Genomic DNA, 114824 nt, shown 5'->3' with positions numbered 1-114824 from the left:
TGGTAGAAGCGGCGATCTTCGATGCTCAGCACCGCCTTGACGAGCAGGTCCGGGAAGGCGTTGCGGGCAGCTGCGTCCGCGAGAGGTCCGGCGCGTCCGACGTCCGCCGCTTTCATCAGAAGGGAATGCCGGTCGAAGCGCGCCGGCGTGTCAGCGGACGGCGCACCGTACAGCGCCCACAGGATGCCACCGGTGATCACGGCCCGCTCGCCCTTTGAAGCTGCCTTCGTGGACTGCTTCGTCCTAAGGCGTGATCGCGCGCGTCTCAGTCAGCTTGATAATGCGCACTGGTGGCGCGAAGCGGCCTTGCCGGCATGAGCGGCATTTGAGAGACGCTTCTAGCTTCCAAATGAGCGTGTCCCGCGAGCGACGGATCGCGTCGAGTGAAAAGCTCGCCCGCGTCTTGCAACGGTTGCACTCCACCTCAAGCCAGCCGAGGCCGCCATCGAGACATTGGCCGATCGTCGGCGACGGCTGGACGGGTCCGCCATAGCCTTCCATCCGCAAGGACCATTGCGTGAGCCTCCGCCCGATCAGCCTCACGGGCGGCCTTCCTAGCTTCCTCTCGGGCTTGCCGAGCGCGTATCTCGGCGCCCATGATCTGGCCGCCCCAGATGACTTGCCGGTTCTTGGTGCTCATCGCGGGCTATTACAGCGCTGTCGCGCCGTACTCGCAATCCACGAGAGCTAGAGAGGCCATCAGGCGAAACCGCTTCTTCTTGGTCAAGCCAGCCCTCGCTATCGTCGGGAAAATGTTGCAATCGCTGGAACTACAAGCCCCATCGGGCGTCGGTTCACTGCTTCCGGCCGATGCCCCAAAGCCCCCTGGCCGGAAGAAAACCTGCCCGCAGGTTGGCGGCCCCAGCCCATCTGGGGCCGTTTTGGGGGCTCACTGGATCGTGGAATGGCCCTGCACTTCAGCCGCATCGCTCCCGCGACAGAGGAGTTAGAGATATGGAGCGCGACCGAACGCGGCTTCTCATTCGTAATCAGCAACGAAAGCAGCAGCGGTCCCGGCCTCCACGGGCGGCCGGGCTTTGTAGCTTCCTGGCGCCCCATCAATCTCAACCGGACTGCCATCAGGGTAGGCGGATCACCCTTTAGGACGTTTGCCGAAGCCGAGAAGGCCTGTGAGGCCATGCTGGTGAACCTGACCACGTAGCCCTTGCCCCGACTAGTCGCTTCGGGTTGGATGAGCCCCGGGGCGAGGGAGATGTCGGAACGTTCATCAGAATGGAGCCGCAAGTTTGACGCGCCGATCGCGCTGAGCGACGGGCGCAAGCTTGTCACCCTGCATGACGCCGCTACTTACATAACCGCCTTACCCGACGAAGAATCCTCCGCAGCCGAATGGCAGGCCGCCATCGAGGCGCTGATACTGGTGGTCGAGCTAGGCGGTCCAACCATGTTCGCGCGGATCGGCGTGATGCGAGCGTTGAACCGTAGCTATGTTCGGAAGTTCAATCCATCCCGCAAGCAACATCATTGGGGCCGACGCAAGCTGAAGAGAGACCAATGACCATTCGTTTACGTCAACACGAGCAGGTAGGTCGGCGACAAAGACCACATCAAGGTATTCGCAAATGTGGATGCCGCGGAAAAGTGGTTCGAGGAGAACGATCCTGAAGGCGTGGCTTTTGAGTATGAGGTGTTGGAGTAAACGGCGGCGCATGATTAATCTGCGCGCCTCTGCCATTCGCACCTGCTGGTACTCGACGGCGAGCGATTGATAGTAGCTCGGTGTTGCATTTTGGTAACCCATGCTTCTGCTCACAAGCGATAAGCTCAGGCGCTTTGGGAGAGACGCACATGGACGTGTATTTCAACACCAAACGTGATCTGCTCGTTGTGAAGAAGGGATTTCCGATGCCGCCTATTGCAGCGCAGGGAAAATGGCGCAAGAGCAAAAGAGAGTTGTCAAAGTCAGCGACGAGATCAGATCAGCGCTCCAGCGGCAGGGCTACTACATGCGCAAAGTAAGGGACCTGCATAGTAATAGAGACTAGTGCAGAAACCAGATCATCCAGTCGGCAGCTTGCGCAACGTCTGCATGCGCGTCCCAAAGGATGAAGAAGGCACCGCAGCGACCGTTTTGCGACGCGGTGCCGACAAGGAAGTTCAGTAGCGCGTAAAAGCAATGCGTTACGCCGTTTCTAGGCGTCTGATCTCCACGCTGCGACATCCACGTACCCCCTCCCGCGGTTTCCTCCCTTGGAGGTTTGCGTACGCCGGCCCCGGTGTGCGCCGAGACCGTCATGGGGCCGGCATCCGAAAACCTTCAGAGAAACAGACTCGTTGCACCGTAGCTCGTCGGTCATCTCGTCGGGCGCAGCAACACTTCCCGCCCAGCTCTGGCTGGGCGGGACCGTATGGACTGAGCAGTACGGCAGCGTCAGCCGCGCTTAGCGGCCGCGACGTAGCCGGCCGTAACCTCGTCCTTGTGGGCGGCGAAGGCTGCCAGTACTTCAGCCTTCTCGCGTTGGGGGACCTTCGCGAAGTCCAGCGTCCGTCCAAGTTCGGCTGCAACCTCATCGAATTCAGCCGGAGAGATCCTCAGCTTCCGGTGTGCCTCCTCTAGGCCAACAGGCGTCTTGCCGGGCTTGGTAGCAGTGAACTGAAAAGGCCCATCGGAAACGTTGCAGACCCACAGCGTGCGCATGAACTTGAGACCGGGCAACCTTTTTAGGTTCTTGGTGTGCCATTCCCGCAGTTGCGGGTTCTTGGACTTCTGGCCGACGATGGGGTTCTTCACGATGGCGTCGCTGAAGTGATCGATCACCGCCGCGATGGCGAATGCGCCCCCAAGCCGCTCATACAGACTTTTCTCAGACGTGGGTTCCTTCGTGGTTTCCTTTGCTTGCGCGTAGGCGTTATCAGCCCCCGCTAAAGCGATTGGAGCGGCGCTCAGCGCCAGACCAGCGACCAAGCAGCTTCGTCTTGTGACGGAATTCGAAAGGTCCCGTGTCATTGGTTGTCCTCCTTGGTTATGTTCGAAGGCATTCCCATCTCGCGCCGCGTGCGCGCCGCACGAACTCGGTATTGTCCGGTGCCAACGGGTTCATCCGCAGGTCCTTGAACCTGTCGCTTCGGCGCTTGGTGCCTCGCTGCCCACCTTGGATGGTATTGAAAGGAAAAGGTTCCCGTCAAAAACTGGAGGCGCGTCGCATCCACAAGGACTGCAGGACGTTCGAGAACGTCTACGTTGGCTCAGTTTCTGGCCTGGCCGTCGTCCAGACCAATGGCCGCTTTTTCCATCGAGAGCAGACATGAACGGCAGGCCGATCCAGGTCTGTTTGGATGCCACAAGCTGCTATTCGCCTACCCGCACTCGGCGCCAGCCTCGGCATCCGTCGGGTTGGCCGCGGCTGTTCGGTTCACGAGTCGCAAAGTGCGGTGTCGGATCGAATTATCCGCAACGCTCGGTCCGCCCGAAAATGCCGCGCTCGTTGAAACGCGACGCAGATCTGTACGTTGACCCATCTGTGCGGTGAAGACGGAGCGCGGACAATGGCATCCATCCGATACGTTGTGACGGACATAGATAGATCGGTCGAATTCTATCGCGATAGACTCGAGTTCTCGGTGGACATGCACAATCCTAGCAAGTTCGCGGCGCTTATTCGTGACGATCTGACGCTCTACTTGAGCGCCCCAGGGGCGGGCAGCGGAGGAACTGCTGGCGGCAATCCGGAGCCTGGTGGATGGAATCGGTTCATGATTATTACGAAAGATATAGATGGTCTCATCGGCCGGTTGAACGCTAGTGGGGTCAAATTTAGAGGAGAAATCAGCGAGGCGGGAGCCGGTCGCGCGAGGCTTCTGGAAGATCCATCGGGTAACCTGATTGAACTGTTTGAGTTCAAGGAAAAATAAGTAATGTGACCGCCTGTCTACTAGGAAGCCCGAGGACGACGGCGCGGTTTGTGTATAGGGACTAACGCGGCCAAACGTCGGCTTAGGGTTAAGTCCGGGGCGCGTAACTCAAAGGAGCGATCACCCTGATCGACGAGCGGAAGGCTACGCGAATCTGTAGTGATCGGTATCCGCGCCTGACCGTTGGAAATTCTCTTGATGTACTCACCCATTCCGCAGTGCTGGCCACGTTGGGTGACGACGCTACCGCCGATGCGGTCTTCAACGCACTCCGTTTTGCTCGGATGCGGGTCCCGCCCCCTTCGTTGAAATGGTGGTCGAACTGATCGGAGCAGAGCGCGCGGCGATGTGTGAATGCCTACCGCGCGCATATAGAACAAAAGACGGCACTCATCGATGAGAACTTAGACTCATTGATCCAGATCATTTTCCCGAATCCGCCGGTCGCTGCGCCGTCTCGGATACGACCAGATCGAATTGACCATTCATGGCCTGCGATCCACCGCGTCAACGCTCCTGAACGAAAGCGGCAAGTAGCAAGCGGATGCGATCGAACGTCAACTTGCGCATCCAGGAGACGAATGAAATCCGTGGCGCCTATACCCATGCCGCCGAATTCTGGCAGCAGCGCGTGCGGATGATGCGGTGGTGGGCGGACGAGCTCGACCGGCTAAGTGAGCACGATCGTGTCATCAAAATGAGTGCCTGAGGAAAAGCGCGTTCAAAGTGAGTTGCTCCCTTAAGTCGCACGTCCATTAGTTCGACATGTTGGTGTCAAGGAGCGCCAGAAGTGAGCGCACCACTACTAGTCGCCGACGGAGCGGACCCAGGACCTTCCAGGGCTCGCTCGATGCGCTCCGGATTTCCGGTACCTTCTGTTGTTATGGCCCCGTCCTGGGCGGTCCCGGCCCGATCGACGCTCCCGAAGAGCATCAAGATCGGCTACCCCACCTTCTTCGATCATATCCATACGCCCAAGCTGCTCCGCGCCCGTTCGGCCCGACTGTTCGACTGGATCCGCGAGGGCAAGCTCAAGATCCGGATCGGTGGCGAATATCCGCTAGCGGACGCAGCGAAGGCCCATGCCGACATGGAGAGCCGCGCGACCACGGGCAAACTGTTGCTGATCCCATGAACAACAGGGCGTTGCATTGATCTTTGGCTACGCACAGGCCGCGAACAAAGCGCAAAATATAGCGCACCATCCCCGATGCGCTTGCAGGTGCCCAATGCGGGCCATTGGCATGTTGCAGTGGATCTTGGCGGCTATCGAGGCTCTGTGCGGGCCGGCGTCCGCCTCTTATCCTGAGTAAAGGGCCCGCGAGGTGCCCTTCTTCTTCGTCGCCGTCTCTGGTGAATTTTGGGACCGTATGACCGCCGCCATAGACACTTGGAACGTCGACACCTTCGACGATGGTCTGCTGGGCCATCTACGCGGTTCGGCAGCACTCTTGGAGAATTACTTCCAGACCGAACGCCAGCAATTTCTTGAGTGTACAGTCAGGCCCACCGATGGAGGCCGCAGGCGGAGAACCCATTCGCGTCGGAGTACATGGCTTTTGTAAAAGAAGTGGCCGAGCAGATGACGGCACGTACGATTCGGGCGTGGCATTACAGATCCACGCTATCAGGCAAGGCGGCATCTATCCGAACACGCTGGATACCTTGCGCAGGCGCCTCGATGCAATGGTAGCAAGAGGCGTGCTTTCAGGCGCTGACGCGGATGCGCTCTTTGCTGCGAGCCCATGCCATCATCCAGAGCAGAGGCCAGGCCGATTGGGTAAGTTTTGGATATCGTCAGATCCAATTCCTGTCGAGGATGGCGGCGTGGAGCTTCTGCTCGGTAACTGGAGTGGTGAGTCGACCTACTTTTGGCTTCGCGACGAGAGGCTGCAGAAGCTCGTTGGCGACATAGGCAGATCGCGAATACTCGAACTCGCCGTGCCGATGTCGCAGACGCGCCATGATTATCGCGCCAGCAAGGCTGTGATTGGAACGTTTGCGCGTTCCCTGGGCTGCCGGACCGATCGCGGAGCCTTTGATCTCTACTGTATCGAACAGTTGGGCGCCGGCGGCGTCCTTGCGATACATGGCGATGGCGACGTAAGCTATGGAGCGATGGCCCGAGGATACCCCGAAGGCTTCGTTCTCGACCGCGAGTAAGCGATCGACAGTCGCATGGCTGGCATGGGCGTCGATGGAACAGATCTTCAAGCCTGATCTCACAAACCTGCCATGGGCAACCCTGCTCGCCCTCGCAAGCGGCTACGCCGGTTGTTAGGTCGCCAACGTACGCGTGCGATCACCACGATGTCATCTTTTCGGCGTTGCCCTTTGTTTTTTTTCAACATCGGCCGAGGACTATCCCTTTAATACGCCGCGGCATCTTCTTCTACGATTTGCCTGCTGTCGTCGTTCCAAGCTTTGCTCGTGATCTGCATCATGCATCGTCACCACGCGAGTGGAAGCAGTTCCGGCCGATCCTTCGGCAGCTCAGTTATAGACCCCTTCGCGATGCCGCGTTCTGCCATAATTCCAGCGGGTTCTTGGCCGCGCCGTATGCCAGCTGCGATCGCAGCGGGATATTGCGGAGAACCGACGGTCGAAGCATTTCTAAAACGAGTCGGCACGGAGTATCCTCAACCACGGATCAAAGAAGGGAGGCGTCAGCTGTGGTTGCGAGACGATCTGGACCGAGCCATCGCACCGGACCTCGTGCCGGGCGACCTCGCCGAGGATTTGTGATTCTAGAACGCCGGCTTCCGCGCTTCGTGGAGGTGCGCCGGCTCGCCCACGGCTCGGCTGCGTTCTACTTCCACATTCCGACCCATTATCGCAAGCTCGGCTGCGAGATGGCCAACGAGCCACTGGGCATCAGCTATGAAGCCGCCTGCGGCGATGACGGCAAAGGCGGCCGCGCCGCCACACTCAATGCGTTGTTCGACGAATGGAACGACCGGCGCAAGGGCGAGCCGGTCGAGCAGGGTAAGATTGCGCGCTACGGCACCATCGATTGGCTGTTTCGGCAATACAAGACGGAGAAGGCCTACACCGAGAAGGTCTCACCGCGGTCACGCCCCGATTACGAACGGATCATGCAGATGATATGCGATACCGTCGACAAGAGCGGGCGGCGCATCGGCGAGCGGCAGATCAGAGAGGTCACACCACGAGCCGCTGACAAGATCTACGACAAGATTATCAACGGCCCGAGCGGGCTCAGGCTGCGGCAGGGAGAGAAGGTGGTCGGGCTCTGCAGAAAGGTCTGGCGCATCATGCGCCGCCTGCACCCAGACCTGTTTGACAAAAAGCACCCGAACCCGTGGGACGACTTCACCCTCAAGAGCCGCACCAAAAGTAAAAAGCACGCGGTCACCCGCGAGGAAGTCTATAGATTCGCATGGGGCTGCATCAAGGAAAGCCGGCCCGAACCGGCAGCTGTCGCGGTTATCTGCTTTGAGTGGTTGCAACGGCCCGAGAACGTGGTGGCCGGATTTTTGACTTGGCCGGACTATCGCAGCAAGAACTGGCCACATGCTGTACGGATCGAGCATCACAAGAACAAAACGTTGGTCTGGCATCCGCTCGAAGAAATTGTCGATGGCGAGATCGTTAAGTTTTATACCGAAGCGGAGGACATCCTAAGCCATCTGCCCAAGCTCGGTGTTCCGATGATCATGCGCCGGATCGAGAAAGGTGAGCGCAAGGGTGATGCCAAAGTGTGGTCCTACCCTGGCATGGAAAAGGTCGTGCAGCAGATGCGCAAGAAAATCGACGGCGTGTCGGAGCTGTTCACGCTTGATGCCTGCCGGCATGGCGGAATGACCGAGCTTGAGGAAGCCGAACTGACGGACGGCCAAGGCCGAGCGCTCTCCGGACACAAGACCGCGCAGGCCTATCGCGGCTACGCTAAAGAAACGATGCAGCGGGCTTTGGCGGCGACGCGCAAGCGGCATGCGCATCTCTTGGCGCAGAAGCAGCTCGAACAGCAGAATACTGATACGGCAGCGGCGCGAGATGAAACAAACGACAACGGCATGATGCCGGGCCCCATCACGACGAAATCCCGCGTCTAGCATTACAGTTGCCTTCTTGATTTGAAGTGGGCGCGTTGAGCGGCAGCCTGGTGAGCTCTGCGCCAGAAAGACCATGCGATGATGTGTGCGGGTTGAATCCGCTTTCGAGCAAGTCTGATAGCAATGCGGCGGATTTCCTGGATTGACCAACGGATCAGTGGTGGGGTGGTTATGCTTTGGCTTTTGCCGGGGGGCGCCGTTTCGTTTTTTTGGGCGGTGGCGGATTAGCGCGATGTCGGATCGCGGCCATCATGGCGAAGGCGAGCATCACCAAGGACACATGACGGTGCCAGCCATGCCAGGATCTGCTCTCGTTGTGATCGAGCCCGAACTCGTTTTTCGCGGTCTCGAAGCTGTCCTCGATCGCCCATCGATGGCCTTCGACCGCGACCAGCGTTTCAATGGCTGTTCCCGCTGGGCACCAGGTGGTGAAGAAGGCGAGGTCATCATCGGCGATGCGACGACGGATCAGTAGACCGCGTGTCCACAAACCGTCATTTGCACCGTTGAACTGCTCGGCCTCGAGATCGGCCAATTCGAGATAACACCAATCGTGCAGCCGCGGTCCTTTGGTTCCGGCTCCCGCCGACAGGCGCTTCCAGTCGGATGAGCGCCGCGTCCGGGCGAGGTCCGCAGCCGTACCGGCGACCGGCGGTCGCTTGCCCCAGGATCGAAACACATGAGCGCTGCTGACCCCGAGCACGTAGCCTTTGCCTGCCCGACGTAGTTGCTGTTCGATGTTGCCAACACCGTAGACGGTATCACCGGCAACCCACTTGAATGGTACAGACGCGGCTATCGCGCGTGCGATCATTCGCGTCGCAAGCTTTGGTTTGGTCGCAAAGCCGACATCGGCAGGCACATATGCGGCTTCCAGCCGATCTGGATCGTCGGTCCATTCCTTCGGAAGATACAACGCGCGATCGATGAACGCGTGGCCATGACGCGAAACATAGGTGGCGAAGACGCCGATCTGGCAGTTCGTGATCTTTCCTGCCGAACCGGTGTATTGCCGTGCCACGCCGCATGACGCTTTGCCCTGTTTGAGAAAGCCGGTCTCGTCGATCACCAGCACCGCATCGTCATCCGCCAAATGCTCGATGACATAGTCGCGCACGATGTCGCGCAGGGCATCAGCGTCCCAATCCCCACGACCAAGAATTGCCTGCTGTCGCCATGGGCCAGGATCGCCAGCCGCCTCCGCACGCATCCAGCCGGTCTTGCGCTGCTCATCTCCGAGCAGACCTTCCAGGAACATGCCTGCATTCGTCGCAACACGCTCTTGCGTGAACAGCGGACGTATCCGTTTCTTGATCTCTCGAAGCGACGCCGCCCACAACGCAAGCGTCTCCTCAACCGACGCGGCCCGCGTCCACGACATCCGAATCATGGCTGCCCATGGATTCAGAAGCCCGCAAAAATAGCAACTGTAATGCTAGGGTCTGTTGAGATTCAGGATTCCACCTGAGGCTTGGTTGTGATTCAAGCTTTAAATGGAGCGATTCGTACTGAGAGATGCCCAATGGGCGAAGATGGAGCCGCATTGTCTGGGGAAGCCGACGGACCCCGGACGCAGCGGAAGCGACAATCGCCGCTTCGTTGAAGCGGTACTTTGGATTGTCCGGACGGGAAGCCCGTGGCGTGATCTTCCGCCGTCCTTCGGCAACTGGAACACGGTTTTCAAGCGTTACCGCGACTGGGTTAAAGCGGACGTCTTCACCAGGCTTTTCGAGGCCTGCTCGGATGCGCCAGACATGGAATACGCCATGGTCGACGCCACCATCGTCAAGGTCCATCGCCATGGACAGGGCGCAAAAGGGGGTCTCAGAGCCAGGCCATCGGCCGTTCCAAAGGCGGCGTGACAACAAAAATTCTGGCGCTGACCGACGCGCTGGGCAATCTCGTCCGCTTCGTTCTCCTGCCCGGCCATCGTTTCGATACGGTGGGTGTCGCTCCGCTCATCGACGGTCTCATCTTTGAGGGTTTCATCGCCGACAAGGCCTTCGACAGCAATTCCATCATTGCCGATCTCAACGAGCGCGGCGCCAAGGTCGTCATCTCACAGCACCCACGGCGCGCCTCGCCGCTGCCGATTGACGCGGAAATCTATAAGTGGCGCCACCTGATTGAAAACTTCTTCTGCAAGCTCAAGGAATTCAAACGCATCGCCATGCGCGCAGACAAAACCGATCAGAGCTTCGCGGCAAATATCCATCTCGCCGCAGCCGTCATAAACTCCCGATGAATCTCAACAGACCCTAGTCCAGGTGCGGCGAACGGCCGCCGCCATTTGCGTGTGCATGCGACGCGTCATCGCAAGCTGCTGACTTCACGTTCAAAGCTGACCGGGAAACGCGCTAACGTTCGCAATCCCGCAAACCTCCTCGAGGAATTGAACGTTGGGCAGATCGAGGCCAAGCAGCAACTCGCATCCAACGCTACTGTTCAACAGCGAAGAAACGAAAGCAGCACAGAATTTCCAAATGGCGGGTCGAATCTATTTCCAAATGCGTCCAAAAACTTGGCTGGGAACAGAGCTGTTTCCATAACGAACTCAGTGCCTTGAGTCCTGGCTGGGGCGGGAGGGATCGAACCTCCGAATGGCGGAATCAAAATCCGCTGCCTTACCGCTTGGCTACGCCCCAACAGGCTGAACCGGAATGCGCGCGGACGATGCGCCCTGTGCGAACCGGTTTGGACAACGCCGGTCTATAGAGGGTGTTGGGCCATTTCAACAGGCTGGAATCCCGAATTTCGTCCGAAATCAGCTCCCCGGAAGCGTGACCCTTTAATAATAGGACCGCATACGCGAAAGTGCCCGGCCGGTTTCACGCCCCTGGCGCGGCCCAATACCGCCCATCGGAGAGTTGAGACAACCCCGGTTTCGTGGGAATACGGCAGCCCAGTTCCCGTCAAAGCGAGATTATCGTCATGACCTACCGCGCGCCGATCTCCGACATCCTGCTCGCGCTCAACCACGGCGCAGGCCTGCAGGCGGCCGTGAAGGCCGGTCATTACGGCGATTTCGACGGCGACATCACCGCGGCCGTGCTGGAGGAAGCCGGCAAATTCGCCGGCGACGTGCTGGCGCCGCTGAACAAAGTGGGCGACGAACACGGCATCAAGCTCGCCGACAACAAGGTGACGACCGCGCCCGGCTGGCCCGACGCCTATCAGCGCTGGATCGCCGGCGGGTGGAACGCGGTGTCGGGCCCGGAAGCTTTTGGCGGCCAAGGCCTGCCGATGGCGATCAACGCCGCCTGCACCGAAATCTGGAGCGCGTCGAACATCGCGTTCGGCCTCTGCCCCCTCCTCACCCTCTCGGCGATCGAGGCGCTCGACGCCCATGGCAGCGAGGAGCTGAAGCAGATCTATCTGGAGAAACTCGTCTCCGGCGAATGGACCGGCACCATGCAGCTCACCGAGCCGCAGGCCGGCTCCGACGTCGGCGCGCTGCGCACCCGCGCCGAGCGGGCGGGCGACGGCAGCTATCGCATCAAGGGCACCAAAATCTTCATCACCTATGGCGACCACGACATGACCGATAACATCGTGCATTTCGTGCTGGCCCGCCTGCCCGATGCGCCTGCGGGCACCAAGGGCATTTCGCTGTTCCTGATTCCGAAATTCATGGTCAATGCCGACGGCTCGCTCGGCGCGCGCAACGACATCTATCCGTCCGGCGTCGAGCACAAGCTCGGCATGCACGCCTCCCCCACCTGCACCATGACGATGGGCGATCACGGCGGCGCCATCGGTTACCTGATCGGCGAGGAAAACAAGGGCATGCTCTGCATGTTCACGATGATGAACCAGGCCCGCCTCGGCGTCGGCCTCGAAGGCGTCGGCATCGCCGACCGCGCCTACCAGCAAGCGCTGGCCTTTGCCCAGGAACGCCGCCAAGGCCGCGCCGTCGGCAAGAAGGGCGACGGGCTCGATCCGATCATCGTGCATCCCGACGTCAAGCGCATGCTGCTGCAGATGCGCGCCATGACCGCCGCGGCCCGCTCGATCTGCTACGCGACAGCGGTCGCGCTCGATGTTTCCGTCCGCGCCAAGGATGCCAAGGTGCGGGCAGACGCCGCCGCGCGCGGCGCGCTGCTGACGCCGATCGCGAAGGCCTTCTCCACCGATATCGGCAACGAGGTGGCATATCTCGGCGTGCAGATCCATGGCGGTATGGGCTTCATCGAGGAGACCGGCGCCGCGCAGCATTATCGCGACGCGCGCATCACCACGATCTATGAGGGCACCAACGGCATCCAGTCGATCGACCTCGTGACGCGCAAGCTCGCGGCGAACGGCGGCGCATCGGTCTGGGCGCTGCTCGATGAACTGGGCGGCATCGTCAAGCAGGTCGAGGCCTCCAACGATCCCACGTTCGGCACCACGGGACCAAAACTGCGCGATGCGCTCGGCTCGCTGGAGCGCGCCAGCAAATGGCTGTTGGAGCGCGTGGCGTCTGCGCCGAACGACGCGCTCGCCGGCGCCACGCCCTATCTGCGCCTGTTCGGCTCGACGCTCGGCGGCTGCATGCTGGCCGGCGAAGCGCTGGCCGCCAAGGGCAACGGCGAGGCCGGCGATCCGCAGCGCTACGTGACAGTCGCGCGGTTCTTTGCGGAGAACATCACCGTGCAAGCGGGCTCGCTGGAGAGGACGGTCACCGACAGCGCGGAAGCCGTGAACGGCGCGGATGCGGTGTTGCTGGGGTAACGGTTCGTAGGGCGGGTAACCCGCCGCCGCTAGCACGACTCGACGAACCATGTGGCGGATTATGCTTCGCTAATCCGCCCTGCGAGCTTGCTCCGAATACGAGGCTCGCACGCCGACGTCGCAGAATGACACAGCAAGTTCCACGCCGCCGCGCGTTGTATTGAAGCAACACTTTTAAAAAATTCGATGATCCCGTAGCTTCCCGCAGTTGCGCATTCATTTCGCAGTGCGAACAATGCGCGTCGTCGCGTGCTTGGCTGTGTAATTGGGCTCATGCGGAGCCTGGGGAGGCCGGATCATGGACCCATGGCGATTGGCAACGAAGGCGCAGCGCCGAATCAATTTTGTCGCGGGCCTGGCTCTCGCGAGCTGTGTTCTCGCCTGGCTCGCAGGCTTCGGTTCAGCTTCCACCCAGCACATCGGCGCTTCCGTCGAGAACGCCGGCGCGAAGTCAATCGTGGAACGCCACGAACCAACGCTCGTCGCAAGCACCGGGCCCACGGCCATACCGCAGGCGACCGTAGTAGCGAACGCCGCCGTCGGCGATGTTGCGATGGCAACGGCCGCAGAAGCCACGCCACAGAAGGCCACCGACACGGCGCCAAGCCTGGATGAGCCGAAAACTTTTGTCGTGGCCTCGCTGCCGGATTCGTCGCAGGTGGTTCCGCCCGAAGCACCATCCGCCGAGCGCGCGCTGGCAAGCACGCCTGATCCCGCGCCAGAGAAGGCCGCCGACACGGCGCCAAGCCTGGATGAGCCAAAACCTTTTGTCGTCGCCTCAACCGATTCGTCGCAGGTGTTTTCGCCCGAGGAAGTTACAACGGCGCCCGACAATGCCCTGCCGGCCGTGAGCACCATCGAAATCAATGAGGAGTGCCTTGTCGCGGAGATCTGCATCGATCGGTACCTGTGGGCGCTCTACGAACGGGCGCCCAAGATCGATGCCATCAAGGTGCATGAGCGGAGGAAAGTGACGGTCAAGCGCAAGGGCAAAACGGTGACTGTCACCAGGACTTTTACCAGGCGTGTCGACGAGGAGTTCGGCTGGAAAGACCCGAAGGCGGCGGAAAAAGTCGGCATGACGATGATGGACTACGTGATCGGAGGTATGGATCGCAGTTTCAAGATAAAGCTCTTTCATACGCTCCACGCCGCGGAACAGGCCGGGCTGCAGCCCGGCATCACCAGCGCGTTCCGCGATGACTACCGTCAATCGATCGCAACCGGGCTGAAGGCTGCAACCGACAGGTCCTACCATGGCGGGAGTACCCGTGGCGGCTATGGCCGCGGGCTTGCGGCCGATATCGTGAGCGTCAAGGGCGCGACCCGGGGCCAGCGATGGGTCTCTACCGAAAAGCTCTGGAAATGGATCGACGAACGCGGCAAGGAATTTGGCATCGGACGGCCCTATCTCGATAGGGACCCGCCGCACGTGGCGCCGATCGACGGAAGGGAATATGCCTCTCGCCGCGGTGGAGCGAAAACACAGGCCGCGGAAGCGAAGCCGAAAACGCATGTGGCGGAAGCGAAGATCAAGAAGGGCAAGCGGCTGGCTGCTCGAGGCGACTACAGCGCGGCCAAACGCGCGCGAAACGTAAAATTGTCCAAAGGGGCGAGAACCGCGAAATTGTCCAAAGGCAGGACGATGTAAGCGGTTCAGGCACGCACTTGCCGCCCATGGCGGCAAGGCTGCTGGCGGCAAGGCTGCTGGCGGGAAGGCTGCAAACTCGCCTCGCCTCCGCTCCCGTCAGGAGCGGATTGATCATACCAATCCTCTCGCCTGCCAATGCTCCCCGCTAAAGCGCGATGAATTCGGGACGAATCGTCACCGCGCTTCAGGTTATTGTTTGAGCATGATCTCCGCGCAAGCGCGTTCCGCGTTTGTCGCGAGGGAAAACCGCTTCACACTTTTCCAGATCATGCTCCGGGGCAGCAAGCGTCAGCCCGTATTCCTGACCGCATTCGCCAGCATGGCGTAAAGCTCACGCTTGGTTAGCTCCTTGGTGAGTTCCTTGGTCTGCTTCGCGACCGGCTTCCGCGTCGACACCACCCGATCCACCGGCCGGGCACAGGCTGCGGCCAACGCTGGCTTACGCGTTGGCACGGCCACGATCCTGGGGTTGGCCGTCGGCGGCTTGTGACCCCGCTTGTGGCCCAGGCGCTTCAGCTTGGCACTCACGGCGTTGCGGCTGTAGCCGAGCCGACTTGCGATCTGACCGGCACTGTGGCCCGCGGCCCAGAGTTCTTTGAGCAGTGCTACGTCTTTCGCATCCCAACTCATGGGAGATACTTATACGCCGAATGTTAGCAATAGGCGAGTCGTTGCTGATCGTGCTGGGCCGATGGTTCATCTCGTCGTTAATGCAGCCATCACCAGCTTGGAGAAGTGGCTACTGCGGCTGGCTCTTGCCTCGGGTCGCGAGTTCGCGAAGCGGACGCAGCGACCGTCAAGGCGATCGCTGCGGGATCGCAGCACAGCACCATCAACAATATCAGCCATCGCACCGCGACTTCGGGCGCGACGCCGACCATCATCGCAAGATACTGGATCGGGCCTGCGGATGCTTCGATGCGGGAACGTTCGCCAGCCAGCGCTGCGCGCTGTGCCTGCAGACCGACCAGCGTTGCAGTTGCCGCCTGCCGCTGCGTATCCAACCCATCGCGCGTCAGGCGCTGCTGCGTGGCGATGTTGATGGCCCGGGTCACCCGGCCGCGCCGTGTCGATTCGTCGACGGCCCGGTCGATCTGCGCGATACGGCTATCCAGATCGGCTACGGCAGCCGTTTGCGCCGTGACGCGGGCGTCGAGCGCTTCAAGGCGCTCGGTAACGCCGGAACGCGACGTGGCCGCGACGCTGACATGCGCCTCGACCAGCTTGCCGAACACGCCGGCGGCGTTGATCAGCGCAAGGCCGGCAACCAGGCCCACCATAACGAAGCGCATTTTCCAGTTGGTCCGGCGCCAATGCGCGGCCAGCCATCCGGCGATCACGAGCTTGCCGCCTTCCATGGTGGCGGCGAGCACCATGACCGCAACCGGCGCGCCGGGAAATATCTCGGCCATGCCCGCGACTGAAAAATAGGCAGCAACCGTCGCCAGTGCGAGCGCTGCAACAAGGGCAAAGGCGCGACTGGCGCGCGCGCGTTCCGGGGTGGCGGGAACGGCCTCCGGCACGGCAGGCGCGACGAAAACTGTCGGCGGCTCAAGCGGCGCGTTGGACGCCTCCGGCTCGCCATCAGCCTCGGTCGTCTTGGCCTCGGTCGCCTTGGTCTTGGCTGTCTTGGCTGCCTTAGCCTTGGTGCCTTTGGCGGCCTTGGATGCCGGAGAGGCGCGGCCGCGCTTCGTCGCCGGCAACGGCACCTCGCCGGATGATTCAACGCTTACGTCTTCCGCAGGTGTTGCCACCAATCTAGGGGTGCGATTTGAGGCATTGGCCCAGGCGTCAAGCTGATGCCTGATGCGCACGGCATCGCTGTCGCCTTCCGTCAATTCGGTCGCAGCGATCGCTTGCGTGGTTGCGCGGCCTGTCATGTGGCACCCTGCCTCGTAACGGCGAAAGCCAGCTTCTCCTCGGCGAAGAACTGGAGTGTGCCGTAGCCTTCCGTGTCGACGGCATATCTGAAGCTTCCGTCAACGGTCGGAAACACGGCGACAACCGTGCCCGACTCGTGATCGTTGGCAACGTTTTCGACTTGCTCGCCAATCGCAAACTTCGACATCGAAAACTCCTTTTCGGATTCGTCGATGCGATTATATCTCGACGAGCAGGCAGTAGCTTCTTAACGATGCGCCTTCCGGAATTTCGGACGATGGTTGTTGCACGAATGTCTCATTCTGCTCGCGGGAGGGAACCGCTCTGCACGTGGAACGCGAAACCAACATGGCGCGATGTCCTGATTGAGTCTGAAATGCGCTTCGAGGACGAAATCAATCGGAAAATCTGAATCTTGCGGCTTCGCGAGCGAACTCAAATAGCGAGCGAGCCCGATTTGTAGGATGGGTGGAGCGCAGCGATACCCATCAATATTGCTGCCCGAACGGTGATGGGTTTCGCTACGCTCTACCCATCCTACGAAGTGTGCGATTCATCGCGAGCCCGGGCAGCGCAATCAAAACTGTTGCAGCGTTAAGACAGTCACGGCCATTCCGGCACGGTCCCGTAGTTCTACGCTTTGCGAATCGTCCACGCCCGCCCCTACTCTCAGCACAGTTCGCATTTCCCCGGCGTTGCCGGTATCCGTCCCGCGCAAAAAAGCACGGCTACGGAAGGGTTGCGTATTTACAGGTCAATTCGCGTAAGGGAGCGTCCAAAAAAACGGCGTGCACCAATGTTGGCATGAACCCTGCATTGGTTGAACGAAGCTGAACGAATTGGATTTTCCTTATCAACGAAGGTCGCCATGCTCGTCACTCTCGTCGCCGTTCTCTGCAACAGCCAGCTCTGTCTCGAAAAAGTCGTCACCACCAGCGACCAGTCCGGCATCACCATGAGCGCCTGCGCGGTCAACGCGCAGATCGGAATTGCCGACTGGCTCGCCAAGGGGCCGTATCGCGAATGGCGATTGCAGCGCTACAAGTGCGTGCTCGGGAAGTACATTCCGAAGAACGAAGCCTGAAGCGCCGCAAGCTACCTCACGCCGGCGCGGTTCATTGCCGGGCATAGTGAATTTGTTTGCGTCAACGTTCGTAAACATGACCTCGCCTTCTCGCGGCGCATTTGCGCCCGAGGTTTGCTGGAATTCCCTCCCTCTAAAATGAGGGAGCAGGGAATGCCGGGTGCTTGCTGCACCCGCGGTCTCGTGTGCAATGTGCACGAGGAAGTGCGCACACGAGCATACAGGTACAGCCGGAGCACTCCGGCATTCCCTGCGCAATGGTTTGACGGCTTATGCCGCGCTCTCCCTGGAGACGAATTCGTCTTGCCTCCATCGCTGCCGGCTTGATGGCACAATCGATCCGGTCGGACCGAATTCGCCACCGGCAGCTTGGCACCAGCCACGGGTGTCGGGACCACACGGTTTTGCCGTACGCTTCAGCGCCGTACGTCCTGCGCGCCGTGCTCGCTCACGGATAACCGCCCTGCGAACAACTTCTCGCGCCTGACGCTGCTGCGTCCACCGCATCCCACCCCGCGTCCGTGACGACTCGCGATCCGCCCCTCGTGAGGGATGAGACGGCGGAATTGATAGTGCTGATTTGGGGTGACCGAGAAGGAAATTGTTTTTGCGCGAGGGACTGGACGGGGCAAATCGCTTTGAATTCGCTTACGAAATTGGCGTTTTCGAGCAATGTCCAGGGATTGCGGATGCCTACGAACGAACACTGAGCACGCTCTGCTTGAAGTCCGCAATCACCCTGACCCAATCCACCGCCAAGAAAGCAGTCAGACCGGCCTCAAAGAGCCGGCCCAGCCACATGCATTCGCCTCAAGGCGATTAGATAATGAGGAAGTCCGCAGCATTCACCGTGCCGCTTACCCCTGTAGGATCGATCTTGGCAACCAGGACTTTGTTACCCGAGCCGTTGCCGTCGGCGTCGTAGTAGAGATTGCCGTTGCTGGTATCGTACAGAACGAAATCGTTCCCATCCGCAGCGTTGCCACCAGCGCTTGCGTTGAAGTTGGTTGCATTCAGGACGCCTGTGGCGGACAGCGCGGTGAAGATTGAGTTCTCTAGATGTATCTGGTCCGCTGAGTTGGCGTTGAAATCCTTGATCGTGTCCACATTAGTTGTTTGGTCGAGTGCAGTGTCAAAGAAAAATGAGTCATTGCCGTTTGCGCCGTATAACGTGTCATTGCCAGCGCCACCGTGGATTTGGTCATCGTTCGATTGACCAAACACAGTATCGTCTCCGGAACCTGCCAGGATGATGTCGCCAGCGCCTTGCGCAAAGATTACATCATCGCCGACAGCGGCACTGCCGGTAACGGTGTCGCTCGCGTTCGTGCCCGTGATAACGCTGAAGGTCTCGGTGAAAGTGCTCGTACCCTGGGTTACTTGCACGGACAGTTCATACACGCGATTGTCGTCCAGGTTGCTGGCGCTGATGACACCAGACGAACTCACTGTAAGGTCACCGGCAAAGTTAGTCGCCACTCCCCCCGCAAGAGTCGTTGCGCTAAGACCGGTGGCTGAGAACGAATATGGCTGGGCGCCGCCATCCGGGTCGACGACCGAAATCTGCCCAAAGGCGCCGCTCGGCAACGAATTTCCTGAGGCACCTGTGTAGGAGAAGATCAAGTCGTTCGCCGCATCGTTGACGCCGTTGATGGTCACCATCACGGTGGCGGTATTGGTGGCGCCTTGGGCGTCGGTTACTGTGTAGGTGAAGCTGTCGGTGGTGCTCTGACCTACCGCCAACGCATCCAACACGTTGCCATCGGCCGTGTAGGTCACGGTGTCGTCACTAAAGTCGAATGGCGTACCGTTGTTGTTGAGAACCACCGTGCCCTTGGCGCCCTGCGTCACGCCGGTGATCTTCAGGGTCGCGGTCTCGCCACTATCCGGATCCGTGTCGTTCGACAACAGGAGGGACCGCAGGTTAGCCGTGGTGGCATCTTCGTTCACCGAGGTGCTGTCATTGACCGCAACCGGGGTGTCGTTGGTGCCGGTGATGGTCACCGTCGCAGTGGCGGTATTGGTGGCGCCTTGGGCGTCGGTTATTGTGTAGGTGAAGGTGTCGGTCGTGCTTTGACCCACCGCCAGTGCATCCAACACGTTGCCGTCGGCTGAGTAGGTCAAGACGTCGTCGCTGAAGTTGAACGCCGTACCACTGTCGCTGAGAACCACCGTGCCCTTGGCGCCCTGCGTCACGCCGGTGATCTTCAGGGTCGCGGTCTCGCCACTATCCGGATCCGTGTCGTTCGACAACAGGAGGGACCGCAGGTTAGCCGTGGTGGCATCTTCGTTCACCGAGGTGCTGTCATTGACCGCAACCGGGATGTCGTTGGTGCCGGTGATGGTGACGGTGACGAGCTGGCTGGCGGAGCCGTCGGACGAGACGGCGGTAAAGGAATCGGTGATCGACTGGCCGGCGCCGAGCTGCTGGACCGCGGTCTGGCTGTCGTCGGCGCTGTAGCTCCAGTTGCCGGCGGCATCGAGCGTGAAGCTGCCGTAGCCGTTGCTGCCGGCGGTGCCGGCCTGGGCGGTGAAGTTGGCCTGGCCCTGGTCGGCGTCGGCGATGCTGAGCGCGCCGCTGGTTGAGATGTTGCCGGCGACGACGTCGACGTCTTCGGTGACGCCGCCGGTGGCGACGCCGCTGATCACGGCGATGTCGTTGGTGCCGGTGATGGTGACGGTGACGAGCTGGCTGGCGGAGCCGTCGGAGGAGACGGCGGTAAAGGAATCGGTGATCGACTGGCCGGCGCCGAGCTGCTGGATCGCGGTCTGGCTGTCGTCGGCGCTGTAGCTCCAGTTGCCGGCGGCATCGAGCGTGAAGCTGCCATAGCCGTTGCTGCCGGCGGTGCCGGCCTGGGCGGTGAAGTTGGCCTGGCCCTGGTCGGCGTCGGCGATGCTGAGCGCGCCGCTGGTGGCGAGGTTGCCGGCGACGACGCCGACGTCTTCGGTGACGCCGCCGGTGGCGACGCCGCTGATCACGGCGATGTCGTTGGTGCCGGTGATGGTGACGGTGACGAGCTGGCTGGCGGAGCCGTCGGAGGAGACGGCGGTAAAGGAATCGGTGATCGACTGGCCGGCGCCGAGCTGCTGGATCGCGGTCTGGCTGTCGTCGGCGCTGTAGCTCCAGTTGCCGGCGGCATCGAGCGTGAAGCTGCCGTAGCCGTTGCTGCCGGCGGTGCCGGCCTGGGCGGTGAAGTTGGCCTGGCCCTGGTCGGCGTCGGCGATGCTGAGCGCGCCGCTGGTGGCGAGGTTGCCGGCGACGACGCCGACGTCTTCGGTGACGCCGCCGGTGGCGACGCCGCTGATCACGGCGATGTCGTTGGTGCCGGTGATGGTGACGGTGACGAGCTGGCTGGCGGAGCCGTCGGACGAGACGGCGGTAAAGGAATCGGTGATCGACTGGCCGGCGCCGAGCTGCTGGATCGCGGTCTGGCTGTCGTCGGCGCTGTAGCTCCAGTTGCCGGCGGCATCGAGCGTGAAGCTGCCATAGCCGTTGCTGCCGGCGGTGCCGGCCTGGGCGGTGAAGTTGGCCTGGCCCTGGTCGGCGTCGGCGATGCTGAGCGCGCCGCTGGTGGCGAGGTTGCCGGCGACGACGCCGACGTCTTCGGTGACGCCGCCGGTGGCGACGCCGCTGATCACGGCGATGTCGTTGGTGCCGGTGATGGTGACGGTGACGAGCTGGCTGGCGGAGCCGTCGGAGGAGACGGCGGTGAAGCTATCGGTGATCGACTGGCCGGCGCCGAGCTGCTGGATCGCGGTCTGGCTGTCGTCGGCGCTGTAGCTCCAGTTGCCGGCGGCATCGAGCGTGAAGCTGCCATAGCCGTTGCTGCCGGCGGTGCCGGCCTGGGCGGTGAAGTTGGCCTGGCCCTGGTCGGCGTCGGCGATGCTGAGCGCGCCGCTGGTGGCGAGGTTGCCGGCGACGACGCCGACGTCTTCGGTGACGCCGCCGGTGGCGACGCCGCTGATCACGGCGATGTCGTTGGTGCCGGTGATGGTGACGGTGACGAGCTGGCTGGCGGAGCCGTCGGAGGAGACGGCGGTGAAGCTATCGGTGATCGACTGGCCGGCGCCGAGCTGCTGGATCGCGGTCTGGCTGTCGTCGGCGCTGTAGCTCCAGTTGCCGGCGGCATCGAGCGTGAAGCTGCCATAGCCGTTGCTGCCGGCGGTGCCGGCCTGGGCGGTGAAGTTGGCCTGGCCCTGGTCGGCGTCGGCGATGCTGAGCGCGCCGCTGGTGGCGAGGTTGCCGGCGACGACGCCGACGTCTTCGGTGACGCCGCCGGTGGCGACGCCGCTGATCACGGCGATGTCGTTGGTGCCGGTGATGGTGACGGTGACGAGCTGGCTGGCGGAGCCGTCGGACGAGACGGCGGTAAAGGAATCGGTGATCGACTGGCCGGCGCCGAGCTGCTGGATCGCGGTCTGGCTGTCGTCGGCGCTGTAGCTCCAGTTGCCGGCGGCATCGAGCGTGAAGCTGCCATAGCCGTTGCTGCCGGCGGTGCCGGCCTGGGCGGTGAAGTTGGCCTGGCCCTGGTCGGCGTCGGCAATGCTGAGCGCGCCGCTGGTGGCGAGGTTGCCGGCGACGACGCCGACGTCTTCGGTCACGCCGCCGGTGGCGACGCCGCTGATCACGGCGATGTCGTTGGTGCCGGTGATGGTGACGGTGACGAGCTGGCTGGCGGAGCCGTCGGAGGAGACGGCGGTAAAGGAATCGGTGATCGACTGGCCGGCGCCGAGCTGCTGGATCGCGGTCTGGCTGTCGTCGGCGCTGTAGCTCCAGTTGCCGGCGGCATCGAGCGTGAAGCTGCCATAGCCGTTGCTGCCGGCGGTGCCGGCCTGGGCGGTGAAGTTGGCCTGGCCCTGGTCGGCGTCGGCGATGCTGAGCGCGCCGCTGGTGGCGAGGTTGCCGGCGACGACGCCGACGTCTTCGGTGACGCCGCCGGTGGCGACGCCGCTGATCACGGCGATGTCGTTGGTGCCGGTGATGGTGACGGTGACGAGCTGGCTGGCGGAGCCGTCGGAGGAGACGGCGGTAAAGGAATCGGTGATCGACTGGCCGGCGCCGAGCTGCTGGACCGCGGTCTGGCTGTCGTCGGCGCTGTAGCTCCAGTTGCCGGCGGCATCGAGCGTGAAGCTGCCGTAGCCGTTGCTGCCGGCGGTGCCGGCCTGGGCGGTGAAGTTGGCCTGGCCCTGGTCGGCGTCGGCGATGCTGAGCGCGCCGCTGGTGGCGAGGTTGCCGGCGACGACGCCGACGTCTTCGGTCACGCCGCCGGTGGCAACGCCGCTGATCACGGCGATGTCGTTGGTGCCGGTGATGGTGACGGTGACGAGCTGGCTGGCGGAGCCGTCGGAGGAGACGGCGGTGAAGCTATCGGTGATCGACTGGCCGGCGCCGAGCTGCTGGATCGCGGTCTGGCTGTCGTCGGCGCTGTAGCTCCAGTTGCCGGCGGCATCGAGCGTGAAGCTGCCATAGCCGTTGCTGCCGGCGGTGCCGGCCTGGGCGGTGAAGTTGGCCTGGCCCTGGTCGGCGTCGGCAATGCTGAGCGCGCCGCTGGTGGCGAGGTTGCCGGCGACGACGCCGACGTCTTCGGTCACGCCGCCGGTGGCAACGCCGCTGATCACGGCGATGTCGTTGGTGCCGGTGATGGTGACGGTGACGAGCTGGCTGGCGGAGCCGTCGGAGGAGACGGCGGTGAAGCTATCGGTGATCGACTGGCCGGCGCCGAGCTGCTGGATCGCGGTCTGGCTGTCGTCGGCGCTGTAGCTCCAGTTGCCGGCGGCATCGAGCGTGAAGCTGCCATAGCCGTTGCTGCCGGCGGTGCCGGCCTGGGCGGTGAAGTTGGCCTGGCCCTGGTCGGCGTCGGCAATGCTGAGCGCGCCGCTGGTGGCGAGGTTGCCGGCGACGACGCCGACGTCTTCGGTCACGCCGCCGGTGGCAACGCCGCTGATCACGGCGATGTCGTTGGTGCCGGTGATGGTGACGGTGACGAGCTGGCTGGCGGAGCCGTCGGAGGAGACGGCGGTGAAGCTATCGGTGATCGACTGGCCGGCGCCGAGCTGCTGGATCGCGGTCTGGCTGTCGTCGGCGCTGTAGCTCCAGTTGCCGGCGGCATCGAGCGTGAAGCTGCCATAGCCGTTGCTGCCGGCGGTGCCGGCCTGGGCGGTGAAGTTGGCCTGGCCCTGGTCGGCGTCGGCAATGCTGAGCGCGCCGCTGGTGGCGAGGTTGCCGGCGACGACGCCGACGTCTTCGGTCACGCCGCCGGTGGCGACGCCGCTGATCACGGCGATGTCGTTGGTGCCGGTGATGGTGACGGTGACGAGCTGGCTGGCGGAGCCGTCGGAGGAGACGGCGGTAAAGGAATCGGTGATCGACTGGCCGGCGCCGAGCTGCTGGACCGCGGTCTGGCTGTCGTCGGCGCTGTAGCTCCAGTTGCCGGCGGCATCGAGCGTGAAGCTGCCGTAGCCGTTGCTGCCGGCGGTGCCGGCCTGGGCGGTGAAGTTGGCCTGGCCCTGGTCGGCGTCGGCGATGCTGAGCGCGCCGCTGGTGGCGAGGTTGCCGGCGACGACGCCGACGTCTTCGGTGACGCCGCCGGTGGCGACGCCGCTGATCACGGCGATGTCGTTGGTGCCGGTGATGGTGACGGTGACGAGCTGGCTGGCGGAGCCGTCGGAGGAGACGGCGGTAAAGGAATCGGTGATCGACTGGCCGGCGCCGAGCTGCTGGACCGCGGTCTGGCTGTCGTCGGCGCTGTAGCTCCAGTTGCCGGCGGCATCGAGCGTGAAGCTGCCGTAGCCGTTGCTGCCGGCGGTGCCGGCCTGGGCGGTGAAGTTGGCCTGGCCCTGGTCGGCGTCGGCGATGCTGAGCGCGCCGCTGGTGGCGAGGTTGCCGGCGACGACGCCGACGTCTTCGGTGACGCCGCCGGTGGCGACGCCGCTGATCACGGCGATGTCGTTGGTGCCGGTAACCGTGATGGTCAGATTGCCGGCGCTCGACCCGCCATGATTGTCAGAATTAGTGTAACTGAAAGTGTCGTAAACCTGCTGACCTGCCGCTAACGCCTGCACATTGGCCTGGCCGTTGTAGAGCGTATAAATGTACGTGCCATCGGAATTGAGGTGCAGCGTGCCGTAGGTGCCGGCCACATCAGCACCGACCTTGGCGGCAGAGCCGTTGACTGCCGTGACGCTATGGGTGTCATGCGTGTCGACGTCGGTATCGTTGGTGAGCACGTTGCCGCTGACTGCGGTCGGCGCGCTGTCTTCCTTCACCGCATTTGTGTCGGCTACCGCAACGGGGCCATCGTTAACCCCGGCGATTCTCACCGTCGCGGTGGCCCAGCTCAGCGTACCATTGCCAAGTCGGATAGCGTAGATGAATGAGTCTGTGAAAAACTCCCCTGCCGACAAGGCGGCGATTTGAGCGCTCAACGTTGACGCGTCATACCCAACCTTACCATCAGCCGTGATCCAAATCTTGGCGCCTTTCACGCTTGTATCGGTGCTGGTGACTTCGGCGCGCGCGGTATCCTGCGTCAGCAAATCAGCCGCGCTATAGCCGCTCATGGCGCCGCTGTTATTAATCCCGTTGTCGATGGAAAAGAGTGTCTTGGCATTGCCTCCAAGGTCATTTCCCATGACATCGAAAACGACAGGCTGAAGGTTATCTTCCGTCAGCGAAATGGATACGCCGGCGGCGGTGACCCCGCTCGTAAAAATATCGTCCTTCGCCTGCGGTGTATTAGAGAACGAAGTGGTGCTGCCGCCGTCGGTTGTCTGAGTAGCCATGTCTTCGACCTCGCAACTCGTAAAATACAAATGTTACTTGGAAGCAACCCGAACGCGGTTGAGCGACGCGTCAGATTCGAACAACCATGGAGCGGACGCCTTGCTGGCCGTCCAGAATTCTACCGTGCTGTCTTGATGAGGGGATAGCGAAGGTGCGCCGTCGATCGGCGAGAAAAGCAGACATCGTGAATTGATCAGTGGATCCGCTGTACCCGGCGGATCAGTCGCAAGTGTCACGGACGGCTCGATCGGAACATCCGATGGCCGAGATGAATTCGAAATCTCCTGGAGGCCAGATTCAATTTCGATCCAGCCGGCGGTTAGTAAAGACTTCGAGGCAAATAGAACGCGGCTCACAGCACACTCCACTCTGCTGACGCAGAGCAGGTGCGATCGCATTCGAGGAGCAACTCACAAGAGAGCCCGGCAATGAGCGCTCGTTCAGCGCCTACGCGAATGCCAACAGAAGAAACTCTGGACTATTGTGAAAAGACTCCGACGCAATAACTCCTGCCCTTTACATGCTCAGCCTTCTGACGACCGCGCACGGCTTGTTGATTCTCCAATAACTTTTCTTGTTCTGGTAACGTCTCTTGAGAGATCGAACCCAACGGTCGCCCGCGGCATAAGGTCATGAAGAGCTCGAAATAATGGAGTTCGCACACTGGATCATCGTAAAAATCACAGTCCGGTTGGGAAAAACGCTGTGCGCATCGCCGCGTCGGCGGTCCGTTCAATTGTAGGATCAGCGATCGCGTAGTCCCTGCTTCTCGTACTTCGCGATGCTCGCTAGGAATCTCGGTCGTGGCAACGGCCCAAAAGGAGTACTCAGTCGGGACCCCGTAAGAACACGGGCGTGCATGCTGGTCGATCGAAGATCGAATATTTCAGGGTGACCACGCGCATCATTCGTTAGCTTCGCGATTTACCACGTTTGATCTCGTTTGATCCCTCAGGCCCAGGCGACAGACCAATCGCCATAAACGGCGGGAGCGTCATAAAGAGACAACGCTTCAAAGCTCGAGGGCGGCATCTTCCTCACCCGATCGGCTTCAGTCCCGCCTCGATCGCCGCCCTTCGCGGCTCCAGGAACGGCGGCAGCGCCTCAAACTCCGAGCCACGTCAGCCCTCCGGGAAGTTCGCCGGCCGCGAAGTCGACTTGCAAAACTCTTCGGTGAGCAGGATCGCGCGCCGCTTCCGAGCCGTGAAGGATCGGCGTCGAATAGAGCCAGATGTCTCCAGCGTCGGCAAGGCAAGTGGCGGTCCCGCACCGTTGAACAACCGACCTCAGTTCGCCTTCCGGAATTTGTCCCAGTCGATGTGATCCGGGAGCGATCAGAAGCGGTGCATTCATCTCAGGCACCGGGTCCAAATGAACGCGGAGCGTCACCATGCCGGCCAACAGATCAAACGGTGGCGCCACGTGAAGCAGACCGCTCTTGACGGTCCACGGGCCAAAGCCCTCGACCTCCACCCGCCGGGCGACCACGATCGTTCGATCCTGATGCCAGGGGAGTCCCCAATTTGTCGCGGCGGTCTTGTCAAAGAGGATTGCCCGGACGGGACGGGCGGCGTCGCCGAGGGCCGAGGCCGCTACCTTCCAGATCGCGCCTGGTGATGCAAGAAACGACCGAAGAGCAGGAATCCCGTAAAGCCTGATGCCGGCCTGGTCCGGCGGCAGATTCGCGACCGCATCCTCCAGCCCCTGCAAATCCGATGCGTCGAGCGCCGCGCGGATGCGCAACGCGCCGTCCCTTGCGAAGGACACTGTCTCGCGTTCAGAGAGTTCAATGCTCATCAGAGAGTTCAATGCTCAATTGTCATTCCAGCCCGTAGGATGGGTGGAGCGAAGCGATACCCATCAATGGTGACGTAGAACAATGATGGGTTTCGCTGCGCTCTACCCATCCTACGAATCTCCTGCGCTACAGCTTCGACAAATCCATTTCGGGATCGTAAGTCTTGCCTTCGACGTCCTTGGTGATGACTTGCCCGCAGATCACTTCGCCGCGCTTATCGTCGTATGTCAGAGTGGGTTGTCCGTAAAGCTGCCACCCGCGGTTCAGAGCGTCGGTCACCCGATGGCAGAATGCGGCGTCATCCTTGCCGGTGAGATATCGGTAGACCTTCATGATGCCCTCGACAGGTTCACTAGCTTCAATCCGTAGGATGGGTGGAGCGGAGCGATACCCATCAATGGCGGCCTGGGATTATGATGGGTTTCGCTTCGCTCTACCCATCCTACGAAATCGGCTTCAGCCCCGCCTCGATCGCTGCCCTTCGCGGTTCGAGGAACGGCGGCAGTGCGAGTTTTTCGCCGAGCGTTTCCATCGGCTCGTCGGTCGCGAAACCCGGTCCGTCGGTCGCGATCTCGAACAAAATGCCGTTGGGTTCGCGGAAATAGAGGCTGCGGAAATAGAAGCGGTCGATCTCGCCGCTGTTGGGGACGCGGAGCTCGTTCAGCCGCTGCGTCCAGGCGTGGTACTGCGCCTCGTCGGGCGTGCGGAACGCGACGTGGTGGACGCCGCCGGCGCCTTGCCGCGCCATAGGCGAATTCTTGTCTTCGATCACGTGCAGTTCGGCGGCGGGGCTACTCTGTCCCTTTGCCTCGCCCATCTCGAACACATGGATCTGCGCGCCATGGGCGGCATAGTCGCGCACGCGGCGCATGTTCATGACTTCAGTCAGCACGAAGGCGGTGCGCGACAGGTCGTGCACGGTCAGCACGATCGGACCGAGCCCGCGGATCTGGTGCTCTATCGGCACCGGGCTGCGCTCCCACGGCGCGGCCGTGCCCTTGCCGCCGTCGTCGACCAGCACCAGCCGCTGCCCCTCGCCGTCCTCGAACGGCAGCGTCAGCCGGCCGTCGACCTCGACGATATCGCGGGCCACGGCGCCGGCCTGTTTCAGGCGATCCCGCCAATAGCCCAGCGTCTTCTCGCCCGCGACGCGCAGGCCGGTGCGCGAGATCGAATTGGTTCCGCGCTGTTCGGGCGCGGCCGGGAAATCGAAGAAGGTGAGATCGGTGCCGGGATTGGCTTTGCCGTCGGCATAGAACAGGTGATAGGCGCTGACGTCATCCTGGTTGACGGTCTTCTTGACCAGCCGCATGCCGAGCAGGCCGGTGTAAAAGGCCAGATTATCCCGCGGCTTCGCCGAGATCGCGGTCAGGTGATGAATTCCGCCTAGCTGCATTGCGTCATCCTCGTAGTCACATCCCCGGGAAAATCTCAGGGAATGGTTGGGCCTTTTGCCGGATCATGTAGGATGTATGTGGATGATTGGCCAGCGGCACCGTCGCCGCCAGCTTTAGGGGCAAGTTCATGACTGGGCACCTCATTGTGTCGGACGAAGATGCGACGCGCGTGATCACGTTGCGGCGGCCCGAGAAGAAGAACGCGATCACGCAAGACATGTATCGCGCCATGAGCGATGCCATCGACAAGGCGCAGAACAATCCCGATATTCGCTGCATCATCATAACCGGCGGCTCCGGCGTGTTCACCGCCGGCAACGACCTCGAGGATTTCCTGAAAGACGGCACCTCCAACAACGATGTGCCGCGCGCCTCCAATGCCGCCAAATTCCTTTACTCGCTGGCGCACAACGTCAAGCCGATCATCGCCGCGGTCGATGGCGTCGCGATCGGGATCGGCACCACCATGCTGTTCCATTGCGACTACGTGCTCGCCAGCAAGACCGCGACCTTCTCGACGCCGTTCATCCATCTCGGGCTGGTGCCGGAAGGCGCCTCCAGCCTGCTGATGCCGCGCACCATCGGCCACCAGCGCGCATTTTCCATGCTGGTGATGGGACGCACCTTCTCCGCCGACGACGCGCGCGAGGCCGGCTTCGTCAATGTGGTGGTGGCGCCGGGCCACACCGAGGCCGAGGCGCGGAAGGTGGCCCGCGAGATCTGCGCGCTGCCGGCCGAAGCGGTCGCGATCTCGCGAAAACTGTTGAAACTGCCCCCCGAGGACATGACGCGCCGGATCGACCAGGAAGGCCATCTGTTCGGCGAACGGATGCGCTCCAGGGAAGCGGTCGCCGCGTTCAAGGCGTTCTTTGCGCGGAAGAAGGGGTAGCGTGGAGGCGCGCCTTCGCCCCACCGTCATTGCGAGCGCAGCGAAGCAATCCATCGCGCCGCATCAAGAAAGAATGGATTGCTTCGTCGCTACGCTCCCTTGCGCAAACGCTTCGCGTTTGTCGCAGGCAATGACGGCGACACACTGAGCTGCTATGTCAAAGCCATGAAAGCTTTTCTTCGTCCTATCTCTGCGCTTGCACTGCTCGCCACGGTCTGCGCGACGGCACCGGGCAAGGCCCAGACCCCCGCCCCGGTCGACCTGCGCATTCTCGCGATCAACGATTTTCACGGCTACCTTCGCCCGCCGCCGGGCGGGATCACCATCGTCGATCCCGAGGACAGGACGAAGAAGATCACCGTTCCCGCCGGGGGCGCCGAACATATGGCGACGCTGGTCAGCCAGCTTCGCGAAGGGCGCAAGAACACGATCTTCGTCGCGGCCGGCGACCTGATCGGCGCCAGCCCGTTTTTGTCGGCGATGTTCCATGACGAGCCGACGGTCGAAGCGCTGTCGATGATGGGGCTGGATATTTCCTCGGTCGGCAATCACGAATTCGACGAGGGCAAGGACGAACTCTTGCGCATGCAGCATGGCGGCTGCCACCCGGTCGACCAATGCCAGGGACCGCACCCGTTTACGGGCGCGAAATTCCGCTATCTCGCCGCCAGCACGTTCGAGAAGAGCAGCGGCAAGACCGTGTTTCCCGCCTACGACATCCGCGAGTTCGGCGGCGTTCCGGTCGCCTTCATCGGCCTGACCTTGAAGGGCACCCCTGGCCTCGTCTCGCCGGTCGGCATTGCCGACCTCGAATTCCGCGACGAAGCCAGTACGGTGAATGCGCTGATCCCCGAATTGAAGGCGCGGGGCGTTGAGGCCATCGTCGTCCTGATCCATGAAGGCGGATTGCCGACGGGCGACTACAACGAATGCCCCGGCGTTTCGGGGCCGATCGTGGACATCGTCAAGAAATTCGACAGAGCGGTCGACGTCGTCGTCACCGGCCACACCCACCGGGCCTATGTCTGCGAGATCGACGGGCGGCTCGTCACGTCAGGCGACAAATACGGCACGCTCGTCACCGCGATCGATCTCAAGCTCGATCCCGTCACGCGCGATGTCGCCAGCGCAAAGGCCGATAACAGCATCGTGCGATCAGCGACGCTCGCGAAGAACGCCGAGCAAACCGCGCTGATCGAATCCTACGACAGGCTGGCCGCGCCGATCGGGAGTCGCCCGGCGGGTTCGGTGACGGCCACGCTGTCGCGCGTGCCCAACGCGGCCGGCGAAAGTCCGCTCGGCGACATCATCGCCGACGCGCAACTCGCCGCGACAAGCGCCGAGGAAAAAGGCGGCGCCGTCATCGCCTTCACCAATCCCGGCGGCGTGCGCGCCGACATCATGCGCAGGGAGGACGGCGCGGTGACCTATGCCGACCTGTTCGCCAGCCAGCCGTTCCGCAATCAACTGGTGACGATCACGCTGACGGGCAAGCAGATCAAGGACATGCTGGAGCAGCAATGGCTCGATCCGAAGCGGCCAAGGATCCTGCAGGTGTCCAAGGGTTTTTCTTACGCGTGGGACGCCAGCCGGCCTGATGGCGAACGCGTGCTGCCTGAGCGGATGTCGCTGAACGGACAACCGCTCGATCCCGCCGCGAGCTATCGCGTCACCGTCAACAATTTCCTGTTCGTCGGCGGCGACGGCTTCACCGTGCTCACGGAGGGAACCGCGCCGCAGACCGGCATCTACGACAGCGACGCGCTGAACAGCTATTTTCTGGCCAACAGCCCGATCGGCCCGACCGCCGCCGATCGCATTATCAGGATAAACTAAGCGGAAATACCCTGGGCCTTTCCGAGTGGCCCCTAACCGCCTAGATTAGCCCCTCCTCGCCGGCGCGCGCCTTAACGCCAGGATTTTGCATGACGCTCCTTCTGACGCATACCGCCTGTCTCGACCATGTCACGCCTCCCGGGCATCCGGAACGTCCCGACCGGCTGCGCGCGGTCGCCGAAGTGCTGGGAGAAGAACGCTTCAAGCCGCTCACGCGCAGCGAGGCGCCGGAAGGCAATCTGGATTCCGTCACGCTGTGCCATGGCGAGCATTATGTCGGCGAGCTCCGGCATATCGCCCCGCAAAGCGGCATGATCTATATCGATGGCGATACCTCGATGTCGCCGGGCACCTGGGAAGCGGTGATGCGCGGCGTCGGCGGCGCAGTCGCGGCGACGGATGCGGTCATGTCCGGCGCCCACCCAAATGCGTTCGTCGCGGTGCGCCCGCCCGGCCATCATGCCGAGGTTTCGAAGCCGATGGGCTTCTGCTTCTTCGACAATGTCGCCATTGCGGCCCGTCACGCCCAGCGCACATACGGCATCGGCCGCGCGGCGATCGTGGATTTCGACGTCCATCACGGCAACGGCACGCAGGACATCTTCTGGCACGATCCGACCGTGATGTATTGCTCGACGCACCAGATGCCGCTGTTTCCCGGCACCGGCGCCAGCGGCGAGCGCGGCGAGCACGACACCATCGTCAATGCGCCGCTGGCTTCCGAGGACGGCAGCGCCAAGTTCCGCTCAGCGTTCGAAAACCTGATCCTGCCGCAGTTGCAGAAATTCTCGCCGGAACTGGTGATCATCTCCGCAGGCTTCGACGCGCATCACCGCGATCCGCTGGCCTCGCTCAATCTCAAGGCGGATGATTTCGGCTGGGTCACGCGCAAGCTGATGGATGTGGCCGAGGCAAGCGCAGGTGGCCGGGTTGTGTCAGTGCTGGAGGGCGGCTACGACCTGCAGGGGCTGAAAGAGTCGGTTGCGGCCCATGTCACCGCATTGATGGGCGCGTAAATCCCCGCCACAATAGGCGCGCAAAATTGTTATTTGATTCTGCGCTCTTAGGGGGCGCATTCGGGAACTCGATATGGCCGAAAATACCCAGATGGACGTCAAGAAACTCTCCTTCGAGCGCGCGATCGAGGAACTCGAATCGATCGTGAAGCGGCTCGAGGACGGCAAGGTGCCGCTCGAGGAATCGGTCACGATCTATGAGCGCGGCGAGGCGCTGAAGCGACGCTGCGAGGAATTGCTGCGGCAGGCCGAGGCCCGCGTCGACAAGATTACCACCGATGCGAACGGCCAGGTCACCGGAACCGAGCCGCTCGACGTGCAGTGATCAGGCGAGCCGGAATATCACCCCCGCCAATCCCGCTCGGCATAATCGAGAGAATCTGGGGCGAATTCGGCGCTCGCCTCCCACCGAAAGGCTGAATAACCGGTCAATCTGGTAGCCGATTTACTTCTTGGCGCCCTGCCCAGCCTGTTATAGTCGGCTACCATCCGGGGACAGTACGTGCGCGTCCAGCACCGCCATATCATCTATATTCAGGGCTACGATCCGCGCGGGCTGGCGCAATATTACCGCATGTTCCGGACCGAACTGCGCAAGTTCAGCCGGCTGTACCAGCTCCAGGCCACCATCAGCCGGCCCAAGGTCGCTGCCGACGACGAGATCGCCTCCTGGACCATCGATACCAAGGCAGAGGATTGGCAGACCCGCACGGCCTACGATTTCCTCCGGTTCGAAGACTTCATCCAGCAGGATCTGGCGTCGCCGATCTGGCGCACGGTGTTCAGCGCGGTGTGGATCTACTGGCGCCTGGTCTTCTCCGGCACCATCGCCCGCTTCGGCAAGGCGAACTGGCGTTTTGCAACTTTCATCACCTATCCCCACTTGTTGCTGTTGCTGGAAGCCGCGTGCGCCGCAGCCATCGCCTTTGTCTTCGAGAAGGGGCTGAATGCGCTCGGCATCCCCGATATTTTCAGCATCGCCATCGCGATCGCACTCTTCGTAGCCCTGCTCGGCATCGTGCTGAAATACACCGAGAGCGCCACTTACGTGCTCTATCTCTTCTGCGACACGATCTGGACCTGGGAGTTCTCGCGTCGCGAACGCACCGAGTGGGATCAGCGCATCGACCGCTTCGCGCAGCATCTGGTCAAGACAGCCAAAAGCACCGACGCCGAAGAAATCGTCATCGTCGGCCATAGCTCCGGATCGTTCCTGTCGACGGAAATGCTGGCGCGCGCGCTGAAGCTCGACCCCGCGCTCGGCCGTCACGGTCCGCGGATTGTGCTGCTGACGATCGGCGGCAATTTCCCGATCGTCGGCTATCACGCCGTGTCGAAGGAGTTTCGTGAGCATCTGCGCATGCTGGCGGTCGAGCCCTCGATCGACTGGATCGACTGCCAGGCCCGCAAGGACGTGATGAATTTCTACCAGTTCGATCCGATCACGAGCCACGGCATCGATGTCGGCGCCGCCCGGCGCAACCCGAAGATCGTGCCGGTCCGCTTCCGCGACATCATTCACCCCGAACACTACGAAAAATTTCGCTGGCAGTTCTTCCGCGTGCATTTCCAGTTCGTGATGGCCAACGAACGGCCCAACGCCTACGACTTCTTCATGATCGTCTGCGGACCGGTCCCGCTCAGCGCGCGCATGGCCGTCCCCGACGCCGCGCTTGATCTCGCCACCGGCGATTCCGGCGTGCGCGACAGGGCCTGGAAAAGGATCGAAGCGGCCTCAACGGCCGCCGGAAGTGCCGCCGATTTGAGCAAATTGGAACCATCCGCCCGCCGCAGCGGTTGAAACATCCAAGGTTTTTCCGGCCCGCCCCCTGGAACCGAATCGGCCCTCCGGGTTGGCTTTGGCGGCGGCTTTGGTGTAAAGGTTGCGGTTCTATGGGCTGGGAGAGCAGCCTGCCGGGCAACTTTCGACGGCAGCAAGCGCTTCAAATAACTAAAGAAACTGAACCGGGAAGGGTTTCGAAGCTACTAACGTGATGCATATCACATGGTTTGAACCGGAGTGCATCTAGGCTTTCAAATCAGGTACCGGCCCGCCGAGATGGCACCGGGGTCTGGATTTTCACGGCGCGGTTAACGCGCTTCCCGTCTCGCGTCGGGCCGTTTCGCCCTGACATGCAAAATTGGAATATCGCTGTGACCACATTTAGTAAAACGCCGCTTCTCGATACCATCCGCACGCCCGACGATCTACGCAAGCTCAAGATCGAGCAGGTGCGTCAGGTCGCGGACGAACTCCGCCAGGAAACCATCGACGCCGTTTCGGTGACCGGTGGCCATTTCGGCGCCGGCCTCGGCGTCGTGGAACTCACCACCGCGATCCACTACATCTTCGACACGCCGCGCGACCGCCTGATCTGGGACGTCGGCCACCAGGCCTACCCGCACAAGATCCTGACCGGCCGCCGCGACCGCATCCGCACGCTGCGCACCGCCGGCGGCCTCTCCGGCTTCACCAAGCGCACCGAGAGCGACTACGATCCGTTCGGCGCCGCGCATTCCTCGACCTCGATCTCCGCCGGCCTCGGCATGGCGGTGGCGCGCGACCTCTCCGGCGGCAAGAACAACATCATCTCCGTGATCGGCGACGGCTCGATGTCCGCGGGCATGGCTTATGAAGCCATGAACAATGCGGGCGCGATGAACTCGCGCCTGATCGTCATCCTCAACGACAACGACATGTCGATTGCGCCACCGGTCGGCGCGATGAGCGCCTATCTGTCCCGCCTCTACTCCGGCAAGACCTATCGCTCGCTGCGCGAGGCGGCAAAACAGATCAACAAGCGTCTGCCGAAGATCCTCGCCAACCGCGCCAACCGTGTCGAAGAATATTCCCGCGGCTTCATGATGGACGGCGGCACGCTGTTCGAGGAGCTCGGCTTCTACTATGTCGGCCCGATCGACGGCCACAACCTCGACCATCTGCTGCCCGTTCTGAAGAACGTCCGCGACATGGAAACCGGCCCGATCCTGGTCCACGTCGTGACGCAGAAGGGCAAGGGCTATGGACCGGCGGAGGCCGCCGCCGACAAATATCACGCGGTGGTCAAGTTCGACGTCGCCACCGGCGCGCAGGCCAAGGCCAAGCCGAACGCACCGGCCTACCAGAACGTGTTCGGCGCGAGCCTCGTCAAGGAAGCCGAGAAGGACGACAAGATCGTCGCCATCACCGCGGCGATGCCGTCCGGCACCGGCGTCGACATCTTCAACAAGGCCTTCCCCAACCGGACCTTCGACGTCGGCATCGCCGAGCAGCATGCGGTGACGTTTGCGGCCGGTCTTGCCACCGAAGGCTACAAGCCGTTCTGCGCGATCTACTCGACCTTCCTGCAGCGCGGCTACGACCAGGTGGTGCATGACGTCGCGATCCAGAGCCTGCCGGTTCGTTTTGCGATCGACCGCGCCGGCCTGGTCGGCGCCGACGGCGCGACCCATGCAGGCTCCTTTGACTGCGCCTATCTCGGCTGCCTGCCGAACTTCGTCATCATGGCGGCGTCCGACGAGGCGGAACTGGTGCACATGGTCGCCACGCAGGTTGCGATCAACGACCGTCCGAGCGCGGTGCGCTATCCGCGCGGCGAAGGCCGCGGCGTCGAAATGCCGGAGTTCGGCGTTCCCCTCGAAATCGGCAAGGGCCGCATCGTCCGCCAGGGCAACAAGATCGCCCTGCTCTCGTTCGGCACGCGCATGGCCGAATGCGAAAAGGCGGCCGATGAACTCGCCGCCCACGGCCTCTCCACCACCATCGCCGACGCGCGCTTCATGAAGCCGCTCGATGTCGATCTGGTGCTGAAGCTGGCGCGCGACCACGAGGTGCTGCTCACCATCGAGGAAGGCTCGATCGGCGGCTTCGGTTCGCACGTGATGCAGACGCTGTCCGACAACGGCATGCTCGACGGCGGTTTGCGGATGCGCGCGATGATCCTGCCCGACGAGTTCATCGACCACGACTCGCCGAACGCGATGTATGCCCATGCCGGCCTCGACGCCAAGGGCATCGTCGCCAAGGTGTTCGATGCGCTCGGCAAGGACTACAAGACCGAGACGGTCAAGCTCGCCTGAGGCACAGCCCTTCGGTTCTGACTTGATCGGAACCGAAGGCTTGAGTTTCGAAGAATTGGCAGAACCGAAGATCTGGCTCTTCCGCCGGGTAATCCCATGAAGATCTATCTGGCAGGTCCCGACGTGTTCCTGCCGGACGCCATCGAGATCGGGCGCCGCAAGGCCGCGATCTGTGCCCGCCATGGCGTGCGCGGGCTCTATCCGCTCGACAATGCGGTCGATCTTTCGGCCGCCGACGCCTCGCTCGCGATCTTTGAGGGTAACGAGGCCATGATGGACGCAGCGGACGCGATCATCGCCAACCTTACGCCGTTTCGCGGCCCAAGTGCGGACGCCGGCACCGTCTATGAACTTGGCTACATGGCCGGGCGCGGCAAGCTCTGTCTGGCCTATAGCAACGACCCCGCAGTCTATGTTGAGCGCGTAATGCGGATCCATGACGTGACCAAATCCGCTACCGGCCATCTGATCGACGATGACGGACTGACGGTCGAGGATTTCGGACTGCCCGACAATCTCATGATGATCCACACGCTCGATCTGCATGGTGCTAGACTGGTGATGCCGCGGCAGCGGCCTCTGGATATCTGGCACGATCTGACCTCGTTCGAGACTTGCGTTCGTCTGGCGGCGGATCGCGCCAAAGGTAAATCGGACTGACCTTGGCGAAGACGAGCAACAGCGAGACCTCTCCCCGCAAGCGCGTGGACGTGCTGCTGGTCGAGCGCGGCCTGTTCGAAAGCCGCGCCCGCGCCCGCGCCGCGATCGACGCCGGCGGCGTGACCGCCGACGGCCGGCCCGTGCTGAAAGCGTCGGAGATGATCGCCGCCAATGCTGAATTGTCCGCGCAGCCCGCGCACCCCTGGGTCTCGCGCGGCGGCGTCAAGCTCGCAGGCGCCCTGGAACTGTATCCGATCGAGATCGAGGGCCATGTCTGCCTCGACGTCGGCGCTTCCACCGGCGGCTTCACCGAGGTGCTGTTGGCGAATGGCGCCAGCTTCGTCTTCGCCATCGATGTCGGGCACGGCCAGTTGCATCCCTCGCTGCGCGGCCATCCCAGGATCGCGTCGATGGAAGAAACCGATATTCGTAAGTTCGAGGGCAAGCGCCTGCCCGCGCGGCCCGATGTCGTCGTCATCGACGTCAGTTTCATTTCACTGAAGGCCGTGCTGCCGGTGGCGCTGGAGCTGGCCGCTGCACCGACGCAGCTCTTGGCGCTGATCAAGCCGCAATTCGAGGCCGAGCGCAGGCATTCCAAGCACGGCATCATCCGCAACGCGATGGTGCATCAGGAAATCTGCGACGATATCTCGGCATTCGCGACTTCCCTTGGCTGCACCGATATCCAGGTGTTTCCCTCGCCAATCACCGGCGGCGACGGCAATATCGAATTCTTCATGGGCGCGCGCCGTGGCTGACAGCGAGCGCCTCGTGATCGACCATGTCGGCCATCACGGCGACGGCGTCGCGATCGTAAGCGGCGGCAACATCTATGTGCCGTACACGCTGGGCGGTGAAACGATCGAAGTCGGTCCGGTTCCCGGTCACCATCCCGACCGCCGGCGATTGCTCAACGTCGAGGCCGCAAGCGCGGACCGGATCGCGCCGTTCTGTCCGCATTTCGGAGTCTGCGGCGGCTGCGCAATCCAGCATTGGGACGCCGGCCCCTATCGCGCCTGGAAGCGCGAGCTCGTGGTGACGACGCTGGCGCAGGCCGGAATCGATTGCGACGTCGCGCCCCTGCTCGATGCCCATGGCGCCGGCCGCCGGCGCATCACCCTGCACGGCCGGATCGGAACTCACGACGTGCTCAAGGTCGGCTATGCGGCGGCAGGTTCGCACGACATCATTCCGATCGACCGCTGCCCGATCCTCGACCCGCATCTGAACGGCGCGATCGAGGCGGCCTGGGCCATCGCCGAGCCGCTGATTTCGATGGGCAAGCCGCTCGACATCCAGGTCACCGCGACCAATAGCGGGCTCGATGTCGATGTGCGCGGCTCCGGCCCGCTGTCATCAGCCTTGATCGCAAGGCTGTCGCGCATCGCCGAACAACACCGGCTGGCGCGGCTGACGCGCCACGGCGAGCTGGTCTTGATGCGAACGCCGCCCCTGATTTCGATCGGCGCCGCGCAGGTGGCGCTGCCGCCCGGCTCGTTCCTGCAGGCAACGGTAGCAGGTGAAGAGCAGCTCGCCGCGCTGGTATCCGACCACTGCAAGCGCAGCAAATACATCGCCGACCTGTTTTGCGGCGTCGGCCCCTTCGCCCTGCGGCTGGCGGCGAAGTCGCGGATAGCCGCCTTCGACAGCGACGTCGGCGCGGTCGCAGCGTTGCAGAAGGCCGCGACGTCCACCTCGGGACTGAAGCCGGTCAAGGCCGAGGCGCGCGACCTGTTTCGCCGCCCGCTGATGCCGCAGGAACTGCGCGACTATGATGTGGTCGTGTTCGACCCGCCGCGCCAGGGCGCGCAGGCGCAGGCGACGCAGCTCGCGGCCAGCAAGATTCCGACGGTGGTCGCGGTGTCCTGCAACGTCACGACATTCGCGCGCGATGCAAAAATCCTGATCGACGGCGGCTACAAGATCGACGGTGTCACCCCGGTCGACCAGTTCCGCCACACGCCGCATGTAGAGCTGGTGGCGCGGTTCAGGCGGTGAGTTCGCGGTAATTCGTAGGATGGGTGGAGCGAAGCGATACCCATCATCCGATCTCGCATCCCTACTGACGTTCGCCGAACGCATCTCCATGGTCAGAGACATCGCCAGCCCAATCCTCGGGATAAACGCCGAGTTTTACCATGCGATGAAATGACGAATGCGGCCAATCTCCGACCCGCGTCACGTAGCCATGTTTGACCGGATTGATGTGGATGTAGTCGACGTGACGGGCGAAATCGTTTTCATCACGAATGGCGTGCTCCCAGTAACGCCGCTGCCATATACCGCGTTCACCCTTAGCGGCCCGGCTCTCGGAAATTCGTTCGCCAACCGGAACACGGCGCGAGAAACCCGTTTTGATCAACCGCCAGCGCGTGGCAAAGTCAGAATCCCCTTCGGGTATTGTCCAGACCGCGTGAAGATGATCAGGCAGAACAACCATCGCGTCGATCGTGAATGGATGGTCGTGCCGCGTCTCCCGAAGTGCTTCCCGCAATTCGTCGATGTGCTCCGTCAGCAGCCGCAGACGTCGCTCCGCCAGATTAACGGTGAAGAAGAAACTACCTCCAACGACAAAATTGCGACGGTAATCGGTCATGTCGTCATGCTAGAGCATTGCGTGGTTTGATGGGTATCGCTGCGCTCCACCCATCCTACGAAACTACGCCCCTCACCTTCCCCACCTGTCCTGCCAGATCTTCTCGCCGATCATGCAATTGACGCGCGGCTCGCGGCCTGCGGCCGGCACGACCGGGCGGTCGGGGGTGCGGCCCGCGATCTCGAGCAGCAGCTTGGTGCGGATCGCTTCCTTGAACTTGTCGCGGTCCTTGATCGTGACGACGAAGGAGCCGGGGCCGCCGATGACGCAGTCCTCGTAGTAGAAATCAAGATTGTCGATATCCATGGTGGAGTAAGACGGCTCCTTCACCATGATCGGCAAGCCGTTGATGACGATGCCCTTTTCCACCGCGGCGTCGCGGGCGATGACGACCGGTGCGCCGTTGTTGTTCGGGCCGTCGCCGGAAATATCGATCACCCGCCGCAGGCCGCGGTGCGGGTTCTCGTCGAACAGCGGCATGGCGAAGTTGATCGCCCCCGAAATCGAGGTGCGCGACGCACGGCGGATCGGGGTCTTGACGATTTCATTGGCGACGGCGTCGGCCGTCTCGGGCCCGTCGATCAGGCGCCAGGGGATGATGATCTTCTGGTCGGTGGATGCCGCCCATTCGAAATAGGTGATCGCGATCCGGCCGTTCGGGCCGCTCTTCAGCGCCTGCAAAAATTCCTTGGAGACGATCGCCTGCGCATAACCCTCCCGCTGCAGCGCGAGTTCATCCAGGTCCATCGAATAGGAGACGTCGACGGCGAGGACGAGTTCGACGTCGACGGTCGGATTGGTTTCCTTGTCGGCCAGTTGACGGCTGGCGGCGTTCGGTTGGTGGCCCGGCCGGTTCGTTTGATACGGCGCGGCAAAACTCGCCACATCGCCGCCGGCGAGCACGCCCGCGACAAGCACGACCCCGATCGAGACATACCAGCGCATTTGCGGCCCTCCCGTCGAACGACAGTGATGGTGACATGCAAAACGGCCATCGCAAAGCGCTGAAATCATTTGTCCTTCACATTCGGGTTAGAGCAGGCTTCGTCCACAGCCCGCGTGCCCGGCGGGTTCCGCACCGCGCTTCGCCTGTCCGGCACTATGTTTCCGAATTGAACGATTAACGCGCTCGGCGCGACAGATGCGACGCGGCCGGACAAGAAGGGCCGCGCATTGGCACGATCATGGTTACGCCCCCAAAACCTCCCGCAAATGACAGTCTGCCGCCGTTGTTGCGCACGGTCGTTGTGTCGAGCGGCTTGCTCGTTTTCGGCATGGTGGTCGCGTTGTCGCTTCCGACGCCGCAGTCCGGCACCGCGCCTGAAGCGCCCAAGCCGGAACCGATGCTAACGGTGGAGAATGCCGTCGAGCTCTGCCATCAGCTCTTTGAAGAGCCGAAGGAGTATATCGACGATGCCGCCAAGCGCCGGCGATGGGACCTGCGGCGCGAAAGCTGCAAAATGGCGTTCGAGGCCAACCCTGCGAACGCAGATCTCAAGACCGCGTATGCGCGCAACCTGCCCTATGAGCAGAAGGCAGAGGCGATTGCCATGCTGCGCGAAGCAGCATCGCAGGGCAGTGCCGAGGCCTATCACCAGCTCTATGAGCATCACAGATCCTGGGATCGCGGCGATCTCGACAAGGTGCAGCTGGTCACGCGCGCCGAGGCGGCTCGGGCGCTGCACAAGGCCGCTGAGCTCGGTCACCCCTTTGCGACGCGGATATTGGTACGCCGGCTTGAGGATGGCGACATCGTCAAACGCGATATTGTCGCCGCGCGATACTGGGCGGAACGTGCCGTCGCCAACCCTGCAAAAGACGCGAGCAAAGGAGGCCTGCTGGTGACGCTGGGCCGCCTGCTGGCCACGTCGGACAAGCCGGACGAGCGGGCCCGCGGCCTCGACATACTCGAAAAATTGAACGCGCCCGGGCACTACCAATACGGCGCCAAGAGGGAATTGGCGCTGGCGATCCGTAAAGAAGATCCGGTACGCGCCCGCGCCCTGCTCGAAGAAGCTCGCCGTCCCGATCCCGGCGGCGCCATCGTCCCGCTCGCGGAAATGCTGATCGCGGGCGAAGGCGGCCCGGCCGATCCCAAGCGCGCGCTGTCGCTGCTGACAGGCAAGTCCGATAGCTGGATGCCAATGGTCGAAGGCGCGTCCAATAGCTGGATGGCAAAGGGGATGCTCGGGCAGCTCACCCTTGAAGGCAAACTGGTACCGCGCGACATTCAGAAGGCGGTCAACCTGATCGACAACGCCAGCGCCTACGACTTTAACGCCCGCATGCAAGTCGTGCGGCTGCTTGCCGAATATCCGGAAACGCGGGTCAGCCATCCCAGGATCACGCTCTATTACGCCGTCGAAGCTGCGGAACTCGACGAACCCGGCGCGACGGCCGCCCTGATCGAGCTGAAACTCTCGGCAAACGCCCAGTTTCAGGACCGGCCCGGAGCCTGTAAACTGATCGAGACGGCCGCAAGCCGCGGCGATCAGACTATGGCGCAGCGTCTGGCGGACTGCCGCGCCAACTGAGCGCGGCGGGCCGTCAAAAATTTGCTCGCCTCGGGACTACGCTGGAATGGCCGGTACCACCGTCACGCCAAAAACCAAGGTCAAGACCAAGACCGAGCGGCCGCGCCTGCACAAGGTCATCCTGATCAATGACGACTACACGCCGCGCGAATTCGTCGTCACCGTCCTGAAGGCCGAATTCCGCATGACCGAGGACCAGGCCCACAAGGTGATGATAACAGCACACCGGCGCGGCGTCTGCGTGGTCGCCGTGTTCACCAAGGACGTCGCCGAGACCAAGGCGACCCGCGCCACCGACGCCGGCCGCGCCAAAGGCTATCCGCTGCTGTTCACGACCGAGCCGGAGGAATAGCCGCTTGCGGAATGCTCGTTCCGCTCAATTTTAACTATCGGCGCTATCGAGAATTCAACTTCTGAAGGTATTGCTCCGGCATGACGATCGCACTCCGCCGGCAGCTTCAGCAGCACACCTTTCCAAACGTTTCATTCGGGCCGTTCCGCTTTCTCGAGGCGATGCCCTGGCTGGTGCTGGCCGCTTCCATGCGCGTGATTGCGTTCAACAACCCCTTCATCGCCATACCTGCCATTGTGCTTGCCAGCGTCGCCGTCCTGCATGCCTTCCTCGTGGTGACGCAGCGCTCGATCGAACTGGCGCAAGGGCAGACGAGCCTGGGTGCGCTCGACTTCACCGAACAATCCCGCTTGACGCGCGCGATCCTGTGGCGGATCGGCCTGTTGATGATTGCCGCTTCAATCGCCGTGCTCGCGGCCGGATATACGTCTATCGCGCCTCACATGATGAACGGGCTCGACGGCATGGCGTTCGACCAGTTCACAGGTATCGGCAAGTTCTGGAGCGCGGCCGTCGCAGCCCTGACATTGTTGATGATCGTCGGGGCCGAGCGAAACCGCGGGCACGTCAGGTTCTGGGAGGCCGCCCTGGAGTTCGCGCGCAGGGGCCTTTGGGTCGGCGCGGCCGTGATCGCCCTTGGAATCATCTATCTGGGCCTTGGCCTCGGCCAGGGACTGATCCGCAACGCGCTCTGGCATTTTTACCAGACGTCGGCGGCCCATCAGTTGATCAAGAACCTGATCTACTTCGTGTTCATCTTCAGCTTTGCGATGCTGCGGCTGTGGGTGACGCTACTCGTCCTGACCTGGGGGTTGAAGCAGTCCTATATCCGCACCGGCTAAGCCGCGGAACGTGTAGCCCGGATGGAGCGAAGCGCAATCCGGGGTCAGTCTTTCCGCTCACCGAAATTGACCGTATCGGTACTCCCGCCGCCGCCCCAATCCGGAGGCAGAATGCCCGCGCGAACATAGCGATGCAGCGAGGAGAATGGCCAATCGGACGGCGAAGTTGCTAGCCGGTGCTTGACCGGATTGAAATGCACATAATCGGCGCAGCGCTCGAAATCTCGTTCATCGCGTATGGTGTGCTCCCAGAAGCGCTTCTGCCAAAGAGAATATTCGCCACGATGATCGCGTGAAATTTGAGCGCCCGTGGCAAGAACGCTTCGCGTAAAACCTCCCTTGATCCGTCGCCACCTATCCGAAAAGTCCGGGTCGCCGGGCGGCAACGTAAGAATCGCATGTAAGTGGTCCGGGAGAATGACGATGGCATCGGTAAGAAAAGGCCGCTCACTCCGCGCCTTCCGAAATGCCGCGCGCAGCAACGCGACATGATCGATCAGCGCGGATGACTTTCGGTCATCCAGCGTGACTGTGAAGAAAAACGTTCCGCCGGGGACGAAATTGCGCCGATAGTGAACCATAGCGCCAGTCTACCCCGGATTTGCGCTGAAACGTGTAGCCCGGATGGAGCGCAGCGTAATCCGGGGGAAGCACGGACCGCGGCGCGAATCCCGGATTGCGCTGCGCTCCATCCGGGCTACGGATTCCTCACGCCGCCGAGGTCTCGTCGGCCAGTCCGTAGACGCGTGCGGCCTTTGCGAAGCCGGCAACCGGAAACTCGCCGAGATCGCTCCACCCTCCCCGGCAGATGCCGGCAAATCCTTCCGACGCTACGATGGTGCGCTTGGTTTGGCTGGCGATCTTTTCCAGCCGCGCCGCGAGGTTCACGGCGGGGCCGATGCAGGTGAAGTCGAGCCGGTTGCCGCCGCCGATATTGCCGTAGAGAATCCGTCCGACATGCAGGGCGACACCGAAGCGAAACCGTTCGACGACGTCGCCGATCGGATATTGCAAGTCGGCGACGCTGGTGCGCGACTCATGGGCGGCTTCGAGCACATTCGAGCAAACCTGCTTTTCGTCGCCGACATATTCATCGATCGGAAACACCGCGAGCAGCCCGTCGCCCATATATTTCAGCACGTCGCCGCCATGCTTCTTGATCGCGGCGACCTGGCAATCGAAATACTGGTTCAGAATGTCGACGACGGTCTCGGCCGGCAGCCGGTCCGACAGCGCCGTGAATCCGCGCAGATCCGAGAGCCAGATCGCGGCATTCATCGTCTCGGTGTGGCCGCGCCTGATCTGGCCGCCGAGAATCCGCTCGCCGGCACGGTTGCCGACATAGGTATCCAAGAGGTTCGCGGCCATGCGGCGCCAGTTGATGATCTCTATGACCCGCGACAGCGGCGTGTTCAGCCCACGCAAGGCCGCCAACTGCTCATCGGTGAAACCGCCTGATTGCTTCGTGGTCCAGCTTGAGGCGTGAATGGTTCCGTCGGTAAAAAACAGCGGCAGCGCGATGTAATCGGTGACGCCTTCGGCGCGCAGCTCCTCGACGATCGGGAAGCGCGCGCTCTGCGGGTCGTCCGCACGGGCCCGGACTTCCTGTCCCTGCTGGAACACGATGATGATGGGGCTATTGTGAAAATCCGGTGAATCCAGAATCTTGTGATCGACTGTGCCGACCTCGACCTCGGCGCCCGGCTTCCAGATGAAACTGCGGCCGTAAATGTCGGGATGGAGGGTTCGAACGAAGACGCCGACACGCCAAAGCGGCAGGCCCGCTGCGACCATCCGTTCGCAGGTCTCGGCCATGAAGCTCTTGGGGCTGACCGCGGATCTCCCGCCGTCGATCAGCCAGTCGGTCAGCTTCTGCAGTTCGGAGGCGTTCATGCGCAGGTATTTGCCGCGCAACTGCAGCGCGCGTCAAGCACGCTCGCAACGACAGCCGGCGTGACCCGACGACGGAGCTGCGCTAGCCTTACGGTGCAAAAAACAAGAGGAAACGTCAAAGTGTACGACATCATCATCGTCGGCGGCGGCTCAGCAGGCTCGGTCATGGCCCACCGCCTCTCCGCCAGCAGCGCCAACAAGGTCCTGCTCTGCGAAGCAGGCCAGGACACGCCGCCCGGCAACGAGCCGCCCGAGATCCGCGACAGCTATTCGGGGCTGGCGTATTTCGATCCGCGCTTCCACTGGACCGAACTCAAGGTCACGACCCAAATCGTCAGCCACAACAACCCCGATGAGAGCCGCCCGCCGCTGCGCAAGTACGAGCAGGCGCGCGTGCTGGGTGGCGGCTCCTCCATCAACGGCCAGATGGCCAACCGCGGCGCACCGACCGATTACGCGGAATGGGAGGCTCGCGGCGCTGCGGGCTGGAACTGGAAGGACGTGCTGCCCTATTTCAAGAAGGTCGAGCGCGACCTCGATTTCGACGGGCCGTTCCACGGCAAGGACGGCCGTATCCCCGTCCGCCGCATTCCGCAGGCGCATTGGACAGGGCATTCGCAGGCGATGGGCGAGGCCTGCAAGCTCGCCGGCTTTGCGTTCCTGCCCGACCAGAACGGCGAGTTCACAGACGGCTACTTCCCGGTGACACACTCCAATCAGGACGAGCAGCGCGTCTCGGCCGCAATGGGCTATCTCGATCGCGAAACACGCAAGCGCGCCAACCTGACGATCTCGACCAACACAGAGGTCAAGGAGCTGCTGTTCGAGGGCACCCAATGCGTCGGCGTGAAGGCGCTGGTCGATGGCCGCGAACAGGAGTTCCGCGGCCGCGAGGTAATCCTTTCCTGTGGCGCGATCCATTCGCCGGCGCATCTGTTGCGCACCGGCATCGGGCCGGTCGGGCATCTGAAGGAGATGGGCATTCCGGTCCTGATGGGCCTCGCGGGCGTCGGCCAGGGTCTAATGGATCATCCCTCGATCGCGCTGTCGTCCTTTGTCCGCCGTGGCGCGCGCATGAACGAACACACCAGACGCCACATCCAGATGGGGCTGCGCTATTCCTCGGGGCTTCCGGGCGTACCTGCCGGCGACATGTTCGTCGCCGTTCTCACCAAATCGGCCTGGCATTCGGTCGGAGAACAGATCGCCTCGCTGCTCACCTTCGTCAACAAGACCTACTCGGAGACCGGGCAGGTAAAACTCGCTTCGCGTAACCCGCAGGCCGAGCCGATTGTCGAGTTCAACCTGCTGTCCGACCGGCGCGATCTCGACCGCCTGATGAGCGGCTTTCGCAAGATGGCCGCGCTGCAGATGAGCGCGCCGCTCAAGGCGGTCACCGACAAGCCATTCCCGGCCTCCTACTCCGACCGCGTGCGCAAGATCGGCGTGGTCAACACCAAGAACAAAGTCCTCACCGCCATTGCCGCTGTCCTGATGGACGGGCCGGCGGCGTTGCGTCACGCCATGATCGACAACTTCATCGTCGAAGGTTTCACGTTCGAGCAGGTCATGCGCGACGACGAGGCACTCGAAGCCTTCGTGCGCAAGGCGGCGATCGGCGTGTGGCATGCCTCGTGCTCATGCCGGATGGGCCGCCCCAACGATCCAATGGCGGTCGTCGACACGCAAGGCCGCGTCAAGGGCGTGCAGGGTTTGCGCGTGGTCGACGCCTCGATCTTCCCGGTGGTGCCGTGCGCCAACACCAATTTTCCGGTCCTGATGGCGGCGGAAAAGATCGCAGACGCCATGCAGTGAGGGCGGCAAGGATTCTTGAGTCCGGCCCCTACCCGCCGACCTGGCCGCGATGGCGCAGGAAATGATCTGCCAGCACGCAGGCCATCATCGCCTCGCCGACCGGCACAGCGCGAATGCCGACGCAGGGGTCGTGGCGGCCCTTGGTCATGATGTCGGTGTCGGCGCCCTTGCGATCGACGGTCTGGCGCGGCGACAGGATTGAGGAGGTCGGCTTCACCGCAAAACGCACCACCACCGGCTGGCCGGTCGAGATGCCGCCGAGCACGCCGCCGGAATTGTTGGACAAAAACCGCGTGCCGTTATTGCCGGTGCGCATCTCGTCGGCGTTTTCCTCGCCCGACAATTCGGCCGCGCCAAAACCCGCGCCGATCTCGACGCCCTTCACGGCGTTGATGCTCATCATCGCGGCCGCCAGTTCGCCGTCGAGCTTGGCGTAGATCGGCGCGCCCCATCCGGCCGGCACGCCTTCGGCGACCACTTCGATGACGGCACCGATCGAGGAGCCGCTCTTGCGGATGCCGTCGAGATAGGTCTCGAAGAACGCCGCGCTGTCCTTGTCCGGGCAATTGAACGGATTGCGCGCGATCTCGTCCCAGTCCCATTTGTCGCGGTCGATCTTGTGCGGCCCCATCTGCACCAGCGCGCCGCGCACCTTCACGGCGGGCAGGATTTTGCGCGCGATGGCACCGGCCGCGACGCGCGTAGCGGTCTCGCGCGCCGACGACCGTCCGCCGCCGCGATAATCGCGCAGGCCGTATTTGGCCTCATAGGTGAAGTCGGCGTGACCCGGGCGAAACTTGTCCTTGATCTCGGAATAGTCCTTGGAGCGCTGATCGGTGTTCTCGATCAACAGCGCGATCGGCGTTCCCGTCGTCACCTGCACGCCGGTCTCGGGATGTGCCATCACGCCGGACAGGATCTTTACCGCGTCCGGCTCCTGGCGCTGGGTGGTGAAGCGCGATTGACCGGGACGGCGGCGATCCAGATCGTGCTGGATATCCTCATTGGTCAGCGGGATCAGCGGCGGGCAGCCATCGACCACGCAGCCGATCGCGATCCCGTGGCTTTCGCCGAAGGTCGTGACCCGGAACATGTGGCCGAAGGTGTTGTGGGACATGGTGCCTGCGTACGCTCGTAAGTCGGTGCTGACTTGTGTCGTAACGCGCACCTAGGGCAGCGTCAAACCCCTGCTCGTCATGCCCGGGCATAGCCGTCCGAAGGACGGCGTCGCTGCCGCTCGCCTATGCCCGGGCATCCACGTCTTCCGGGCCGCAAAGCAAGGCGTGGATGGCCGGGTCAACCCCGGCCATGACGGCTGAGGGTGCTCGCCCTTAACTATACTTCCGCAAACCGCCATCGCGGAACACGTAGACCGCGCCCTGCTCGATCAGGAGGTCGGCGGCGCTCTGCGGCGTCTCGATGCCCAGCGCCACCATCAGCGCCCGCGCCGTGCCGCCATGGGCCACGGCGACGGTGTCGCTATCGACGGAATCGTACCAGTCGCGCATCCGGTCCTGCACTTCCGCATAGGTCTCGCCGCCTTCCGGGGCCATCGTCCATTTCGCCGTCAGCCGCCTGGCATAGAGCACGGGGTCGGCGGCCTGCATCTCGGCCAGCGTCGAGCCCTCCCAGACGCCGTAGCCGATCTCGCGCAGGCGATCGTCGAGCGCGTAGTCTTCCCGAGGAAGTTTCAGGGCGCTGCGTACCAATTCCATCGTCGCCCGCGCCCGGCCAAGCGGGCTTGCGACGAAGGGCAGCGCGGCCCTGTCGCGGCCATCGCGCGCCAACAGCTCGGCGAGGACATTGCCGGCATGGGTGGCCTGCTTGCGACCGAGATCGTTGAGCGGAATGTCCTGCGCGCCCTGCAGCCTGCCTTCCGCATTCCACGACGTCTCGCCATGGCGGATGTAATAGATCACGGGCGCTGGCATCGGACTATCGGGCTATTCCTTCGCTACCGAATTGGAGAGCAAGATGTCGGGCGCGTCGGGGCGCTTCATGCCGACGACGCGATAGCCGGAATCGACGCGATGCACCCTGCATCAGACCTGACTTCTGCGACACCCGGTTTCCAATCAAGCTTCCTGTAGGGTTTGGAGGTACACCAGCACTCCCGCGCGGTCGAGCCCAAATCCGCGCTTCGGATTAACGCTGTTTCCGATGCGCCTCAATGGCTGGAATAGACACGTCGATTGGGTGTTATGTTCGGTAAGGCGTTCGCGCCTCATGACTCTTGCAACTCTTGCAATCTGGTACCGATGAGCGCGTTTCGTCAAAGTGTCGAAGCCATGATTCCGGCGCTCCGCCGCTATGCACGCGCGCTCGCGCGCGATGCCGACATCGCCGACGATCTGGTGCAGGACACGCTGGTGCGCGCGTTGCGTTCGGAACGGCTGTTTCTCGGCGGCGACGTCAGGAGCTGGCTCTATACGATCCTGACCAATTTGAACAAGAACCGGCGGCGGTCGCTGGCGCGGCGGCCGCAATTCATGCCGCTGCTCGACAACAACCCGGACGCCAGCGGCACCGAGGCGGAAGGCCGCGACATCGCCCGCGCGCTGGCAAGTCTGGTGGAAGAACAGCGCTCGGTGCTGCTCTTGGTAATGCTGGAAGGACTGAGCTACCGCGAGGTCGCCGACATCCAGGGCGTGCCGATCGGCACCGTAATGTCCCGGCTTGCCCGTGCGCGTGCGCATGTCAAAGCTTCTTTGGAGGGCGAGCGCACGGCGCTGCGGCGGGTGAAATAATGAAAGCGTGATGTACAGGCGGATCAGAGAATAGACGCAGGATCAGGAAGAGACAGAGACGACAACGATGACCGATCGCAACATTCCCGTCACCGAAGACGAGCTGCATGCTTACGTCGACAACGAGCTGCCGGCGGAACGCCGCGGCGATGTCGAGGCGTGGCTCGCCTCGCATCCCGACGATGCCGCGCGGGTGCAGTCGTGGCGCGCGATGGCGGATGCGCTGCATGCCAGGTACGATTCGGTGGCCGACGAGGCGGTGCCGAAGCGGCTCGAGATCGAGCGGCTGGTGCAACAGCCGCGCAAATGGGTGTACGGCGCGATCGCGGCCACGCTGGCGGCGTTCATCGTCGGCGGCAGCGTCGGCTGGCTCGCGCGCGGCGCCACGGCTGCGCCCTCGGCTTTCCAAAATCTGACGGTGCACGCGATCGAAGCGCACCGGCTTTACGTGGTGGAAGTCCGGCATCCCGTCGAGGTGCCGGGCAGCGAACGCAGCCATCTGCAGCAATGGCTGACCAAGCGCTGCGGCTGGGTCGTCCGCGCGCCCGAACTGGCAGGCGCCGGATTGAAGCTGGTCGGCGGGCGGCTGTTGCCGGGCTCCGGTGGTCCGGCATCCTTCATGATGTATGAGAGCGCCTCGGGCGAACGTTTCACGATCTACACCGCAAAATCGAGCGCCGAGGCGACCCAGATGCGATATGCGGCAGAGGGCAAGGAAAGCACGCTGTTCTGGGCCGATGACGGCGTCGTTTATGCCGTGGTGTCTACCGGCGCCGACCGGGGGCGGCTGACCCAGATCGCCCAGGCGGTCTACGATCAGATGGAGAAAAAGGGCGGCTGACCTGTAGCCCGGGTGAAGTGCAGCGAAACCCGGGATTGGTGCGACCTGATGGCGTGCTCCCGGATTGCGCTTCGCTCCATCCGGGCTACTGAAAGCATAGAGAAAGCGGCGGATCGGCAACACCGCACCGCTTGTCCCAATTCTGACATCGAAAATCTGGAATGAAACCACCAGCGCGTCTCATTAATGCACCGGGTGATCACGCGAAAATGAGTAGCGCTCGATCCGCCGATCGGCGCAAGCGGCCTCGATCGGGGTTTGGTACCGCGCTGGTCCCCCTTTCGAGGCCGCCCCTTTTTCCGGAAAACCCTTTGTTCTCCAGGAAATAGGCCATTTTTTTGGGAAAAATTCCTGCCAGGCCCCGTACTGTTCGACACGTGTTTTCGTGCCGCGAATCGCGGCCGAATCACTCGACTCAGCCGAAATCGCTGCGCGGATTATAAGGGTGGCCGTCGCGCCACTTTTCCATCAATGCCTCAAGCTCGGCATCGTTCCCGTCGGGCAGAATAATTCGGGTGGTGACGAACAGGTCCCCGGTTCCCCCCGCCTTGGGCAGACCCTTGCCCTTGAGGCGGAAGATGCGGCCGCTGGAGGTATTTTTCGGAATTGACAGCTCCACCGCGCTGCCGAGCGTCGGCACCCGGACCTTGCCGCCCAGCACCGCCTCATAGAGCGTAATGGGCAAATCTAGCCGCAAATCGCTGCCATCGACCTTGAAAAAGGCATGCGGCGCGATGCTGACCGTAATCAGGAGATCGCCCGGCGGGTGGCCCGGCGCGGTTTCGCCCTGCCCCTTCAGCCGGATCTGCTGGCCGACGGTGACGCCTGCCGGAATCCTGACGTTGAGCTCCTTGCCGGTCGGCAGGCGGACGCGCTTTTCCCCGCCCTTGACCGACTCTTCCAGCGACACCGTCATCGCGACATTCAGATCGAGGTCGAGGCCGATGCCGCCGGTGTCGAATTCAAAGGTCCGGCCGCCGCCGGGACGCCCGCCCCGGGCAGCACCACCGAACATGCTGTTGAGGATATCCTCAAAGCCCGCCCCGCCCGCGCCGCCGGGACCGCCACCGGTGCGGAAGCTGTGGGACTCGAAGCCACCAGCTCCACCGGCGCGGCCGCGCGGGTCGCCGCCGCCAAAGCCCTGAAAGCGCGGCTTGCCCTCGGCGTCGATCTCGCCGCGGTCGAACTGCTTGCGCTTGTCCTCGTCGCCGATGATCTCGTTGGCGGAGTTGATCTCGGAAAAGCGCGCAGCCGCCTTCGGATCGTTCTTGTTGTTGTCGGGGTGATGCTTCTTGGCGAGCTTGCGATAGGCACTCTTGATCGCCGCAGCGCTGGCGCCCCGCGGCACCCCCAAGACCTCATAGGGGTCGCGCATCCGTCAGGTCTCCTTCACGGGAATTCGGTTCTTGAAGCTTAGAGCAATTCGCCCGCTTTGGCTTTATCTGGGGAGCCAGTTGCATTTTTGCAACGGCTGGAAGGCTCGTTATCCCCGCGTCCAGGGCTTGATCGTATGGATTTCCCATCGGCCCTGGCCGGCCTTGCAGGCAGCGCCCTGCAGCCAGCTTTCCGCGCGGCCGTTGACATAGCTCGCCAGGAAATCCCGGCAGGTGCGCCCGTCTTCGGCGGAATAGGCCTGCGACAGCGGCGTCACCGAGCCCCGCGCGCCGGTTTCCGGATTTTCCCAAGGCTGGCTGGAATCCTTGTCGCCCTTGGTCAGCACGTCGGAGGCGGCGGTGCGGGCAAAGGCGAGATCGCTCTCGGTCGGCGCCGGCGCCGTGCCCGGTTGCTTGCTCAGCGAACCGGTGACGTCGGCGGCGTTCATCCTGGCGTAGGCGTCCGGGCGCGACAGGCTGCAGCCGCCCGAGCCGAGACCGATTAAAATCAAGGTCATCGCGGCACCCGTCGGCCCGATCGCCGATAGGCCAACGCGTCCCCATGCCCTATATAGGGCGAGCCCGTAACCGGGCTGCAACGCGCTCTGGGACGCGAACGGACGCAACTGGGACTCCTGCCATGACGGACACGACCTCCATCAAACACCCGGCACCGTTAACATCGGGTGATTTTACCGCGGCCGAGGAACCGTTTGCGCTGTTCGCCGAGTGGTTTGCGGAAGCCGTGAAGTCCGAACCGAACGATCCGAACGCGATGGCGCTGGCGACCGTCGACCCTGACGGGCTGCCTGACGTCCGGATGGTGCTGATGAAGGGCTATGATGCGGATGGTTTCGTGTTCTACAGCCACATCGCCAGCCAGAAGGGCCGCGAACTCGCCGCAAATCCTAAGGCGGCTTTACTATTTCACTGGAAGTCGCTGCGCCGTCAGGTCCGCATCCGCGGCAACGTGTCGCCGGTGACGGATGAGGAGGCCGACGCCTATTTCGCCACGCGGCCGAAGCAGGCGCAGATCGGCGCCTGGGCCAGCAAGCAGTCGCAGCCGCTGGAGAGCCGCTTTGCCTTCGAGCAGGCGATCGCGCTGGTCGCCGCCAAACACATGATCGGCGAAGTGCCGCGCCCGCAAGGGTGGAGCGGCTGGCGCATTCACCCCACGCGTTTCGAATTCTGGCACGACCGCCCGTTCCGCCTGCACGACCGCATCGAATTCCGCCGCGATGCGCCGGCACAAGCCTGGAGCAAGGTGCGGCTCTATCCCTGATGCCACGAGCCTAGACGCTGTTCAAAGCTGAAAGACCTGCATGCCCTCTTCATCCAACGCGCCGCGGCGCACGCTGCTCTTGACCGGTGCCAGCCGCGGCATCGGCCATGCCACCGCGATCCGGTTCTCGTCTGCCGGCTGGCGCGTCATCACCTGCTCGCGGCACGCCTTTCCGGAAATCTGCCCGTGGGGCGCAGGCCCGGAAGATCATATCGAGGTCGACCTCGCCGACCACGCCGACACCACGCGCGCGATCTCCGAGATCCGCAAGCGGCTGGAGAACGACGAACTGCATGCGCTGGTCAACAACGCCGCGATCTCGCCGAAGGCGCCGGATGGCGGCCGGCTCAGCACCATGGACACCGACATCGAAACCTGGAGCCACGTGTTTCGCGTCAACTTCTTCGCGCCGATCATGATGGCGCGCGGCCTGATCGAGGAATTGAAGCACGCCAAGGGCGCGGTGGTGAACGTCACCTCGATCGCGGGCTCGCGCGTGCACCCGTTCGCCGGCGTCGCCTATGCGACCTCGAAGGCGGCACTTGCTTCACTCACACGCGAAATGGCGTCCGATTTCGGCCGCGTCGGCGTCCGCGTCAACTCGATCGCGCCGGGCGAGATCGACACTTCTATCCTGTCGCCGGGCACCGAGAAGATCGTCGAGCAGCAGATTCCGATGCACCGGCTCGGCACGCCGGACGAGGTCGCCAAGATCATCTATGTGCTGTGTACGGAAACCAGTTCCTACGTGAATGGCGCCGAGATCCACATCAACGGTGGCCAGCACGTTTAGGCGCAGGATGCGATCTCGTAGGATGGGTAGAGCGCAGCGAAACCCATCATTGTCGTCAACGGCATGAATGATGGGTATCGCTGCGCTCCACCCATCCTACGCCACCATCCTTCGGGACGCGCGCAAGACCTCGTACCTCGGAATGAGGTTCTTGCTCGCGGAAGCAACATCACTCCGCGTAAAACTTTCGTTGCGCCGTGCGCAGTGTCGTCGCGGCAACGTTAAGCGTGCTCGAACACTCGTCCTCGTTCTCGCCGTCTGCCAGCACAGCACCGCAGTGCCGGCAAAGCCGCGTCGAGAACGCCTGCGCCTTGCCAACGACGCGGCCCTGCTGATAGCGCGCAAGATCGATGACGTTGCGTGGCGACATTATGAGTTTCTCAACCATGGGATCCTCGCGGCCTGAGAGACACGTTATCGCAGACAAGTTTCGATCATTCGTTCAGTCCACCGCTCAAATTTTAGCGGTGGAATTGAGTCCGTCTTCGCAGGTGTGGAACCGCAGGGAACCGCCGCACTAAAGCCACTTCTTCCACCTGAACAGGAAGTACGGCAGCACGGCTGCCATGAGCATCATGACGAGCGCCATCGGATAGCCGTGCGCCCATTCGAGTTCCGGCATCGCCTTGAAGTTCATGCCGTAGATCGAGGCGATCAGCGTCGGCGGCATCAGGACGACCGCCATCACCGAGAACAACTTGATGATGTTGTTCTGCTCGAGATTGACGACGCCGAGCATGGCGTCGAGCGTGAAGGTGATCTTGTTGGAGAGATAGGACGAATGGTCGGTCAGCGAGACGACGTCGCGCTGCATGGTCTTGAGCTGCTCGCGCATGTCCTTGGACCATTTGGCGCCTTCCACCACCGCCGACAGGAAGGTCACGACCCGGCCGATCGAGACCAGGCTCTCCCGGATCTTCGAGACCAGATCCCCCTTCCGCCCGATCGCGATCAGGATCTGGGAATATCGCTTGGCCTGGCCATGGCGCGCGCTTTCGGGCTCGAAGATGTCGTGGGAGACCTGGTCGACCTCGGCGCCCGCGCGCTCCAGAATGTCGGCGCAGCGATCGATCACCGCGTCCAGCAGTTCCATCAGCACCATTTCGCCCGAGATCCCGGGCATGCAGGAGCGGGCCAGCTTGTGCTCGACGAGGGCAAACGGCTTCGGCTCGTCGTAGCGCACCGTGACCAGGCGGTGACCGGCGAGGATGAAGGTGACGGCCGTCGTTTTCGGCATATCGGTGTCGGATTGGCACATCAGCGTCGCCGTCATGTAGCGGGCGGCGTTCTCGATATAGAGCCGGCTGGAAATCTCGATTTCCTGCATGTCCTCCCGGGTCGGTATCGCGATCCCGGCCAGCCGCTCGACCGCGCGGTCCTCCTCCAGCGTTGGATTCAACAGGTCGATCCAGACCGCGTTGTCCGGCAACGCCGCCGGATCCGTGGCGGCGAGCTTCTTCAGGGAGGATTCGGAGGGAACAAACACCGAAAACATAGGCAACTCCGGAACGGGGCGGCAGTCTCTCGTCTAGACGCGCTTTCTTGATGAGAACCGGTACCCATTTCGCTTGAAAACGCTACGAGCACCCAGCGGCACTAAACCCGATTCTGGCAAGCGCTTCATGACCGGCGCATTAACCGCCGATCCACATTTGTGGCAGCGAGGCGGCGCCGACGCGGCCGTGATTTGGCCCCACGCCACCCCTGCCCAGAAATCAACAGGAACTCGCAAATTTTGCGGCATAAAAGCCACAGCTAGCCTTCCGCAGCGCCGAACAGACGCGCAAATGCTGGCATAAATGCCGGTTTTTGCGGATACTGGGATTAATGGAATCGTCGCGTTTTTGGCGCAACATTGTTGCCGCGAACGCCAGACTTTCGATTGGAAGTGTACCATGTCGTCGCTGAAAGTAACCCTGGGGTTGATCGCCGCCGGCCTTGCATTGTCCGGCTGTATGCCGGCAACCACCTATCAGGCTGCTCCTGAAGCCACCCTCAAGCCGAACGACAAGGCCCAGCTCGCCAAGGCGCGCTACGCCGCGGTTAAGCCGGCAGAGCCGTTCCGCCGCGCCATTGTCGACTATCACCGCAAGGAACTGGCCGGGACCATCGTTGTCGATTCCGATAACCACTATCTCTATCTGGTTCAGGACGGCGGCAAGGCGATCCGGTATGGCGTCACCGTCGGCGAGGAAGCCCTCGCATTCTCCGGCATCGCCAAAGTCGGTAACATGGCCGAATGGCCGAAATGGACGCCGACCGCCGACATTCACAAGCGCATCGAAGGCCTGCCAGCCTCGGTACCCGGCGGGGTCGACAATCCGCTCGGTGCCCGCGCGCTCTATCTCTATCAGGGCAACAAGGACACCCTGTTCCGCATCCACGGCACCAACCAGCCGGAATATATCGGCGCCTCGATCTCTTCGGGCTGCATCCGCATGACCAACGAGGACGTCATCGACCTCTACAGCCGGGTGAAGCAGGGTACGGTCGTCGTCGTGCTCGAACCCAAGCAGGGCGACTCGCCGTACAATTCCAAGATGGCGCTGCAGGGCGGCGGCGGCAGCGGCCCGATGCCCCAGTAACCGACGCCGGTTACATAGCAGTCGACGATCAAGAGCGCCGGTTTTGCCGGCGCTTTTTCTTTGCAGGCTTCTCCTCGCGCGGCGGCTCGGCCTCATCCGGTTTCTCGGCATCCGATTTCTCAGCGTCCGGCTTGGCTTCAGGCTTCGCATCGGACTTCGCATCAGACTTGGCGTCGTCCGGCTTGGCGGCGACCTCGCGCGGCGGCGCTTCGTCCGGCCGCTCGGCCGGCAATAGCGGCGCTTTCTGCGGCAGCGGGTCCCACACGTCCCACTGGCAGATCCGGTAATTGCCGCGCCGTTCCATCAGGTCGAGGTGGATATGGTCCTCGTGGTACCAGTCCGAGCCCGGGCCAAGCACGGTCGAGAACCGCTTGCAGGCGGAATGCAGCACACTCTCGCGCAATCCCCGCGGCACGGTGCGGTCGGTCAGCGAGATCAAGCTGCCGTCGGCGAACTTGAAGGCGCGAACGTCGAGCGCATTGGCGCGGCCATGCTCGGAGAGCTTGGCGCCGACGATGCGGTTGCGGCCGCGGCACTCGAACGAGTCGAAATTGTCGAGATCGGAGACGGAGCTGCCGAGGCGCTCCGCCAGCGGCGCGATATCGCTGCGGATCCACTCGGCCAGCGCAGACGCCATGGGACAGCGCAGGATCGCCGCCGGCTTCACTGAAACCCGCCGCTTGTCCGGCAGCACGATTGCCTCCAGCCGCACCAGATCTTCGCCCCCGCAGCCGCCGGCACCCTTGATGTCGGGGATACTGGGCGCAATGGCAACTTCGTCCGTCAGCGCCAGCCGGCAGGCTGAGGGCTGTGGCGTGGGCGGCGGCGCGGCCTGCTCGCCGGGCTTGCCGTTCGGGGGAGACGCCTGCTGCTCCTTGTCCGGCTTGTCGCGCTCGGCCGAAGGGGCCTCAGGCGGGCGCGGCTTCGGCAGCGGCACCGACGCCGCCGCGCGGCGCGCCGTTGCCCGGGGCTTTGGCGATAAATGCCTGAACAAATCGTCCCACGGCGCGGTGCGAGACCGCTTCGCCGCCCAGGCCGGCTCGACTGGCATGCCAATCAGGATCGCCGCGACGGCAACGGTAACCATTGCCGCTCCAATGCGGCGAAAGGCGTCATAAGCCCATTTTCGGCTTGCGTTCTGCGCGGTAAAGTTCATGTCAATTCCATGAACCCACCCCGCGATCCGCCCGTACAGTCGGCGGATCGTGCGGCAACGAACAAAACCATCGGAGGGAAGTGCGTATGCTCGGATTGATGCAAGACTGGCCTTTGCTGTGCCATCGGATTATCGAACACGCGGCGAAGTATCACGGCACCCAAGAGGTCGTCACGCGGTCGGTCGAAGGCCCCATTCATCGCACCAATTACGCCGAAATTCATGCACGCGCACTGAAAGTATCGCAACGGCTGGACCGCGACGGCATCAAGCTCGGTGACCGCGTCGCCACCATCGCCTGGAATACCTGGCGCCATCTCGAAGCCTGGTACGGCATCATGGGAATCGGCGCGATCTGCCACACCGTCAATCCGCGGCTGTTCCCCGACCAGATCGCCTGGATCATCAACCACGCGCAGGACCGCGTGGTGATGGTCGATATCACCTTCGTGCCGATCCTGGAAAAGATCGCCGCCAACCTGCCGAGCGTCGAGCGCTACATCGTGCTGACCGACAAGGCCCACATGCCACAGACCACGCTGAAGAACGCGGTGGCCTATGAGGACTGGATCGCGGAAGCCGACGGCAAGTTCGCCTGGAAGGACTTTGACGAAAACACCGCGGCCGCGATGTGCTACACCTCGGGCACCACGGGCGATCCGAAGGGCGTGTTGTATTCGCACCGATCCAACGTGCTGCACGGGCTGATGGCCAACAATGTCGACGCGCTCGGCACCAGCGCCGCCGAGACAATGCTGCCGGTGGTGCCGTTGTTCCATGCCAACAGCTGGGGCATCGCATTCTCCGCGCCTTCAATGGGCACCAAGCTCGTGATGCCGGGCGCCAAGCTCGACGGCGCTTCGGTCTATGAACTTCTCGACACCGAGAAGGTCACCCACACCGCCGGCGTGCCGACCGTGTGGCTGATGCTGCTCAACCACATGGCGGCGGGCAATCTGAAGCTGCCCCACCTGAAGAGCGTGGTGTGCGGCGGCTCGGCGATGCCGCGCTCGATGATCAAGTCGTTCGTCGACATGGGCATTCGCGTGCGCCACGCCTGGGGCATGACCGAGATGAGCCCGATCGGCACCGTCGCCGCGCTGAAGCCGCCGTTTGCCGAACTCACCGGCGAGGAGCGGCTCGACATCCTGCAGACCCAGGGCTATCCGCCGTTCGGCGTCGAGATGAAGATCACCGACGATGCCGACAAGGAACTGCCGTGGGACGGCACGACCTTCGGCCGCCTCAAGGTAGCCGGTCCGGCGGTCGCCAAGGCCTATTTCAAGATCGATACGGATATTCTCGACGACGACGGCTTCTTCGACACCGGCGACGTCGCGACCATCGACCAGCACGGCTATATGCGGATCACCGACCGCTCCAAGGACGTCATCAAGTCCGGCGGCGAATGGATTTCGTCGATCGATCTGGAGAACCTCGCGGTCGGTCATCCCGCGGTCGCGGAAGCCGCCGTGATCGGCGTCTATCATCCCAAATGGGACGAGCGTCCGCTGCTGATCGTCCAGCTCAAAGCCGGCGAGAAAGCGACGCGCGAGGACATCCTGAAATTCATGGACGGCAAGATCGCCAAATGGTGGATGCCCGACGACGTCGCTTTCGTCGACGGCATTCCCCACACCGCGACCGGCAAGATCCTGAAGACCGCGCTGCGCGACCAGTTCAAGAGCTACCGCTTCCCGAACGCGGCGGCGTGAACCAGATCTGTCCCTCCCCCCGCCGGGAGGGACAGCCAATCGAAGCGCCGGCGTGAATCACGCTTGAAGTGATCGCACGCCGGTGTTGGCTGGCTGAACGTTTGGTATTTTCGGCAGCTTCACCGAGAAAATCTCTCGGCGTTTTCCGTCTTCTCGACATCAGCCGCAGGGTTTTCCAGCAGCGGCCTGTTGGTCAGGACGGCGGGCGGTGATAGCCGCCCAGGCCTCCCGTATCAGTCGAACCGCTGACAGCATCGAAGACGTTATGGCTGTGGCCCGCTGACGGTGCGCGATCGCTGCGTAAGCTCCGATATCAATGCTGCCATTGGGATGGCGCAGGACAGCATCACTGCCACCATGCCGCCTTCGATCGACGCTCCAGTTCTTTTCCGCTGACATCGTCATGGTCTCCATGAATGGTGGAGCAGTTTTTATTCCTTTTTCAAAAGTTGATAATCCTCTATAGTTTCATTTCATTCGTGAAACAGGTTCATGAATAACGCCTCCGCCGAGATGAATGCCTTTGTGCGCGTGATCGAACGCGGCAGTTTCGCCGCGGCGGCAGGCGACCTGGGGCTGACGCCGTCCGCGCTCTCCAAGCTCGTGACCCGCATTGAGAACCGGCTCGGCGTTCGCCTGCTGACGCGCACCACGCGCCGCCTGGTTTTGACCGCCGAAGGGGAGCTTTTCGTCGCGCGGAGCCGGGAAATACTGGCGTCGATCGAGGCCGCGGAAGCCGAGATCACGGCGGCAAGCCAGGCTCCGCGCGGCCATCTGAGGATCAGTGTCGCAACGACCTATGCCAAACAGATACTCGGTCCCGCGCTTCCGCTGTTCCTTGCCCGCTATCCTGACATCACCGTCGAGCTTCTCGTCTCGGACCGGCAAATCGATCTTGTCGCCGAGCAGGTAGATGTGGCCATCCGCTCCGGATGGCTTGGCGACTCAACCCTGGTGGCGCGCAAGATCGCTGACGCCAGACGCCTGATCTGCGCCAGCCCGCGCTATCTGAAAAAGCACGGCTCGCCGCGCGTACCCGCCGATCTGTTGCAGCACAATTGCCTGACGCCGACCGGCTTTGCGCAATTCAGTCAATGGCCGTTCCACACCGATGAAGGCATCAACCGGCTCGCCATCTCAGGCAGCTTTGCAAGCGACAATGCCGACCTGCTGCTCGACGCTGCGGTAGCGGGGCTGGGCATCGTGAGATTGGCAGACTTCGTGGTCGCGCGCGGTTTACAGGAGGGCACGCTCGTTTCGCTGCTGGAGGATACCCACCTGAGCGAGCCGTTTCCGATCCATGTCGTGACGGTGCCCGGCCGCCACCGCGCGCCACGCGTCAAGGCCTTCACCGAGTTCATGATCTCGCAGTTGGATGATGCGCGGTGACAGCGAGCAGCACCGCGTTTGCGGTTAGGCCCGCACGTAGCGGAGGTTGGCCTCCGCCGGGCTCACATGATCGGGAAGCTCCGGTGCAGTCGACGGGCGCGTGCGACGCGCCGCGTCGAAATCAGCGCGAGAGCGCCAGCGCTTCCAGCTTGCGCTGCGCGTCGGGTTCGCCCCATTCCTTTGCCCGCTGATACCACGTGCGGGCCTGCGTGATGTCCGCCAGCCCGTCAGCGCCGATCTGCCTGAGCAGCGCCGGATCATAGGTCGTGCCGACGAGCAAGGCCGACCGCGCATCCCGCGCCTCGGCGCCGCGCATCAGCAACAGCCGCGCCGACTGGACGTCGCCGCCGGCGAGCAGATCCTGTCCGCGCTTGATCAGGGCAGCGATTTCCCTCGGATCGAGGCTGCGCACGACCTCCGCCTGCGGCGGGGTCAGCATCGCCGACGGCGCGGCCGTGGCCACGGCGACTGGCGGTGCGACGGCGACCGGCGGCGGCACGACAACTGGCGGCGGCACGGCCACCGGCGGCGCCACGGACATTGGCGGCGGCGCCACGGCGATCCTTGGCGGCTGCGCTACCGTGGCAAGGCTTGGCGCTGCTGCCTGCCAGGTCAGCCGCGTGGAGGTGCCGGTGAGAGCCACGCCGTTACCGTCACGCAATTCCGCCGTGACCAGCATCTGGCCGGTGAATCCTTCAGGCGGAATGACCGAAACGCCGGAGATCTCCGTCGCCGGCACGCGCCACTCGCTGGCACCGCTACGCTTGCCGGATGTCAGCCGTGCGCCGGCAGTCAGTCCGTTGATGGATACGAACGCGCCGGGCGGCGGCGCGCCGACGTGAATTCCGAGCGGCACGGGATCGTTGGTGAAGCCGCTGCCGTCCTGCACGGCCAGGGTCGCCGTGCGCTTCGCTGGCGGCGCCGGCTGCGGCGCCGGGGTAACCGAGGATTTCACCGACTGCCAGGCGGCCGAAAGCGACGCGTTGTCCTGGCCGGCGGGGCGCTGCGAAGACGGAATGGCCATCACGAGAAGCGTCGCGATGCTCGCCGCAATCGCCACCGCGATCGAGAAGCGGATAACCTGCTGAAGCAGCGCGCGCCGACCCGACAGGTCGCGGAGCACGGACGGCGCTTCGACCGGCGCCACGTCCCTCGCCTCCTGCATGGCCTGCGCCACGGCTTTGGTGAACATTTCGGAATCCTGGCGGCGTGGAGGCTTGCCAAATGGTTGCAAGGACGGTCCCTCCGTCGGCATTCGCGGACGCCACCCATCGTTCGGCATGAGCGTCGGGCTCGGCTGCTCGCTGGCCGGCCGCTCCCTCATCTCGCGCGGCGCATAGTATTCCGGATCGTTCGGACCGACATTTCGTTCGTGCTTTGCATCACTCATACTGAACACTCGCCCTGATGGGGCTTTCCGCCACCCCGCGGACGTATGCCGATTACGCCGTATGATCCCTTTAATTCCGGTGAAGCGCAACCGCGCTCTTGCGGCTCCGCCGGCAACAAGAACCGGAAGTTGAGATCATCCTGCAGCGCTTCCGGCTTTCACCCGCCGTTTCCCTCGTGGTTGCGGCACGCCGTGTCCCGTGCAGGACAGTCCCGTGTTGCGGCAAATACGACAACCCAGCGGCGAGAGGTAGACGAAAGTTGGACCAACTTCAATATACAACTAATAATCAATTTACAGGGATAGTTAACCCGGCAGGGTTGCTGCCATCAGCCCATCGCCGGGTTAATAGCGTTTTCGAGCGAAAGCCTGCCCCGGTTGATCCGGGGTGGATACCGGTTCGCGTGAAGAAAGCGCGTCAAACAAGAATCCAGAACCCCGGTTCTGATTTAATCAGAACCGAAAAAGGCTTTAGTACCGCGCAAACCTTGAAATTCGCGCCCCGCCGTGGTCTCAAGCTGCGAGTTTGCAGCCCGGCCCGCCCGCCGGCCCGACAGGCTCCAACCCGGCAGATTTAACCGATGGCCCGAAGGTTTTCCGCTCCCTACCAGTCGGAGCCCGTGTCCAGCCTCGCCACCTGGTCGCGCAACCTCGCCATCTTTGCCGTGGTCGCGGTGGTGGTCTCGATCCTCATCGTCCGCTTCGGCTTCCTGGAGATGAAGCCGGCGCTGGCGACCTTCTTCGGCGCGCTCGGTTGCGCCGTGCTTTCGATCCTGGTCGGCCTCGCCGCCTTTGCCGCGATCTGGCAGAACGGGTCGCGCGGCATGGGCCGGATCCTGCTGGCGTTCCTGATCAGTACCATTCTGCTGGCCTACCCGGCCTACCTCGCTTTGCAATACCGCAAGCTGCCGCCGATCCACGACATCACCACCGATCCGATCGATCCGCCGCGCTTCGAGGCGCTGGCGCGCTTACGCAGCGGCGAAGGCGCCAACTCCGCGGTCTATGCCGGGCTCTATTCGGCCGAACAGCAGCGGATCGCTTATCCCGATATCGAGACGGTGGAGCTCGAAGTCCCGCCGCAGCGGGCCTATGAGGTGACGCTGGCGCTGATCGCCAAGCGCAAATGGCTCGTGATCGACGAGCGGCCGCCGCAGCCGCCGCGCCGCATCGGCCGCATCGAGGCGGTGGCGCGGACGCCGATCATGGGATTTCGCGAGGACATCTCGATCCGCATCACGCCCGACGGCGAGGAATCGCGCGTCGATATCCGCTCCTCCTCGCGCTATTTCGAGAGTGACCTCGGCAGCAACGCCGCCCGCGTCACCAAGCTGATCGAGGACATCAATTCAGCCGTCGACAACGCCAAGCCGGCGAAGAAGCCGCAAGCGCCGGCCAAGGCTCCGGCGAAGACGGTGAAGAAGTGACCCCCGTCATTCCGGGGCGTGCGAAGCACGAACCCGGAATGACGGAAGGATACGCCGTCCTCAATCTCACACCATCCGATACGTTCCGCCGATCACCGGATCGCCGTCGGTCGCCACGATGCCGCGGGCGACCAGATCTTCCAGATGCGCCAGCACGGAATAGCCGGCGGCGTTGGTCAGCCGCGGGTCGATGCCGATATAGATCGCGCGCACCATGGTCGGGATGTCGGCCTCGCCCTTGGCGAGGCGATGCAGGATCGAGGCTTCGCGGGCCTGCCGGTGCCGGGTCAGGAAGCGGACGTAGCGCGGCCCTTCCGGAATTTCCGGCCCATGGCCCGAGAAATACAGATCCTCCTCGCGGGCTTCCAGCCGCGCCAGCGAGGCCATGTAGTCGATCATCGATCCGTCCGGGGGTGCCACGATCGAGGTCGACCAGCCCATCACGTGATCGCCGACGAAATTGATCTTTCGCTCAGGCCACGCGAACGCCAGATGATTGGCGGTGTGGCCCGGCGTTGCGACCGCCTCCAGCGCCCAGCCCTGCCCTTCGATGACGTCGCCGTTCTTGACCTCGATGTCGGGCCTGAAATCGCGGTCAGCACCTGACTCCGGATTATGCTTCTCGCTCTCGAACCGCGGCCGCGAGGCGCGATGCGGCCCCTCCGCATAGACGGGCGCGCCGGTGGCGGCCTTGATCCGCGCGGTGTTCGGCGAGTGGTCGCGATGGGTGTGGGTGACGAGAATATGCGTCACGGTCTCGCCGCGCACGGCGTCGAGCAGCGCCTTGGCATGGGCTTCATCATCAGGCCCGGGATCGATGATCGCGACATTGCCCTTGCCCACGATGTAGCTGACCGTGCCGGTGAAGGTGAACGGACTCGGATTATTGCAGAGGACGCGCCGCACGCCGGGGCGGGCTTCATCGACGACACCCGGCTTGAGCGGAAAGTCGCGGTTGAACGGGATGTCGTCGTTTTCGGCCATTGTTGTTCCTGCTCGTTTCGCGACACAACCACAGTCGTCATACCCCGCGAAGGCGGGGTATCCAGTAAACACCGGCGTTCGACATCAATCGAGAGGCCTCTGGGATACTGGATCGTCCGCCTTCGCGGACGATGACAGCAACATCTGTGGGCACACCCTTACGAAAACGCCTGAATACCCGTGATCGCCCGGCCCAGGATCAGGGCGTGGACGTCGTGGGTACCTTCATAGGTGTTCACGGTTTCCAAATTCGCGGTGTGGCGCATCACGTGATATTCGATCTGGATGCCGTTGCCGCCGTGCATGTCGCGGGACACGCGGGCGATGTCGAGCGCCTTGCCGCAATTATTGCGCTTGACGATCGAGATCATCTCCGGCGCCATCTTGCCCTCGTCCATCAGGCGGCCGACACGCAATGATGCCTGCAGGCCCAACGCGATTTCGGTCTCCATGTCGGCGAGCTTCTTCTGCACCAGTTGGGTTGCCGCCAGCGGCCGGTTGAACTGCTTGCGGTCGAGCGTGTATTGGCGGGCGCGGTGCATGCAGTCTTCGGCCGCGCCCATGGCGCCCCAGGAAATGCCGTAGCGGGCGCGGTTGAGGCAGCCGAACGGGCCCTTCAGGCCGGACACGTTGGGAAGCAGCGCATCCTCCGGCACCACCACGCCGTCCATCACGATCTCGCCGGTGATCGAGGCGCGCAAGGAAAGCTTGCCGCCGATCTTCGGCGCCGACAGGCCCTTCATGCCCTTCTCGAGAATGAAGCCGCGGATCTGGTTGTCATGCGCGGCGGATTTCGCCCAGACGACAAAGACGTCGGCGATCGGCGCGTTGGAAATCCACATCTTGCTGCCGGTCAGGCGGTAGCCGTCGGAGACCTTCTCGGCGCGGGTCTTCATGCCGTTGGGATCGGAACCGGCATCCGGCTCGGTCAGGCCGAAGCAACCGACCCACTCGCCGGTGGCGAGCTTGGGCAGGTATTTCTTGCGCTGGTTCTCGTCGCCATAGGCGTAGATCGGATACATCACCAGCGACGACTGCACCGAGTTCATCGAGCGATAGCCGCTATCGACGCGCTCGATCTCGCGCGCCACGAGGCCATAGGCGACGTAGCTCGCATTGGCGCAGCCATATTCCTCCGGCAGCGTGATACCGATCAGGCCGAGCTCGCCCATTTCGTTGAAGATCTCGCGGTCGGTCTTTTCTTCGAGATAGGCCTTGACGATGCGCGGCTGTAGCTTGTCCTGCGCATAGGCGCGGGCGGTGTCGCGGATCATGCGTTCGTCTTCGGTGAGCTGGTCGTCGAGCAGGAACGGATCGTCCCACTGGAAAGAAGCCGCCGCCGGCTTGTCCTTGGCTTGAGGGCGCACGCTCATGAAAATCCCTTTCGCATCACTGTCCTCATGGAAATTGTCGCCAAATTAATGCGCTATCGGCCGAAGCGCAATGTTCTGAACGTCATTCCGGGGTACGCGAAGCGTGAGCCGGGAATCTCGAGATTCCGGATATGGTCCTGGACCATTCCGGAATGACGGTATTCATACCTCCAACTTTTCGTTGGAGACGATCTCGATGCCGAAGCCGGATAGCCCCTTGTAATCGTGCACCGACGACGTCAGGTGCCGGATCGAAGTGATGCCGAGATCGCGCAGGATCTGGGCGCCGACGCCGACTTCACGCCATTGCCGGTTGCGATCGGCCTCCGCCGATTTCTGTTCGCCGACCGGCTCGACGGGAACTCCGGCCGCGCCGTCGCGCAAGTACACCAGCACGCCGCGGCCGGCTTTCTGGAAATGGTTCAACACGATCTGCATGCGCGCCTGGCCGGTGAAGAGGTCCTTGACGATGTTCGGCTTGTGCAGCCGCGTCAGCACGTTCTTGCCGTCGCCGATGCCGTTATAGACGAACGCGACATGCGCAATCTCGTCGAACGGCGAGCGATAGGCATAGCCCTGCAGCGGCCCGATCGGGCTGTCGGTGGTAAAGGTCGCGACCCGCTCGATCAGCTTCTCGCGCGCCTGGCGGTAGGCGATCATGTCAGCGATCGTGACGTGCTTGAGCTTGTGGGTGGCGGCGAAGCGCGCAACCTGCTCGCCCTTCATCACGGTGCCGTCGTCGTTCATCAACTCAGAGATGACGCCGACCGGCGGCAGGCCGGAGAGCTTGCAGAGATCGACTGCCGCCTCGGTATGGCCGGAGCGCAAGAGCACGCCGCCGTCGCGGGCGATCAGCGGAAAGATATGGCCGGGCCGGGCGAAATCATTGGCGCCGGCATTGGGATTGGCGAGCGCACGGCAGCAGGAGGCGCGTTCGTCCGCCGAAATGCCGGTGCCGCCATCGGGCTTGTAGTCGATCGAGACGGTAAAGGCGGTGGTGTGGTTGGACTCGTTATGCGCCACCATCGGATCGAGCCGCAGCCGGCGGGCGTCGTCGGTGGTGATCGGCGCGCAGACGATGCCGGAGGTATGGCGGATGATGAATGCCATTTTCTCCGCGGTGCAAAGCGAGGCGGCGACGATCAGGTCGCCCTCACCTTCCCGGTCGTCATCGTCGGTGACGACAACGAGTTCACCCTTGGCAAAGGCTTGCAGAACTTCCTGGATGGTATCGGCCATTTTCTCAAAATCTCGCTATCTTCAGCCAGTGCATTAGCCGGACTCAATGGTCTGCGCCAGCGTCAATACGCAGGGCAACGTCGCCCGCAGGCATACCAGGATGCCGAGCCGTGGCCTGGATGGAGCGAAGCGCAATCCGGGAACGGTCCGTCCGCGTGGCAAGCGGCCCCGGATTGCGCTGCGCTCCATCCGGGCTACGCACTACGCACGCTACGCAGGGCCCATTTTTACGGCAGCACCTCGCGGCGCTCGCTGAGCAACACGTCGGTCTCGGCGCGCTTGTCTTCCAGGAGCCCGGCCTGGGCGGCTTCGATCACCTTGTAGAGCTCATGGGCGTCGCTGAGCCGGGTCACCGTCACGTAATCGGCCCCGGCCGCGTAGAGATCATTGACGTTAGCCAGGATCTCCGCAGTCGCGACGATCTTGGCGGTCGGGTTGAGCGAGCGGACATGCCGGACCAGCTTTTCGTTGTCGGCGCCCTTCAACAGCGAGTCAGGGATGCTGAGGATGATCAGCTCGGCCTTGCCGACGCCCGCATGCACCAGCGTATCGACGCTGCTGATGTCGCCATAGACCACGTGCATGCCGCGGTCGGTCAAGGTCCGGAACACCAGCGGATTGAAATCGATCACGGTGATCTGTTCGAGAACCGCCGGACTGCGCTGCTCGATCTCGCTCAACAAGGCGCTGGCCGCGCGGAAGAAGCCGAGAATGACGATCCGGCGCGCCTCCCCGTGCCCGCCCTCATGCCCGGCGTCGGCCTCATGCTTGTGATCGAGATCGCGCAGGCCGATCCGCTTCAGGGGACCGATCAGCGCCCGCGTGACCTGGTCGCTCCTCGCCATAATGAACGTGCTCACGACCGCCAGCACCACGAAGGCGAATGACGCGGCGCTCGACGTCTCGGTGCTGATATGGCGCGCCGCAACGCCGGTCTGGATCACGACCAGCGAGAATTCAGAGATTTGCGCCAGGTTGATCGCCGGCAACAGGCTCGCCCGCAGGCCCTGCTTCATCAGATAGAGCGGCGCGAACGTCGTCACCACGCGGCTGACGACCGTGAAGGCGGCAATCATCAGCGCCAGCCCGATCACCGACGCTCCGGGGATCGGAATCGTCATGCCGAGCGAGACGAAGAACAGCGTGATGAAGAAGTCGCGCAGCGTGGTCACCTTGGCGGTGACGTCGAGCGCATAGGGGAACGTCGACAGCGAAACGCCCGCCACCAGCGAGCCCATCTCGCGCGACAGGTGCAGCTTCTCCGCGATCTCCCCGATCAGGAAGCACCAGGCCAGCGCGCCGAGCAGGACCAGTTCCGGCCGGCGCGCGATGTGGTGAAACAGCCACGGCAGCACGTAGCGGCTGAGCACCAGCGCGGTCGCCACCAGCACGCCGACGCGGCCGATCGAGATCAGGATCACGCTGACCTGCAGATTGTCGAGGCTCGGCTGCACCGCCAGGAACAGGATCGCAAAGATGTCCTGCAGCACAAGCACGCCGAGCGTGATCCGCCCCGGCAGCGTGTCGAGCTCGCGCTTTTCGTACAGCACCTTGACGATGATGACCGTGCTCGACAGCGCGCAGGCGATGCAGAGATACAGCGCGTCGAAATGGCCATTGCCCATCGACAGCCCGATCCCGACAAAGAACAATATCCCGAGCAGGACGCCGCCGATCAATTGCCCACCGGCGGCAAACAGGATGACCTTGCCGGCGCGCACGATCTTCTTCAGGTCGATTTCCAGCCCGATCATGAACAGCATGAAGATCAGGCCGAGCTCGGAGATGACGGTGATCGATTCCTTGGATTCGACCCAGCTCATGCCGAATGGACCAATGATAAACCCGGCGATAAGGTAGGCCAGGATCAGCGGCTGCCGGGAAAAATGCGCCAGCAGGCCGAGCCCCCAGGCGAACAGGATGCATAAGGTGATATCGCGAATAAGCTCGTGCATAGGTCCAATCTTGCCCCTACCCCAACCTAGAGGTCCCGGCGCGGGGGTCAAACAAGCAATGTGTCACAGCCATAGAATGGGGGCTTTTCTCGCGATTCTGGCCGCACTGTCGATACTATATTCCCCTGCCGCACGCGCGCAGGCCGGGACCATCGAACAGAACTTCGCCGCCTCCCTCACCACGGTCCCTGCGGAAAATCTCGCCGTCACAGGCGCATTCTACGTGCCGGTCTATTCCAGCGTCTCGATGAGCCAGGGCAAGCTGCGGGCGGATTTTTCGGTCACGCTCAGCGTCCACAACGCATCCGAAACCCGCCCCCTGGTGCTGAAGCGGATCGCCTATTTCGACACAGCAGGCAAGCTGGTGGAGAGCTACCTCAAGTCGTCGGTTGCGCTAAAACCGTTCGCAACTGTCGAAGTCTTCATCGCCGCGAATGACGTGCGCGGCGGCACGGGGGCCAATTTCGTGGTCGACTGGGCGGCCACCGGCGAAATCGCCGAACCCACGGTCGAGGCGCTGATGGTCGGCGGCGTCGGCGCCGGGCATTATGCCTTCATCAGCCAGGGGCGGCCGATCAGGATCGTCAAGAACTAGCCTGCAAGAACCAGCCTGCCGGAAGGCCACACAGCCTTCTCAACGAAAAACAAAACGGGAGTGAATATCCATGTCCACCGCAACCCCCTTCGATTTCGCGCCATTGCTGCCCGCCGGACTGCCGGCGCCGGCAGCGCGGTGGACCGGCCTCGCCAAATACAGTTTCGTCGGCGGCAACAACGATCCCGACCAGGTTCCGGTCGACGGCCTGATCGACGCGGTCAGTGCCGTGCTCAGGCGCGAGGGCAAGACGCTGGCGACCTACGGCCTCGCCAGCGGCCCGCAGGGTTATCGTCCCTTGCGCGAATTCCTCACCGCGAAACTCAAGCGCGACGCCGGCATCGCCTGCGGCGCCGACGACATCATGATCGTCTCGGGTTCGCTGCAGGCGCTCGACCTCGTCAATCAGACCTTGCTGGCGCGTGGCGATACCGTGCTGGTCGAACAGGAAACCTATCAGGGCGCGCTGAACCGGTTGACGCGGCTCGGCGTCAAGGCGGTCGGCATTCCCCTTGACGATCAGGGCATGCGGATGGACGCGCTGGCGGCCGCGCTCGCCGACCACAAAAGCCGCGGCATCACGCCGAAATACATCTACACCATCCCGACCGTGCAGAACCCGACCGGGTCAATCATGCCGGAATCCCGGCGCGCGGAGATGCTGAAGCTGTCGCAGCAATACGGCGTGCCGATCTTCGAGGACGATTGCTACGCCGACCTGATCTGGAGCGGCGAGCGCCCGCCCGCGATTCATGCCATGAGCCGGCATGGCGGCGTCATTCACATCGGCTCGTTCTCGAAGTCGATTGCACCGGCCCTGCGCGTCGGCTTCATCGTCGCGCCCTGGGAAATGATGTCGCGGATGCTGGCGCTGAAGACCGACGCCGGAAGCGGCGCGCTGGAGCAGATGGTGCTGGCGGAATATTGCGCGCCGCATTTTTCCACCCATGTGCCGAAGCTGACGCGCGGCCTGCGCGCCAAGCTCGATACGCTGATGGAAGCGCTCAACGAGCAGTTCGGCACCGCGGCCGAGTTCGAAGCGCCTGAGGGCGGCATCTTCCTGTGGGTGAAGCTGCCCGACAATGTCGACACGCTAAAACTCTATCAGGCCGCCCTCGCCGCAGGCGTCGCGATCAATCCCGGACCGGAATGGTCGACCGACAAGACCTATGCCGGCAGCCGCCTGCGGCTGTGCTTCGCCAGCCCATCGCAAGAGCAGATCCGCGAGGGCGTAGCCCTGCTCGCCGAAGTCTGCCGCAAGGAGTTCGGCGTGCCGGCGCGGATTGCCAACGTGGAGCGCAAACGTAGCTAGCTCCTTACTATGCCGCGCTATGGATTGCTTCGCTTCGCTCGCAATGACGGGAGTATGACTGCTTCAATGTCATTGCGAGGAGCGTTAGCGACGAAGCAATCCAGCTTTTAGCTGCCACCGCCTCCGGCGCAGTATTTGATTCATTCGCTTTTGATCCCGGCATCGGCGATCAGCTTGCCCCATTTCGCGCTTTCGCTCTGGATGAATTTTGCAAAAGCCTCGGGCGAGGTAGGTGCGGGTTCGGCGCCGAGAACGCGGATTTTCTCGATCGCGGCGGGATCGCTCAACGCTTTGACGAAGGCGGCATTCAACGTGCTGATGATCTCGGGCGGCGTGCCGGCGGGCGCGACGATCCCAAACCAGCCGACGGATTCGAATCCGCTCAGGCCCTGCTCGGCCAAGGTTGGCACATCGGGCAGGAAGGCGACGCGCTTGGCGGCGGAAACCCCGAGCGCCTTCAACTTGCCGTCGCCGATCAATTGTTTGGATGCGGGAATATCCAGCACCGCCAGCGGGACGTGGCCGGCAAGAACGTCCGTTGTCGCCGGCGCGGTGCCGCGATAGGCGATCAATTGAACTCCGACGCCGGCCTTCTGGTTGAACAACGCCGAGGTCAGGTGCATCGCCGTGCCGTTGCCGCCATGGCCGATCGACAGGCCCTGCGGTTGCGCCTTGGCCTTGGCGATGAGGTCTGCGACCGAGGCAATGGCCGACTGTGGCGAGGACACCAGCACGAACGGGATTTCCGCCAGCAGCGTGACCGGCGCGAGATCCTTGACCGGATCGAACGACATCGCCGCGCGATTAAGGTGGGGATTGACGGTCAGCACGCCGGCCGCGGCCACGCCGAGCGTGTATCCGTCAGGCGCGGCCTGCGCCACGGCCGCGATGCCGATATTGCCGCCTGCCCCTGCCCTGTTCTCGATGACAACAGGCTGACGCAGCGTCTCCGACAGCAACGGCTGAAGGGCGCGGATCACGATATCGGCACTGCCGCCGGGCGGAAACGTCACGATGATCTTGATCGGTTGATCAGGATATGCGTTTGCTGCTTCAATCGCCGATAACGACAGCGACAAGGCGGCAACAAGGGCCCCGATTAAGGCTCGCCGGATCGACGGAAACATGCAGGTCCCCCGATGATTTTTTTTGCGGCTGTCAGTTATGCATGATCGTCCCAGCGCAGCAAGCGACAAGGCCGCGAGCCAGAAGATGAAGACCCGCGTTCTCGTGGTCGGCGCCGGTCCGGTTGGCCTCACGCTCGCGATGGACCTCGCGCTGCGTGGAATTTCCGTCACTGTCGTGGAAACACGCGCCGCCGGGGAACCGCCGAGCGTGAAGTGCAACCATGTGTCGTCGCGTTCGATGGAGATTTTTCGCAGGCTTGGACTGGCGCAGAAGCTGCGCGACGCGGGATTGCCGGCCGACTACCCCAACGATTGCTCTTACCGCACCACGGCAACGGGCATCGAGCTCTCGCGCATCCTGATTCCCTGCCGGCGCGATCGCTATACCGCGACCGGCGGGCCGGACACCGATTGGCCGACGGCCGAGCCGCCGCACCGCATCAATCAGATCTACATGGAACCCGTGCTGTTCGCGCACGCCGCTGATATCGACGAACTTCAGATTCTGAACCGCACCGCGTTCGAGGATTTCAGCGAAGGCAATGACGGCATCGTTGCGACCGTCCGGAATCTCGATACCGGAACAGCCTTCCAGATTCATGCCGATTTCATCGTCGGCTGCGACGGCGCGCGTTCGCTCGTCCGCAAGGCGATCGACGCCAATCTGCAGGGAACGCCGATCATCCAGCGCGTGCAATCGACCTATATACACGCGCCCGGCCTGCTTGCCCTGATGGACCAGCCCGCCTGGATGACGCTGTCGCTCAATCCGCGGCGCTGCGGCACGGTGGTCGCGATCGACGGCCGCGAAAAATGGCTGATCCATAACCACCTCAATCGCGAAGACGAGACCTTCGAATCCGTCGATCGCGACGCCTCGATCCGCGCCATCCTTGGCGTCGGCCCCGATTTCGAATACGAGGTGCTGAGCAAGGAGGACTGGGTCGGCCGCCGCCTGGTCGCCGACCGGTTTCGCAAGGGCCGCGCGTTCATCTGCGGCGACGCCGCGCATTTGTGGATGCCCTATGCCGGCTACGGCATGAATGCCGGGATCGCGGACGCAACGAACCTCGCGTGGTTGCTGGCGGCCTATCTGCAAGGGTGGGCCGACATCGCCATCCTCGATGCCTATGAGGCCGAGCGCCTTCCCATCACCGAACAGGTGTCCCGCTTTGCGATGGAGATGGCGGGCAAGGTGCTGAGCCAGCGCCGCACCGTTCCCGAGGAAATCGAGCAGCCGGGGCCGCAAGGCGACGCCGTCCGCAAGCAGGTGGGGCAAGCCGCCTATGATCTGAACGTGCAGCAATATTGCTGCGCCGGCCTCAACTTCGGCTATTTCTACGACCGCTCCCCGATCATCGCCTATGACGGCGCCGAACAGCCGGGTTTTACGATGGCGGATTTCACGCCGTCCTCGACGCCGGGCTGCCGGCTTCCGTTCGCGAAGCTGGCCGACGGACGGCCGGTCTATGATGCGCTTGGCCCGGGCTACACGCTGTTGCGTTATGATCCGGATGCTGCAGTTGCGCCATTGGCCGACGCGATGCGCAGCAGCGGCGTGCCGTTCAACATCGTCGATATTTCCCCAGCGCAACCGCCCAGCGGCCACAAACTCATTCTTGCGCGCACCGATCAGCACATCGCCTGGCGCGGCGACGCCATCCCTGACGATCCAGCGCACCTCGTCGACAAGCTGCTCGGCCGAAGCTCCAACCGCGACCCGGATTAATTCCCTTGGCGGAGGTACGCTCCCAGCATCGCTTGGGCATTGCCCTTGTTGTCGCCGCCGCCATCGCGTGGAGCACGGCGCCGTTCTTCACGCGGCTGCTTCCCTATGATTCCTGGACCATCCTGTTCTGGCGCGGATTGTTCGGCGGCGGCATGATCATGGTCTTGATGGTGCTGTTGCAGGGTCGTGCCGCCCTGCGCGATCTGACCAGGATGGACAAGAACGGCTGGCTCGTCGCGTCGTTTTCGACATTGGCGATGATCGCCTTCATCCCTTCGTTGCAGCTCACGGATGTATCCAATGTCGCCATCATCATCGCGACGGGTCCCTTCCTCGCGGCGGCGCTGGCCTGCATATGGCTGCGGGAAATCCCCCACCTGCGAACTATGCTGGCGAGCATCGTGGCGCTCTGCGGCGTCATGATCATCGTCGGTAACGCACGCGCCGGCTCCGACGTCATCGGTATCGCCCTCGCCTGCTTCATGGCGCTGGCGATCGCGGCGATGACGGTCATGGTGCGGCGGCACAAGAACACATCGATGGTCGCCGCTGCCGCGATGTCGAACATCCTGGGCAGCGTTATCAGCATTCCCTTCGCCCACGGAATAACTGCGATAACCGGGTTCGACCTGCTCATTCTCGCGATGTTCGGATGCTTTCAGGTCGCCCTCGGCCTCACGCTGTTCTTCCTCGGCTCGCGCCTGCTGCCGTCGGGCCAGGCCGCCCTGATCTCCACGCTGGAGACGCCGCTGATGCCGTTCTGGATATGGGTGGGATTTGGCGAGGTCCCGACGCTGCGGGTTCTCGTCGGCGGCGCCCTGGTCATGGGCGCCGTCATTGCCGACATCGTCGGCGACAGCCGTTCGCAGCGCTGACTAGCGCACCGCGAACGGTGCCTGATACGGCCGGCCGAACGGCACGCCGTTGATCACGGTCTGCACCGGTTTAAGCAACAGCTTGCCCTCGCGCTTGTTGTTGCGGGTGTCGACGAACGAGGTCTGCGCCTCCACCAGTTCCATGATCGCGACATCGCCGGGCGCCCCGATCTGCAGCGTGCCGATCTTCGGCGCACGGTTGATGATTTTCGCAGGCGTCACGGTCGCTGCCGCCACCACCTGCTCCAGTGTAAGGCCGAGCGGAATGAACTTGCCCATGACGTTCGGCAGATAAGGCATGCCCGGCGAATTGCCGGAGAAGACATGGATGTCGGAGGAGATCGTGTCCGGCGTACAGCCGCCCGGGATCGCCACCTCCGCTACCGTGAAGTCAAAACTGCCGCCGCCATGGCCGACATCGAACATCACGCCGCGCTGCTTGGCGGACAGCGCCGCCGGCAACAGTTTTCCATCCTGCACGATGTTGGTGAAGACGCCCGCGATGTTCGGCGCGCCGGAATAGCAATGGGTCAGCACATCGCCCGGGCGCAGCAGGTCGAGAATCTCCGACATCAGCTCCCTGGTCTCGACGCCGCCGATATGCACCATCATCTTGGCCGGCCAGCCGCACATCTCGCAGGCCTTGATGGCGCGCTTCAGCGGCTCGAGACCATGCCTGGCAATGACGTTCTCCGACATCCTGACCTTCACGCCGAGCAGGAAATCCGGATTTTCGGCCAGCGCCATCGCGCAGGCCTCCACTTGCGCGTAGTCGATGTTGTAAAGCTCGGCGACCGGGAAGCCGGACAGGCCGTTGTTGGCGATGTGGACGAAGGCGTAAATCCGCGCTCGCGATTGCGCCACGATGTAGCGCCGCAGCGCGGAGAGATTGTTGACGCCGGCATCGCCCGCCGACACCACCGTGGTGGTGGCCTGCGCCTGCACCAGTTCGTCGGCGGGAATGCCGATCGCAGAGCCGTAGGGGTAAACGTGGGAATGCAGATCGATCAGGCCAGGTGTTACAAGCTTGCCCGAGGCGTCGATGGTCTTGGCGGCACGGGCGGCCGGAATCTCGTTCTCGACGGCCTCGATCACGCCCCAGCGAATCCCGATGTCGCGTTTTCCGCGCAGCGACTGGCTCGGGTCGAGCACGTCGCCGCCCTTGATCACGAGATCGAACTTGTCGTTCGGCCCCATCGCGGCGTTGGCGGCGCCGGACATGGCCGCGACCGCAGCCGAGCCGGTCAGACTCAGAAAATGACGGCGTGAAACCCCGCTCATGGCAACGCTCCCCCTGTGTTTTTATGATTCGATGATGCGCCGGGCACCGGCGTTCCGCAAGCAGGGCGTGCATCGTCCCACGCAAAACCAACGGTCGTGCCGATCATCCCGGAGTGGGCAGACCAGCGCGTTTCGTAGGATGGGTAGAGCGAAGCGAAACCCATCGCCCACAAACGCTGGCGTTGATGGGTATCGCTTCGCTCCACCCATCCTACAAAAAGTCGTACTGCCGACGCGCGCGACGCGCGCATCTGAACAGGCGTTCAGAATTCTCTTGAAGTTCCGCAGGAACGTTCCTTGCGACTTGAAGTTTTATCTTCGATCAATTGAGGAGCATTGGAATGAAGAAGCTTGGATACGTTATCGCCGCACTCGGCGCGCTCATCATCGCGGCGCCGTCGATTGCGAGCGCCGAGACCGTCGTGATCAAGCGTGGCGGCTATCACGGTCATCATCATCATGGCTATGGCGCGCGTGCCGAATTCCGAGGCCATCGCGACCGCGGCTACCATCGCGGATGGCGGCATGGTCATCGCGGCGACAAGGTCGTGATCATCAAGAAGCATCGCTACTGAGGCCGAGGCCTCGAACGTAACGAGGTGTCAAACGGAAAACGGCTCCTCGCGGAGCCATTTTCTTTGTTACGAGCGCTTTCTCTGTAACGCGCCGTTCGGCAAATCCTCAGCTATAGATCTCGAACAGGCCCGCGCCGCCCTGGCCGCCGCCGATGCACATCGTGACGACGCCCCACTTGGCCTTGCGCCGGCGGCCTTCCTGCAGGATGTGGCCGGTCAGACGCGCGCCGGTCATGCCGAACGGGTGGCCGATCGCGATCGAGCCGCCATTGACGTTGTACTTCTCGGGATCGATGCCGAGCTTGTCGCGCGAATAGAGGCACTGGCTGGCGAAGGCCTCATTGAGCTCCCAGAGATCGATATCGTCGATCTTCAGGCCATGGCGCTTCAACAGTTTCGGCACGGCGTAGATCGGGCCGATGCCCATCTCGTCCGGCTCGCAGCCCGCCGCCGCCCAGGCGACGAACCGGCCGAGCGGATTGAGACCGCGCTTCTCGGCGTCCTTGGCTTCCATCAGAACGACTGCCGCCGCACCGTCCGAAAGCTGGCTGGCGTTGCCGGCGGTGACGAACTTGCCGGGGCCCTTGACGGGCTCGAGCTTGGTGAGGCCTTCCATGGTGGTCTCGGGGCGATTGCACTCGTCGCGGTCGACGGTGTAGTCGACGATGCTTTCCGCTTTCGTCGCCTTGTCGACCACCTTCATCCTGGTCTTCATCGGGACGATTTCGTCCTTGAACTTGTTGGCCTGCTGGGCGGCCGCCATGCGGCGCTGCGATTCCAGCGAGTATTCGTCCTGGTATTCCCGGCTGAGCTTGTAGCGCTCGGCGACGATATCGGCGGTGTCGATCATCGCCATGAAGATGTCGGGCGCAGCCTTGAGCAGCTCAGCATCGATCGATTCCTTGGGCGAGCCGCCGCCGGGGATCGAGATGCTCTCGACGCCGCCGGCGACGATGCAGTCGGCGCCATCGGAGCGGATCGAGTTGGCGGCCATCGCGATGGTCTGCAGTCCCGACGAGCAGAAGCGATTCACGGAAACGCCGGCGGTCGACTTCGGCATGCCGGCGAGCAGCGCGGCCTGACGGCCGATATTCGGGGCGCCATGCGCGCAATTGCCGAGATAGCAGTCCTCGACATATTCCTTCTCGACGCCGGCGCGCTCGACGGCGTGCTTGATGGCGTGGGCCGCCATCGACATCGGCGGGGTGATGTTGAACCCGCCGCGGCCGGACTTTGCCAGCCCGGTACGTGCATAGGAAACGATAACAGCTTCACGCATTTTGAAGACCTCCCTTTGATGCGGCCAGTATGGACTGGAGCCCAGCCCGTGTGTAGCAAAAACCCGAATTCCGGCGGACGGAAAAGTATGAAACCGCGAAGCCGGCTCGGCGCCGGGATTTGCACAACGCATGTCCTTCGGCAAGGCCGCGGCTGGCGTTCTGACAGCGACACGCCCGATGCGCGACGAAAGGCGCATGAGCCGGCTATTTCACTAAGCGAAATTGGCCGCTATTGAGGTCACGCGCATGCAAGGTGCGGGCAATCAGATCAGGTCGGGGGTGCGATGGTAAGGGCGTTGCGACAATGGCTGGACAACCATGAACTGCCCGCGATCATCGCCGCCGTGCTCGGCGTGGTCATGACGATTTCCGTAACGATGGTGGTGGTCGGCTATCTCGTGGCGAGGCCCTGAGCGGTCCTCGCCGACCCACCGCTTCGGCACACACCTCACTTCCCCGTTCCGGCCGCAGCAAGAATGGGTGACCAGCGTGCGATCTCGGATCGAACAAATCGATCGAATGCTACCGGGTTGCGTTCGTCCTTTGCCGGTATCGAGCCGCCGAGCTGGGCAATCCGCTCGCGCACGGCATCCTCATCAAGCGCCCGGTCGAGCGCATCGGAAAGCCTGGCGATGATTTCGGGCGAAACGCCCTTTGGCGCAAACAGTCCTGCCCAGACGCTCATCTCGTAGTTGATGCCGCCTTCCTTCGCAGTCGGAACATTCGGCAGCGTTTCGAGGCGTTTCGCGGCCGAGACCGCGAAGGCCTTGACCGAGCCGGCCAAAACCGACTCCGCCACGCTGACCGACTGCTCGCACATGAAGTCGACGTGCCCCCCGACCAGATCGTTCAATGCCGGGCCTGAGCCACGATAGGCAACGAGCGCCGGCTTCGCGCCGATTTCCGCCGTGAACAGAAGACACGCCATATGCGAGGACGCACCGATGCCGCCATGGGCCTGCTTCACCGCGTCGCCACGCTGGCGCAGCGCTGCGACGAACTCCTTGAGGTCCTGTGCCGGGAAATCCTTCCGCGCGATGATGACTGCCGGGGAGTGGGCGGTGAAGCCGATCGGCACGAAGTCGGCAACGGGATCGTATTTGAGGTTCGGCGTGAGCACGGGAGCTGCGACATGCGAGCCCATCGCCGCGGCAAGCAGGGTATAGCCGTCGGGTGCGGCGGCCGCCACGCGCGCGCTGCCGACGGTGCCGCCGGCGCCGCTGACGTTCTCGATGATGATGGATTGCCCGAGGATCTTCGACATCTGGTTGGTGACGATGCGCGCAACAACGTCGCTGGCGCCGCCGGGAGGGAACGGCACGACCACCGTGATCGCCCTGGAGGGGTAGTCCTGCGCGCGCGCCGGCCCGGCGATGCCGAGCAATACCATCGCAACCGAGCAAGCTCTCCAAACACTAGCTTTCCAGACACAGGTGCCAGGCTTCATAACGCGCGCTCCTGTCCGTGCTGCTGCGCCGTCACATTTTTCGCATCACCGTTCAATATTTCCGCAACCTCGACCCCACGTCCTTCAATCGCCGAGAGAATGCCGGCGCGTACCACGGCCAGCGATCGCGTCGCCTCCTCGCCCCCGACCTCGTGCTCGCGCTGCCCGCGCGCCGCGTCGGCAAATTCCTCCAGCTCCTCGACCAGGGTGTCGTTGCTTGCGCATGGTACCGCGACCGGCTGGCTTTCACCGCGCCTCAGCAGCCGGAGCCCGTTGTGCAGGTCGTAGTAGGCCGTCTGGTCCTTGCCGTAGACATTCATCAGGTAGTACTCGGACGCCGAGGCGTAGCTTGCGTTCAGCGTCGAAAGCGCGCCATTCTCATGCTGCAGGATCAGGCTCGCGACATCAGGATTGTCGCCGGGCAGCACCAGTTGCGCCGACTGTGCGGACACCACATGGATCGGCCCTATCAAATATGCGAGCACGTCGATGTAGTGGATCCCGATCTGCAGCATCACGCCGCCCGGCATGCCCGCGGCCTGGTAGCGCCAGGAGGTGAGATCGACCTTGCCGAGGCGGTCGCGGCTGATGTTCGCCTCGGCGTTGACGAGCCTGCCGAACCGGCCGGCGTCGATCTGCTGTTTGATGTAGCGGAAATGGCTCTCGCGCCGCCGCTGATAGCCGAGCGCCAGGACCACGCCCGCCTTGCGGCAGGCCTCGGTGATGGCGCGGCCGTCCGCGATGCTGTTGGCGATCGGCTTGTCCAGAAAGACGTGCTTGCCGGCGGCTGCGGCAGCACGGGTCGTCGCCAGATGCACATCGTTCGGCGTCGTGTTGATAATCGCCTCGATCTCGGCATCGGCCAGCAGCGCCTCGTAGCTCGCGGCCGGCCGGCAGCGGTATTTTGCCGCGAAATTGTTGCGCTTGTCCTCGGACCGCGTGTAGCAGCTTCGGATCTCGAGCTTGCCCGAACGCTGGATGGCATCCGCCAGAACGTCGGACCACCATCCCATCCCGATACAGGCCACGCGGAGCGGATCGGCACTCATCACTTTGCCCTCCCCAAGACCTTGCCGCACGGCCGATTTCATCGGCAGGCTTCGGTCCCTACGATGTCATTCCCAACTCGCGCCGATCGACTCGACGGCCAGCTTGGCGATCCGCAAATCGGTCTCCCAATCACCGCCGCTTACGCCGACGCCGCCGATACATTGGCGGTCAACCAGCACCGGCACGCCGCCTTCCATGGCTGTCCACCGCTCCGGTCCGGCGGCGAGCGCAAGTCCGATCGCATGGCTCACGTCGAGGTCCTGGCCGGCGGCGCCTTTGGCCGTGGTCGGGCGCCGGTTCGACGCGGCGCAAACCGCCTTGGTGGTGCTGGAGTGCACGGTATGGAAGCGACCGCCGTCCATTCGTTCGATCAGGATCACATGCCCACCGGCATCCACGATGGCGCAGGAGATCGCGGTTCCGGCCTGGCCGGCCAATTCCATCGCCGTCGACATGATCCTCTTCGCGCCCTGATGCGTCAGGCGCTTGCTCTCGGCGACAAACATGGCGGCGCTCCGGTCGGAAAGGACAGGCGAAGTGTGCGCTACCGCAGCGCCTCCTTCAAGAAATAATACGCAACTTCCAGATGCGATTTTGCAACCCGCTCGCCGGCGAGGCAAACCTATCCGAACTATGCGGCGCGAACATGGAAGGTACGAGGATTCCGTGCCGACGGTCTCCCGGTCGAACGCGTCAGATATGCTGCGCCATGATCCGGCCGGGCCGCGCGTCCGGACGGGGCTCGATATCGACCGACCAGAGGTCGCGGTTGTCGACGTCCTTCAACGTCACGGTCATCACTTCGGTTTTGCCGTCGATATCGACGCGGCCGAAAAACTGCAGGCCGAAACAGGGGGCGAGATTCTCGCCCTGCTCCGCGCTGCAGCCCTTCTGGAACATCGCTTTCGGCCCGAATGTATTGTCGAGCGGGGCCGGCGCCCAGGTGCCCGCATGTAAGGGGCCGGAGACGAACTCCCAGAACGGTTCGAAATCCTGATAGGCCGCGCGATTCGCATCGTAATGATGCGCGGCCGTGTAATGCATGTCGGCGGTCAGCCACACCGTGTTGCGGATGCCGGCGCGCTTCATGAACGACAGCAGATCGGCAATCTCATGCTCGCGCCGCTCCGGCGGCCCGTCGCCGAGTGCGATGGCATCCTCGCTGACCAGGCCGATCGGCATGTCGGCGGCAATCACCTTCCATGTCGCATCGGAGGCCACCAGTTCGCGCTTCAGCCACGCCACTTGAGCCGCGCCAAGGATGCGGGTCTCGCTGTGGTCGTCGCGCTTGTTAAAGCTGGAATCGCGGTAGCTGCGCATGTCGATCATGAACACGTCGAGCAGCGGACCATAGGCGATCTTGCGATAGATGCGGCCGTCATGCGCCGGCGTCGCGCGCATCGGCATGAATTCATGGAACGCGCGGCGCGCCCGCGCCACCAGAAGCGAAGAGCCGTCCTCGGCATAGCCGGTCTCGTCGGCCGTGCCGACCGGCGACCAGTCATTGGTCACCTCATGATCGTCCCATTGCGCGAACATCGGCACCTCGGCGTTGAAGGCGCGCAGATTGTCGTCGAGCAGATTATATTTGTAGTTGGCGCGGTACTGTTCGAGGCTGTGCGCCACCACGGACTTCTGTTCGGTGACGATGTTGCGCCAGATCTCGCCATTGGGCAGTTTCAGTTCGCGTTCCACCGGGCAATCGGCATAGATGTGGTCGCCGGAATGGATGAAGAAGTCCGGACGGTTGTCGAACATGGTGCGGTAGGTCCGCATGCCGCCGCGCGAGGGATCGATGCCCCAGCCCTGGCCAGCGGTATCGCCCGACCACACGAACGAAATATTGCTTCGCGCGGTGGGCGCGGTTCGGAAATGCCCGACCTGCGTCTCGCCTTCGATGCCGCTCTCGCTGATATCGTCGAAGCGCACGCGATAGAAAATGTCCTGCCCCGCCGGAAGGCCATCGAGCAGGACTTTTGAGACGAAGTCGCTGTCCGGCAATGCGTCGGCGGTAACGGAGCGAATGACGGTCTTGAAGCTCTCGACAACAGAACATTCCACCTGCATCCGCGCCGGCCGATCGGCGCGCGCCCAGATCACCGCGGAGTTGGCCGAGACGTCGCCCGATTGAATGCCGCTCGGGATGAGCGGCCGATCCGCGGCGCGGCTGAGGTAAGGTCTGGCGAGGCTGCCGAGACCGGCAACGGCAATTGTTGCAGCGGAGCGGACCAGTAATTGACGCCGGCTCAAGCCTTGTTTGTTCGAGCCTTGCCCGGCGCGTATCGCAATCGGCATCGAAGCACCCTCGTCGAATCACGACGAAGGTGTGCCCGAGCAATTTGAATGTGGGCCGAAGGTTTTACGACAGGTGGATGACGTGATGGGGAATCGTAGGGTGGGCAAAGCGCAGCGTGCCCACCATCTCTCCGAGTTCGTTGGCGTCAATGGTGGGCACGCTTCGCTTTGCCCACCCTGCGAACTACGAACAAATACTACCGCTGCCAGCCGCAGATGCCGCCGGACTGGCACGGCCAGGTCTGGATCCGGGTGTCGAGCGCCTGCGCGTCGAGCGGATTGGTATGACGCCGCGCCAGTTTTGCGCGGGCCGCGCCGCGCGGTTTTCCGGCGCGCTCATGCGCTACATGAGTCCTGGGCTGAGTCTTGGGCGCGGCCACCTTCGGAACGACCACGCGCTCCGTTTTCACCGGCTTGCGGTCGGCTCTCGCCTCGATCCGGACCGGGGCGAACTGCGTCTCAGGGCCTAAACGCTTCGGCGAGAGCAGGGCTTGGGAAGGATCGAGGCCGAGGAACTCGCCTGCACGGTACTCGTCAGCCACCGCGGCGCTGCCCAACATCAGGAGCCCCGTGCAAAGTGCTGCCGCAAAAGCGCTTTTCAGGACCATCGCAGGCCTCCTGAAATCAACCAAAGAGTGTATGAACGGCCATCATGTAGGGAGCCGGCCGGACAATTCCAGCCGTTCGCGCCCGCAGGGTTACCGGTAAATGATCCCTGCCGTGAAAAAGTTCACGTGCCAGGTGAACAACCCTTACTCAGCGGCCTGCGCCACCGGCTGGCCGATCGCAGCCTCCACGCGCGCGCATTCTCCGCGGAACTTCACGACATTGGCTTCCTTGATGTGGCCGTAGCCGCGAACGAGTTCCGCTGACTTGGCCAGCGCCACCAGACGCGGCCAGTCCTGCGGCTTCGCCTTGTCGAGGTGGCGGAAGATGACAGCGGAATACTCGCCGGGCAATGCGCGCTCCATCCGGCGTTCGGCCGTGTAACCGAACGGATCGAACGCAGTTCCGCGCAGGAACTTGAACCGCGTCAGGAGTTCGAACCCGCGAAAAATCCAGGAGCCGAACTCGCGCTTGCGCAAATGCCCGGTCACCTTGTCGCGCGACGCCAGCAGCGGTGGCGCAAGGCTGACCTTGACGCTGGGGTCGCCGTCGAACTGCTCCTTCAGCACCCTGGCAAACTCACCGTCCGAGTAAAGCCGGGCGACTTCGTACTCGTCCTTGTAGGCCATCAGCTTGAACAGGCCCTTTGCAAAGGCCTCGGTGAGGTCATGCGAGCCGGGTGCGCCCTTGGCTTCCGCGGCGCGAACCCGCGCGACTTCCGAAAGATAGCGCTTCGAATAGGCCTCATTCTGATAGTCCGTCAGGAACTTGGCGCGGAACGCGATGCTCTCATCGAGCGTGCGCTTGACCGGCGCCGCGCCCGAACTCTTGAAGCGCGCCGCGCTGACGACGCGCTGCAGATCGTGCGCGGCGAGCCGGCCCCAGGAGAACGCCAGCTTGTTCATGTCGATCGCCGCACCGTTGAGGTCGATCGCCTTCATGATCGCCTCCAGCGAAAGAGGAATCGCGCCGCGCTGGAACGCAAAACCGAGCATGAAGGCGTTGGTGGCGATGCTGTCGCCCATCAGCGCGGTGGCAAGCCCGGTGGCATCGAGGATGTCGAGGTCCGAGGCGCTGACGGCTTCATTGAGCGACTCCCGCATCGTCCCCGCCTCGAAATCGATGTCGGGATTGATGACGAAGCTTGCCGTCGGCAACAGGTCGGCATTGACGATCGCGCGCGTCACGCCGCGCTCGGCCCGGCTCAACGCCGGGATGCTGGTGGCCACCACGATGTCGCAGCCGAGGATGAGGTTGGCCCCGCCCGGCGCGATGCGGACAGTTGCGAGATCGTCCGCCTCGGGCGCGATGCGGACATGGCTCATGACCGCGCCGTTCTTCTGCGATAACCCTGTGAAGTCGAGCGTCGAGCACGCCAGGCCCTCGACATGGGCGGCCATGCCGAGCAGCGCGCCGATGGTGATGACGCCGGTGCCGCCGATGCCGGTGACGAGGATGTTGTAGGCGCCATCGAGCGCCGGTGTGGCCGGCAGCGGCAGATCGGCGAACAGTGCCGACGGATCGGCCGCGGTACGATCGGCCTTCCTCAGCTTGCCACCATGCACGGTGACAAAGCTCGGGCAAAAGCCCTCGATGCAGGAAAAGTCCTTGTTGCAGTTCGATTGGTCGATCCGCCGCTTGCGGCCGAATTCGGTTTCCAGCGGCTGCACCGAGACGCAGTTGGAAGCCGACGAGCAATCGCCGCAGCCCTCGCAGACGTGCTCGTTGATGAAAACGCGCTTCGGCGGATCCGGATAGAGCCCGCGCTTCCGACGCCGGCGCTTTTCCGCCGCACAGGTCTGGTCGTAGATCAGAACCGTAAGGCCCTTGACCTCGCGCAGCTCCTTCTGCACCGCGTCGAGTTCGCGGCGGTGATGAACAGTCGCGCCTACCGGGAAGTAATTGCTGGGATATTTTTCGGGATCGTCGGAGACGATGACGAGGCGTTTGGCGCCTTCCGCCGAAACCTGGTGCGCGATCTGCGACACCGTCAGCCCACCCTCGGCCGGCTGGCCGCCGGTCATCGCCACCGCATCGTTGTAGAGGATCTTGTAGGTGATGTTGACGCCGGCGGCCGCCGCTGCACGGACCGCCAGCAGGCCGGAATGGGTGTAGGTGCCATCGCCGAGATTCTGGAACACGTGCGCTTCACTGGTGAACGGCGCCTGCCCGATCCAGCTGACGCCTTCCGCGCCCATATGCGAGATGGTCTGCGTGCGGCGGTTCGGCACCGACAGCGCCATGCCGTGGCAACCGATGCCGGCCATGGCGCGGCTGCCCTCGGGGATCTTGGTCGAGGTGTTGTGGGGACAGCCCGAGCAGAAATACGGCGTGCGCTGCAGCTTTGCCGCGCCGACGCCTTCCGCCGGCCGGTCGAACGCTTCGAGTTTTGCGAGACGCTGCTCCAGCCCCGGGCTGCGATGGCCGAGTTTTCGCAACCGCGCCACGACCGCCGCCGCCACCATGGTCGGCGTCAACTCGCCTTCGCTCGGCAAAAGCGGCGCGCCGCTCTCATCGCGCTTGCCGACCACCGACGGTCGCTTCGACGCATCTACATTATAAAGAATGCGCAGGAGCTGGTCCTCGATGAAGCCGCGCTTCTCCTCGACCACGAGAACATCTTGCAAACCTTCCGCGAACGCGCGTGCGCCGGATTCCTCCAGCGGCCAGGTCAGCGCGACCTTGTAGATGCGCAAGCCCAGCGCCTGCGCCTCGGCGTCGGTAATGCCGAGGTCGGCCAGCGCCTGCCGCAGATCGAGATAGGCCTTGCCGGTCGCCATGATGCCGAGCCGCGCCGGCTTGGAATCCAGCACGATGCGGTCGAAGCGATTGACGCGCGTGAACGCCGCCACCGCCTGCATTTTCGGGCCATGCAGCCGCCGCTCCTGCTCCATCGGCGCGTCCGGCCAGCGGATGGAAAGCCCGCCCGGCGGCATTTCGAAATCATCGGGCAAAATGATCTTGATGCGATCGGGATCGCTGACGATCGAAGCCGAGCTTTCAACGGTCTCCGAAATCGCCTTGAAGCCGACCCAGCAACTTGAGTAGCGCGACAGCGCAAAGCCCAAAATGCCGAGATCGAGATAATCCTGCAGCGTCGCCGGGTTGACCACCGGCATCAATGCTGCGGCAAACACCTGCTCGCTCTGATGGGCGAGCGTCGAGGACTGGCAGCCATGGTCGTCGCCGGCGAGCGCAATCACGCCGCCGTTCGGCGAGGTGCCGGCCGAGTTGGCGTGCTTGAGCGCATCCATCGAGCGGTCGACGCCGGGGCCCTTGCCATACCAGATGCCGAATACGCCATCGACCTTGGCGCCGGGGAACATGCCGACCTGCTGGCTGCCCCACACGGCGGTGGCCGCCAGGTCCTCGTTGAGACCGGGGGCGAACTCGATGTCATGCTGCTTGAGGAAGGTTTTGGCGCGCCACAGCGCGTGGTCGTACATGCCGAGCGGCGAGCCGCGGTATCCGGAGATGAAGCCGGCGGTGTTGAGCCCTGCGGCGCGGTCGCGTTCGCGCTGCAACATCGGAAGGCGGACCAGCGCCTGCGTACCGGAGAGGAATATGCGCTTCGCATCCAGACGATATTTGTCGTCCAGCCCAACTTCCATCAACGCCATTCGTCCGCTCCCCGTCGCACGTTCCGCCGGTTATTTTGAACCGGTCTAATTGCGAACAGAATGCACCGGTTTTGCTATGCGTGCCCAGCGTGAATTCATGGCCACAGGACATATCTCGCTTGTCTTGTGGATCAGGCCGCCTCTTGCCGAAATCCGCCTTCTTTGAAACGCTGTCGAGCAAAGGGAGACACCAGTGATGACAGAAGCGGCGTTCACGACCGAGATATTGGAAAGCGGCAATCTGCTGGTGGGGCCGTGGCGCAGCCCGAAGCAGATGCTTCACACGCAGGTCTATGACTCCCACGCCTCGATCCACGACGATGCCACCGCGCAAAAGCTCGGCTTTCAGGGCGGCACCATCGAGGGCCCGACCCATTTCAGCCAGTTCGCGCCGTTGTGCGAGCGGATCTGGGGCCAGGCCTGGTTCGAGACCGGATGCCTGTCGGCCCATTACCGCAACCCCGCCTTCGAGGGCGAGGAGGTGCAGGCCAATATCGAAAAGCCGAAGCCGGGCGAGAGGACTTGCGCGATCGGCATGACCAAGCGCGACGGCACCGAAATCTTGCGCGGCACTGCGTCGGTCGGCGACGTGACGGAAACCGCGTTGAGCCGCCGGCTCGGCGAACTGAAGCCGCTGGCCGATCCCGTCATTCTCGCCGACCTCAAGGTCGGCATGAAGACACCGCGCCAGACGGTGAAGATGGATTTCGACCAGCACATGGGCGATCTCTATCCGTTTTCGCTTGAGCAGAAGCTGAAGGTCATCACCGAGCCTTCGGCGTATTACTCGCAGGAGCTCAATCCCTGGGGACGGGCGATCATTCCCATGGAGATGCTGAGCGTGCTGTTTCAGTACCGCGCGCGTGAGGACCGGCTGCCGGTCCGTGGGCCGGCGGTTGGGCTGTTCGCCGATCAGGAAATCCGCCTGCTGCGCGGGCCGCTATTCGCAGGCGAGAGCTATTCCACCGAACGTGAGGTCGTCGCGCTCAGCGGCAGCCGCCGCACGGAAAGTGTATGGGTACGCACGACCGTGTTCGCGAAAGACGATACTGCCGTAGCAACCATGCTCTTGAACATGGCCAGCATCAAAGATTCCTACGCCGATTACGAGCGGGAGCACAAAGCGCTCTATGGCTAGGTGAGCCCGATCCGCTATCGCCAACAAGGACAACAACAAAATGGCTCGCCTGCCCTATCTCGAAGCCGACCAGGTCGCCCCCGAATACCGCGACATGCTCAAGCGCAACACCAACTTGCACAAGCTGTTGGTGAACTCACCCGACATGGCCCGCGCCTTCAACGGCATCGGCGGCTACATCCGCTTCAATAGCAAGCTCGACCCGCGCCTGCGTGAACTGGCGATCCTCCAGGTCGGCTGGATGGAGAAATCCGAATACGAGTTCACCCACCACGTGAAGATCGGCAAGGAATTCGGCGTCACCGATGATGATATCGAAGGCCTGATAGCCGAGACCGAGGGCAAGCCCTCGAAACTCGAGCCGCTGGCGAAGCTGATCCTGCGCGGCGCCCGCGAAATGGTGCGGGAACTCGCGATGTCGGAGGCGACATTCGCCGAGATCAAGCGGGCGCTCTCCGACGAGCAAATGGTCGACCTCGTGCTCACCATCGCCTTCTACTGCGCCGTGGTCCGCGTGCTGGCGACGATGAAGATCGACAACGAACCCTATTACAAAGAGGTACTGAAACAGTACCCGATCCCGGGAGTGGAATGAGATGCGCCTGAAAGATCGTGTCGCCATCGTCGTCGGCGCCGGACAGAGCCCCGGCGAAGGCATCGGCAACGGCCGCGCCACTGCGCTGACCTTTGCGCGCGAAGGCGCCAGGGTATTGTGCGTCGATCACAATCTGGCCTCCGCCCAGGAGACGGTCGACATGATCGCCGCCAAGGATGGCACCGCGGCGGCGTTCAAGGCCGACGTCACCAAAAATGCCGACCTCAAGGCGATGGTTGCGGACGCGCAAGCGCGCTGGGGCCGCATCGATATCCTGCACAACAATGTCGGCGTCAGCCTGTCCGGCGGCGACGCCGAGCTGCTCGACATATCGGAGGAAGCGTTCGACCGTTGCGTGGCGATCAATCTGAAGAGCTGCGTGCTCGCCGCCAAGCATGTGATCCCGATCATGCGGGCGCAAAAGAGCGGCGCCATCATCAACATCTCGTCGATGGCCGCGATCACGACCTATCCTTATGTGGCCTACAAGGCGACCAAGTCGGCGATGATCGCCTTCACCGAACAGCTCGCCTATCAGAACGCCCAATACGGCATCCGCGCCAACGTCATCCTGCCGGGCCTGATGAACACGCCGATGGCGGTCGATACCCGCGCACGCGAGTTCAAGAAGAGCCGCGCCGAGGTCGAGGCCGAGCGCGACGCAAAAGTGCCGCTGCGCCACAAGATGGGCACCGGCTGGGACGTCGCCAACGCCGCGCTGTTTCTAGCTTCCGACGAAGCAAGTTTCATTACCGGCGTGACGCTGCCGGTGGATGGCGGGGCGAGTGTTCGGCGCGGATAGGAATCGTAGGGTGGGCAAAGGCGCACCGCGCCGTGCCCACCATCTCTCGGCGTAAAAGAATGGTGGGCAAGCTTCGCTTTGCCCACCCTACGGCAGGGAAACAATGCATTCCTCCTGCCCACACGTTTACCTTTGGTTAGTAACTTTCTCTTAAGGGTTGCGGCGATTGGGCGGCCTTTTTGACGCGCCCCGTATTCACGCAATTTTGCGCCAGCGTTTTTGTCCGGCCATCTGTGTGATTCGACACATTCAATCGATTCCAGTGACACGATGATGTGACAGCGCATCGGCGCTTGTCGAAATACCGACTCGTTGCAGTCGCACGAATTTCACGTGCCCTCGCTATTACGCACCACAAGAATTGTGGCAAGCGCTGCAAGAATGCCGAGGCACCATGAACGAAGAATTCGACTACGACCTGACGCCGTCCCAGTGGGAAGCATTGAAAGCGTTGCGAACGCCCGCATCAAAGCTGCCGCGCATGAGCCGCACCACGATCGACGGCCTGATCGCGCTCGAACTTGCCACCATGAGCGGAGATGCGCCCGTCATCACAGCGAAGGGACGCAAGGTGCTGATTCGTGGCTCGTCGCTGCTGCTGCAGGATCTGGCCGCCTGATTCGCGGCAACGCACCTGCAGCATAAATTCCGGATTGACCGCACCTGATTCCCTGACATATCGGAGTTCCATCGACTGAGTGGCAACTAGGGTTCCGGGTGGCGAAATCGCCATCGCCGGTCCGAGCGTTGCGGAAACCGCGGTAGCACGCGGCTGCACCCGAGGGACAAAAGCCCAGAGGAGGAGATGTCGAGATCTTGTTCGCGCCAGATGGCACGGAGGTCTCATGTCGCCGCTCTCACTCTCCCTCGTTGTCCTCGCCGCCTTCATCCACGCCACCTGGAATCTGCTTTCGAAGCGTGCGGCGGCGGCCGGCGCGGCCTTCGTGTTCGCCTCCAACGTGATAGCCCTTGTTCTCTATCTGCCATGGGTTGGCTGGGTACTGGCGCATAACGCGCCCAGTTGGAGTCTGCCGGTCGCATTCTGTCTCGTCTTGAGCGCCATCCTTCACCTCGGCTACAACCTGTGCCTTCAGCGCGGCTATCAGGTCGCCGATCTCTCGGTGGTCTACCCGATCGCGCGAGGCACGGGCCCACTGCTGTCCTCCGTCGGCGCATTCATCCTGCTTCGTGAAACGCCTTCGGCCCAGGGCATCCTCGGACTGCTCGCGGTCGTCGCCGGGATCGGCTTCATCACCACCCAGGGCGATCTCTCCGCGTTCCGCCGGCCGCGCGGCCTCGATGGCCTGCGCTGGGGCACCGCCACGGGGTCGTTGATCGCGGGCTACACCGTCGTGGACGGATATTGCGTCAAGATGCTCGGCATTCACCCCGTCGTACTCGACTGGCTTTCCAACCTGCTGCGCTTCTTCATGCTCGCGCCCGTCGTTCTATCGAACTGGTCGCGCGCCAAAGAGAAGATGAAGGGCCATTGGTGGCTGGCGTTCTGGGTCGGCGTGCTCTCGCCGCTGTCCTACATCCTCGTGCTGTCAGCCATCGAAATGGGCGCGCCGCTCAGCCTCGTGGCGCCCGCGCGCGAAATGTCGATGATGGTCGGCGCGCTGTTCGGCATGCTGATACTGGGCGAGCGGGTGACGGCCTGGCGCGTGGTGGGGTGCGCGATCCTGATCGGCGGCGTCATCCTGTTGGGGTCGGCTAAGGCGTAGCGGGGCGGCGCGTCACACCGGCTTTTCATCATCCGTCACCGGCGAGGTGATCACCAGAAACACCAGGTCGACCAGCCCGGAATTCGAGATCGCGTGTTCGACGCCGGGCGGCAGGAAGATGAAGTCGTGCTTGCGCACCACGTGGTTCTTCCCGGCGATCTCCATCAGCCCCTCGCCTTCGAGCACGTGATAGATCTGCTCCTGCACGAGGTGCTTGTGGCGCGCGACATGCGCCATCGGCTGGTACATCGAGATGCGATAGTCGATGTGACGGGAGCCCGCGGTCTCCGGCATGACCAGCGGTTTTGACAATGCGCCGCCGAAATGATTGGGGAATTCCCGCCACGGTACTTCGGCGATGTTGCGGATGAAGGCGCCGTTGTTTTCTGAAGCCATGATGGCCTCCTCTGCCGTCAGATCACCAGCGCCCCGCCATCGATATAGACGATCGATCCGGTCGCAAAACCGTTCGCCATGAACCCGAGGATTTGCCGCGCGATGTCCTCAGCCGCGCCGACGCGACCGACCGGCAATGCAGCCGCGGTCTTCGCCAACATGTCGCGCCGCGCCTCCTCCGGCATCGCGGCACGGATCGGGGTATCGATCACGCCGGGCGAAACGGCATTGACGCGCACCGGCGCGAGTTCGAGCGCCAGCGCCCTTGCCAGCGATTCCAGCGCGCCATTGGCGGCGCTGACGATCGCCGAATTGGGCCGCGGACGAACGCTGAGGAAGCCAGACACCAGCGTCAGCGATCCGCCGGCACGGATCTGCGCTTGCTGCGCGACGCGCCATGCGCCCCAGAATTTGCCTTCCATGGTGGCGCGGACATCGTCCATCGCCACCGTCTTGAACGGACCGGTGCGAAGCTGCGCCGCCGTGACCACGACATGATCGACGGGGCCACACCGCTGGAACAGTTTTGCGACGCTGTCGTCGCTGGTGACGTCGGCGGGGATCGCGATCGCATTCAGCTTCTCCGCCACCTTGTCGAGCCGCTCGACATTACGCGACGCGATGATGATTTCGGCGCCTTCGCGCTTCGCCATCTCGGCGGTCGCAAGACCGATGCCGGAGGAACCACCGACGACGACGACTTTCTTGCCTGCAAGCAACATGGGATTTCCTCCAGCGAGATCAGGTGGGCTGATAGCGCGTGCCGATGCCGGCCTTGCTCTGGCCGAGCCCGGGCAACTCCCACACCCCCGCGCCGGCCGGATTGATGTCGGCGGCGATATCGACATCGATCAGATAGGGCTTGTTCGCCGCGATGCCCTTGCGGATGGCCTCGCCGAGATCGCCGGCGCGATCGACGCGCACGCCTTCGACGCCGCAGGAACGCGCCATCGCCGCAAAGTCCGGATTGTAGCGCTCGCCGGTGTTGGGATCGTGGAAGTCCGTCGCCAATTCCCGACCGCCGAGATAGCCGCGCTGCAGCCCGCGGATCGAGGCATAGGCGTAATTGTTCCAGACCACCCAGACCACGGGCAGATTATATTCGACCGCTGTGCCCAGCACGTTGGCGTGCATGAAGAACGCGCCGTCGCCGCACACGGAAACACAGGGCCGGTCGGGCGCGGCGAACTTCGCACCCATCGCGCCGGCGACGCCAAAGCCCATCGGGCCGAACCCCATCGAGCCGATCAGCGAATCCGGCCGCCGCGGCTTGCAGAAGCCGAGCAGCCAGTTGTGATGCACGCCGATATCACTGACGAGGATCGCATCCTCCGGCAACGCCTTGTCGATCTCGAGCGCCGCGCGCTGCGGATTGATCGGCGTGGTGTCGTCGGAAAATCCGGGGGCAACGAATTTGTCCCATTCTTTCCGGTAGCCATCGATCTGCGCCAGCCATTTTTTGCGCGCATCGGCCTTTTTGGTGAGATCGGCGCGACGGTCGAGTTCGGCATGCACCTGCCGCAAGAAGGTGCGCACGTCGGCCATCAGGCCGAGCGCTACGGGATAATTGCGGCCGATCTCCTCGGGATCGATATCGACATGGATCAGCCGCGTCGGCGGGATGGTGAAGGAATAGCCCGGGATCCACGAGCTCGACGTGCGATCGTCGAACCGCATCCCCATCGCCAGCAGCACGTCGGCCTGACGCGTCGCATGGTTGGCCTGGTAGTGCCCGGCGCGCGCGACCAAGCCCAGCGCCAGCGGATGATTGCAATCGATCGCGCCAAGGCCGCTTGCCGAGGCCGCGACCGGAATCTGCAGCCGCTCGGCGAGCCTCAAAAGTTCTTCCGCCGCGCCGCCGTAGCGCACGCCCTGGCCTACGATGATTGTCGGCCGCTCTGCGCCAAGCAGCATGTCAACGGCCTTGACCACGCCATCAGGATCGGCGCCGCAGCGGCTCGATATGTTGGCGTTCCAGGCCTGCGCGTTGGGCGCCTCCTCGGCCGCCGATTCCATGAACACGTCAAAGGGCACGTCGAGCACCACGGGTCCGGGGCGGCCGCTCGTCATGGTCTTCCAGGCCTGCCGAACCGCCAGTGGCACCATCTCGCCGCGCGTCGGCTGAAACACCTTCTTGCACATCGTGCGCACGGTGGAGGGAAAATCGGCCTGATAATGCCGGTACATTTCCTGGAAGGCGCCGCGGTTGAACTGGCTGGTCGGCACGTTGCCGGTCACCGCCATGAACGGCACGGAGTCGAGGAATGCGTTGGCGAGCGAGATCGGCAGGTTCGCCGAGCCGGGCCCGCACGACGTAAACGTCGCCGTCGGCCGCCCCGACACGCGGTAATAAACGTCGGCCATGAAGCCGGCGACGCTCTCATGATGCACCGAGATGGTCTTGATGTCAGATGAGCGCTCGTACAGCGCGTCGATGAACTGGATGTTGCCGTGGCCGCACAGGCCGAACACCTGCGGCACCTTCTCCTGAATCAAATAGTCGACGATGACCTGGGCGCCGTTGAGCATGTTACGCGACATCGATTTAACTCTCTCCCTGAGCTCAACGAATTCGCCTCCGCGTCTTGTTTGCACGGTGCGGCGACGGGCCCGAACCTATTTCTCATAATACTGTACGTCAATTGCTATTGTGGTATGCTCCGCATTGCCGGCTCATACGATGCGCGGCGCTGTTGCCGGGCGAGGACGGCCTGATAGAGTTCGCCTCGCCCACCCTGGAGAGTTGATTCCGTGAAACCGCGCACCAAGCCGAAGACGAGCGACAAGCCAGCCACTCCGCGCAAGGTTTCAATCGCAAGGCTGGTGCCATCGCGCGAACCCAACATCGACGACGAGGCCGAGGAGCGCGCGCGCGGCGGCGTGCAGTCGCTCGGCCGCGCATTTTCGATCCTGGAGGAAGTCGCCCGCCACCGCGAAGGCATTGGCTTGGCGGACCTCAGCAAGCTGGTGGGCCTGCATAATTCCACCACCTTCCACCTCGCCAAGACGCTGGTCTCGCTCGGCTATCTCAGGCAGGAGCGCGATTCAAAACGTTATCGTGTTGGCCGGCCGCTGTTTGCGCTGGCGGCCAGCGCGCTCGATGAAATCGAGATGGTCAATCTGGCGACGCCGGTGCTGGAAGACCTGTCGCGCGAAAGCGGCGAAAGCGGCCATTTTGCCGTGCGGATGGGCGACGCAGTGGTCGTGATTGCCCGCACCAGCGGGCCCGGCGCGTTCCAGCTGACCGACCGCGTCGGCGTGGTGCGGCCGGCGCACTGCACCGCGCTCGGCAAGATCATGCTGGCCTCGCTGCGCCCCGATCAGTTGAAGCGCTTTCTCGAACGCGTCGAACTGAAGCCCTCGTCCAAAAAATCAATTACGGACCCCGCTGTACTGCTGCGCGAGATCGCCGAGATCCGCCGCAGCGCCATCGCCTTTGACGACGGCGAATTCAATGCGGAAGTCCGCTGCGTCGCCGTGCCGGTCTATAACTTCACCGGCGAAGTGATCGGCGCGCTCGGCATCTCCGGCCCGATCTGGCGCATGACGGACCAGGTGCTGCAAAGCCGCGCCAAGCTGGTGCAATCGGCCGCCGGCCGGCTGTCGGCCGAATTCGGCGCGCGGGATCTGGCGAAATCCTCCTGATCCGATCGGGCTCAAGTCCTCTCCAAACCGGTTGAACGCGGCTGCGACGCATTTGGCGTTGACAGGAGCCATTGCGTCCGGAAATATCTTACAACAATAAAAGAACGTCTCTCACATTGTCGCATAAGCGGGAATCGGAGGAGAGAACGTCGCGACGTATCCCGGGAGGAGACCAGTAATGACCCGCTACAGCCGACGTACCCTGTTGAAGGCCGGCGCCGCCTTTGCCGGCGCCTCCGCGATCGGATCTCCGTCCATCCTCAGCGCCCAGGCCGCGCGAATAAAGATCGGCCATCTGGTGCCGCTGACCGGCTTCCTCGGCGCGATCGGCAGCTACGCCCAGCTCGGGGTGAAGATGGCGGCGGAGGAAATCAACGCGTCCGGCGGCATCATGGGTAAGCAGATCGACCTGATGTCGGAAGACTCGGTCAATCCCGCGACCGCCTCGACCAAGGCGCAGCGCATGATCGAGCAGGACGGCGCGGTGTTGTTATTCGGCGAAATCTCGTCCGCCTCGTCGCTGACCATCATGCAGGTCGCCGAGCGCAACAAGAAAGTCTTCTTCTCCACCGGCGCCCGCTCGGACGCGCTGCGCGGCAAGGACTGCAACCGCTACTCCTTCCACTGCGACATCCCCAACACCGTGATGGTCAACGCCGTCGGCACCGCGCTCAAGCAGAAGGGCATGGTCAAGGGCAGGAAGTTCGTCACCCTGACGGCGGACTATATTTTCGGCCACGACCTGCTGAAGGCCGCCAAATCGTTCTTCAGCGCCAACGACGCCACGCTGATCGGCGACGAGCTGATCGCGACCGACGTCACCGACTTCAGCCCTTATCTGCTGAAAGTCCGGCAGGCCAAGCCTGACGTCGTGTGCTGCAATCTCGCCGGCAACCAGGTCACCAACCTCGTCAAGCAATATGCCGAGTTCGGCTTCCCCTACCCGCTGGTCGGCTTCAACCTCAACACCGGCGACGCCTGGGCGATGGGCGAAGGCAATCTCAGCGGCACCTGGCCGACCGTCTGGTATCACACGCTCGACAATCCAGCCTCGAAGGCCTTCGTCGAGGCGTTCAGCAAGAAGTACGGCAAGCCGCCGGAGAACCACGCCTGGATCGAATACATCACGCTGAAAATGATCGCGCAGGCGATCACTGAAACGAAGTCGACCGAAAGCGACGCGCTGATCGGCTATTTCGAGAAGCAGACGCAGTTCGACATCATGAAGTCGCGCAAGGCCTATTTCCGCTCCTGGGATCATCAGCTGGTGCAGGAGGCCTATCCGTTCACCGTAAAACCGAAGAACGAGATGAAGGACAAGTGGGACATGCTCGTGCTCGGCGAAGCGGTGCCGGCCGCGGGCGCCGAGCTTGAATCGATCTACCCGACGAAGACGCAAAATCCCTGCAACATGAAGGCATAGAAGCCCGATACGGGCGTCGGGCCACTGGCGTTGCGGCGCCGGCACAGATCAGCCGGCGCCGTCTCTTTTTCAAGGCGCGTTTTGAGGTCGTGGATCGCATATGCAGTTCGGATTTCTGCTAGAGCAGGTGGTGAATGGCCTGGTGCTCGGAGGCTATTACCTCCTGATTGCGCTCGGCCTGTCGCTGATCTTCAGCGTCGGCGGCATCGTCAATCTCGCGCACGGCGCGTTCTATGCGCTCGGCGCCTACATCTCCGTCGAGGTCACGAAGTATCTCGGCTTCGGTTCGGCGGTGGTGCTGTCGCCGATCGCCGTGGCGCTGCTCGGCATTCTCTTCGAGCGCTTCATCCTGAGGAGGTTTTACGACGCCGATCCAATCCTGAGCCTGTTGGTGACGTTCGGCCTCGCCATGGTCACCGAACAGGCGATCCGCATTATCTGGGGCGCGCCGCCGATCTCGGCTGGCATACCGCAGGCGCTTCGCGGCTCGGTCTTCCTCGGCGACTTCCTGTTCTCGCGCTATCGCTTGCTGATCCTCGCCGTCGTCGCCGCGGTCCTCGTCGGCGTCTGGCTCTTGTTGCACAAGACATCCTTCGGCCGCGTGGTGCGCGCGGGCATCCAGCGGCCGGACATGGTCGCCGCCCTCGGCATCCGCCTACAGCCCTACATGACCGCGATCGTCATGCTCGGCGTCGGCATGGCAGCCCTCGGCGGCGCGTTCTTTGCGCCGATCACGATCGTGCATCCCGCCATGGGCGCCGAGATCATCACGGTCGCCTTTGTCGTGGTCGTGATCGGCGGCCTCGGCAGTTTTTGGGGCGTGGTGCTGGCGGCGATGCTGGTTGGCGTTATCAGGGGGATCACCATCCATTTCGCGCCCGCCGCGGGTGAGGCATCGATCTACGTACTGATGTTCCTGGTGCTGCTGGTGCGCCCGCGCGGGCTCTTGGGCGAACGTATCGAGAAGTTCGAATGACCAGCACCGCCGAAAAATATCGCCCGCTACTATCGGCCACACTCGGCGTGATCGCGCTGCCGTTCGGCCTCTATCTGCTTGGGCTGTCGCTCAACACCGGCACCATGGTGGTGGCGCTCGCCATTGCCGCGATGGGGCTCAACCTCTGCATCGGCTATACGGGGTTGGTCTCGTTCGGCCACGGCGCGTGGTTCGGCATCGGCGCCTATGCGGCGGGACTGATCCAGCGCAACTGGTTCAACAACGATATCTTCCTGCCGCTGCTGCTGGCGGCGGTCGTCGTCGCCATCATCTCGACCTTCGTCGGCTTCGTCATCCTGCGCCGGCGCGGCGTGTATTTCTCGCTGCTGACGCTGGCGCTGTCGGCGCTGGCCTACACCATCGCCTTCCGCTGGACCGCGGTGACCGGCGGCGAGGACGGCCTCGGCGGCCTGAAGCGTGGCAGCATCGGCGCGTTCAGCCTCGACAATGCGCTGAACTATTACATCGTCGTCTCCGTGCTCTGCCTCGGCGTGCTCTATCTCCTGCTCCGGCTGGTTCGCTCGCCGTTCGGCCATGTGCTGATGGCGATCCGCGAGAACCAGTTGCGCGCTACTTTTCAGGGCTATCCGGTCGAGCGCTACAAGCTCGGCGTCTTCGTGATCTCGGCCGTCGTCACCGGTTTTGCCGGCGGGCTGATCGGCTTCCAGAACTACCTCGTATCAGCCGAGGCGGTCTCCGTCCCCTTCTCCGGCGAACTGCTCGCAATCGTCGTGATCGGCGGCATGCGCAGCATGCTGGGGCCGGCGATCGGCGCGCTGTTCTTCATCCTGTTCCGCGAACTGTTTTCGATCTGGACGCCGAACTGGCTGCTGTGGTTCGGCCTGGTCTTCGTCGCCTTCGTGCTGTACTCGCCGGGCGGCCTCGTCGGCATCTGGGCAACGCTTTCAAAACGCTGGTGGCCACCACCGGAAGAATCCGCCGCGATGAGCCGCCGGAAAATTTACGAAGGCCTGCCGCTGCCGGCCTTCCTGCTGCCGAAAGGGCTCGACGGCATTGTGCTCGACGTGCGCGGCGTCTCGAAGACGTTCGGCGGCATTCGCGCGGTGACCGATGCGAGCCTGCAGGTCGGCGCCGGCGAAATCCATGCCTTGATCGGGCCGAACGGCGCGGGAAAAACCACCCTGTTCAATCTGGTCTCCGGCCTCTATCCGACCGACGGCGGCACCATCACGCTCAACGGCCGCGAGATCCAGGGCGTGCCGTCGGAGGCGATCTGCCACCAGGGGCTGGCCCGCTCGTTCCAGATCACCAATCTGTTCAAGGGGCTGTCGATCTACGAAAACCTGCGCCTGTCGCTGCAGGCGCAGAACGCCGGGCGCTTCAACCTCTGGCGCGACATCGATGACTACAAGAACATTCACGCCGAGACCGCGGAGCTCATAAAATTCCTCGGCCTCGAAGGCATCGAAGCCATCGAAGGCGGCGAACTCTCCTATGGCGGGCAGCGGCTGGTCGATCTCGGCATCGCGCTCGGCTCCAAGCCGCAGGTGCTGCTGCTGGACGAGCCGCTGGCGGGCCTTGCCGCCGCCGAACGCGAGCGCGTCTCGAATCTTGTGAAAAACATCGCCGCCAATATTCCCGTCCTGATCGTCGAGCACGACATCGACCGCGTGCTCGGCTTCTCCCGCACCGTCACCGTGATGAACCAGGGCGAAGTGCTGATGACCGGCACCCCCGAGGCCGTGCGCGCCGACCGCAGGGTGCAGGAGATCTACACCGGCACCGGCGTGCCCGAGGTCGAGCATCTCGGCAGCGATTACGCGAAGGCGAGCGCCGCGCCGGTCCTGCGCTTCGAGCGCGTCAACACTTTTTACGGCAAGAGCCACATCCTGCACGACGCCACGCTCGACGTGCGCGAGGGCGAGATCGTCGCCCTGCTCGGCCGCAACGGCGCCGGCAAGTCGACGCTGTTGAAGACGCTTGCGGGCCTCGTGCCGCTGTCGTCGGGCGCGATCGAATATGCAGGTAGCGACATTTCCCGCCTGCCCGCGCCCGACATCGCACGCGCCGGCATCGGTTATGTGCCGCAGGGCCGCGGCCTGTTCGCAGGGATGACGGTGCGGGAAAACCTCTCGCTCGGCCGTCTCGCGCGGAAGACCGACGGCAGCAACGGTGTGGTGTGGGATGAAGCGCAGATCCTTGATTATTTTCCGCGGCTGCGCGAACGCATGGACGTCGCGGCGGATTATCTCTCCGGCGGCGAGCAGCAGATGGTGGCGGTCGCGCGGGCGATGTCGGGCAACGTCAAACTGCTGCTGCTCGACGAACCCTTCGAAGGACTGGCGCCGGCGGTGATCCTCGACCTGTTCAAGGTGTTCGACAGGCTGCGGCAGCACATCTCCATCGTGATCGTCGAACACAATCTCGATCTCGTGCTGGCGCTCGCCGACCGCGTGTTCGCGCTGGAGCGCGGCGCGGTGTTTCATGAGGGGCCGGCGCAACCGCTGCTGACCGATCTCGAATACCGGAAGAAGATCTTGTGGCTATGACACTCACCGCGCGTCATTGCTAGCGAAGCGAAGCAATCCATTCTTTCTTTATGCGGCACGATGGATTGCTTCGCTTCGCTCGCAATGACGGCATTCACTGGGAGGCTGTGATGCGATATCTGACAGCGGTGATGCTTGCTGGTTTGACAGGCTTGTTCGCAGGCCACGCGCTTGCGGCCGACAACCAGATGACCATCGCCGTATTCACCAAGAACCGCACCAACCCCGCCTATGAGGCCTTTCGTATCGCCTCCGACCAGATCGCGCGCACCTCAGGCGTGAAGGTCATCCACCTGGTCCCGAACCAGCCTGACAACGTCGACGAACAGAAGGCGATGGTCGATCAGGTGCTGAAGGACAGGCCCGACGCCGTCATCTTCATCCCCGTCGATGACGTCGCCATGATCGATTCCGTGAAGAAGCTCAACGAGGCCAAAATCCCCATCGTGCTGGTTTCCAACCCGCTGCCCGGCAGTTTTGTCACCTATGTCGGCGCCGACGATTTCGAAATTGGATATCGCGAGGCGCGCTATCTCTTCGAGAAGCTCGGCGGCAAGGGAAAGATCGTCGTCATCGAGGGAACGCCCGCCGCACCCACCAATCGCGAGCGCGTGCGCGGCTACCAGCGCGCCTTCGCTGAATTTCCCGGCATACAAGTCCTGGGATCCGGCATCGGCAATTACCAGCAGCCCGACGCAAGGCGCGTGATGGAGAAATTCCTGACCGAGCACAAGGAGATCGACGCCGTGCTGTCGGCCAATGACAGCATGGCGCTGGGCGTGCTGGAGGCGCTGAAGGCTGCGAACCGGACCGGGATCGTAATCGGCATCAACGGCATCCTTCCCGCCGTGAAGCAGATCGAAACCGGCGGGATGCTGGCTACCGTCGATTTCAACATGTTCAAGATCGGCTGCACCGCGACGCGGGCCGCGGTGCGTCATCTCAAGAAGGAGCCGTTGCCGGAAAAAATGATGCTGCCGGCGGAAGTGATCGACAAGACCAACTACAAGGCATGGCTGGTGCCGGTCGACCAGCGCACCTGTCCGGAATGGGCAGAAATGGCGCGCTAACGTTACTCCGAGCAGAGATAGGTCCGCAGGCCCGCGCGATAGGCGCTGTATCGGTAATACGGCCGGTAGGCGCGGCCGCGGTACAGCGCGGTCGGCTGCCCGGCATACCAGGCGCCGTGATAGAAATTATCGGCCGGCCCGTCGGTGCAGCGGAACGGAATCCAGGTGTAGCGCGCGGGCGGCGGCCCGACGCCGACCTCTTCGGGAATGACGAGGTAACGCTCACCGGCTTGCGCCGGCAGCGATGCGATCGCTGCGGCTGCGACCAATCCGGCTCCAAGAACTGACGCGTAACGCATGCGTGCCCCCTCGCTTCGGCGGATCCATCGCAACATACCGGCAACCGCGCGGCCGCGAAAGCAGGTTCCGAACTTGCCGCTACCGGTAGCGAGGGTATATTGGATCGATGGCTGTCAGCTCGCCCGATCTGAAAGCATTTTTGCGCGCCACACCTTTCTTCGGTGGCCTCTCGGACGCAAGCCTTGATCTCCTGGCCTCCATGCTGGTCGAGCGCCGCTTCGACGCCGGCGCCACGATCGTCGCGGAAGGAGAACCTGGGCGCTCGATGTTCATCGTTCTCTCGGGCCAGCTCGTGGTGAGCAAGCTCGGTCATATGGGGGGCACAATCCGAATGTCGGGTCTCGAGCCCGGCGATTTCTTCGGCGAAATGACGCTCATCGAAATGCAGAACCGGTCAGCCACCGTCGCCGCGGAGAGCGCAACGGTGCTGTACGAGCTCACGGCCCGAAACCTCTACACGTACTACAAGGCCGACATCCACGCCTATGTGCTGGTGATGCAGAATATCAACCGCGAACTGTGCCGGCGGCTCCGCCGCGCCGACAGTCGCATTGCCGAGCTGATCATTCACGCGGGTGGTGCAGATACAACCCGCAAGCGCCCGTAGCATGGCCGCCAACGTTCTGAATTGACTTCCGCTTTCGGCGTCACAGCGGACATGGCTGGACTTGCCGCTGGATAGCCCCGGTAGCGAATGACCCAGACTGTGTAAAAACGTTTTTCCGCCCCCAAAAACTGCACGCAACCGGGGACGATCCGCGTCGACACGACGGTCTGAGCGTATTTTTGCTGTATCGAGTCTGGAGTCAATCCGGGCGCAACCTCGGGCCACGCTGAGCGACCTGAGCGGTTACACGATGCGCATAACAGCACGAGCTCTTCACGCCCGGATTGCCACCAGGAGCGGCTTGATGCCGACGATGTTCACTACGCGCGTGAGGTTGTAGGCGAGTACGTTCAGCGCCATTTCGGTCGCGACATTGGGCAACCGCTTCATTAGAAAGTGTGTCGCACCCATCCGCATCTTCAGTGTGGCGAACGGATGCTCGACGGTTTCGCGGCGCACACGCATGGCTTGCGGGTTCTGATCGAGCCGCGTCTGCGCGGCCTCGACGACGTGTTCGTGTTCCCAGCGTTTGATGCGGCGCTCGTTGGACGTTGTGCACTGATCCTTGAACGGGCATGTGCGGCACGCCTTCGTCAAGTAAATCCGCATTTTCTGGCCATCTTCATCAGCGGTGAAGTGGTGCGCCAGCTTCTCGCCGGCCGGACAGCGATAGACGTCATCCTTGGCCAAATAGACAAAATCAGGTTTCCCAAAGCGGCCTGCCGACTTGGCTCCCGAAGTTTGCGGCTTGGGTAGCGTGACCGCGACCCCGGCCTGTTCGCATGCCAGGATTTCCTCACCTTTAAAGTAGCCCCGATCCGCAACGACGTCCAAGTTATCGCTGCGCAGCACGGCTTTCGCCGCCTGCGCCATCGTCGCCAGTTGCGATCTATCGGTGCCGACGTTGGTGACCTCGTGCGCGACAATCAGATGGTTCGTGGTGTCGACCGCACTTTGTACGTTGTAGGCGACCATGCCTGAGCCGCGCCCGCTCGTTGCCATCGAGCGGCAATCGGGATCGGTCAGCGATATCTGCTTGTCGGGCGAGGCGAGCAATGCCTTTTCAATCGCGGCCAGTCGTTTCACTTCTTCTTCGAGCTTCGCCAGCTTTTCCCTAAGCCGCGTCTTGGTCATCAGCACCGTTTCCGACGGCTCTTCTCCTGCGGCCGTCTGGCGGTCGGCGGTGTCCAGTTGGCTCATGTAGCGCGCCACGCTCTCTTCGATCTGCTTCTGGCGGCGCTGGATCTTGCCTTGCGTGAAGTTGTTGTCGCGACTGTTCACGGCCTTGAACTTGCTGCCGTCGATGGCAACGCTGGCCTTCGTCAGCAGGCCCATCTTGCGGCACAACTCGACGAATTGCGCGCAAACCTTTTTGATCGCTGCGCCATTGTCCTTGCGGAAGTCGGCGATGGTTTTGTGATCCGGCGCGAGCCGTCCGGTCAGCCACATCACCTCAAGATTGCGGCCAGCCTCGCGCTCCAGCCGCCGGCTCGATTGCACCCGGTTGAGATAGCCGTAAATGTAGAGCTTGAGCATCGGCGAAGGATGGTACGCCGGCCGGCCGGTCGCCGCAGGATCAACGCCATCGAACCCGAGGTCGCGCAGTTCCAATGCATCCACGAATACATCGACCGCGCGAATAGAATTGCTCTCGTCGACCCAATCATCGAGGCATTCCGGCAACAGCGTCGTCTGCTGGCGATCCGCCCCTTGAACGAAACCCCGCATCACTTCCCCCGCCGATTCAGCAAGAGAATCATAGCATCGACGGGGTTTTCACACAGCCTGGACCCAAACCGGAAATGCTGAGCGAGTCTAAATGTGCCATGTCAAGTTGAGGCAAATTTCGATCTAAAAGACAATGTATCGGTGGTCCTTGATGATCTGTCCGCATTCAAGGCCGCCGAGTTCGGTAAAGATGCGAAGGACTGCTCCGCTTTCGAATATCAATGACAAGCGATACGGCTCAGTTTCAGTCGCGGTTATCGATTGCTGCAGAAGCTGGTGCAAATAGAGTGCCTCGTTGATGCGTTTTTGACAGTCATACGAGTGCGTCACACCACCTGGATCGACATGCTCTATCCGTCCTTCCACAGTGACTTGTCCTCCGTCAGCAAATCGAAACTGAAGTGAGAAAGGGTCCAAAGCTATTTGGCCAATCGTCTGCCCGACGAGAAACTTTAGGTCATCACTAGGCGGAAAGGGGTGCATGCAAACAGAATGGCCCGCGTCAGGCTTTTGCGCAACCTCAACTGCGCTACGCCACTTCGGCTTATGGCACTTTTGAAACGTGCTCACTGGCCAGACGACGTCCGTTTACAGGGGAAGACCGGAAGTCATCGACGGAGGGCCAAACCGACGTGATTAACCCAGAGCGGAAGCTGCTCCAAGCGCGTATGGGGCATTCGCTTCGCTGTCACTCAACGGGAAAATTGAGCAGAGAGGAAACTCTGCATCTCCTGGACTGCCCTCCCGGCTGCTTTCGCATCGTACTTGAGCCAGTGCCCGTGCATTTCCCTGCCGTCGGCGAAAGCCGGAACGCTAAAGGCGTGATAGGCACCGGGATAGACGACCAGCTTAACAGGTGCGCCCCTGTCGGCCCGCCGCTTCATCCAAAGTTCGCAGTCCTTCGCAGGCGTCCAGTCGTCGAGTTCGCCGATCAGGATTAATGTGGGAACGATGAGTTCCTCGGAAGCAACGCCGCACAGCGGATAATAGGCCACCGCGGCCTTGAACTTTAGATCCCGAGGAGCGTCGAATGTTTCCACGTGATGGGTCGACGCTAATTGCAGCGCAACCATTGCACCCATCGATGCTCCAAGGACAGCGATACGTTGAGGATCGACAAAAGGAAGTTTGGAAAGATAGGATAGAGCGCCTAAGGCATCACCTTGGCGGGCAAGCATCAGGGCAGGCATCGGTTTGGTGCAGGCGTCCTTGATGCCACGGGTCGCAAAGCTATCGACTGCAAGTGACACATACCCCAAACCGGTCACGAATTGAGCGATGAACTTTTGGTAATCTTTCGAATGTCCATCGCATCCATGGAGATACACAATGGCTGCGAATGGGCCGTCGCCCTCAGGTTTCGCGAGGTAGCCCTCGATCGTATCCGCCGCCTTCGGCGCTTCGCCACGCTCGCGCGCTAAGCGCTGCTGGAGCTGGCCAAGGCGGACTGGAGCACTGTCGAACCTGACCAACTCTTGTGCCATGGTGACGGCGTTGGTGCAAACGCACGTAACCAATACTGCTAAACCAAGACATGCTCCGGCTCGTGTGCCCATTTTACCTCGCCCCGTCTTCGTAACAGGGCTAATGTAGCAGGTTATGTCAGTCCATCCACAGCGAAGTTCAGGACTGCAGACATCCCTCGCTTGAGCCATTGTTAAGCCTGGTACCGCGAAGTCCGTTTTTGGCACTTAGCGTCGTTTCGCTGCGATGCTGAATTTGATCCGCTATCGGCGCATATCGGACATCGAGTAGCAATCAAGCTCGATTTATCGGTATGCGCGCTAATGCTCGTCCGGCCGTGTGCGCGCGATAATCTCGGCGGCGCCCTTGTCCAACAATTCCAGCCCCACCGCACGGCCAAGTTCGCGGGGCCGGTCTGCAGCTCCCTGCCGCGACACCTCGATGAAGCGGTCGCCGGTTTCATCGAGCACGGCAGCCGTCAGCGTCATCTCGTTGCCCGCCAACGTGGCGTGGCCGGCGATCGGCGAATTGCAATGGCCGTTCAGCACCCACAGCACCTCGCGCTCGGCCTCGGCGCAGCGCCGCGACGCGGCGTCCTCGATCTTCGCCAGCCGCCCGCGCGTCAGCCAATCGTTCTCGACGCATTCGACCGCGACGATGCCCTGCCCCACCGCCGGCAGCATTTCGCGAACCGAGAAATCATGGACGATACGTGAAGCCATTCCGATGCGCTCGAGCCCCGACCGCGCCATGACCAACGCGTCCGCAGGCCCCACCTCGCCGCCGTCGGGAAGCCGCTGCTTGTCGCCGCGATCGAGTTTTGCGACGCGCGTATCGGCCGCGCCACGGAAATGGATGACGGTCACCTCGGGGAACAGCCGGCGCAGATAGGCGGCACGGCGCACCGCGTTGGTGCCGATCTTGAAACCCTTGCCCTTCGATGCACGAAATGCATCCAGCGAAAGATCGGGACGCAGCACCAGCGCGTCGTTGGCGGCGTCGCGCGGCAGGGTCGCCGCAATGATCAGGCCAGGGGTTTCCTCATTGCCAGGCACGTCCTTCAACGAATGCATCGCCGCCTGCAATTGGCGTGCGCGCATGGCTTCGCGAATTTCGGCGACGAAGGCGCCGCCCTTGCCGCCATGGCGCAATAACTTGCTGGTCTGGTCCTGGTCGCCGCGGGTTTCGAACTTGACGATCTCGACGTCGAGTGCGGGAGCGGCCGCGCGCAACAGCCGCGCGATCCCTTCCGTCTGCGCCAGCGCCATAGCGCTCTTGCGCGTGCCGATTTTCAAGGTCTGTCCCGACACAAGGTCTCCGTTCGAAGGCGGTCTACCGCTGATGTTTAGCGCTTAGGGGATAGAGCAAGCCGGCCACCAGAACAACGGCTTTGGCCTGCTGCCCAAACGAGTCTTCCGGCCTGACCGGCGTGGCCTGCTGCAAGCCCCGCTGGTCGATGGCCTGCCATGCCGAAAACGTTATTTGTGCAGCGCACCAAAGTCCATAAGGTGCCACCAGAAAAAGGATTTTTCGTTGTCCGATACCAGTGCCAATGCCTTGGCCGCTTCAGGCAACCGCCCGATGGGCTTCCCCGAATTCGTGATCGTGATCGCCTCCATCATGGCGCTCAATCCGCTCGCGATGGACATGATGCTGCCGGCGCTTCCGGCCATCGCGTCCGCCTTCGACATCACGTCAGCCAACCGGCCGCAGATGGTGCTGTCGATCTTTCTGGTCGGCTTCGGCGTCGGCCAGTTCGTGATGGGCCCGCTGTCCGATCGCTTCGGCCGGCGGCCGATCCTGCTCGGCGGCATGGCCGTTTATTGTATCGCGAGCCTGCTTGCGATCGCGGCACCTTCCTTTGAAACCTTGCTGCTGGCGCGCGCGCTGCAGGGCCTCTGCACCTCGGCCACGCGCGTGATCGCGACCTCGATCGTCCGCGACTGCTATGCCGGCCGGCGCATGGCGAGCGTGATGTCGCTGGCGATGATGGTATTCATTGCCGTGCCTGTCATCGCCCCGGCATTCGGCCAGGCCGTGCTGCTGCTGACGCAATGGCGCGGCATCTTCATCGTGCTGATGCTGTATGGCGTGGTGGCGCTGATCTGGAGCGCGCTGCGCATGCCGGAGACGCTGCCGGTCGAAAGGCGCAGGTCGCTCGCCATCGGCGCGGTGTTCGATGCGTTCCGCCAGACCGTGTCCCATCGCCAGACGCTGGGTTATGCGCTGGCGGCCGGCGGCGTATTGGGTTCGCTGTTCGCCTTCGTATTCATCTCGCAGCAGGTGTTCACCGGCATCTACCAGCTCGGGCATTATTTCCCGGTTGCGTTTGCCGGCGTCGCCGTCGGAACCGCGATCGCGGGGTTCGTCAATTCCCGCCTCGTCGGCCGCCTCGGCATGCGCGTGCTCTCCCACGGCGCGCTGATCGGCTTCGTGGTCATCGCCGCAACCATGCTGGTGGCGGCAAAAATGCAGATGCTGCCCCTGCCGCTGTTCATGGTGCTCTCGGTATCGATGATGTTTGCGTTCGGCTTGATGATCGCCAATTTCACCGCGCTTGCCATGGAGCCGCAGGGCCATATCGCCGGCACCGCCGCGTCGCTGTACGGCTCGATCACCACCCTGCTCGCCATCGGCATCGGTGCCACCATCGGCCAGGATTACGACGGCACGCTGGTGCCGTTCGCGACCGGCTTCCTGCTCTGCACGCTGGCCGCACTTGCCGTGGTGCTGGTGGTGGAGAAGGGCCGGCTGTTCCAGCCGCATGGCATAAAGGTGTGATCGGCCCGTCTGCGTTCGGGCCGGCGTAGCGACGCAACTTGCGCCCCGACGTGCCTGCATGGCTGAATGTCCGCCGGGCGCTGGCGTCGTTTTGCGAAGCTGATAACAATTCCTCAGCTCACATCGCCTTCAGAATTGGGAATCGGAAGATGGATAACCGCAGCAACATCTGGCGTGGCGTCGACACTATCAAGCCGCGCTTCGTCGACTTGAGCGACCGGGTCTGGGCGATGCCCGAGGTCTGCTACACCGAAGCGCGCTCGTCCGCCGAACATCTGGCCGAACTGCGCCATCAGGGTTTCCGCATCACCGAGCAGGTCGCAGGTATTCCAACCGCGGTGATGGGCGAATGGGGCGAAGGCGGGCCCGTGATCGCCTTCCTCGGCGAATATGACGCCCTTCCCGGTCTCAGCCAGGAAGCCGGCGTGGCCGAACCTCGCCCGCTGCAGGCCGGCGGCCATGGACATGGTTGCGGCCACAATCTGCTCGGTTCCGCCGCGCTGCTGCGGCCACGGCCGTGAAGGATTGGCTCGCCGAACACAAGTTGCCCGGGCGCGTGCGCTATTACGGCTGCCCCGCGGAGGAAGGCGGCGCGGCAAAAGCCTTCATGGTGCGCGATGGCGCCTTCGACGACGCCGACATCGCGATCACCTGGCACCCGTCGAGCTTCTGGGAAGTGGTGGTGACGCCTTCGCTCGCCAACACGCGCGCCGATTTCATCTTCACCGGGCGTACCTCGCATGCCGCGGCATCGCCGCATCTCGGCCGCAGCGCGCTCGACGCTGTCGAGCTGATGAATGTCGGCGTCAACTATATGCGCGAGCACATGCCGAGCGACGCCCGTGTCCATTACGCCTTGCTCGACACCGGCGGCATCGCCCCCAACGTGGTGCAGGCCCATGCGCGCGTGCGCTATTCGATCCGCGACCGCGACCTGCCCGGCATGAACGAACTGGTGGAACGCGTCCACAAGATCGCACAGGGCGCGGCGCTGATGACCGAAACCAAGGTGGAGATGAAGATCATTTCCGCCGTCTCCAACCTGTTGCCGAACAGGCCGCTCGAGGCGGCGCTTCATCGCATCATGGAGGAACTCGGCCCGCCGCATTTCGATGACACCGACAAGGATTTCGCCGGAAAGATCCGCTCCACGCTGACGGACAAGGATATTGCGTCCGTCTATCACTCGATCGGCATGGAGCCGACCGACCGGCCGCTGGCTGATTTCATCGTGCCGCTTAACGCCAAGCGTAACCCGCAGATCGGCTCGACCGATGTCGGCGACGTGAGCTGGGTCGTGCCGACCGTGCAGGTCCATGCCCCAACGGTCGCGATCGGCACCCCGTTTCACACCTGGCAGGTGGTGGCGCAGGGCAAGAGCCCGCACGCCCACAAGGCCATGGTGCAGGCCGCCAAGGCGATGGCGGGGCTCGGCGTCAGGGCGCTGACGGAGCCGGACCTGATCGCCGCCGCCAAGGCCGACCTGAACAAGCGCACCACCCGCACCCCCTATGTCAGCCCGCTGCCGGACAGCGTCGCGCCGCCGCTGGACATGTCGCTGATCTGACCGGGTCCGGCGAACAAATTTTTTGCAGTGCAGAGCGCGATTCCGCGCGCTTTGGCAGCGGATTGCCGAAGCTGTGTGCGTCGCAGCGTGTTTCTGCCCAAGCAAAAATCACAGGCCGCGTCCATCCTGCTGATTGTCGACAGCCAGACCGTTGACCTCCGGGGCATTTGATGTGCCATCTTACCGGTGGGACACCCGACGCTGCCGCCCGGCGGCGCGCCGCAACAAAACCAGAACCAGACACGGGGACAACGATGCTGGACAACGAACTGCGAACCATGATCGACGAGGTGAAGGACGGGCGCATGGATCGCCGCGGCTTCGTTCAGCGCATGCTTGCTTTCGGTCTCACCGCGCCGATGGCGACGCAGCTTCTGGCCATCGGCGGCGTGGCCATGGCCGAGGGCCCATCCGTCTACAAGCCGACCAAGCGCGGCGGCGGCGGCGCGCTGAAACTGCTGTGGTGGCAGGGACCGACCCTGCTCAACCCGCATTTCGCCACCGGCACCAAGGACCAGGACGGCTCGCGCCTGTTCTATGAGCCGCTCGCCTGCTGGGATCCCGACGGCAACATGAAGCTGGTTCTGGCCGCCGAAATTCCCTCGCTCCAGAATGGCGGGCTGGCCGCCGACGGCACATCGGTGACCTGGAAGCTGAAGCCCGGCGTCAAATGGCACGACGGCAAACCCTTCACCGCCGATGACGTGGTGTTCAACTGGGAATACGCCCGCGATCCCGCCACCGCCACCGTGACCATCGGCGTTCACCGCGACATCACCGTCGAGAAGGTCGACGACCTCACGGTCCGCATCCTCTTCAAGAAGCCTACCCCGTTCTGGGCCGACGCCTTTGTCGGCGCCCCCGGCAGCATCATCCCAAAACATTTGTTCGCGGAATATAAAGGCGCCAAGTCCCGCGAGGCCCCGAACAATCTTTCTCCCGTCGGCACCGGTCCCTACAAATTCGTCGAGTTCAAGCCGGGCGATCTCATCCGCGGCGAGCTCAATCCCGACTACCACATGCCGAACCGCCCCCACTTCGACACGCTCGAGATGAAGGGCGGCGGCGATGCCGTCTCGGCCGCGCGCGCCGTGATCCAGACCGGCGAATATGATTTCGGCTGGAACATCCAGGTCGAAGACGATGTCCTGCTGCGTCTGGAAAAGGGCGGCAAGGGCAAGACCGTCTATGCGGTCGGCGGCGACACCGAATTCATCGCGCTCAACTTCACCGATCCCAATACCGAGGTCGACGGCGAGCGCTCCTCGATCAAGACCAGGCATCCGCTGTTCTCCGATCCGGCGGTGCGCAAGGCGCTCTCCATGCTGGTCGATCGCGAGGCCGTCAAGAAAGTCATCTATGGCCGCGCCGGACGCGTCACGCCCAATTTCCTCAACGGCCCGGAGAAGTTCGTCTCCAAGAACACCACCTGGGAATTCAGCATCGAAAAGGCGTCCAAGCTGCTGGAGGACGCGGGCTGGAAGGTCGGCGCGGACGGCATCCGCGAAAAGGACGGCAAGAAGCTGAAGCTCCTGTACCAGACCGCGATCAACGGCCCGCGCCAGAAGACCCAGGCCATCGTCAAGCAGGCCTGCCAGAAGGCCGGCATCGACGTCGAGCTGAAATCGGTGGTGGCTTCGGTGTTCTTCTCGTCCGACGTCGCCAATCCCGACACCTACGCCAAGTTCTACGCCGACCTCGAGATGTTCCAGATCCCGATGAGCCAGCCGGATCCGGCCCAGCACATGCGCCGCTATCATTCGCGCAACGTCGCCACCAAGGAGAACAAGTGGCAGGGCGTGAACTTCCCGCGCTGGGTCAACAAGGACTACGACGCGGCGGTCGACGCCGCGGAGGCCGAGACCGACATGGTCAAGCGCGCCGCGCTCTACATCAAGGCCAACGACATCATGATGCAGGACACCGTGTTCATCCCGGTGATGCACCGCCTGAAGGTGGAAGCCTGCTCCAACGCGCTGCGCCCGGTGGTCAGCGGCTGGGCCAACGAAACGGACAATCTGTTCGACTGGTACCGGGAGGCGACGGGATAGCCATCGAAGGGATTGTTCCCTCATGAGTCAGTATGTCCTGCGTCGCCTCATGATCGCGGTCCCGAGCCTGCTCGGGATCTCGCTCGTCCTGTTCATCGTGCTGGCGCTGGCGCCCGGCGATCCGTTCAGTGAACTCGCGACCAATCCCAACGTGCCGCCCGAAGTAGCGGCGGCGCTTCGGGCCAAGTTCGGCCTCGACGATCCGATCTACCTCCGTTACCTGCACTGGCTTTCGGCCATGCTGCAGGGCGACTGGGGCTTTTCCTTCGTCAGCCGGATGAACGTCGACGCGCTGATCCTGCAGCGCCTGCCGACGACGCTCTATGTGATCGGCTCGGCGCAACTGCTGGCGCTCGCGATCGCTATACCGGTCGGGGTCTATGCCGCGACGAAGCCCTACTCGATCTTCGACCAGATCGCCAACACGCTCGCCTTCATCGGCTTTTCGCTGCCGACCTTCTTCACCGGCCTGCTGTTCATCCTGCTCTTTTCAATCACGCTGGACTGGCTGCCTTTCGTCTACACCACCGACATCAAGGCGACCGGCTTCCGCTGGGTGATCGAACAGGTTCGGCAGGCCCTCATGCCGGTGATGGTGCTCGGGCTGTTTCAGGCGGCTTCCATGACGCGCTTCGTGCGTTCGGCCATGCTGGACGTGATCCGCCTCGACTACGTCACCACCGCCCGCGCCAAGGGCCTCGGGCAAGCGAGAGTGATCGTCAAGCACGCGATGCGCAACGCCCTGATCCCGGTCGTCACGCTGGTCGCGCTGCAGATGCCCGCCGTGTTCGGCGGCGCCATCGTCACCGAACAGATTTTTCGCATTCCTGGCATCGGCTCGCTCCTGATCTCCTCCATCCTCTCCAACGACACGCCGGTCGTGATGGCCGTGACTTTCGTCTTCGCCTGTCTTGTCGTGCTCTTCAACCTGATCGCGGATGTCCTCTATGGCTGGCTTGACCCTCGCATCTCCCTCCGCTGAGCGGCGGCCGGCCTGGTCGCCCTGGCGCGAGACCTGGCGGCGCTATCGCCGCCACAAGCTCGCGGTGGTCAGCGCGGTCCTGCTGATCGTCCTGATCCTGGCGGTGGCGTTCGGTCCCTTCGTCTGGCGCGTCAGCATCAACGACATCGATTTCAACGCGCGCCTCGAAGGCCCCTCGCTCGCCCATCCCTTCGGCACCGACGATCTCGGTCAGGATATTCTCGCCCGCATGATCTACGGCGGACGCATCTCGCTCGCTGTCGGGCTGGCCGCGATGGCGGTCGCCGTCATCGTCGGCACGGTGATCGGCGCGCTCGCCGGCATGTCGCGCGGCGCGCTCGGGCATGCGCTGATGTGGCTCACCGACCTCTTCCTCTCGCTGCCGCAACTGCCGCTGCTCCTGCTGCTCATCTATCTGTTCCGCGACGGGCTCAAGACCGCCTTCGGCCCCGAGGGCGGCGTCTTCATTCTCATCGTGCTGGTCATCGGCGGCCTGCGCTGGATGCCGGTCGCCCGCCTGGTGCGCGCGCAATTCCTCTCGCTGCGCGAAAAGGATTTTGTCGAAGCCGCCCGCGCGCTCGGCGCCAGTCCGTTGCGGCAGGTGGTGCGCCACATCCTGCCCAACGCGCTGGGACCGGTGATCATTGCCGGCACCATCGACGTCGCCGCCGCCATCATTGCGGAATCGACGCTGTCGTTTCTCGGCCTGGGCTTCCCGCCCGACGTGCCGACCTGGGGCCGGCTGCTGTTCGACGCCAAGGACTTTCTCGACATCGCCGCCCACTGGGCGCTGTTTCCGGGCGGGGCGATCTTCGTTGCGGTAGTCGCCATCAATTTCATCGGCGACGGCATGCGCGACGCGCTCGATGCCAGGCGGGTGATCTGATGGCGCCGCTGCTCGAGATCAAGGGCCTGAAGACTCACTTTGCCACCGACGACGGCGTGCTGAGGGCGGTCGACGGCGTCGACATCGTGCTCAACAAGGGCGAGACGCTCTGCGTGGTCGGCGAGTCCGGCTGCGGCAAGACCGTTACGGCGATGTCGATCCTGAAGCTGATCGCGATGCCGCCGGGCCGCATCGTCGAAGGCCAGATCCTGTTCGAGGGCCGCGATCTCGTGCCGCTCACGAGCAGCGAAATGGACGACATCAGGGCCAGGGAGATCGGCTTCATCTTCCAGGAGCCGATGACCTCGCTCAACCCGGTGCTGTCGGTCGGCGAGCAGGTCGCCGAGAGCCTGCGCCGCCACGAGGGTCTCTCGAACAAGGACGCGCTTGCCCGCACAATAGAGATGTTCAAGCTGGTGCAGATTCCCAATGCCGAGGGCCGCGTGCATGATTACCCGCACCAGTTCTCGGGCGGCATGCGCCAGCGCGTCATGATCGCCATGGCGCTGGCCTGCAAGCCAAAACTCGTCATCGCCGACGAGCCGACCACCGCGCTCGACGTGACCATCCAGGCGCAAATCCTCGACTTGTTGCAGGACATGAAGGAACGCTTCGGCATGGCCGTGATGCTGATCACCCATGCGATGGGCGTCGTGGCCGAGACCGCGCAGCGCGTCGTCGTCATGTATGCCGGCAAGGTGGTGGAAGAGGCCGATGTCGACAGCCTGTTCGAAAGCCCGCGCCATCCCTACACGCAGGGCCTGATCCGCTCGATCCCGCGCATCGACCTCGACAGCGCGCACAAGACCCGGCTGGAAGCGATCGGCGGCTCGGTGCCGATGCTGATCAATCCCGCGCCCGGCTGCCGCTTCGCGCCGCGCTGCCGCTTCGCCTTCGCGCGCTGCTCGGAACAGGAACCGGTGCTGCGCGAGGTAGCATCTGGCCACCGCATGGCGTGTCACCTCGGAGAGACGCGGGGAGCGAGCGCATGAGCGAACCCCTGCTGCGCGTCACCGGCCTGAAGAAGCATTTTGCCGTCAAGGGCGGGTTGCTTTCGCGCGAGGTCGGGCGCGTTCACGCGGTCGACGGCGTGTCGTTCGTGGTCAATCGCGGCGAAACGCTCGGACTGGTCGGCGAGTCCGGTTGCGGCAAGTCCACCACGGCGCGCTGCGTGCTGCGCCTCATCGAACCCAGCGAAGGCGAGGTCGTCTTTGACGGACGCGACGTGCGCAGCCTTTCCGGCGGCGACCTGCGTGCCATGCGGCGCAACATGCAGATCGTGTTCCAGGACCCGTTCGCCTCGCTCAATCCGCGCATGACCGTCGCCGCGATCCTCGGCGAAGCCTTC

The 114824-nt window shown here is 63.1% G+C and carries 96 protein-coding genes, 1 tRNA gene and 6 pseudogenes (2 of these 103 only partly in view); 57 read left to right on the top strand and 46 right to left on the bottom strand.

Features of this window, described 5'->3' with window-relative positions; genetic code table 11:
• Positions 1-116: pseudogene (locus IVB05_RS12470) on the bottom strand (biosynthetic peptidoglycan transglycosylase) (its annotated part extends 349 nt beyond the left edge of the window); the annotation flags it as partial.
• A 127-nt stretch (positions 117-243) separates the two neighbouring features.
• Positions 244-640 (bottom strand): annotated as a pseudogene (locus tag IVB05_RS12465) (hypothetical protein).
• A 264-nt stretch (positions 641-904) separates the two neighbouring features.
• Here IVB05_RS12465 and IVB05_RS12460 point away from each other — a divergent pair.
• The 3 genes and pseudogenes from IVB05_RS12460 to IVB05_RS12450 all read left to right on the top strand — a co-directional run bounded on the left by IVB05_RS12460 (position 905) and on the right by IVB05_RS12450 (position 2006).
• Positions 905-1162 (top strand): hypothetical protein, encoded by a 258-nt coding sequence (locus IVB05_RS12460; RefSeq protein WP_247784624.1) that lies wholly within the window; start codon positions 905-907, stop codon positions 1160-1162.
• A gap of 51 nt (positions 1163-1213) precedes the next feature.
• Positions 1214-1519, top strand: coding sequence for a hypothetical protein (locus IVB05_RS12455; protein ID WP_247784622.1), 306 nt, complete (start codon positions 1214-1216; stop codon positions 1517-1519).
• A gap of 290 nt (positions 1520-1809) precedes the next feature.
• Positions 1810-2006: pseudogene (locus IVB05_RS12450) on the top strand (hypothetical protein).
• A 386-nt stretch (positions 2007-2392) separates the two neighbouring features.
• On the opposite strand, the gene IVB05_RS12445 reads toward IVB05_RS12450, so the two are convergent.
• Positions 2393-2968, bottom strand: a complete 576-nt coding sequence (locus tag IVB05_RS12445; protein WP_247784621.1) for a group 1 truncated hemoglobin — start codon at positions 2966-2968, stop codon at positions 2393-2395.
• Positions 2969-3507: 539 nt separating this feature from the next.
• Here IVB05_RS12445 and IVB05_RS12440 point away from each other — a divergent pair.
• From IVB05_RS12440 to IVB05_RS43750, 4 genes and pseudogenes are all read left to right on the top strand, one after another.
• Positions 3508-3873, top strand: coding sequence for a VOC family protein (locus IVB05_RS12440; RefSeq protein WP_247784619.1), 366 nt, complete (start codon positions 3508-3510; stop codon positions 3871-3873).
• 562 nt (positions 3874-4435) lie between these two features.
• On the top strand, positions 4436-4582 hold the full coding sequence (locus tag IVB05_RS12435; protein ID WP_247784617.1) for a hypothetical protein: 147 nt from the start codon (positions 4436-4438) through the stop codon (positions 4580-4582).
• A gap of 110 nt (positions 4583-4692) precedes the next feature.
• A pseudogene (locus IVB05_RS12430) lies at positions 4693-5008 on the top strand (zinc-binding dehydrogenase); the annotation flags it as partial.
• Between the two features lie 75 nt (positions 5009-5083).
• Positions 5084-5182 (top strand): DUF1883 domain-containing protein, encoded by a 99-nt coding sequence (locus tag IVB05_RS43750; RefSeq protein WP_346771847.1) that lies wholly within the window; start codon positions 5084-5086, stop codon positions 5180-5182.
• A gap of 488 nt (positions 5183-5670) precedes the next feature.
• Here the strand turns inward: IVB05_RS43750 and IVB05_RS12425 are convergent, their stop codons facing one another.
• Positions 5671-6087, bottom strand: coding sequence for a hypothetical protein (locus IVB05_RS12425; protein WP_247784613.1), 417 nt, complete (start codon positions 6085-6087; stop codon positions 5671-5673).
• A gap of 527 nt (positions 6088-6614) precedes the next feature.
• Here IVB05_RS12425 and IVB05_RS12420 point away from each other — a divergent pair.
• Positions 6615-7949: a hypothetical protein gene (locus IVB05_RS12420; RefSeq protein ID WP_247784611.1), complete on the top strand. Its 1335-nt coding sequence runs from the start codon at positions 6615-6617 to the stop codon at positions 7947-7949.
• A 169-nt stretch (positions 7950-8118) separates the two neighbouring features.
• Here IVB05_RS12420 and IVB05_RS12415 read toward each other — a convergent pair whose 3' ends face one another.
• The gene (locus IVB05_RS12415; protein WP_247783881.1) at positions 8119-9339 is read right to left on the bottom strand and encodes an IS701 family transposase; all 1221 of its coding nucleotides are present in this window, start codon (positions 9337-9339) and stop codon (positions 8119-8121) included.
• Positions 9340-9442: 103 nt separating this feature from the next.
• Between IVB05_RS12415 and IVB05_RS12410 the strand changes: the two genes are divergently transcribed.
• Positions 9443-10194 (top strand): IS5 family transposase gene (locus tag IVB05_RS12410; protein ID WP_247778541.1). Its coding sequence is split into 2 segments (ribosomal slippage): positions 9443-9773 and positions 9773-10194, totalling 753 coding nucleotides; the frame shifts between segments, so codons are not numbered across the junction.
• 325 nt (positions 10195-10519) lie between these two features.
• On the opposite strand, the gene IVB05_RS12405 is transcribed toward IVB05_RS12410, so the two are convergent.
• Positions 10520-10594 (bottom strand) — tRNA-Gln (locus IVB05_RS12405).
• A gap of 286 nt (positions 10595-10880) precedes the next feature.
• On the opposite strand from IVB05_RS12405, the gene IVB05_RS12400 reads away from it, so the two are divergent.
• Positions 10881-12662 carry an acyl-CoA dehydrogenase gene (locus IVB05_RS12400; protein WP_247784609.1) on the top strand — a complete coding sequence of 594 codons (1782 nt, stop codon included), beginning with the start codon at positions 10881-10883 and terminating at the stop codon, positions 12660-12662.
• A 298-nt stretch (positions 12663-12960) separates the two neighbouring features.
• A complete protein-coding gene (locus IVB05_RS12395; protein ID WP_247784608.1) occupies positions 12961-14313 on the top strand; it encodes a hypothetical protein in 1353 nt (450 codons plus the stop codon).
• Between the two features lie 288 nt (positions 14314-14601).
• Here the strand turns inward: IVB05_RS12395 and IVB05_RS12390 are convergent, their stop codons facing one another.
• The 3 genes from IVB05_RS12390 to IVB05_RS12380 all read right to left on the bottom strand — a co-directional run bounded on the left by IVB05_RS12390 (position 14602) and on the right by IVB05_RS12380 (position 16381).
• Entirely contained in the window at positions 14602-14943 is a 342-nt protein-coding gene (locus IVB05_RS12390) for a GcrA family cell cycle regulator (RefSeq protein ID WP_247784606.1), read from the bottom strand.
• Between the two features lie 89 nt (positions 14944-15032).
• Complete coding sequence (locus tag IVB05_RS12385) at positions 15033-16193, bottom strand: hypothetical protein (protein WP_247784605.1); 1161 nt, start codon at positions 16191-16193, stop codon at positions 15033-15035.
• Positions 16190-16381 (bottom strand): hypothetical protein, encoded by a 192-nt coding sequence (locus tag IVB05_RS12380; protein ID WP_213256063.1) that lies wholly within the window; start codon positions 16379-16381, stop codon positions 16190-16192. The genes IVB05_RS12385 and IVB05_RS12380 overlap by 4 nt, the downstream gene beginning before the upstream one ends.
• A 681-nt stretch (positions 16382-17062) precedes the next feature.
• On the opposite strand from IVB05_RS12380, the gene IVB05_RS12375 reads away from it, so the two are divergent.
• The gene (locus IVB05_RS12375; protein WP_247784603.1) at positions 17063-17278 is read left to right on the top strand and encodes a hypothetical protein; all 216 of its coding nucleotides are present in this window, start codon (positions 17063-17065) and stop codon (positions 17276-17278) included.
• A gap of 819 nt (positions 17279-18097) precedes the next feature.
• Here IVB05_RS12375 and IVB05_RS12370 read toward each other — a convergent pair.
• The 4 genes from IVB05_RS12370 to IVB05_RS12355 form a co-directional block, all read right to left on the bottom strand.
• On the bottom strand, positions 18098-25060 hold the full coding sequence (locus tag IVB05_RS12370) for a VCBS domain-containing protein (protein WP_247784601.1): 6963 nt from the start codon (positions 25058-25060) through the stop codon (positions 18098-18100).
• Positions 25061-26165: 1105 nt separating this feature from the next.
• Complete coding sequence (locus IVB05_RS12365; protein ID WP_247784599.1) at positions 26166-26858, bottom strand: phytanoyl-CoA dioxygenase family protein; 693 nt, start codon at positions 26856-26858, stop codon at positions 26166-26168.
• Between the two features lie 127 nt (positions 26859-26985).
• Complete coding sequence (locus IVB05_RS12360) at positions 26986-27192, bottom strand: DUF1737 domain-containing protein (RefSeq protein ID WP_247784597.1); 207 nt, start codon at positions 27190-27192, stop codon at positions 26986-26988.
• 109 nt (positions 27193-27301) lie between these two features.
• A complete protein-coding gene (locus tag IVB05_RS12355; RefSeq protein ID WP_247784596.1) occupies positions 27302-28255 on the bottom strand; it encodes a ring-cleaving dioxygenase in 954 nt (317 codons plus the stop codon).
• A 128-nt stretch (positions 28256-28383) separates the two neighbouring features.
• Between IVB05_RS12355 and IVB05_RS12350 the strand changes: the two genes are divergently transcribed.
• From IVB05_RS12350 to IVB05_RS12310, 9 genes are all read left to right on the top strand, one after another.
• Complete coding sequence (locus tag IVB05_RS12350; protein WP_247784594.1) at positions 28384-29145, top strand: crotonase/enoyl-CoA hydratase family protein; 762 nt, start codon at positions 28384-28386, stop codon at positions 29143-29145.
• A gap of 165 nt (positions 29146-29310) precedes the next feature.
• Positions 29311-30981, top strand: coding sequence for a bifunctional metallophosphatase/5'-nucleotidase (locus IVB05_RS12345; protein WP_247784592.1), 1671 nt, complete (start codon positions 29311-29313; stop codon positions 30979-30981).
• A gap of 89 nt (positions 30982-31070) precedes the next feature.
• Complete coding sequence (locus tag IVB05_RS12340) at positions 31071-31997, top strand: histone deacetylase family protein (protein WP_247784590.1); 927 nt, start codon at positions 31071-31073, stop codon at positions 31995-31997.
• A gap of 73 nt (positions 31998-32070) precedes the next feature.
• Positions 32071-32322, top strand: a complete 252-nt coding sequence (locus tag IVB05_RS12335; RefSeq protein ID WP_247784588.1) for an exodeoxyribonuclease VII small subunit — start codon at positions 32071-32073, stop codon at positions 32320-32322.
• Positions 32323-32499: 177 nt separating this feature from the next.
• Positions 32500-33798: a hypothetical protein gene (locus IVB05_RS12330; protein ID WP_247784587.1), complete on the top strand. Its 1299-nt coding sequence runs from the start codon at positions 32500-32502 to the stop codon at positions 33796-33798.
• A 332-nt stretch (positions 33799-34130) separates the two neighbouring features.
• Positions 34131-36077, top strand: coding sequence for a 1-deoxy-D-xylulose-5-phosphate synthase (dxs, locus tag IVB05_RS12325; RefSeq protein ID WP_247784585.1), 1947 nt, complete (start codon positions 34131-34133; stop codon positions 36075-36077).
• Positions 36078-36173: 96 nt separating this feature from the next.
• A complete protein-coding gene (locus IVB05_RS12320; protein WP_247784579.1) occupies positions 36174-36737 on the top strand; it encodes a nucleoside 2-deoxyribosyltransferase in 564 nt (187 codons plus the stop codon).
• Between the two features lie 2 nt (positions 36738-36739).
• Complete coding sequence (locus IVB05_RS12315; protein WP_247784577.1) at positions 36740-37495, top strand: TlyA family RNA methyltransferase; 756 nt, start codon at positions 36740-36742, stop codon at positions 37493-37495.
• On the top strand, positions 37488-38735 hold the full coding sequence (locus IVB05_RS12310) for a methyltransferase (protein ID WP_247784575.1): 1248 nt from the start codon (positions 37488-37490) through the stop codon (positions 38733-38735). Before IVB05_RS12315 ends, IVB05_RS12310 begins: the two co-directional genes overlap by 8 nt.
• A 61-nt stretch (positions 38736-38796) precedes the next feature.
• On the opposite strand, the gene IVB05_RS12305 is transcribed toward IVB05_RS12310, so the two are convergent.
• Complete coding sequence (locus IVB05_RS12305) at positions 38797-39333, bottom strand: transposase (protein ID WP_247784574.1); 537 nt, start codon at positions 39331-39333, stop codon at positions 38797-38799.
• A 72-nt stretch (positions 39334-39405) separates the two neighbouring features.
• Positions 39406-40278 (bottom strand): DUF1194 domain-containing protein, encoded by an 873-nt coding sequence (locus IVB05_RS12300; protein WP_247784572.1) that lies wholly within the window; start codon positions 40276-40278, stop codon positions 39406-39408.
• Between the two features lie 239 nt (positions 40279-40517).
• Here IVB05_RS12300 and IVB05_RS12295 point away from each other — a divergent pair, with 239 nt between their 5' ends.
• The 3 genes from IVB05_RS12295 (at position 40518) to IVB05_RS12285 (ending at position 43061) form a co-directional block, all read left to right on the top strand.
• Positions 40518-41867, top strand: a complete 1350-nt coding sequence (locus IVB05_RS12295; RefSeq protein WP_247784571.1) for a hypothetical protein — start codon at positions 40518-40520, stop codon at positions 41865-41867.
• A 46-nt stretch (positions 41868-41913) separates the two neighbouring features.
• Complete coding sequence (clpS, locus tag IVB05_RS12290; RefSeq protein WP_247784569.1) at positions 41914-42219, top strand: ATP-dependent Clp protease adapter ClpS; 306 nt, start codon at positions 41914-41916, stop codon at positions 42217-42219.
• A gap of 80 nt (positions 42220-42299) precedes the next feature.
• A complete protein-coding gene (locus IVB05_RS12285) occupies positions 42300-43061 on the top strand; it encodes a hypothetical protein (RefSeq protein ID WP_247784568.1) in 762 nt (253 codons plus the stop codon).
• Between the two features lie 44 nt (positions 43062-43105).
• On the opposite strand, the gene IVB05_RS12280 is transcribed toward IVB05_RS12285, so the two are convergent.
• Both IVB05_RS12280 and IVB05_RS12275 read right to left on the bottom strand, forming a co-directional pair.
• On the bottom strand, positions 43106-43642 hold the full coding sequence (locus tag IVB05_RS12280) for a transposase (RefSeq protein ID WP_247784566.1): 537 nt from the start codon (positions 43640-43642) through the stop codon (positions 43106-43108).
• Positions 43643-43769: 127 nt separating this feature from the next.
• On the bottom strand, positions 43770-44954 hold the full coding sequence (locus IVB05_RS12275; protein WP_247784565.1) for an adenylate/guanylate cyclase domain-containing protein: 1185 nt from the start codon (positions 44952-44954) through the stop codon (positions 43770-43772).
• Positions 44955-45074: 120 nt separating this feature from the next.
• Between IVB05_RS12275 and IVB05_RS12270 the strand changes: the two genes are divergently transcribed.
• Positions 45075-46769 carry a GMC oxidoreductase gene (locus IVB05_RS12270; RefSeq protein WP_247784563.1) on the top strand — a complete coding sequence of 565 codons (1695 nt, stop codon included), beginning with the start codon at positions 45075-45077 and terminating at the stop codon, positions 46767-46769.
• Positions 46770-46797: 28 nt separating this feature from the next.
• Here the strand turns inward: IVB05_RS12270 and aroC are convergent, their stop codons facing one another.
• The 3 genes and pseudogenes from aroC to IVB05_RS43745 form a co-directional block, all read right to left on the bottom strand.
• The gene (gene aroC / locus IVB05_RS12265) at positions 46798-47886 is read right to left on the bottom strand and encodes a chorismate synthase (RefSeq protein ID WP_247784561.1); all 1089 of its coding nucleotides are present in this window, start codon (positions 47884-47886) and stop codon (positions 46798-46800) included.
• A 214-nt stretch (positions 47887-48100) separates the two neighbouring features.
• Positions 48101-48700 (bottom strand): histidine phosphatase family protein, encoded by a 600-nt coding sequence (locus IVB05_RS12260; protein WP_247784554.1) that lies wholly within the window; start codon positions 48698-48700, stop codon positions 48101-48103.
• A 12-nt stretch (positions 48701-48712) separates the two neighbouring features.
• Positions 48713-48805: pseudogene (locus IVB05_RS43745) on the bottom strand (NADH-specific enoyl-ACP reductase); the annotation flags it as partial.
• 222 nt (positions 48806-49027) lie between these two features.
• Here IVB05_RS43745 and IVB05_RS12255 point away from each other — a divergent pair.
• Both IVB05_RS12255 and IVB05_RS12250 read left to right on the top strand, forming a co-directional pair.
• Positions 49028-49516 (top strand): RNA polymerase sigma factor, encoded by a 489-nt coding sequence (locus IVB05_RS12255; protein ID WP_214486412.1) that lies wholly within the window; start codon positions 49028-49030, stop codon positions 49514-49516.
• Between the two features lie 67 nt (positions 49517-49583).
• Positions 49584-50357, top strand: coding sequence for an anti-sigma factor (locus IVB05_RS12250; protein ID WP_247784552.1), 774 nt, complete (start codon positions 49584-49586; stop codon positions 50355-50357).
• A gap of 415 nt (positions 50358-50772) precedes the next feature.
• Here the strand turns inward: IVB05_RS12250 and IVB05_RS12245 are convergent, their stop codons facing one another.
• Positions 50773-51732 (bottom strand): J domain-containing protein, encoded by a 960-nt coding sequence (locus IVB05_RS12245; protein ID WP_247784551.1) that lies wholly within the window; start codon positions 51730-51732, stop codon positions 50773-50775.
• Between the two features lie 108 nt (positions 51733-51840).
• Entirely contained in the window at positions 51841-52248 is a 408-nt protein-coding gene (locus IVB05_RS12240; RefSeq protein ID WP_346771846.1) for an RT0821/Lpp0805 family surface protein, read from the bottom strand.
• Positions 52249-52370: 122 nt separating this feature from the next.
• On the opposite strand from IVB05_RS12240, the gene pdxH reads away from it, so the two are divergent.
• Positions 52371-53012: a pyridoxamine 5'-phosphate oxidase gene (gene pdxH / locus IVB05_RS12235; protein WP_247784548.1), complete on the top strand. Its 642-nt coding sequence runs from the start codon at positions 52371-52373 to the stop codon at positions 53010-53012.
• A 40-nt stretch (positions 53013-53052) separates the two neighbouring features.
• A complete protein-coding gene (locus IVB05_RS12230; protein WP_247784546.1) occupies positions 53053-53805 on the top strand; it encodes an SDR family oxidoreductase in 753 nt (250 codons plus the stop codon).
• A gap of 169 nt (positions 53806-53974) precedes the next feature.
• On the opposite strand, the gene IVB05_RS12225 is transcribed toward IVB05_RS12230, so the two are convergent.
• Together IVB05_RS12225 and IVB05_RS12220 are read right to left on the bottom strand one after the other, a co-directional pair.
• On the bottom strand, positions 53975-54193 hold the full coding sequence (locus IVB05_RS12225; RefSeq protein WP_247784544.1) for a hypothetical protein: 219 nt from the start codon (positions 54191-54193) through the stop codon (positions 53975-53977).
• A 129-nt stretch (positions 54194-54322) separates the two neighbouring features.
• The gene (locus tag IVB05_RS12220) at positions 54323-55300 is read right to left on the bottom strand and encodes a magnesium transporter CorA family protein (protein ID WP_247784542.1); all 978 of its coding nucleotides are present in this window, start codon (positions 55298-55300) and stop codon (positions 54323-54325) included.
• Positions 55301-55700: 400 nt separating this feature from the next.
• Here IVB05_RS12220 and IVB05_RS12215 point away from each other — a divergent pair, with 400 nt between their 5' ends.
• The gene (locus tag IVB05_RS12215; protein WP_247784540.1) at positions 55701-56390 is read left to right on the top strand and encodes a L,D-transpeptidase; all 690 of its coding nucleotides are present in this window, start codon (positions 55701-55703) and stop codon (positions 56388-56390) included.
• Between the two features lie 28 nt (positions 56391-56418).
• Here the strand turns inward: IVB05_RS12215 and IVB05_RS12210 are convergent, their stop codons facing one another.
• On the bottom strand, positions 56419-57546 hold the full coding sequence (locus IVB05_RS12210) for an extensin family protein (protein WP_247784538.1): 1128 nt from the start codon (positions 57544-57546) through the stop codon (positions 56419-56421).
• A gap of 86 nt (positions 57547-57632) precedes the next feature.
• Here IVB05_RS12210 and IVB05_RS12205 point away from each other — a divergent pair, with 86 nt between their 5' ends.
• Together IVB05_RS12205 and IVB05_RS12200 are read left to right on the top strand one after the other, a co-directional pair.
• Positions 57633-59261, top strand: coding sequence for a fatty-acid--CoA ligase (locus IVB05_RS12205; protein ID WP_247784536.1), 1629 nt, complete (start codon positions 57633-57635; stop codon positions 59259-59261).
• Between the two features lie 492 nt (positions 59262-59753).
• Positions 59754-60650 carry a LysR family transcriptional regulator gene (locus IVB05_RS12200; protein WP_247784535.1) on the top strand — a complete coding sequence of 299 codons (897 nt, stop codon included), beginning with the start codon at positions 59754-59756 and terminating at the stop codon, positions 60648-60650.
• Between the two features lie 121 nt (positions 60651-60771).
• On the opposite strand, the gene IVB05_RS12195 is transcribed toward IVB05_RS12200, so the two are convergent.
• A complete protein-coding gene (locus IVB05_RS12195; protein WP_247784534.1) occupies positions 60772-61842 on the bottom strand; it encodes a hypothetical protein in 1071 nt (356 codons plus the stop codon).
• Positions 61843-62621: 779 nt separating this feature from the next.
• Here IVB05_RS12195 and IVB05_RS12190 point away from each other — a divergent pair.
• Positions 62622-63467 (top strand): DUF1499 domain-containing protein, encoded by an 846-nt coding sequence (locus IVB05_RS12190; RefSeq protein WP_247784533.1) that lies wholly within the window; start codon positions 62622-62624, stop codon positions 63465-63467.
• Positions 63468-63533: 66 nt separating this feature from the next.
• On the opposite strand, the gene IVB05_RS12185 is transcribed toward IVB05_RS12190, so the two are convergent.
• From IVB05_RS12185 to IVB05_RS12170, 4 genes are all read right to left on the bottom strand, one after another.
• Entirely contained in the window at positions 63534-64451 is a 918-nt protein-coding gene (locus tag IVB05_RS12185; protein WP_247784532.1) for an MBL fold metallo-hydrolase, read from the bottom strand.
• Between the two features lie 158 nt (positions 64452-64609).
• Entirely contained in the window at positions 64610-65824 is a 1215-nt protein-coding gene (locus tag IVB05_RS12180) for an acyl-CoA dehydrogenase (protein WP_247784530.1), read from the bottom strand.
• Positions 65825-65986: 162 nt separating this feature from the next.
• On the bottom strand, positions 65987-67063 hold the full coding sequence (gene ribB, locus IVB05_RS12175) for a 3,4-dihydroxy-2-butanone-4-phosphate synthase (protein WP_247784528.1): 1077 nt from the start codon (positions 67061-67063) through the stop codon (positions 65987-65989).
• A gap of 227 nt (positions 67064-67290) precedes the next feature.
• The gene (locus tag IVB05_RS12170) at positions 67291-69018 is read right to left on the bottom strand and encodes a cation:proton antiporter (RefSeq protein WP_247784523.1); all 1728 of its coding nucleotides are present in this window, start codon (positions 69016-69018) and stop codon (positions 67291-67293) included.
• A 76-nt stretch (positions 69019-69094) separates the two neighbouring features.
• Here IVB05_RS12170 and IVB05_RS12165 point away from each other — a divergent pair, with 76 nt between their 5' ends.
• On the top strand, positions 69095-69613 hold the full coding sequence (locus IVB05_RS12165) for a DUF3124 domain-containing protein (protein WP_247784522.1): 519 nt from the start codon (positions 69095-69097) through the stop codon (positions 69611-69613).
• 70 nt (positions 69614-69683) lie between these two features.
• Positions 69684-70925 (top strand): PLP-dependent aminotransferase family protein, encoded by a 1242-nt coding sequence (locus IVB05_RS12160; RefSeq protein ID WP_247784521.1) that lies wholly within the window; start codon positions 69684-69686, stop codon positions 70923-70925.
• Between the two features lie 140 nt (positions 70926-71065).
• Here the strand turns inward: IVB05_RS12160 and IVB05_RS12155 are convergent, their stop codons facing one another.
• Positions 71066-71938 (bottom strand): tripartite tricarboxylate transporter substrate binding protein, encoded by an 873-nt coding sequence (locus tag IVB05_RS12155; protein WP_247784520.1) that lies wholly within the window; start codon positions 71936-71938, stop codon positions 71066-71068.
• A gap of 151 nt (positions 71939-72089) precedes the next feature.
• Here IVB05_RS12155 and IVB05_RS12150 point away from each other — a divergent pair, with 151 nt between their 5' ends.
• A complete protein-coding gene (locus tag IVB05_RS12150; RefSeq protein WP_256473278.1) occupies positions 72090-73781 on the top strand; it encodes an FAD-dependent oxidoreductase in 1692 nt (563 codons plus the stop codon).
• Between the two features lie 5 nt (positions 73782-73786).
• Entirely contained in the window at positions 73787-74656 is an 870-nt protein-coding gene (locus tag IVB05_RS12145) for a DMT family transporter (RefSeq protein WP_247784517.1), read from the top strand.
• Here IVB05_RS12145 and IVB05_RS12140 read toward each other — a convergent pair whose 3' ends face one another.
• Positions 74657-75937, bottom strand: coding sequence for an amidohydrolase/deacetylase family metallohydrolase (locus IVB05_RS12140; RefSeq protein ID WP_247784515.1), 1281 nt, complete (start codon positions 75935-75937; stop codon positions 74657-74659).
• 341 nt (positions 75938-76278) lie between these two features.
• Here IVB05_RS12140 and IVB05_RS12135 point away from each other — a divergent pair, with 341 nt between their 5' ends.
• Positions 76279-76512, top strand: a complete 234-nt coding sequence (locus IVB05_RS12135) for a hypothetical protein (RefSeq protein ID WP_247784514.1) — start codon at positions 76279-76281, stop codon at positions 76510-76512.
• A 106-nt stretch (positions 76513-76618) separates the two neighbouring features.
• Here the strand turns inward: IVB05_RS12135 and IVB05_RS12130 are convergent, their stop codons facing one another.
• Positions 76619-77791 carry an acetyl-CoA C-acyltransferase gene (locus IVB05_RS12130; RefSeq protein ID WP_247784513.1) on the bottom strand — a complete coding sequence of 391 codons (1173 nt, stop codon included), beginning with the start codon at positions 77789-77791 and terminating at the stop codon, positions 76619-76621.
• Between the two features lie 285 nt (positions 77792-78076).
• On the opposite strand from IVB05_RS12130, the gene IVB05_RS43500 reads away from it, so the two are divergent.
• Positions 78077-78205: a hypothetical protein gene (locus IVB05_RS43500; RefSeq protein ID WP_256473277.1), complete on the top strand. Its 129-nt coding sequence runs from the start codon at positions 78077-78079 to the stop codon at positions 78203-78205.
• Between the two features lie 35 nt (positions 78206-78240).
• Here IVB05_RS43500 and IVB05_RS12125 read toward each other — a convergent pair whose 3' ends face one another.
• The 6 genes from IVB05_RS12125 to IVB05_RS12100 form a co-directional block, all read right to left on the bottom strand.
• Positions 78241-79182 carry a tripartite tricarboxylate transporter substrate-binding protein gene (locus IVB05_RS12125; RefSeq protein ID WP_247784511.1) on the bottom strand — a complete coding sequence of 314 codons (942 nt, stop codon included), beginning with the start codon at positions 79180-79182 and terminating at the stop codon, positions 78241-78243.
• A gap of 53 nt (positions 79183-79235) precedes the next feature.
• Positions 79236-80288, bottom strand: coding sequence for a Gfo/Idh/MocA family oxidoreductase (locus IVB05_RS12120; RefSeq protein ID WP_247784507.1), 1053 nt, complete (start codon positions 80286-80288; stop codon positions 79236-79238).
• Between the two features lie 66 nt (positions 80289-80354).
• Complete coding sequence (locus tag IVB05_RS12115; RefSeq protein WP_247784505.1) at positions 80355-80795, bottom strand: heme-binding protein; 441 nt, start codon at positions 80793-80795, stop codon at positions 80355-80357.
• Between the two features lie 187 nt (positions 80796-80982).
• Positions 80983-82584: an alkaline phosphatase D family protein gene (locus tag IVB05_RS12110; RefSeq protein ID WP_247784503.1), complete on the bottom strand. Its 1602-nt coding sequence runs from the start codon at positions 82582-82584 to the stop codon at positions 80983-80985.
• 197 nt (positions 82585-82781) lie between these two features.
• Positions 82782-83192 carry a hypothetical protein gene (locus IVB05_RS12105; protein ID WP_247784501.1) on the bottom strand — a complete coding sequence of 137 codons (411 nt, stop codon included), beginning with the start codon at positions 83190-83192 and terminating at the stop codon, positions 82782-82784.
• A gap of 144 nt (positions 83193-83336) precedes the next feature.
• Entirely contained in the window at positions 83337-86810 is a 3474-nt protein-coding gene (locus tag IVB05_RS12100; RefSeq protein WP_247784499.1) for an indolepyruvate ferredoxin oxidoreductase family protein, read from the bottom strand.
• A gap of 196 nt (positions 86811-87006) precedes the next feature.
• On the opposite strand from IVB05_RS12100, the gene IVB05_RS12095 reads away from it, so the two are divergent.
• From IVB05_RS12095 to IVB05_RS12075, 5 genes are all read left to right on the top strand, one after another.
• Positions 87007-87948, top strand: coding sequence for a hypothetical protein (locus IVB05_RS12095; RefSeq protein ID WP_247784497.1), 942 nt, complete (start codon positions 87007-87009; stop codon positions 87946-87948).
• A 40-nt stretch (positions 87949-87988) separates the two neighbouring features.
• Positions 87989-88543 carry a carboxymuconolactone decarboxylase family protein gene (locus tag IVB05_RS12090; protein ID WP_247784495.1) on the top strand — a complete coding sequence of 185 codons (555 nt, stop codon included), beginning with the start codon at positions 87989-87991 and terminating at the stop codon, positions 88541-88543.
• Between the two features lies 1 nt (position 88544).
• A complete protein-coding gene (locus IVB05_RS12085; RefSeq protein ID WP_247784486.1) occupies positions 88545-89345 on the top strand; it encodes an SDR family NAD(P)-dependent oxidoreductase in 801 nt (266 codons plus the stop codon).
• Between the two features lie 394 nt (positions 89346-89739).
• On the top strand, positions 89740-89964 hold the full coding sequence (locus IVB05_RS12080) for a hypothetical protein (RefSeq protein ID WP_247784484.1): 225 nt from the start codon (positions 89740-89742) through the stop codon (positions 89962-89964).
• A 226-nt stretch (positions 89965-90190) separates the two neighbouring features.
• Positions 90191-91069: a DMT family transporter gene (locus tag IVB05_RS12075; protein ID WP_247784482.1), complete on the top strand. Its 879-nt coding sequence runs from the start codon at positions 90191-90193 to the stop codon at positions 91067-91069.
• 12 nt (positions 91070-91081) lie between these two features.
• Here IVB05_RS12075 and IVB05_RS12070 read toward each other — a convergent pair whose 3' ends face one another.
• From IVB05_RS12070 to IVB05_RS12060, 3 genes are read right to left on the bottom strand one after another with little or no spacing between them, the layout of a single operon-like run.
• Entirely contained in the window at positions 91082-91465 is a 384-nt protein-coding gene (locus IVB05_RS12070) for a cupin domain-containing protein (RefSeq protein ID WP_247784480.1), read from the bottom strand.
• Positions 91466-91482: 17 nt separating this feature from the next.
• Positions 91483-92187 (bottom strand): SDR family oxidoreductase, encoded by a 705-nt coding sequence (locus tag IVB05_RS12065; protein ID WP_247784478.1) that lies wholly within the window; start codon positions 92185-92187, stop codon positions 91483-91485.
• A gap of 19 nt (positions 92188-92206) precedes the next feature.
• A complete protein-coding gene (locus tag IVB05_RS12060; RefSeq protein ID WP_247784477.1) occupies positions 92207-94006 on the bottom strand; it encodes a thiamine pyrophosphate-binding protein in 1800 nt (599 codons plus the stop codon).
• A gap of 210 nt (positions 94007-94216) precedes the next feature.
• Here IVB05_RS12060 and IVB05_RS12055 point away from each other — a divergent pair, with 210 nt between their 5' ends.
• From IVB05_RS12055 to IVB05_RS12035, 5 genes are all read left to right on the top strand, one after another.
• The gene (locus IVB05_RS12055) at positions 94217-95110 is read left to right on the top strand and encodes an IclR family transcriptional regulator (protein WP_247784476.1); all 894 of its coding nucleotides are present in this window, start codon (positions 94217-94219) and stop codon (positions 95108-95110) included.
• 178 nt (positions 95111-95288) lie between these two features.
• Positions 95289-96533, top strand: a complete 1245-nt coding sequence (locus IVB05_RS12050) for an ABC transporter substrate-binding protein (RefSeq protein WP_247784474.1) — start codon at positions 95289-95291, stop codon at positions 96531-96533.
• Positions 96534-96633: 100 nt separating this feature from the next.
• Entirely contained in the window at positions 96634-97509 is an 876-nt protein-coding gene (locus IVB05_RS12045) for a branched-chain amino acid ABC transporter permease (protein WP_247784473.1), read from the top strand.
• Positions 97506-100040: a branched-chain amino acid ABC transporter ATP-binding protein/permease gene (locus tag IVB05_RS12040; protein WP_247784471.1), complete on the top strand. Its 2535-nt coding sequence runs from the start codon at positions 97506-97508 to the stop codon at positions 100038-100040. Before IVB05_RS12045 ends, IVB05_RS12040 begins: the two co-directional genes overlap by 4 nt.
• 110 nt (positions 100041-100150) lie before the next feature.
• The gene (locus IVB05_RS12035) at positions 100151-101110 is read left to right on the top strand and encodes a sugar ABC transporter substrate-binding protein (RefSeq protein ID WP_247784469.1); all 960 of its coding nucleotides are present in this window, start codon (positions 100151-100153) and stop codon (positions 101108-101110) included.
• Positions 101111-101112: 2 nt separating this feature from the next.
• Here IVB05_RS12035 and IVB05_RS12030 read toward each other — a convergent pair whose 3' ends face one another.
• Positions 101113-101409 (bottom strand): hypothetical protein, encoded by a 297-nt coding sequence (locus tag IVB05_RS12030; RefSeq protein WP_247784467.1) that lies wholly within the window; start codon positions 101407-101409, stop codon positions 101113-101115.
• A gap of 107 nt (positions 101410-101516) precedes the next feature.
• Here IVB05_RS12030 and IVB05_RS12025 point away from each other — a divergent pair, with 107 nt between their 5' ends.
• A complete protein-coding gene (locus IVB05_RS12025) occupies positions 101517-102017 on the top strand; it encodes a cyclic nucleotide-binding domain-containing protein (RefSeq protein ID WP_247784465.1) in 501 nt (166 codons plus the stop codon).
• A 273-nt stretch (positions 102018-102290) separates the two neighbouring features.
• Here IVB05_RS12025 and IVB05_RS12020 read toward each other — a convergent pair whose 3' ends face one another.
• The 3 genes from IVB05_RS12020 to hemC all read right to left on the bottom strand — a co-directional run bounded on the left by IVB05_RS12020 (position 102291) and on the right by hemC (position 106519).
• Positions 102291-103745: an IS1182 family transposase gene (locus tag IVB05_RS12020; RefSeq protein WP_247779201.1), complete on the bottom strand. Its 1455-nt coding sequence runs from the start codon at positions 103743-103745 to the stop codon at positions 102291-102293.
• Positions 103746-104437: 692 nt separating this feature from the next.
• On the bottom strand, positions 104438-105229 hold the full coding sequence (locus tag IVB05_RS12015) for a dienelactone hydrolase family protein (protein ID WP_247784463.1): 792 nt from the start codon (positions 105227-105229) through the stop codon (positions 104438-104440).
• A gap of 300 nt (positions 105230-105529) precedes the next feature.
• On the bottom strand, positions 105530-106519 hold the full coding sequence (hemC, locus tag IVB05_RS12010; RefSeq protein ID WP_256473276.1) for a hydroxymethylbilane synthase: 990 nt from the start codon (positions 106517-106519) through the stop codon (positions 105530-105532).
• Positions 106520-106742: 223 nt separating this feature from the next.
• Here hemC and IVB05_RS12005 point away from each other — a divergent pair, with 223 nt between their 5' ends.
• The 7 genes and pseudogenes from IVB05_RS12005 to IVB05_RS11975 all read left to right on the top strand — a co-directional run.
• Positions 106743-107990, top strand: coding sequence for a multidrug effflux MFS transporter (locus IVB05_RS12005; RefSeq protein WP_247784461.1), 1248 nt, complete (start codon positions 106743-106745; stop codon positions 107988-107990).
• A 149-nt stretch (positions 107991-108139) separates the two neighbouring features.
• Positions 108140-109557: pseudogene (locus IVB05_RS12000) on the top strand (M20 family metallopeptidase).
• 254 nt (positions 109558-109811) lie between these two features.
• On the top strand, positions 109812-111608 hold the full coding sequence (locus IVB05_RS11995; RefSeq protein WP_247784459.1) for a peptide ABC transporter substrate-binding protein: 1797 nt from the start codon (positions 109812-109814) through the stop codon (positions 111606-111608).
• A 22-nt stretch (positions 111609-111630) separates the two neighbouring features.
• On the top strand, positions 111631-112590 hold the full coding sequence (locus tag IVB05_RS11990) for an ABC transporter permease (RefSeq protein WP_247784457.1): 960 nt from the start codon (positions 111631-111633) through the stop codon (positions 112588-112590).
• Entirely contained in the window at positions 112556-113476 is a 921-nt protein-coding gene (locus IVB05_RS11985; protein WP_247784455.1) for an ABC transporter permease, read from the top strand. Before IVB05_RS11990 ends, IVB05_RS11985 begins: the two co-directional genes overlap by 35 nt.
• Positions 113476-114468 (top strand): ABC transporter ATP-binding protein, encoded by a 993-nt coding sequence (locus IVB05_RS11980; protein ID WP_247784453.1) that lies wholly within the window; start codon positions 113476-113478, stop codon positions 114466-114468. The genes IVB05_RS11985 and IVB05_RS11980 overlap by 1 nt, the downstream gene beginning before the upstream one ends.
• Positions 114465-114824: the start of a dipeptide ABC transporter ATP-binding protein gene (locus IVB05_RS11975; RefSeq protein ID WP_247784451.1), read on the top strand. Its footprint extends 609 nt past the window's final position; only the first 360 of its 969 coding nucleotides appear in the window; its start codon is at positions 114465-114467; its stop codon lies off the right edge, out of view. Before IVB05_RS11980 ends, IVB05_RS11975 begins: the two co-directional genes overlap by 4 nt.

Source organism: Bradyrhizobium sp. 170, from assembly GCF_023101085.1.
In the GTDB taxonomy this organism is placed as follows: Bacteria; Pseudomonadota; Alphaproteobacteria; order Rhizobiales; family Xanthobacteraceae; genus Bradyrhizobium.
The sequence above is the reverse complement of the archived record's forward strand: the minus strand, read 5'-3'. Positions and strand labels throughout refer to the sequence as shown.

Bases quoted from the DNA above. Each gene is read 5' to 3' on its own strand.
- IVB05_RS12460 (WP_247784624.1), top strand. From the start codon at position 905: ATGGCCCTGCACTTCAGCCGCATCGCTCCCGCGACAGAGGAGTTAGAG.
- IVB05_RS12455 (WP_247784622.1), top strand. From the start codon at position 1,214: ATGTCGGAACGTTCATCAGAATGGAGCCGCAAGTTTGACGCGCCGATC.
- IVB05_RS12445 (WP_247784621.1), bottom strand. From the start codon at position 2,968: ATGACACGGGACCTTTCGAATTCCGTCACAAGACGAAGCTGCTTGGTC.
- IVB05_RS12440 (WP_247784619.1), top strand. From the start codon at position 3,508: ATGGCATCCATCCGATACGTTGTGACGGACATAGATAGATCGGTCGAA.
- IVB05_RS43750 (WP_346771847.1), top strand. From the start codon at position 5,084: ATGCGCTTGCAGGTGCCCAATGCGGGCCATTGGCATGTTGCAGTGGAT.
- IVB05_RS12415 (WP_247783881.1), bottom strand. From the start codon at position 9,339: ATGATTCGGATGTCGTGGACGCGGGCCGCGTCGGTTGAGGAGACGCTT.
- IVB05_RS12400 (WP_247784609.1), top strand. From the start codon at position 10,881: ATGACCTACCGCGCGCCGATCTCCGACATCCTGCTCGCGCTCAACCAC.
- IVB05_RS12395 (WP_247784608.1), top strand. From the start codon at position 12,961: ATGGACCCATGGCGATTGGCAACGAAGGCGCAGCGCCGAATCAATTTT.
- IVB05_RS12390 (WP_247784606.1), bottom strand. From the start codon at position 14,943: ATGAGTTGGGATGCGAAAGACGTAGCACTGCTCAAAGAACTCTGGGCC.
- IVB05_RS12385 (WP_247784605.1), bottom strand. From the start codon at position 16,193: ATGACAGGCCGCGCAACCACGCAAGCGATCGCTGCGACCGAATTGACG.
- IVB05_RS12380 (WP_213256063.1), bottom strand. From the start codon at position 16,381: ATGTCGAAGTTTGCGATTGGCGAGCAAGTCGAAAACGTTGCCAACGAT.
- IVB05_RS12375 (WP_247784603.1), top strand. From the start codon at position 17,063: ATGCTCGTCACTCTCGTCGCCGTTCTCTGCAACAGCCAGCTCTGTCTC.
- IVB05_RS12370 (WP_247784601.1), bottom strand. From the start codon at position 25,060: ATGGCTACTCAGACAACCGACGGCGGCAGCACCACTTCGTTCTCTAAT.
- IVB05_RS12365 (WP_247784599.1), bottom strand. From the start codon at position 26,858: ATGAGCATTGAACTCTCTGAACGCGAGACAGTGTCCTTCGCAAGGGAC.
- IVB05_RS12360 (WP_247784597.1), bottom strand. From the start codon at position 27,192: ATGAAGGTCTACCGATATCTCACCGGCAAGGATGACGCCGCATTCTGC.
- IVB05_RS12355 (WP_247784596.1), bottom strand. From the start codon at position 28,255: ATGCAGCTAGGCGGAATTCATCACCTGACCGCGATCTCGGCGAAGCCG.
- IVB05_RS12350 (WP_247784594.1), top strand. From the start codon at position 28,384: ATGACTGGGCACCTCATTGTGTCGGACGAAGATGCGACGCGCGTGATC.
- IVB05_RS12345 (WP_247784592.1), top strand. From the start codon at position 29,311: ATGAAAGCTTTTCTTCGTCCTATCTCTGCGCTTGCACTGCTCGCCACG.
- IVB05_RS12340 (WP_247784590.1), top strand. From the start codon at position 31,071: ATGACGCTCCTTCTGACGCATACCGCCTGTCTCGACCATGTCACGCCT.
- IVB05_RS12335 (WP_247784588.1), top strand. From the start codon at position 32,071: ATGGCCGAAAATACCCAGATGGACGTCAAGAAACTCTCCTTCGAGCGC.
- dxs (WP_247784585.1), top strand. From the start codon at position 34,131: ATGCAAAATTGGAATATCGCTGTGACCACATTTAGTAAAACGCCGCTT.
- IVB05_RS12320 (WP_247784579.1), top strand. From the start codon at position 36,174: ATGAAGATCTATCTGGCAGGTCCCGACGTGTTCCTGCCGGACGCCATC.
- IVB05_RS12305 (WP_247784574.1), bottom strand. From the start codon at position 39,333: ATGACCGATTACCGTCGCAATTTTGTCGTTGGAGGTAGTTTCTTCTTC.
- IVB05_RS12300 (WP_247784572.1), bottom strand. From the start codon at position 40,278: ATGCGCTGGTATGTCTCGATCGGGGTCGTGCTTGTCGCGGGCGTGCTC.
- IVB05_RS12295 (WP_247784571.1), top strand. From the start codon at position 40,518: ATGGTTACGCCCCCAAAACCTCCCGCAAATGACAGTCTGCCGCCGTTG.
- clpS (WP_247784569.1), top strand. From the start codon at position 41,914: ATGGCCGGTACCACCGTCACGCCAAAAACCAAGGTCAAGACCAAGACC.
- IVB05_RS12285 (WP_247784568.1), top strand. From the start codon at position 42,300: ATGACGATCGCACTCCGCCGGCAGCTTCAGCAGCACACCTTTCCAAAC.
- IVB05_RS12280 (WP_247784566.1), bottom strand. From the start codon at position 43,642: ATGGTTCACTATCGGCGCAATTTCGTCCCCGGCGGAACGTTTTTCTTC.
- IVB05_RS12275 (WP_247784565.1), bottom strand. From the start codon at position 44,954: ATGAACGCCTCCGAACTGCAGAAGCTGACCGACTGGCTGATCGACGGC.
- aroC (WP_247784561.1), bottom strand. From the start codon at position 47,886: ATGTCCCACAACACCTTCGGCCACATGTTCCGGGTCACGACCTTCGGC.
- IVB05_RS12260 (WP_247784554.1), bottom strand. From the start codon at position 48,700: ATGCCAGCGCCCGTGATCTATTACATCCGCCATGGCGAGACGTCGTGG.
- IVB05_RS12255 (WP_214486412.1), top strand. From the start codon at position 49,028: ATGAGCGCGTTTCGTCAAAGTGTCGAAGCCATGATTCCGGCGCTCCGC.
- IVB05_RS12250 (WP_247784552.1), top strand. From the start codon at position 49,584: ATGACCGATCGCAACATTCCCGTCACCGAAGACGAGCTGCATGCTTAC.
- IVB05_RS12245 (WP_247784551.1), bottom strand. From the start codon at position 51,732: ATGCGCGACCCCTATGAGGTCTTGGGGGTGCCGCGGGGCGCCAGCGCT.
- IVB05_RS12240 (WP_346771846.1), bottom strand. From the start codon at position 52,248: ATGACCTTGATTTTAATCGGTCTCGGCTCGGGCGGCTGCAGCCTGTCG.
- pdxH (WP_247784548.1), top strand. From the start codon at position 52,371: ATGACGGACACGACCTCCATCAAACACCCGGCACCGTTAACATCGGGT.
- IVB05_RS12230 (WP_247784546.1), top strand. From the start codon at position 53,053: ATGCCCTCTTCATCCAACGCGCCGCGGCGCACGCTGCTCTTGACCGGT.
- IVB05_RS12225 (WP_247784544.1), bottom strand. From the start codon at position 54,193: ATGGTTGAGAAACTCATAATGTCGCCACGCAACGTCATCGATCTTGCG.
- IVB05_RS12220 (WP_247784542.1), bottom strand. From the start codon at position 55,300: ATGTTTTCGGTGTTTGTTCCCTCCGAATCCTCCCTGAAGAAGCTCGCC.
- IVB05_RS12215 (WP_247784540.1), top strand. From the start codon at position 55,701: ATGTCGTCGCTGAAAGTAACCCTGGGGTTGATCGCCGCCGGCCTTGCA.
- IVB05_RS12210 (WP_247784538.1), bottom strand. From the start codon at position 57,546: ATGAACTTTACCGCGCAGAACGCAAGCCGAAAATGGGCTTATGACGCC.
- IVB05_RS12205 (WP_247784536.1), top strand. From the start codon at position 57,633: ATGCTCGGATTGATGCAAGACTGGCCTTTGCTGTGCCATCGGATTATC.
- IVB05_RS12200 (WP_247784535.1), top strand. From the start codon at position 59,754: ATGAATAACGCCTCCGCCGAGATGAATGCCTTTGTGCGCGTGATCGAA.
- IVB05_RS12195 (WP_247784534.1), bottom strand. From the start codon at position 61,842: ATGTTCACCAAAGCCGTGGCGCAGGCCATGCAGGAGGCGAGGGACGTG.
- IVB05_RS12190 (WP_247784533.1), top strand. From the start codon at position 62,622: ATGGCCCGAAGGTTTTCCGCTCCCTACCAGTCGGAGCCCGTGTCCAGC.
- IVB05_RS12185 (WP_247784532.1), bottom strand. From the start codon at position 64,451: ATGGCCGAAAACGACGACATCCCGTTCAACCGCGACTTTCCGCTCAAG.
- IVB05_RS12180 (WP_247784530.1), bottom strand. From the start codon at position 65,824: ATGAGCGTGCGCCCTCAAGCCAAGGACAAGCCGGCGGCGGCTTCTTTC.
- ribB (WP_247784528.1), bottom strand. From the start codon at position 67,063: ATGGCCGATACCATCCAGGAAGTTCTGCAAGCCTTTGCCAAGGGTGAA.
- IVB05_RS12170 (WP_247784523.1), bottom strand. From the start codon at position 69,018: ATGCACGAGCTTATTCGCGATATCACCTTATGCATCCTGTTCGCCTGG.
- IVB05_RS12165 (WP_247784522.1), top strand. From the start codon at position 69,095: ATGGGGGCTTTTCTCGCGATTCTGGCCGCACTGTCGATACTATATTCC.
- IVB05_RS12160 (WP_247784521.1), top strand. From the start codon at position 69,684: ATGTCCACCGCAACCCCCTTCGATTTCGCGCCATTGCTGCCCGCCGGA.
- IVB05_RS12150 (WP_256473278.1), top strand. From the start codon at position 72,090: ATGCATGATCGTCCCAGCGCAGCAAGCGACAAGGCCGCGAGCCAGAAG.
- IVB05_RS12140 (WP_247784515.1), bottom strand. From the start codon at position 75,937: ATGAGCGGGGTTTCACGCCGTCATTTTCTGAGTCTGACCGGCTCGGCT.
- IVB05_RS12135 (WP_247784514.1), top strand. From the start codon at position 76,279: ATGAAGAAGCTTGGATACGTTATCGCCGCACTCGGCGCGCTCATCATC.
- IVB05_RS12130 (WP_247784513.1), bottom strand. From the start codon at position 77,791: ATGCGTGAAGCTGTTATCGTTTCCTATGCACGTACCGGGCTGGCAAAG.
- IVB05_RS43500 (WP_256473277.1), top strand. From the start codon at position 78,077: ATGGTAAGGGCGTTGCGACAATGGCTGGACAACCATGAACTGCCCGCG.
- IVB05_RS12125 (WP_247784511.1), bottom strand. From the start codon at position 79,182: ATGGTATTGCTCGGCATCGCCGGGCCGGCGCGCGCGCAGGACTACCCC.
- IVB05_RS12120 (WP_247784507.1), bottom strand. From the start codon at position 80,288: ATGAGTGCCGATCCGCTCCGCGTGGCCTGTATCGGGATGGGATGGTGG.
- IVB05_RS12115 (WP_247784505.1), bottom strand. From the start codon at position 80,795: ATGTTTGTCGCCGAGAGCAAGCGCCTGACGCATCAGGGCGCGAAGAGG.
- IVB05_RS12110 (WP_247784503.1), bottom strand. From the start codon at position 82,584: ATGCCGATTGCGATACGCGCCGGGCAAGGCTCGAACAAACAAGGCTTG.
- IVB05_RS12105 (WP_247784501.1), bottom strand. From the start codon at position 83,192: ATGGTCCTGAAAAGCGCTTTTGCGGCAGCACTTTGCACGGGGCTCCTG.
- IVB05_RS12100 (WP_247784499.1), bottom strand. From the start codon at position 86,810: ATGGCGTTGATGGAAGTTGGGCTGGACGACAAATATCGTCTGGATGCG.
- IVB05_RS12095 (WP_247784497.1), top strand. From the start codon at position 87,007: ATGACAGAAGCGGCGTTCACGACCGAGATATTGGAAAGCGGCAATCTG.
- IVB05_RS12090 (WP_247784495.1), top strand. From the start codon at position 87,989: ATGGCTCGCCTGCCCTATCTCGAAGCCGACCAGGTCGCCCCCGAATAC.
- IVB05_RS12085 (WP_247784486.1), top strand. From the start codon at position 88,545: ATGCGCCTGAAAGATCGTGTCGCCATCGTCGTCGGCGCCGGACAGAGC.
- IVB05_RS12080 (WP_247784484.1), top strand. From the start codon at position 89,740: ATGAACGAAGAATTCGACTACGACCTGACGCCGTCCCAGTGGGAAGCA.
- IVB05_RS12075 (WP_247784482.1), top strand. From the start codon at position 90,191: ATGTCGCCGCTCTCACTCTCCCTCGTTGTCCTCGCCGCCTTCATCCAC.
- IVB05_RS12070 (WP_247784480.1), bottom strand. From the start codon at position 91,465: ATGGCTTCAGAAAACAACGGCGCCTTCATCCGCAACATCGCCGAAGTA.
- IVB05_RS12065 (WP_247784478.1), bottom strand. From the start codon at position 92,187: ATGTTGCTTGCAGGCAAGAAAGTCGTCGTCGTCGGTGGTTCCTCCGGC.
- IVB05_RS12060 (WP_247784477.1), bottom strand. From the start codon at position 94,006: ATGTCGCGTAACATGCTCAACGGCGCCCAGGTCATCGTCGACTATTTG.
- IVB05_RS12050 (WP_247784474.1), top strand. From the start codon at position 95,289: ATGACCCGCTACAGCCGACGTACCCTGTTGAAGGCCGGCGCCGCCTTT.
- IVB05_RS12045 (WP_247784473.1), top strand. From the start codon at position 96,634: ATGCAGTTCGGATTTCTGCTAGAGCAGGTGGTGAATGGCCTGGTGCTC.
- IVB05_RS12040 (WP_247784471.1), top strand. From the start codon at position 97,506: ATGACCAGCACCGCCGAAAAATATCGCCCGCTACTATCGGCCACACTC.
- IVB05_RS12035 (WP_247784469.1), top strand. From the start codon at position 100,151: ATGCGATATCTGACAGCGGTGATGCTTGCTGGTTTGACAGGCTTGTTC.
- IVB05_RS12030 (WP_247784467.1), bottom strand. From the start codon at position 101,409: ATGCGTTACGCGTCAGTTCTTGGAGCCGGATTGGTCGCAGCCGCAGCG.
- IVB05_RS12025 (WP_247784465.1), top strand. From the start codon at position 101,517: ATGGCTGTCAGCTCGCCCGATCTGAAAGCATTTTTGCGCGCCACACCT.
- IVB05_RS12020 (WP_247779201.1), bottom strand. From the start codon at position 103,745: ATGCGGGGTTTCGTTCAAGGGGCGGATCGCCAGCAGACGACGCTGTTG.
- IVB05_RS12015 (WP_247784463.1), bottom strand. From the start codon at position 105,229: ATGGCACAAGAGTTGGTCAGGTTCGACAGTGCTCCAGTCCGCCTTGGC.
- IVB05_RS11995 (WP_247784459.1), top strand. From the start codon at position 109,812: ATGCTGGACAACGAACTGCGAACCATGATCGACGAGGTGAAGGACGGG.
- IVB05_RS11990 (WP_247784457.1), top strand. From the start codon at position 111,631: ATGAGTCAGTATGTCCTGCGTCGCCTCATGATCGCGGTCCCGAGCCTG.
- IVB05_RS11985 (WP_247784455.1), top strand. From the start codon at position 112,556: ATGGCTGGCTTGACCCTCGCATCTCCCTCCGCTGAGCGGCGGCCGGCC.
- IVB05_RS11980 (WP_247784453.1), top strand. From the start codon at position 113,476: ATGGCGCCGCTGCTCGAGATCAAGGGCCTGAAGACTCACTTTGCCACC.